We start from the raw sequence: 83922 nt of genomic DNA, 5'->3' as shown, positions 1-83922 counted from the left end.
GCGTATCCTGCACTTTATGCGGTGTCGACCCGAAGAAGTATCTGTCGGAAACGATTATGCGAATCCGCAACGGCCGCGGCTTTCAGCTTCCCTATGCATTTGCCAATGAGCACGAGACCTTCAACCTGATCTAGCGTTGGCTCGTGGTTCTAGCTTAAAGGAAGCGAGGGCGCGTTTTTGCCTGCTCGTTGGTAGGCTTACGTTCATCTGGCAAAAACTGGAAGCTGACTATCGACCCACCCCCCTCAACCTACATGACCCTGAAGCCAAAACCGTTGGCCGAGTTTCAGCGGGTATCACTTGGGATGCCACCGTCGACTTGGACTTGTTCGTCAAACACCGTGATGACGATCAAGAACTGTCCTATGGCAGGACTCGGTCACGGAACCTTGCGGGCGTGTTTGTGCGCGACATTCAAAGCCGTCCTGAAACCAATGGGTTCGAGACTATCTACTACGGCAAGGATGTTGATCTCCGACGCTTCGAGCCCATCTACGTGAACTTTTATGGTGGCCGCAGCCGGAACCCGATTGAAGGCCAATTGCGACTGCAATTTGGCGACCAGATTTACGTTCGCAAGTTCCGCATCACCGCCCAATACGGCAACAAAGGAAGAGGGAACCGCGATCATCACCCCTGCTGGGTAAAGTTCACCATCCCGGAAATCTTGGCAGGTGAACTCACTCAGCCCAGCGACCTCTGATTCGACCATCCCGCCCTTTTCTGCCCACATCCGATCCTCGCTGAGACGGGAAACCAAAGTGAAGCACCACTGAAGCCCATTTGCCCAAATTTACGGCAATGTGTTTCTCGTCCAGACAGATCAAACCCACCGGGAGCCGCTCAACTTGTGCTCTCTGCCCGAAGTGCGTCTGGAAATAGGCACTTGAGCGGTTCCCGGATTTATCTCAAAGGAGATGCCACATGCCTGATATCAACTGGGCCTTTTTTGCCAGCGCACTCATGAGCTACGGATTCGGCTGTCAAATACTCGCCAAAGGGCAACAGAACCACGGTTCTGTCAGCCCGAAAGACTTCGGATTCATTGTGGTTGGGGTCCTTGCCGCCCTCCACTTTCGTAAAGTCCTGCCACTTACCCAGCGGGGAATACCCATCATGACGCTGGATACCGCGCCCCTGCTCATTTTGTTTGGAGGGTACCTGCTGCTCATCCTCAGCCCCCTTCTAGCCAAAGCCCTATACACCCCCGGCCTCCCTGGGCGACTACTCAGGATCGCCGGAGCGATTGCGGGGTATGTGGGGTGTTTTCTTTGGATGCAAGAACGGACCAGCCTGAGCGTTGCCGCAAATCAGTTGGTCTCAGGAACGGTCGCGTTTCTGTTTCTGGGACCCGCCTACGCCATTTGGCAGCAGTGGGAAAAGTGGCGCTCTCAACGCTGTCTGAAAAAACAAGAACAGGAATGCCGGGCTCGTCAACAGCGCTTTGCAGAACAGAAAGAAGCGGAAAAACAGGCCGAAAAAGATGCGTTTGAAAAACTGGTCCGCGACCTCGGCAAATAACGTGAGCAGAACCGACACAAAAGGAGGGACCGATGATCCAATCTGCGGAGCGCCTACTATTGACCAATTGGAACACCTACTGGCGAGAAGCCCAAGGTGCAGCCGACACCGATCTCCCCATAGGCGAAACAACCCTTCAGGGACTTTCCGCCAGTGCCCTGGAAGCGTTTTGTACCTACCACAACCGACGATTAGACATCCTTCTCAAAGGGGCCTCGAAATCACATTCATCGGAATTTATTACCAACCTGCGCAACCTAAAGATCCCAAACCGTCAGGAATTCGCCGAACTGAGAAGTGATCAAACAGAAAAACACCGAATACCGGCGCACCTTCGGGGCCAAGCTCGGCTCGTTGAGAGTTGGCATGAATGGGTATTTAGCGTCCCGCCGTTATCGTCAATTTACCGTGACTACGCTCGAAAAAAGAGGATTGCCGTCTACCTTCCCGAATCGGCTCAGGCCAAGCACGGACTCCTGCTGGGTCAAACAGGGTCAGGGAAGTCTGAACTCCTCAAAGCGCTCATCATGCGCGATGTAGCCCAAGTACGACTCCCTGGACAACGGGAAGGAGGGAAACGGGCCGTTGTACTGATCGAACCGACCGGAAATCTCAGCAGGGATGTCGCCAAACAGGCGATTTTTTGGGTCGACTATTTGGAACGGCAAAACCAGGGAGAGGAATCAAACCTGATTCTGTTTGACCCTACGCTCGCCGCTGAGGAGGGACTTTTTCCAAGCTTCAATCCATTCGACCGCCAGGGCCAATCCCATTCACCACAGCAAATCGATACACAGGCCCAATTCTTGACCACCGCGTTCCTGGCCATGCTCAATTCCAACACTGAACTGAGCCTCCACCAGGCCACCCTGCTTCACCCTCTTATGGTTCTGTTACTAAGCACTGAGAACAGTCGCTTTACCGATCTCGCTGACCTCCTACGTGGCGAGAGTGACTTCCTACAAACGAACGCACACCTGCTCCCAGAGCACCATCGAAAGTTCCTGTTAACACGGCTATACCACCGGTCCTTTGACCGCACCCGTTCTTCGCTGGAAACAAAACTCACCTCGCTACTCAACTTTGACGTGTTCCGTCGTGTCGTTTGCCAAAAGCGAAGTTCCTTTGGCCTCCAAACAATACTCGACCGAGGACAAACGCTCATCGTAAGCCTACCGAAAGGTGCCATCGGCTCGGAAGTCGCTTCTTGCATAGGACGACTGTTCCTGGCCAGTATCTTGGCCGTGGCATTTGGACGGAGCCACATACCACCGGAAGAGCGCATCCCAATACATGTATACCTTGATGAGGCCCATAATTTCTTGGGAGATACACGCACGGTGCCGGAAACGCTAGCCGAGGCCAGACAATTTCTCCTCCGCCTTTTCCTGGCCCAGCAATACCTGGGTCAGAATATTGACCGCGACATGCTTCGCGCCATTGTCAGCAATACCAATGTCAAAATCGTCGGTAAAAGTACCGTCACCACAGCCAAGACGATGAGCAGCGAAATGCGCATCTCGCCCGACTCGTTTCACGATCTCAGACCGGGACAATTCGTGGTGCAATGCGGGTCGAAGCCAGCCACAACCTGTCAGGTTTTTGATACGCATTTGGGAACAAAAACCGAAATGACATCGGCGCAATGGAACGAGCTCCGGCAAGCCCAAATTTGCGACTATTACCGCGAGAACAAGGATGTTGAACATCAGGGAGACCCTCACCACGATACTCAGCTCCACGAAGAGATGGCGGGCTCTAAAGTCCCTCTGGACCAAACAGACGAGATAGAGCCCCCCTTTCCTGACGCCCCACATTTCGACCTTGATCCTGACCCAGGGCATGAACACGGTGAGGCCTCATGGAACATCCAAGTGAAGCCGAAATACAAATCCTTCATGCCCTCAACCGGTACGGATACCTGACCAACGACATTTTGCACCGCATGTTGCGCATAAGCCCTTCGCTCCGTTGGACACAGCAGCTTACCCATCAGCTTTCCCAGCGGCGAACCAACAAAGCGGAGTTCATTACCACCTTGAAGTTTCCCCCGAGCAGTCGCACCGGCAAATTGCCGTATGTGTATTGCCTCGCCCCGGCGGGAAAACGTTTCCTTGAACGTGATTCACCAGAAGAGAGCGAGCCATCGTTGGTTGCAAGGTACCCGAGTTTCGGAGTACGGGATTACGAACACCGCCTGTTGACCATCAAAGCCCACATCGCCTTGAGCCAACTCTTGGAACAGCGATATCCCTTCCTGGAGATCCGGCATTGGGATCGGTATTTTGTGAAAACCGGACGCAACCGGCACCGCAATGGTGGGAAGCCCTTATGGGCGGAAACCCGCTTGGAGTTACCTGGGGAGAACCGGTTCTGTATCCCCGATGCCATTTGCGAACTCATTGACACGCGGCAGTCACCGCCACCATCAATGCTCTTTGCCTGGGAAATAGCTTGCGGCGCCGACACAAAACGCAACTTGTACCAGCTCTCGCGGCATTTGGAATGCCTGACCACCAAAGTACTCGCCGCGAAGTATCGTCGGCATCAAGCACACACCATCCTGCTGCTGTGCCAGGAACGCCCCCTGTGCTCGGCCATTCGTCGGCGTTTTGTGGAATGTTCACCGAAAGCATCGAGGCTGTCGTCGCGGGTTCTGCTGGCGTGCGCAGAGGACTTCTTTGTGGACCCGGAAACCTGCTGGCAAGCCCCCATCATCAGAAACCAAGACGCCCACTTTAGCTTTTTGACGGGCAAGGTAACCCCGTTTCCAACACAAGTTCGTGGGGCTTCCAGCGCCGAAAAGAACCCGCCCCTGAACTCGCAGGAAGGATGAGATTCCTCCTTTCCCAAGTCAGGTACACAACGCCATCGGCTGGCCTGGGCTGACGTCTTTCCGGTGAAAGCGGGATCTGATTCCAGCCGGATTCCTAACTGCGTTTTGGAGTTCGTTTTGAACTGCGTTTTGCTCTTCGTTTCGGTCTTCGTTTTCCACTGCACTTTGCTCTTCGTTTTGGGCTTCGTTTTGACCTTCACTTTGAACTGCATTTTGGACTTCGTTTTGACCTTCGTTACTGCGAAGCGCTAAGTGCCTCTATCCATGCTGGTTGAACTCCTTTTTTTCATTCAAGCCGAAGGGACTTCCGCCCTTCGGCCTCGTCTCCACTTTCCAGAACCTCAATCACCTACACCATGACTCATCACAATCCACCACCCAACTCGTCACCACCACTTTCCATCCACAATACCAACAACCAACCATTACCCCTAATTGGAGGACCCCTATGACCGCCATATTTTCTGGCCGGCCGGCCGTGCGCGCCCTGCTGGTTGAACTTTCACTCAAAGCACAACTTCTGAAAGACGATCCCCAGGAACTCGACCGTTTCATCCAACAACAAGAACCACAAATCGTGAAAGCGATCCTCTCGGGAAGCCAACTGCTCAACGAAACCCAGGTAGCCCAGCGCTACGGAAATATTTTCTCGGTGAAGCGGCTTCGCAACATGCGATACCGTGGCACCGGCCCATATTTTCACAAGCTGGGCGATCACAAAAACAGCAGAGTGTTCTACAAGGTCAGCGACCTCGAACACTTCATTGCCACTGCACAGCAACTCACTAACTTTCTACCCGCGATGACCGTCACAGCTACCGCCAATTCGCCTCATAACAAGAACGGCTTGTAGTGTTACGGGTCACGGAGCTCGCCTCTTTGGTGAGCTCCGACTTTTTAAAAATCCCAACCGGGAAAAATGAACAAAGCCTTCGGTCAATTCGCCCTGACGAAATAGAAGGTTTTGAGCAATTCAAGGCTGTGGTGAAGCAGGTCATGACTGCGCTCGCATACCGATTGGGTTTAGAAAAACGCGCTACTTCGTGGGGTCAATTCGCCACCCTTGAGGTTCCCGAAGACGTTCTTTGACGAGGTTGAAATTCACATGCAAACGAGGGAATTTGTAGTGTTACGAAGGAAACCAGTATGGCCTATCGCGTAATTAAAACCATTCGTGGAGTCCAGTACCTCTACGAACAGAGTTCATACCGAGTAGGGAAAAAGGTATTCACCAAATGTCGCTGTTTAGGCCGGGTCGATGGTTTTTCTGGGTTATCCGATTCCCTGACCGTACGAAGCGATCTTGTTCCCGACCAATCGGCCGGAGAAGTTGATACCGCTTTGCCCGGACCTGCGAATCCACCTCGGGTACAGGCTCAAGCCGAACGATCCATTAAAAACATTGCCCCGTTAAGTATTCGGGTGGAGCTAAGCGATCATCGTATCAGCGCAAAAAGCCTACACAAAGAAGTGGACCTGGCCCTCGGCCTTTTGAAAGCTAATGGGGTCGCCCCGTCCTGTTTTCCCGATATTGCCGTAAAGTATGCAAATGAGGCGGGCTTCCGGCGCAGCTGGAGAACCGGCAAATACACCGTTTCCCTTCCCTGGCTCTCAACAGGAAAACGGCAACAATTCAAACGGATCTTTTCTCAAACGGTGAGCCACGCCGTTTTGGACGCGGTCGGGAAGCAGGACCCGCTGAAGTACTCGCAGATCGCGGAAGCTTTCGATGCAGAATACCGCGCATCAACCACGGCTATCGCATCTTACCTACTGCATGCGTCACCCAAGGGTTGGTATTCCCTCGTTTCGTTGTACGTATTCCGACTCGTCAACCGCTCACGTGAATGCCTGCCAGCGGCGAGTAAATTGGGTATGGTCGATTTCCAAAAACGCCGGGGCTGGCGAGATGAAGCGACCAAATTGATGAGTTTGATTCGAAAGCAGGGCTATGAATCGGTCTTGGCCGCCAACCAAAAGGAATTGGCTTCCAGCCGTCGAGCTATTACCCTCGCAGGAAACAAAATGCGTTCGTTGGTACCCTTTCTTCCACGTTGGTGGAAAGCACGACATAAGTTCCGAGCTGAGCTGGCACGGGAGCAGGCCATAATGAGTCAGCAAAGAAAGCTTCAGTTGCTCATTAACCTTACTTTTAAAAGATAATAAAGTGGCCAAACAAAACACGCGCTAAACTGATTTTAGGAGTCGCCACCTTTTATCTGCTCTAAAAAGGACTTCCCATTGAAGGGCTTTATGATAAAGTGCCCTTCTGATTTCACGTATTCAATAAAAACCAAATCTTTTGGTTTGATACCCATGTCTTTATAGAACTCGCTAGGGAGTGTGACTTGATGAGATCGATTAACTATCCGAACAAACATTACAAATGCATTAAAGGTTAAGATAAAACACCTGCTTCTTTTGATATCACTTTGGTCCAGTATTCATAAACAAAATCGAATATCACTATGCAGTCGCTGTCATTGTCTCCTGTCATGGAGATATTGGCCTTTTCTCTCTCGAGAATTGAATCGATTTCACTTTGATGACCTTCTATGAATTTCTGAACTTCAGAACGGTCAACACTTAAATCAATTACTCCATTTCGAAGAATGATACCAACTCGTTCTTTCAGATCATGATCATCCACACAGTCTGATAGGATGTCCGAAGCAATTAAGTTTTTCAATCCTGTTGATTGATTTTTGACTTCCTCGAGCTTGGCGATAAGTATATTGGATGTCATGACGAAGCAGATAAAAAATTAAACACCCTCAATGTACACATATTTTACATGTACTACAAAAAATATGTATTTACATGAATCTAAATATGTGTCGAAATATTTATTTCAACAACGAAGGGGGGGAATTTGTTTGAATTTCATGCCGAGTCTTTGCTTTGTTTCTCACCCCTCCAACTTTCATGAGAAAGTTGGGACGTAGATCCCTCTTTCAATTCTTTGAATTACTGCTAGAATCTCATCGATTTAACATTGAAACATGTCCTTAATTAGCCCGGATGCAATACCTACTGAAGCTATCGAAATGACCCTTGAGAAAGAATTTAACATTACAAAACAAGAAACCATCAGGCTTCATGATCTCAAAATTATTGCCGATTTCAAATACGGTAAGAAAAGCCACTTGCTCTGTCCTGCTGATCGCATAGCAATCGGTCAGGTTGAAGATTCATTTTTTGCAATCAAGTACTCTTACACAGGTTTTTTTGTGGACAAATGTGCAGCAGCCGGTGGAAGCTTTAGGTCTGAAAAATTCAAAGAAGGAGAGGTTTTCACTATAGACGTAACAACAAATTTAAATCACGAAACAGAAAAAGGTTTTAAACTAATTCACTTTGTTTACCAAGAAGACTACTCACCTCCGTTAATTCACGTGTCTCTTTTTTGCTTGGTTTTGGTGATTCTTGTTTTGATAACTTCTTTCTTTGCTTGGGTCTCTTCAAGGAAGAAAGCGACCAAACGGTCGCCTTCTCCCTGAGGTTTTCTTAATCTTCCTCGATGGTGATAAGAGCCTGAGTTGACATGCTGTTCCAGATGTAGGTTTTCACGGGTTCTGTTTTTCCTCCCATTATAACCGTTATTTCGTTCTTTCTTGAGTCACTTCTGTTTTCAGTATATTCAACTATAACACCAGCATGCACAGTGAAAATACCTGTGTAGTAAGCTAGTATTGCAGGGTTACCTTTGTCGATTTGAGCTTTTATTTTATCCCAAAGCCGGAAAGAATGTTTTCTAGAAACCCATCTTCCTTCACCTCTGCTATTAATATGCTTGACTCCGTCGACGTAATTCCCAGGACTTGTTCTAGCTCCGCCGTTCCTTTCAACGCAATACGTTTTTAACTCATATCGGAGTTCATCAATTGCCCAAATTATGTCAGGATCATCGATTTCAACATTCCAATCATCGCCAGGGCGACCTACCATTCCGGGATAACCATTTCGATCCCAATACTCCATGACCGTAACCCAAGCAATTGGAACACAACCCGAATTGCATTGATAGATTCCTTTGGTGTCGTTTCTCCATCTCAAATCCTTCTGATAAAAATGAGCAAAGTCCGTAACACCCATCTTTAATGCCTTCTCAGAGCTGAATCCAGAAAGAGTTGAAACCGTAACTTCTTCACTAACTGGTGTGAATTCCTTCTTAAGAAGCTGGAGTCTTTGGGATTTATTATCTTTCTTGAATTTTTCATATTTTTCTTCAGGGACATTCTGAAAAAAAACTTTTTCTCTTACTTCTGATGACGGGTACGCTTCAACGGAAAAAGGATTTATTGAAATCCTTGAATAATTCATCCGATCAATAGAATATTCAAGAATTATATTCGATGAACCTGTATGCAGAAAACGAAAAATGGCTTTATCAAAATCATCTTCTCCTAACTGAAGAAGTAATTCTCCCATGAGCTTCTCGGTGATTGTTGATCCTTGCTTGGTGTAACATAAAATCGGAGGCAGGTTCTCATTCTCCTCGATAATAATCCAACCTTTTGGACTGTCATCAATGGCGTCAACAATCTCTACTTCCCAGGCAAGTAATGACGAATCCAGAGACCATAATGGGTTTACATTTTTGACTTTGGTATTTTCCCATTCCTTCCAGCCATGAATTCTGTATTTATCTCGAACGAAAAAATCCGAAATTCGAACAGCGTCCAAATGCGATTTCATATAATCATTATCAAACCTCATCAGAGAACTCTGAGGAGAAGCATAGGCATCAGTATGGGAAAAACTATCTCCAATACTTGCCAAGGAATCTGAATCACTTTGAGAAAATGCACTGTAGGAACAGAGTAGAAAGGACAAAAACAGAATGTCTGTCTTTCTGATCATGAACAACACTCCTGCGATATGTTTTTATGTGCGAACGCTGGGTCTTTCAAAAAAAATTTAAGCGCAGGTTTTTTTTGAGTGCAAAATTAGAATGGTTTATTTTTGACCAGTTCAGTTTTTCGCTCTCTGCCTTTCGTTTTTTTGACAAGACCTATGAACTACAGAGGACATCTGGCATTAAGCCAAGATACACAAAAGAAAAAGGGCTAGATCTAAGGAGGGGCAGGACAGAATTTTAGCAGCACTGATCCACCTTTAATTGCGTTTTTCAAAACGAAAACAGCTCAATTTATCTGAGCTAGGATGAAAAAATGGTCCAGCCACCCAACTTCCAAAAAGAAGTTGGCGGAAGGGGTGCCGCCGGTGAAAACACCAGCGGCAGAATGGCAAGTGAATTGGCCAAATCATTCCGTGATGCAACAAGAGAAGAAGGATTCAGGTGGTCAAAGCTCAAGCCATTTCCAGGAATATGAAGGCATTTCAGCATATCCGTAGAAGGTCTTGATCCCAATCTGATTTCGAAGAAACCAGGCCAGAATCTCCGGATGCCAAAAAATGCCCCCCCCTCACTAATAAAAACGGATTCCTCTCAGGCTTTTTCCAGGCTTTTTTCGTTTTTGTCCCAAAGCAGGGCACCCCTGAATTTGCCAGCCCCGAACAAATCAGTAACCAAAAGCTGGATATTCGCTCTGATGTTTTTTCCTTTGCGGCTTTGGCCCATTTTCTTTTTACTGGGGAATCGCCTTACCGGGGAAATAATTCTGAAGAGGTTCTAGAACAAAGAAAATATGAGAGCCTGGTTATTTCAGAACCGTTCCCGGAAATGAGGTTTGAGGAAGAGGGTTTTCGACAGCTTTTTACCAAAGCGCTTTCTCTTTCTCCGCGCTCTCGGCCACAAACCATTGATGACATTCTGAGTAGCCTTATTGCATTACCTAAACGCCAGGAGGATAACTTCTTCCCCAATGATGAACACGGCATTTTAGCTTTTTCAAGAACTGGAAAAACAATGAAAATCCCTGATTTCAATAAAGAACAAAACAACTCACCAAGAATTAGCACTGATTCACCCATTGTCACCCTAGATCAATTAAAAAATAAGACGTGCGCCATAGAAATAAACACCAAAAAAAACTCCGCTTTAAACTATATCGATTAGGCGGAATCTAAAATAAACCCCTAGCTCTTTTTAATCCATTAGTAAAAACCTCTAAATCAGGCAGATAAGATGTAAAACTGCACTCGAAGCGGTCATCAGGACCTAGCTTTGGTGTAAAGTCTAAATGAACTTCTATCTGACCTAGTAGATTAATATCGAGCTTTAATTCAAACTTTCCAAGGTTATCGAAAAGAGTAGCAACACCCTCTTGGCCGGGCATGAATTCACCTGTCTCATTTAAGAATTTTTCCATTTTACAGCCAGATGTTTGCAGGTAGCTTTTTCCAATTGCCCATGGTGACTTTATAACAAAAAGAAGAATGATATCATCTAGTTCACTTGAAGATAGATCGCCAAATTCTAGAATGTAGCCATTTTCCCCTCTTAGGGCAGCCTGAATGTTCTTCATTTCAAAATTCACCATACAGCCTCGTTAATTATAATAAATCTTCTAAATCAACTTCCCAACCAAAGTTCTTCATCCTTCTTGGCCACTCTTTCAAAGGTACAATATCTCTATGGACAACCACTCCATTCCTTACAATCATATTGTAAACAACTTCTTTCCCATTTCTGATTCCTCTCAATGCATATCCCAAACCTCCTCCTCGCACTGTGGTGGGGACTGTTTTCAAGATTGACTCATCAAAGGAATGTGGAAAATTATGATTATAAGGGTCTTCTAGAGCCCTTCTTTCAACACGTGGATCATAATCAGGGCTCTCCCAATCGAGATCAACATCAGTTTCCTTATCGCAACTGGTTAACCCTAGTGGATCGAAGGAAGACTGTGGATTTTGAACATATGCCGGACTTCGAAACCCACCTTGAAGCCCAATCGGATCAGGGCTGATGTACTGTGATGAAGAAGGATCGTAGTAGCGATGGCGATTGTAATGGAGGCCGCTTTCGCTGTCAAACATCTGTCCCTGGAACCGGAACGGATTCTCCCGAACCACGACGGCGGACCTCATCCACCAGGAAATTGCGCATGATGGTGGCTACCAAGTTATAAAACTGTCCTCGGTTCTGGAATTGGCAGTTCTCCATTTTGGTGAGCTTGATATACGCCGCGTTGACCAGCTCGCCGGTATCGACCAACCGGTTCTCTCGCAAAAGGCCGCGAGCACGCAGTTTAAGTTCTTCGAATGCAAATTCAACGACGAGGTTCAGCGCCGAGCGGTCTTTGTGAAGCTGCCACCGGGCTAACTCTTGGGTGATATCCACTGCCGCTTCCTCCGCAAGAAGTCCTCATCATACTTATTGCGGAGATTCTTACAAAATCAGCTCACCTTTGAAAAGCGGCAATTGCATGAATATTCAAGCAACCGCAAATATCGCATAGGTGATCCAACGAGATCACCCTCCGAATTTTCACCAAAAAAGAAGCGGCGACAAAGAAGAGGTCTTGTCGCCGCGATTCTTTGGATATCGATGCCTGTGTTTTGGTGTGGATAGATTGGTCGTGCGTTCGTTACCTATCCGTTTCGCTGTTTTGAAGGAGGGTCCTGTTTCCAACGCGAGCCGAACCAGCCCCGTACCGGTGCCTGGCCCGGCATTTTGATCGTGCCGTCACCTTCGTCGGGAAACTGGAAACGAACACTCTTCCGGGCCAGACAATGCCGGATTTTCACCCGGAGTTTGTGTTGTTCGTGGACATCACCGGGGACCTCAATCAAGTTTCGCTCGAAAGCCAGTTGGACAATTTTGGCTGGGGTGTACACCTCGTTATCCTCTAAATACGCAAGCAGGTAGTCATATTTGCTTGGGCGACCCACGCCACGCTTCTTTTTGGCTCGTGGCGCCGGTCGGACATCGCCATTTTCTACGTTACAGTTCATCCTCAATCTCCTTTTAGTGAGCTGGTGAGCAGCTTGAATTTTCGCTAAACTGCTCTTGTAAAACAATTTATACAATCTATTGGTGATATGATCTGTTATCACAATCAAAACGTTTCACGGCAAGGGCACACCTCGATCCCCCGCCTCGGAGAGCGCTTGGCAAATGGCGAGACCGACAACGAGTCCATCCACCAACTGGTATCTCAGTTCTTGGGCTTACAGCAATCCGTTCATACCAAACGGGCGTATCGTGCCGACCTCAAACAGTTCACCACGCACCTGATCAAGCGCGACTTGTCGCACGATTGCCTACTCAAAGTTTCACCACGTGAGTTACATGCCGAATCGATTGCGTTCCTGAACCGGCAAACCAAACGTGACCCAGTCAGCGGACACATTCTCAACACCAACACCTTGAACCGCAAGCGCTATTGCTTGGCCTCGTTTTTCCAATACTTGCATTCGGTGTATGGGTACCCCCACAACCCCATTCACGGCATTAAGGCATACCCAAAACAGGAAGCCAGCAACACGCCGATCTTGTCGGCCGAGGAAATCCGCTCGTTAATCAAAACGCTTTCTGAGCGACGGTCGGAGGGGTTCTCCGCGTTCCGAAACTATTTGGTCATTGCCACCCTCTTTCATTTTGCTTTACGTCGCACCGAACTCGCCGGTTTGCGCTGGGATCAACTGCATCCCAATCCCTGGCATTTCGCCATACGACAAAAAGGGAACCGCCTGAAGTATGTCCCCGTGTTTCCCGAACTCATGGCCAGGCTTAATGAGTATCGTTTGGTCGCCCCCGAGGGCGAGTACCTGTTTTCACCGGCACAGAACAACCGCACGAAAAGCCTCAACAAACCGTTATCCACCAACAGCATTCTCAACATCGTGGCCAAAATCAGCACACTTTATCTGGGTGGAAAACACATTACGCCGCACAGTTTTCGGGCATCTTTTATCTGTCATGCGCGCGACTTAGGTCTCGACGATAAGACCATCATGAATGCCACGGGGCAGACCAGTACCCGAACCCTGAACTATTACGATATTCGAAACCGTCTTCGTTCCAACGGGGTACTCTTTTTCCGCGATTGGTTCGCTTAAACCCACACCAGGCCTCGGTTTTTCTGGTATGATTATTCGCGGATAAACAACTTATTCTATTGGTGATAACAGATCTTATCACAATCAAAACGAATTCAAAATTATCCTTTTTAGGTTTCGGCACCTCTGATCTTTTTGCTTGCCGAACCGACCCCTGGAATTCCCGCAAACAGCATACCTATAGAAACTGCACGGCATACGTCATCTCTAGCCTTTGTCCAAAATTATGATGCTGCACCAGAACCCCGCACCGAACGTTCGGCGAGTAATCGGAGCGCTTCTTCTGGGTACAAACCAAGTTGAAGCGCAAAACGTTCCAGTTCGGCCAAAGCATCTTCTTTACTGTATCCACCTTGAGATCGGCAGATTTCACCGAGATGCTCGGCCTTACAGCGAAGGATATAGTCACAAACTTTCTGGAAAATTTCGCGCCGACGCTCAGGATTAAATCCCGGATTAATGTACCCCCCTGTCACCCCTCCCTTGAAGGCATGGTTCAAAGAGCGTTTCAGTTTCAGAAAGTCAACGCCAACGTCGTCGGCGATAGAAGCAAATGTACGACGGCACGCATGGAGCCCGAAATCTAGGCCTGAGATCTCCCGGAGCAACTTTGCTCCTGTCCCGTGACTCGAAAATGGTTTGTGAACTGAATGGATACCTGGAAAAACATAGGGGCTCAGGGTTGTGCGTTCACCATGAATTTTCCGCAATAAATCCCACACAAACGATGAGAGGGGAATCAAATGATCTTGCTTGTTTTTTGTTCCCCTAAAGTACTTCGTTGCGCCTTTGACCTCACCAGGAAGGTGTATTAAGCCCTGTGCCAGATCTACATACTCCCATCGCAGGCAGCGTGCCTCAAGCCCTCGCATTCCGGTAAACAAACACAAAAAAACCAGGGTGCAATAACGCCGCGTCATGATCGTATTTGGGACTTTCGCAATCCTCCCTTCCGCCCACCGCTCAACGGTCACAAAAAAGCGCCCCAAGTGACAGAGTGGAATAAATTGGCGTTGCTGCTCATCAGGCTTTACGTGCTTAAGCATTAGCTGCGCATAGGGTACTGGGTTTTTCTGGAGCAGCCATTCTCCGTTGACGCCTTTAAAGAAAGGCGAGCAAGTGTTCCAAACATTGCTGAATAAAGAAAGGAATTTGAAGCACCCGTCACGAGCTGTTTTCCGAACTTCAAAAAACTGTTCGACGAGCATTTCCGGGGTAATCTGGGTAATGTCCAGATCCTGCCAAGACTTGGGAAAATGATATTTCACTTGGTAACGGTAGGAACGAAGCGTTCGGGGACTCAGATCAGTCTTAAGCTCGAAAAATCTTATGACCACGGTTTTTAGACGAATATCAATCTGGAAGTCGGAAGCCTTTCTGTTTTTGAGCTCTTCTCGTGGGTCAATTCCACGTTCACACTGGTTCGCATAATACCGAGCCAACTGACGAGCCTCATCAATGGATACAGCCGGAAAGGCCCCAATGGTGATCTTCACCGGCGAGCCCTTCGAGCCACTGACGCGCTTCTCAAAAACGAAACTTGACCGTTTCTTGCGCACGTTGAATTTTAAACCGACGACTTCCCGATCCTTAATGGTGACCGGTTCGCCCTCACGGACAAAGTTGGAAAGGATGGTTTTGTTAAATCGGATGGTGGCAGACATGAGAATCTCCTTCGAATCGAATGTTAAGAAGGAGAAAAGCGCTTTTCTCGTGGCGACACATGGTCGACAAACCCAATCTAAATCAGGCGTCTCCAAAAGTAAAAAGCGTCGCCTCTCTGGACCTTTACAATACCTAAGTGCAACAAAAAAATCAGGTTATTAGAAACTGATCCCATCCAGTGGGAGGCACGAGAAAATGCTTTTTGTGGACTTGGGGTCGGCGGATTGGATTTTCCTCCCTAGCCCGTCGCCGTTTCGGTGGTTTTTGGGCGCCAGAGGCGGGGGCGGCGGGGGGTCGCCTCGCGGCGGAATGGGAGCAGGCCGCGGCGGGCGCGCCAGAGCCAACCCTTTTCCTGGTCGCGGTTGAGCCGGGTTAATTCGTCAACCGCGCGCTGGTAACCGATCCGCTCGTCGGCCAAGTCGCGGTACACCCGCAACGCGCGTTTCTTGCGCTGCACCGAACGACCCGCTTCCAGCAAAGCTTCGACCCAGGCGAAAGCCGCTTGCAGCCAAGGCGCGTCGCCGCCCTCGCTTTGGGCCGTGTCGGCGCGGTTGGCGGCTTGCTGTTGCAACCGCGTCAGCAGCGTTTGCATCCGGCGCCGTTGGTTTTCGTCCCGTTCCCCCGGCACCAAGCTCTTGAGTTTCGCCGCGGTGGCCGCGCGCGTCAGGTAACCCAAACCCGGGGCCTCGGCCAGTTGCGTCAGGGCGCGGGTGCAGTCGGCGGCCGCGTCGCTTTCCAGCAGGTCGAGCATCTCGCTTTCCACTTCCCAGCGCTGCCAAGCCTCGATGAAGGCCAGCCCCGGACCTTTGATGTTCTGTACCCCGAGGATGCGGTTTTCCACGCCCGGCGGCGTCGCGGCGTGGATGCGCTGCAGCAGCACGTCCCCCTTCACCGCGGTGTCGTCGACCACCAAAAACCGGCTTTGCAGCCGTTCCCATAACCAGTCGAAGAACCGGTGCTGTAAGCCGGCGTCCGGCGACGCGGCGGCCTCGAGTTCGCCGCGCAGGTCGCACCAAGTCTGGTAGGACCCACGCAAAGCCGCCAAACGCGCGCAAATCTCGGTGACAGCGACCGGCTCAAGGATGGCTTTCAAGGCGCGTTGCAGGGCGGCCGCGTCCAGAACTTTGTCCAAAACCTTGTCCTGCAAGTCGGCGATTTGGTCTTGGCCGAGCTTGAACGGGGTCAGCCAGGTGGCCAGGCGGTTGGCCAAAAAGGCCGGTTCGAGCGGGAGCCGCAGGCGGTGGGCCAGACTCGCCGCGGCCGCGACCGCATCGCCGTCTTTCCACAGGTCCTGGCCCTCGCTGAAGTCACGCCAGGCGTTTTGCAAAAAGCCTTTGAAACCACGCAGGTTGCTGCCGACCAGCACGATACAATCGGCGGGCATATCGCGCACGATCATGTTGGCGAACACATGGGAACGGGCGACGCGGTCCTCGCGGTTGTTGACGAGCAGGGTCACGAACACGCCGGCATCGGCCACTGGATCGAGTTTGTCAAAACCCAAACGCTGCCAATTGGTCAACGCGCCCAAGCGCTCGTTGGCCGACATGCCGTTGATGAAGGTCAGCCGTGCATCGCCCAGATCGGCGAGGCGAAATTGTTTGAGCACGCCCACGTCGGGCACGACGCGGTCGGCCATTTCCTTCAGCGCCCAGTCGCGCGCGCAACCCAGGTGTTCGGCCATTGAGGCGACCAGCGCGATGTTGTTGGGATGCTCGGCGTAGGGAAAACGCGCCAACAGGTCCTCGGGCAACAGGTTGATTTGGCACTGATCCACGTGGGTCAACACGGACTTCATGCGCGCGGCCTCGGTGGCCAATAGGGGCGCCATCTGCTGCTCGCTGGTGAAGACCTGGGAAGCGCGCGGCAGGAAGCGCGCGATGGTGCGCGCCACGTCCAAACCGGACGGACCCTGTAGGTCCTCGTGGTCGGGATAGGTGTTGGTGATGGTGGCCAGGTCGTCGCGCATCCAGCTCTGTTGCAGGGTGGCCACGTACTCGGGGGTCAGCCCCATGCATTCCCACAAAAACACGTCCGATTTCATGGCGGCGGCTTGGCGCACCACGTCGCCCTGCTCCCAAATCGAGGCTTTGTTGTGGGGTCGGAACAGCGGCAGGTCCCATTGGCGGCCGTAGGGATCGGCCACGATGAAACGCGCCTCGCAGCCGGTGGTTTTGGAGAACAAGCGCAGGCCCATGCCGTGGAACAAGGCGGCCTTGAGCCGTTCGGTACCGGACTTTCCACGCGTGCCCCAGCCCCCAACCGACAGACCAATCCGTTCCCTGGCCCGGCGAATGGCCCGGAAGGAAATCAGGTGGCGCAGCATAAAAAAGGCGGCGATCAAGGTGCAAAACAGCAGCAGATCGCCCAGTTGGTTGGCGTAGATTTGCACGGCGTAGGCACGAAAACCTTCCCACAACTCGGCGAACCCGACGGTGGGCGCGGCGGCGAAGAAACGCCCCAGTTTGGCGTCGACGGGTTTTTCGGGGTGGCTTTGGATCTGTAACTGAAAACCCATGGCCCGCAGTGCTTTGCTGTAGGCGTCCGGGCCGAAGCCGTCTTGCGGTTGCCAATTGCGCAGGCGCGCCAGCTCGGCGAAACGAAGGTTGATGCGCCAAGCCGCGCGCTGCCGTTGCAAGAACCCGGACGGCGCCGACAAGGTGACCCGTCCCTCGCTGGTGTGGAACCGCACCTCGGAAGCGCCCAGGCTGACATCAAGGCAGGAAAGCACGTCGTCGAGCAACGGCAGGAAGGGGCGCCAGTCGCCGTCGCTCTGGAGCAATAGCGGTTCGCCCGGCACCTTGGTGGGTGAACACTCGGCGTTGCGACCGCCGGGAAACCGGTCGCGCGCGCTGGAGAGGCGGCCGACGGTATGGCGATGACCCTGGCGTTTGTCGGTGGCGGGGTTGTTGAACTCGTGCCACAGGCGCCACAGGCGCAAGCCGAAGCGCGGGCCTTTGCGCAGGTACACGCCGTGCCAGGTTTCTTCCAGGTCGTAGCTGTCGCCGTCTTGGGCGAGCACGGCCAAAACACGCAGGGTTTCGGCGCGACGGTTTTCGGCAAACCAGCACTTGGGCAGGCGGATGCGGCGACCGGCGGCCAAGGCTTGGGTGCGTTGGGTCAGGGACGCCAGCATGGCGCGCGTTTCGTCGCCACGCGCACACCACAGGCGTTCGATCATTTTGCCGGCCTGGCGGCGCAGCGCGACGCTGTTGCCGCTGTCGCGCGCAAACAACAGCGTTTGCTGCAGCCGTTGGGCGACGGCCTCGGCCTGACGCGGCGCGGCGGCCTGCCACATGTGCAGCATCGGCAAACAGGCGGCGACGGCGGCCTCGGCGGCGGGCCCCTCCCGCCACGCGGTGAGGCAGCGCTCGAATTGGGACAACACCCAGGAACGCGTGTCGGCACGACGCACCAAAGGTACCAGGGCGTAGACGGCGTAAGCACGCACGGAGGCGGCGGCGTCTCGTTCGGCCAAGGCGGGCAGCAAGCGCGCCACGACGTCGCCGGGCTGGGCGCACAGGGCGTCGATGCAGGCCTGGCGCACATGTTCGCTGGGATCGGCCGCGGCACGCTGGAGCACATCCTCGGGCAGCGGCGCGCTGCCGGGCCGGGTCGCCAACCGCAAGGCGCGGGCGCGCAGGAAGCGTTCGTCCCCGCTGTCGGCGACGCTGAAACAATGATTGAGGGCGGGCACCAGGGATTCCGGCTCCAGCAGGGTGACGACCGACAAACAAGCGGCCCGCGCCCAAATGGGTCGCGCGGTTTCGCTGGGATAAACACGCCACCAAGCGGGCACGCGGCCCTGGAACAAGGCCTCGCGATCCGCGGTGGAACAGGCGGGCAACCATGCGGCCAAGCCGGCAAAGGCGGCGGTCACCACGGCCGGGTTGTCGCGGTAATCCGACGCCTGTTGCACCAGTTCCGGCCAGTTCACGCGGAAGACGAGCGCATCGTGATTCGATCCCGGTTCATTTAATAATGTAGTGAGCAAACCGCCGAGCCGGGTCAGGCACCACACCCAGCGTTGTTCCAGCTCGCCGCGACGCCGTTGGCAGCGGTCGCGCAAGGCCTCGAAATCCAGGAAACGCGCCACGGCTCGGGCGTCGCCGCGCAACTGCCGCGGGCTCGCGCCCAGGTCGCGGGCGAAATCGAGCAAGTGTTGCTTGCGTTGCCAGACAGCCGCGGCCTCGTGACGCTGTTGGAATAAGGCAAAGCGTTGGTTGCGTTGCAGCAGGCGTTGCGGCATGGCCACGATGCGCGCGCGCAGGAAGGCAATCACCGCGGCGGTTTCGCCGTCGGGCGCGTCACCGGCCTGCTCGCGGATGGCCGTGAATTCGCGCGCGGTTTGGCGCGCTTGTTCGCGGTGCAAGCGCTGTTGATGGGCGGGAAGCCCGGCCAACAGCAGGGTTTCGATGCGTTTCTGACTCATGGCGTCACCTCCGCCTGCCGGTTCAATTCGTGTTTCAAGCGCCGGAACAGAATGTCGGAGCGGTCGTAGTGGCGGTAGTCGCCGCGGGCGCCCCAGGCATGGCTCAGGAGCAACCATCCCCCAAGGCGGCCGTCGTCGTTGACGGTCAAACGCAGGCCGGCCTCGAAGCGGCGCCCGCCGTGACGTTGCAGGCGGCGGCGCAGCTCAAAACCGTGGCGGTATCGTTGGTATTCCCTGGTGCGGTGGTCGTCTTTGTAAAAGTGGCGGCCGCTGCTGAACAGGCTGAATTCCCAAGGCCCCATCAACTGGTCCCAGCCAAAGCGGTAACCGGCGGAATCAAGCGAGCCGAACCAGTCCTCATTGCCGGTCACGCCGAGGTTGAGGGTGAAGCGGCTGTCGGCAAAGGGCGCGTAGGCCAGACGATGGTCCAAGCGCAAACCGTGGCGGTGGTTGTCCTTGTAACGGGTGTAAACGGCGAAGTCGACGGCGTCGGCTTGAACCCCGTCCAGGTTTTCCAAGCTGAGGTCGCGGGCAAAGGCGGAAATCCGCCAACGTTGCCGCCAGTTTTGGGTCAACTGGAACGACCGTTGCCAGCGCGCGCCCAGTTCCGCGGACCAAGCGTGTTCGTCGGCACCGCCGAGGGCGGCCAGGTCGGCCTGTTGCGAGAAAAGGCGACCCTGGGCCTCGAACAAACCACCGGCCAAGCGGTGGCCGTAGCGGGCTTCGAGGCCGAGGGTAAGCGGATCTTGGCGCCGTTCGCGCAGCACCGCGCGCAGGCGCCAGGCGTGGCCGCCGTTGCGACGGCGCCAGGTGAAATGGACCGCCTGGGAATCATCGTTGCGGCTGCCCGCTTCCTCGTCGAGGGGCTGCTCCAGGCGGCGCGCGACCAGCGCCAAATCCCAAGTACCGAATGAGGCGGCGGGTGGCGGCAGGAACTCGGTTTCCCAATCAACCGGCGCCGCGGCGACGGTTTGGCCCAGGTCGGCGAAGGCCCGGGCGGCGGTGAGTTGGGGTGGGTTTTCGGTATGGATGGGTTCGTCGACGCGGCGGAACAAACGCGCGGCCAAGCGGTAAAAACTTTGGCGTTCGCCGGATTGCGGGGTCAGGGTAAAGGTGGTGGGCGTGTCGGTCACGAAGTGGTAATCGACGCGGGTGCGGCGTCCCTGCAGCGTTTCCACGCGCAGCCAGGTCGGTTCGAACAGGCGCAGGGTCAGCGGTTGCGCTTGGGTCGCCGCCATGAACAGGCGCGCGGTTTCCTGCTCGCAAAGCAGTTTTTTGGGATCGCAATCGATTTCAAGCGCTTGGTTCAGCGAACTTTCTACCAAGTGGATCTCCAGCCGTTGCGCGCCGGCGGGGACCGGCAGCTCGGGCAAAAACCAGTGTTGGTCGCGCGGCTGCAGCACCAACTGGTGGACGGCGCCGCGGTCGAAACGCACCGCAACGGTCACCGCGGTGGGCAAGGCGGGATTGACGGCCTGGACGCGCAGCTTGGGAAAACTGAGGCGACCGCGCGCCGAGACAAAGCGTTGCGATTGGCCCGCCCACAGGCGCACGACGTTTTCGGGACGTTCGCCGAGCAGGGTTTCACGGGTCAGCAGGAAGGGGTTGGCGGGGGTTTCCGAATCGATGGGCCGCACGCCGGCGAAGTCGTCGACGGCGCGCAGGACTTGCCAAATGGTTTGTCGTTTGAAGGGTGCGAACAAGCTACGCACGCGGGGATCCTCGCGGTGTTGTTCCACGAGCACGGCGGCGTGGGACAAGGCCCATTGTTGCCGTTTGCCGCGCACGAAATCGCGATGCAGCAGTTGCATTTGCTGCACGGGATCCAGATCCGGGCTAGGGGTGAAGGGTTTGCGGCCGGCGGCTTGCAGCGCCAACTTTTGGGCGGGATCGCGGGTGAAGGCCCATTGGCGACGGGAGAATGTCGGCTGCACGGCGTCGCCGCGGAAGGCCCGGAAAAAAGCGAGACCGGTCAACGACTCGGGCAGCAGGAGCAGCAGTTCGCCAAGCCGGGTTTGCGCGGCCGGGTCAAGCTCGGGTCGGCGCAGCAGCAGGTGCGCCCGCTGAAAATCATCGAGCGGTGCCCCCATGGGTGCCGTCTCCAGGTTCGCGATGTGCTGTCGGATGCGTGCCAGGGCCGCGTCAAGCTGAGCCGCATCGTCGGTTTTGACCTGTAGCAGGTAGCTGCCGCCGCGGGGACGCCAGGCCAGTTCGTGAACGCCCGGGCCGACCGCGAATTCGTGGACGATGCGCGGGCCGACGCGACCGTCGTCGTCCAGCACTTGGTAATGGGCGACCGGCTTGCGGCCGTTGCCCGCTAGCCAGGTCAGGCCGCCGTTGTGCCAGAGTTCACAACCCAGGTGGGCCGTTTCCCCGTCGGCGGGTAAGTAAGGGCGCAGGGAAACCTGAACCCGCCGCGGTCCTTGCACCCGCAGGCGCGCGGTGTCGTCGACGGCGATTTTGACGGCCTCGCGCCCGCGATCACGGCCGGCGTGGTACAGCAGTTCGGTGGTGCCCCCGGTAACGGCGTCGACGGCGTCGGCCCAATCGGTTACGGGCCGGCTTTGCCGTAAGGCTTCGCCCCGTTGCAGTTGCTCAAGTAAGGCGGGCAGGGTCGCGGCCGGGGTGGTTAGGCCGGCGAGGGCTTCGGCGTAGGCGGCGTCGGCTTCACCGGCGGCACCGGCATCGGGCAAAAGCAGTTGGGCGGCGGGTAGAAAACCGCCTTGAAGCGCGGCACGCCCGCGGAACAGGGCCGCTTCCGCCGGGCTGAGTTCGGCGACGGCCGATGCGAGTAAGGCGGGGTCACCCTGCAGGGCAAGTTCGGCGCGCAAACGCGCGTCGGGGTTGGGCAACAACGCCAAGGCGTCCAGCGCGGCGTTACCTTCGCCGCGTTCGGCCAACACGCGCGCCAAACGCGTCAGCGCGGCGGCGTTTTGTTCCTTGGCGAAGTGGTCGACACTGAGACCCAGCACGAAGCGGCCCTGGTAGTAGCGCCGGTAAAAATGATCGAGATGATCCACCGCGGCGATGCGCGCCGCAACCTCGGTTTCGTTGTGGACCATGGCATGCGCGGTCTGTTTGGCCAACACGTGTTCGCCCAAGCGATGCAGCAGGCGCACCAAGGCCAAACGATCCGCGCCACCGAAACGATGCGCCAATTCCCGGCGCAACGGCAAGGCGGCATGCACATCGCCCTCGGCCTCCAGCCGGTCCGCCTGCACCCGCATGGGTTCGCCTGCTGCAGGGTTGGCTTCCCGCACGGGAAAAGCGGTGTATTCGGCGGGGTCGCTGCTGTTGGCGGCGACGGTGTCGGCGAAGGTTTGGAAATGGGCGCGCAGCAGCCAAGCGGCGCGATAGCCGGCGGCCTCCTCGGCGGGCAAGGGGCGACCGTCGAGGAACCACGACAGCAGCGGGCGTCCCAGTTGCGCGGCGTAGAAACGAACTTGCTCGCCGTCCAGGCGCGGTGTGCGCCCGTGGGCGTTCGCGACGCGGACGGGCAGGTCGGCCGGGGCGGTGAGGGTCAAAGCCCGGGTTTGCGCGGGAACGGGCAGGGTCAGGGAAACCCAGTTCGTGGTTTCATCCTCGGCCGGCGGCGTCACCAGCAGTTTTTGCGGGTTTTGGCCCTCGACCTCGAGGGTGATTGCCGCGGCCGCGGCCAGGTCGCGCCGGTCGACGGAAAGGCGCAGCCACCCGGCCATCGGCAAAGCCGCCAAACGGTAACGATGCGTGCGCTCGGCCTCGGTTTGTACGACGGTGGTGGGTCGCAACCCGCGAAAGTAAATGACGCGGTCACGGAAGCGCCGCGCCCAAAGCGACAGGTCACCGGTGTAACCGGCGGCCCACTGATCCAACTCGGCGGCCACCGCCAGGCCCGCCTCGCGTTTGTCATGGGCCAGGCTTTTGGCCAAAAGCTGAACCACGGGTTCTTGGGCGGCGTCCACGGTCGCGGGCCACCAAGCGGGCAGCGGGCCGGGCACGGTGCTCCGCGGTGTGCGTTTGGCAACGCGGTTCCACCGGCCCAGCAATAGGTCTTCCTGATCCTCGCCGGCGACGCGTACCAATACGGGGCCGGTCGCCTGGAAACGCAGGGTCACTTCACCGGCGGGAATGGCGAGGTAGCGGCGACGAAGGGTGGTGACCTCGGTCGGGGTTGCGGCGTTGTTGCGCCATTGCAACCCGTCGCGAACCGGCGCATGTTCCATCCAAAACCCCAGCGCCTGGCTGTGATCGTCAAGGTGGAGGTGGTAATTTTTGTCGCGTTCACCGGCACGCAAAAGGGCGCGGCTGTCAACGCGCAGGCGCATCGGTCCGGTGAGGCGCAGGCTCAAAGGTTGCGTGGGGGTGACCTCGCGGTAGCCGCGTTTGGCCTCGCCGTCGGCCCCCTGCAGGCGGGTACCGGGTTCACCATCGGTCAGCAGGCGCCAGTGGACCGCGTCGTACCAGTCTTGTTGAACACCCTGAAAAAGAACGAGTTCGCCAGAGGTTGGGCCCTGTTGACGCACCAATAAAAAACGCGCCGAGGCGGGGATGACCACACCGGCGCGGGTCGGTTTGGGTAGGGGTGCGAACAGGCCGTCGGCGTCGCCGGCCCACAGGGTGATCCCCTGCCCCGCGTCGGCCTCGGCCCAAACACCGCGTTTCAATTCGAGGCGCACCAAATCGCGCCGACCCAAACGGAGCAGGGTTTCCCCGCCGGCCTCCAGGATGAGGCGGGCGCGTTTGTCGGAAAATTCGGGTCGCGTACCGCGTTGCCAGGTCGTTTCGTCGAGGCCGCGCCAGTGGACCGGCGGGGTTGCCGTCACGGCGGGAAGCATAAAAAAGAGGAGGAGGAACGCAAGGATCGGTGGAGCAAAGGCAAGCTGTTTCACGGGTCTTTCTCCCAAATGGTAAATAAGGCGTGCCGCGCAAGGCGGCCCGGCGGTTCGGGTTTGAACCTAAGAAGCGTGATAACTCGCGCTTCTTAGGTTGAACACGACCGGGCGGGCGGGCAAACGATCAATACCGGCTACTACGCGACCCCGGTGCTTTACCCCGACCAGGGGGATGAGAGCTGGGTCACAAAATAGGCAAAACCCGAAAAAAGCCGGCCCGACCAAAGGCGGACAACGAAAAAAGAAAAGGCACGCACAAAACGAGGCCGGAACACCCGAGACGACGCGGCGCGCCAAAGCAAAAAACCGCTGGGAGACATGGGTTGAACAGGTATCAGTTATCAAACGATGGTCACGCCAAGGGCACGCATGCGCCACTAAAGACGGATTGCGGCAAGCAAACGATTGACTTAAACCTTACAAAAATTCGTAAATTTGTTTGATTTTTTACGATTTTTTTCAGTTATCTTTCTTTTTTTACAATGGTGTTCGCGGTATGCTCTGTGAGTGCAAGTGGTTGCATCCGATCCCACCATCGAGGTACCGTCCATGACCCTATCCGCCGGCTCCACCGAGCATCGCAACGAAGCAACGGCCACCCAGGCCCCAAGCCCGCTGATGCTGGTCCCGATGGAAGCAGCCTATTTGCCGGCGCTGACGGATTTGGTCCTGACCGCGGAGCAACGCGCCGCGGTGGCAACCCCCCACACGCTGGTCAACCAAGCGGAAAACGAGGGGTGCCGGGTGATGGTGATCAAACGCCACGACCGCCCGGTGGGCATGTTTGGTTATGCCGCCGAGGGTCCCCACGGCGTTCACCTGTTCGACCTACAAATCGCGCTCACGGATCAGAACCAGGGCATCGGCTGCTGGGCGCTGCGCACCTTTGTGCAACACCTCAAAGAAGAGACCGAAACCCAACAAATTCGCCTGCGCGTCCCAAAAAGCAATTTGGTGGCAGCCGCCTTTTTCGTGAGCGAAGGTTTCCGCGTCACCCTCCCCCCACAAAACAGCCAAGACACGGCCTGGCATATGGTATTAAATTTAACCTAAGAAGCGCCTATCGCGGTCATTTTGGCTAAACCTCTGGGCTACAACGGTCTGTAAAAATGCTCAGGGTAAGTGGTGCGGTCGTACGCGACCCCGGTCCGCTTTTTCCAAGCCATTTCGCTCCAAATCTTTAGCGAGAATCCCACGCTTCAGCACTTCTGAGGTAACAGGGTGATACCCGCGGCTCGAAGCGGCTTCCCATAAGCCTCATCGATCTTGCATGGAACCGCCCGAAAAGACCCAATGGGTTATCCTCACCTTCTTTCGAGAAGAATAGTCATCGCGGATGAGTTGCAAATTTTCGAAACACTATCCTTGTGTGTGACTCGTTTTAAGCGCGCAACCACCGTAAGAATCACAACACAAGCATCATGATTTATTGTGTTTACCTTGTACCGACTCGAAAAAAAGACCAAGCAATCAATAGGGCGCGGTCAACCTGACAAAACCGGATAAGGTTGGCCTACCTTCCTGTCAAAATAACGGAATACTTGATGCAGGTCACGAAATCACGCTCCAGCCTGATCATTCTTGGCCGGTTTTGCGCTTAGCCTTTTAGAAGGCCCAATATATGATTGGGTCAAATACCTTTGTAAACACAGGTTAACTTTAAAGGAGTGTCTATGAAATTTGTAGTTGTGTTATTTTCCTTAATCGCCTTTTACGGCCAGGTAACGGCACAAGTTTGTGACGAATTTATCTGTCCAGCCGGCTTAGAAGAAAAATTCACCTGGTGTAACTACCCCAGTGATTTCCGTTTTACTATTGAATGTAACCTGACTCAGGATCCAGAGTGGGTCGGGAACTGGGATTGTAATCGAACGCGTCCTTGTTAATTCTTTAACCTAAGAAGCGCGATAACTCGCGGTGATTTTCGCTAAACCTCTGGGCTGCAACGGCCTGTAAAAATGCTCTCCGCACCCACCGGGTACGCTTCCGCTTTTTCCAAGCCATTTCGCTCCAGATCTTTAAAGAAAATCCCACGCTCTAATCGCGCTTCTTAGGTTTAAACCTAGCGAGCGGCACCGTGCCGCTCGCTTTTGATGGAGTTTCTCTTGCGATTAATAATTTTGATCCTTTTGGGATTAACTGCAATGTGTACTCAGACGCCATCCGAAAAAAATCGTGTGTCGATCCACCGCGAAATTGTTGCCGTTGACAGTCTATTGGATGTATTTGAGGTAGTAAGGGCCGTGCCCCTAGCAGATTCTGTGCTTGAGTTTATACCCGATGTAAGTAAAGTTCTTGCTCATTCAGATGGTGATTTGTTTATTGGAGATTTTAAGGCGTCTCAACTGGTTCGCACGAATGGGAATGGAGAATTGCTTCATGCCTACATTGTTCAAGGGGAAGGTCCTGGAGAAATTTCGACGTTAAGGGACTTTACGATCACAGGCGATCAAGTCGTAATTTTTGGCGCCTACAAAGCGGTCGTTTTTTCAATTGCCGGTGACTTGTTGCATGAGCGTAAGTACAGTGGACAAAATGATATTACAGCGTTAATGCCAGGTGTTGCGTGTGGTGATTTATATTATGTTCAGATTGGCGATGGGCGCTTGAAAGGGCTGTTGGAGAATACAACGGTCTCATCAGAAGTTCATTTTACGGATGATCGACTGGACCTTCTTCCGTTCTCGCCGACTCAGCCTATGGGCTGCCATAACGATGATCTTTTTATCACGGACAATTTTGACCTGACCTTGTATCGCTACACCGAGGGTCAACGTACGGATTTTGTTTTGGCACCAAGCGAAGTGGATTTTTCAGGGCTTGTGCCAAACGAGCGTAACAAATCGCAGAAGATGCGCCTGTATTCTGAGCGTCTGAGAATGGTAAACCGCTGGGAATACGTTTTCTCGACAGGTCAAGAGCTATGTTTGATCCGGGTGGACTTTTCGAAAAACGCAACGTACGTGGGCTTTTTTAAAGATGATGAACTTGTGGAGTATGGGCCGCTTAATTTCCTGCGCACAGAAGGAACCTCAGATAATCCGCTTGCCTTAAATGATATCGTCGGAAGCGCGGGTGGGGACCTTATTGGCTATACGACAGACCATGAGGCGCTTTCTTTTTTAGCCGAAAAAGGCTATTCAGATGGCGCGAAACCCCAACTGGTATTTCTACAGGTAAACAGAGGCGGTGAATAAGAAGGGTGCAAACGGGGAAACGCTTGGGAAGCGCGGCGAACAGCCAACGGCACCGAACCCCCTTGTTTGGTGAGCCGACTCCCCCCCGGACCTCAATAATCGTAAGTTTCACCGCAGGGTGGCTTGGTGGGCTTTGACCGCGTAGTTGCCTTCTTCGTCGGCGAGGATGGTGACCACGCCCGCCGGGAAAACATCAACCCGACCCTCGACGCCCAACACCAAGGTGCCCGGTCCGAGGTTGCGGCCTTGCCAGTCGAGGATTTTGCCGGTGAGGGTGCCGTTCCCGAAATCCTTGCTGTAAATGAACAACTGCTCGCCGGCCAAGGGCAGGAAACTGGTGAAACGTTCGCCGTAGTCCGGGAAAAACACCCGGTGCGGCGGTTTGGCCCAGCGAACCTGTTCTCGCAAGGCATCCTTGTCTGCCTGGGTCAGCAGTGGGCGCGATAAAGCCACGTTAATTTTTCGCTTCAGGTTGCCGTCGAGATCGTACACGTCCACGGTTTCGCCGCGGTTGTCGCTGAGCAGGAAGTAGTCCAAACCATAAGCCGCGTAAACCAGCGGGCGCGGCGCGTAGGCGTGAAAATCCCAGCCGCCGTTTTCGTTGCGGCTGAAGGTTTTGTCCTCAAAATGATCGAGCTCTTTAATGATTTTAAAGTCGCCGTCCGTGAGCAACAGTTGCGAGTAGGGCACCTTGTTGCGGTAGTTCTGGTTGATCAAAAAAATGTTGCCGTTTTTGAGGTGGCGCAGGTACAGCAGCATGTGGAAACGCGTCGGCTTTTTGCGCGTTTGTTGGTATTCGAGATCGACAAAATGATGGATTTTGCCGGCGTCGCTGTCCACCACGAACAGGGTCTCGCCGTCGTAGCTCAACATGCAGCGCGACGACTTGAAGGTGAACTCGCCCGGCCCCTGCCCTTCTCGGCCCAGGTTGGTGCGATACCGGCCGTCCGCATCCCAAACAAACACGGTTTTGGCGCCCCGGTCCAACACGTACAAACGACCCTGTTTGTCCATCATCAAATCACTCGGCGATTCCAAGAAAAGGTCGTCGGTGGCCTCAGACGGCAACCCGAATTGGGTTCGTTCGGTAAAAACCAACTTTTTACCCGAGGACCCGCTCGGCTCCGCGGCCGAAAGCGCACTCACCCAACCGCCGACACCCGACAGCAGCAACACGCCCATCACCAACAACCGCAACGCGCGTCCGTTTAACCACATGCCCACCATGAGCAACCCCTCACCTGACCCGTCGTCTGAAAAAAACGACAACCCTCGTATTCATCATTCTCGCTCGGCCGGTTTTGTCCGTCTGGTGCAATCTACGTCGCCCCGACACGCTTGCCAAGCGATGGGGCGCATTTTTCAGCATCCGAGCACCTGCTCGGACGTGGCCGCGACGGGCAAAACCACCCAGGGCGCCTCGCGATAGGAAGAAAGTGACCCGATTCTAAAAGGTCGCCCGCTTACGAGCAAGCAAAATACACACTTCTGGATAAATTCACACTTTTGGGTTTATCCATTCCACTGACATTATCCTTCAATATCGCCGTCACAGCGATGCCTTCGTGCAAACACTTGGTAGAACGAGCGGTTGGTGGTATGTTCGGCGCATCCCCTCACCCACGTTGGTCGCGAACCCGGAGGATCCCGTTTTGCTTTCCGCTTTAGGCAGCCAGGTGTTGGCGTTTACCGAATCCGCCGGCAAGTTCAGCATTTTTACCGCGCGTGCCATGGCCGCCGTGGTTCGCCCGCCTTTTGAGTTGCGCGAATTGATGAAGCAGTTGGAGCGCATCGGCGTGGCCTCGTTTCCGGTGGTCGCGGTGACCTGTTTGTTCACCGGCATGGTGTTCACCCTGCAAACCTACGACGGCTTCGCCCGCTTCCAGGCCGAAAGCTACGTTCCCGGCATCCTCGGCGTCGCCCTGCTGCGGGAATTGGCGCCGGTGATCGGCGGGCTGATGATGGCGGGCCGCGTCGGCTCGGCGATGGCGGCGGAGCTGGGCACGATGCGCGTCACCCGACAGATCGACGCGATGGAAGTGATGGCCACGGACCCGCTTCAGTATTTGGTGGTGCCGCGCCTGCTGGCCACGGTGGTGATGCTGCCGCTGCTGATTGCGATGGGCGACCTGATCGGGATCTGGGGCGGCTGGTATTTAATTAACGTGGTGATGGACGCGCCCCTGCCCGGATTTTTCGACCGCGTTTTTGAATTTCTGGAACCCTTTGACTTTTGGTCGGGCATGATTAAGTCCTTGTTCTTCGGGCTGATCATCGCCACGGTTGGCTGTTACAAGGGATTGACGACGCGCGGCGGCGCCGAGGGCGTCGGCACCAACACGACCAACGCGGTGGTCTACGCCAGCCTCGGCATTCTCGTTTCCGATTTCTTTTTGACGCGGATGTTGACCTAATGGAAGAACCCACCTTCGTCCAAGTGCAGGACCTGCACAAATCCTTCGGCGCCAACCACGTCTTGCGCGGCGTGAACCTGGCTGTCGGCCGCGCGGAATCGCTGGTGATCCTGGGTGGCTCCGGCGCGGGCAAGAGTGTGTTTCTCAGCCACCTGATCGGTTTGATGCAGGCGGATCGCGGCTCGGTCACCATCGACGGCCAAAACTGGGCCGAACTGGACCGCGGCCAAACCTACGACCTGCGCACCCGCTTCGGCATGTCCTTCCAAGAAGGGGCCTTGTTCGATTCCATGACGGTGTATGACAACATCGCCTTCCCGCTGCGGCGCCAAACAAGCAAGATGGGCAAAGGCGAAATTAAGGACCGCGTGGCGGAATGCCTGGAAACGGTGGGCATGCCCGGCATCGCCCAACTGATGCCCAGCGAACTCTCGGGCGGCATGCGCCGGCGCGTTGGTTTTGCCCGCGCCATCGCCCTCAAACCGGAAATTCTGTTGTTCGACGAACCCACGACCGGCCTTGACCCGATTATGACGACGGTGCTCGGCGAGGTGATTATCCAAATGCGCGAACGACTGCAAGCCACCACGATCACCATCACCCACGATATTAGTTCGGCCAAAATGATTGCCAACCGGGTCGCCATGATGTTCAAAGGCGAACTGGTTCACCAGGCGCCGCGTGACGCCTTCTTTAACTGCGACGATCCCATCGTGCGCCAGTTCGTCGACGGTAAATCGCAAGGCCCGGCCACCGAGGCCCTCATCAAACGCTAGCCAGGAGAAAGGGGAAAGCCATGAATCGAGAAGCAAAAGTCGGTTTATTCGTGTTAATCGCCATGGCGGTGGTCGGTTATTTCGTGTTGCGCACGACCGAAATCGGCGCCCTATTCGACGGCTCGGCGCCGATGGTGCAACACAAGGTGCGCCTCGACGATGCGAGCGGCATCCGCGAGGATACACCGGTGCGGGTGGCGGGCGTGAAGATTGGGCGCGTGGCGCGGCTGCGCCTCGACGGCAACGCGGCAATCGCGGTGATTGAAATCCCCAGCGACGTGGTGCTCGCGGAAGGCGCGCGGGTCGAACTGCGCAGCCAAGGCATTTTGGGCGAAAAATTTATTGCGCTGTTCCCGGGTAAAGGGCAACCCCTAACCGACGCGTCGGCAATTGAAGCGGTGGTCCCGCCCAGCCTCGACGACCTGACCCACACGATGAACCAAATCGGGACCAACCTCAAAGCGATCACGGACAACGTGCGCGCGGCCACGGAACAACCGGACGGCAACAACCGCCTGGAAGCGGTGGCGGCCAATTTGGAAGAAATGGCCAAGGTCATGCTCCAGATGCTCAAGGAAAACCGCGGCAACGTCAAAACCACGAGCGATGAATTCGCCAAACTCAGCCAAAGCCTGGGCCGCGATATCCCGGTGATGGTCTCGGAAATGCGCAAGCTGGCGGAATCGCTGCGCCACATGAGCGACAGCCAAAAACCCAACATCGACACGACCATGGCCAACGTCACGGCAATGAGCGAGGAGTTTCGCAAAACGAGCGCGTCGCTGGCGGTGATCGCCAAAAAGGTCGAATCGGGCGAAGGCAGCATCGGTCAATTGCTCAACGACGGCACCACGGTCGACAACCTCAACAAGGTACTGGTCTCGGCGCAGGAATCGCTGGGCAAGGTGCAGCAGTTCCTGGGCCAGGCCGACCGGCTCGACTTCGACCTGCACGTGCGTTCGGAGTACCTGGGCGAACACAGCACGGCCAAAACCTATTTCGGCGTAACGGTTTCACCGGACGAGAGTAAGTACTACCTGCTGGAAGGGGTGAGCCGCGAGACGGATTACCTGCCGGTCGAAATCAACGAGGTCCGCTCGCAGACGTTCGACGCGGAGGGCAACCTGCTCACCACCACGGTGGAAACACGCGAGGAAGAAGAAGACGATTTCGTGTTTAGCGGCCAGTTGGCCTACCGGGTGATGGACAACCTGTTCCTGCGCGGCGGTTTGATTGAAGGCGAAGGCGGCGCGGGTTTCGATTTCTACGGGTTGGAGGACCGCTTCCGGTTTTCGATGGAAGGTTATGATTTTAACCGGCCCAACGACTTGAGCGCCCACGCCAAAATCGATTTCAGCTACCGTTTCGATCAACGGCTGTACCTCAACGCGGGTTGGGACGACTTTTTGGAGGAAAGCCTGGATTCGGCCTACATCGGCGGCGGCATCCGCTGGAAAGACGAGGACATCAAAACCTTAATCGGCACCCTCGGCAGCGCCATCCGCCGTTAACCCAGCCGGAAACAGGCCCCGTGATGCCTTGTCACAGGTTGGGCGCGGCCGAAGCCACGCCCTCGAGGGAACGCCGTCAGGCGCCGCGCGGCAGGTTCTCAACCGCGACGGCCGGGGCCGGTGTGACGGTCAGCAAACCGCACCCGAAACCCTTGGCCGGGCCGATGCCGTTACACAACAGGTCGGCGAAACGCGCTGCGTCGGTCACGGCCACCACGCCTTCGAACAGCACCGGCTGAATACAGCCGCGGCGGAAATCCTCGCGTGGCTTGCGGAACCGGATCGGCGGTAAAACCTGGGATCGGAGGGTGACCACCTCGGCGGCGCCGGCGACCTTGCGGGCGAACCAACGCTCGCGGGCCTCGGGCTCGGTCAGGGGACGGCGGGCGCCGTGGCGGTGTCCCGCGGCGCGGCGCGAATGGGTGCGCACCGGGTTGGCAACCAGCACGAAGCGACGGCGACCCGCTTTGCTAGCCTCGCTCAGGGCGAGGGTTTCGAGCTTGGCGACCTGGGCCAAGGGTCCGCTTTGCGGCCGGCGCAGCGATTGAACCAACAGCCGGACCCGCCCCGCCGCATCCCGTGCTTCCAGCCGGTACAAAAAGTCACGGCGCGTGTCCGCGGAACCGGGAAACAATCGCCAGACGGCCTGGTGGACCCCGTAAGGGTTGCGGAAACCGCCGGTTACCCAGATCTCACTCTGGTACATCGCGTCCCTCCTCCGCCGAGAGCAAGGCTTTGACGGCCGCCACCTTCACCTTTTGTTTTTGGCTGAGCTTGCCAAACCACTTTTTGTCGCGTGCTTGGTAGAAGGCGCGCAGGATCTGTCCCACCTCGACCTGCTCTTGCGGGCCAAGCGCCTTGGCTTTGGTGAGCCAGGCCGTCGCCTGTTGCTCGGCGTCGGGGCCGGCGAGATCGGCGTCCAGTCGGCGTTGCAAGGGTGATTTGGCGGCCTCGGCGGCGGCGCGTTCGGCCTCGGCTTTCGCATGTTCGGCGGCGGCGATGCGGGCGGCCTCGGCGTCGTCCCATTGCTTGCGGGTCCAACGATGGAAGAGGTCGCGGTCGGCGATGCCGGCGAAGGGTGCATAAGGCAGCAAGGCAGCGCACGGGTCCCCTTTTCTGGGACCACGCGCTTTGAGGAATTGAGGCAAGTCCATGTGCCTCAACGAGCCTGGCTGTCCGGGCGCGCGGGCCGGGTCGGCCATGGCGATCAACTGCACCAGTTGTTCACTTTCAGCCCAACCGGCACGGGCACGGACGGCTTCATCCGCCTTGCCGTTTTCCACGACGGCGGCGCGGTAAGCGCGCTCCATTTCCTCGGTGAAGAGGCGGATGCAGGTTTCGGCGTCGGGCACCGGACCGCCGTCGTTGCGGGTCAAAGCCCCCTCATCCGAGAAAACGGAAATCGAGACGGACCCCAAACCGAAGGGTTTGCCCATGCCCAGGCCGTGACGCAAATCGGGGTTCCCGCCCCAGGTCAAACACCACAACAAAGCGCCCAGTTCGACCGGTCGCAGGTTGTGCAAGCGCAACTGCCCCTCGAACACGGCGCCGGCGGCCAGCGGGTGCAGCCTGGTTTTGACCTTGTCGTTTTTGTCGCCGTCGTCTCTCCCCAAACCGGCGGAATTCGCCTCAAAACCACCGATGTGGGATCGGGCCGGGTATCGCTTCCAACCGCGTAATTCGGCCTCTTCGTCCATCAGGGTGCGGTAAGACGAAACCAGCCCTTCCGCGTTGTGATCTTGATCGATGTATGCCGGAAAGTAGCTCGGCTTAGGTCCATTCAAAATGGTGAGGATTGGCGAGAGATCGCGCCGTTCGCCGAGCAAACGCGCGGTGCCAAAGGACGCACGCCCGGCCAAACCGTCGTCGCCTTCGTTGGCGTCGCCAAACACCAGCGCCGCCAAGTCGCGGGTCGCCGGATCACGATGGCCGAAATGGGTGTGGTCGAGCGCGGTACCGATGCTGTGGCGGTAGGCGAGGCGAAACATCATGGTTAGGCCGATTTCCGTGGGTTGGCCGGCCTCAGCCAAATAAAACACGGGTACGCCTAAATATTCATCGAAGCGTTGCTCCCAAAAACGCCATTCCTCGGTTTCGCCGTGAATGTGCAAAAAAGCGCGCATGACGCGCTCGTCGACGATCAGCGGCTTGCCGGGTTCGTAAAAGACAAACTCCAGATGTTTGGTTTTGCGCTGATTGCGACGCGCATCATTGGGTTGGCCTGTAAATACAAGCCGCCCGGAAATGCCGCCACCGTCCAAATCATGGGCTTTTTCGTGTTCCTGGGTGGTCTGCTTGGACCGTTGCCGTGGCTCCCGCCGTTTCGAGAAGGTGGTTTCCAGCGAGGCAGGCAACCAGCGCTCATATTTGGCCACGGCGCCCTGGCGGTCACGCAGCTCGATGGGGTCGGGAACACCACGCCGTTCGGCCAAATCGAGCAAATCCTTGTGTTCGACACGCAGGAATTGACAGGGCGTCAGTTCCCAAGCGAAACCATCACCATCAACCACGGGTTTGAGGTAGCCGGCCTTGACCTTTGGGGTCAGGTTGGGGTTGGTCATGCGCCGGCGGTAGATGTCTGCCGCGGCATTGGTTAGATCGCGGATGCTCAACCAGCGGTCGTCCACCTCGTTCATTTTTCCAAAAGACGCAATGCGCATCAGATTGCGAATCATGCCCTTCAAGCTGGAGCCGGGAATAGCGGGCCGGCCGTCGTGGTCCAGGTAAGGCGTCACCATGCTGTATGCCTGTCCGGGCACGGGCTCTTGCCGACCACCGACCAACAGCGGGGTGTGGCATTCCAGCCGCAAGCGCAAGCTGCCGTTCAATCCGTCGCGGAACGGTCGGTCGCGACACACGGCCGGGGCCCAGTCGGGTTGGTAAATAAAGGCCGAGAGCGGCACGAAGTTGTAGGGGGCATGCACGGGTTTGGGTCGTTGGGTCATCACGGCGTCACCGCCAATCCTTCAAAGCCGGTGAAGCGGGTTGCGGCGGGGACAAATCCCCGCGATGAGGATGCATCGCCGCGGTCCCAGTAGACGCGGTACAAAAGGTTGCGAACCGGACCGCGATCATCCGGCGCGCGCGGCCTGCCGAGATGACGATGTGCCACCGCCAGGTAGCGATCACCCGCCTTCTCCACCAAGGTAATCCAGCGCAAGCCGCCGCAACCGTTGGGCCGCATGAACAGGCTGTGATGCGCGTCGCCCGCCAATTCTCCGTACTGAATCGGCGCGGCGTCCGGCAACCGGCCGGCATTGATCTGAACCACGTCGCTTTGCCGACACAACCAACCCTGCATCCGGGGAAAGCGCGCTTGATAGGCGATCAAAGCTTGGTGGACCTCGGCCTGGTCGGTGATCTCGCGCGCGGTTTGCGCCAAATCGCAAAGCGCGGCGCTGAAGCCCGCGGGTTTCAAAAGGTTCGGGTCGATTTGGTTCATGGTTTCAAAGAGTTCCTGAATCTTCATGGGGTACCTCCAGCTTTGGGACAAACGAGGTCAAATCCTTCGATCACACCGTGGAACACACCGTGGCCGCGCCCGCCGCCCGCGCCAAGCGCGAGCCGGCCCGAGACAAGATCGTTTAGGGCGCGACGCAAAGCGGTGGCGGTGGTGTCGGAAAGACGGTCACCGTCGGCCACGGCGATGGTCAGGGTGAGCGGTTGGGCCACCACTTCTTCGCTGTACAGCACATGCTGCCGCACACCGCCGGTAAAGGGATCAATCCCGTTGTGGATCAAGGCGTGGACGGTTTCGGGTTTAAGGTAAAGATCGTCGATGAACACGCGCCCGGCATGACCGCCGGCCTCGTCGCCGTCGCTGTCCGCGGCCGCGCCAAAGAGCTCGCGCACGGCCGGGTTATCGACGAGTTCCTCTGGCTCGGGTTCCTTTTCCTTGCTTTTTTCGGGATCGGCATCAAAGGCCGCCACGGGGGCAAAACAGCCGCGCTGGATGCGGTCGTGGTAGGCGACGCGGTGCCGTAAGGCGCCTTTGACGGCCGAACCGGGTACCACCAATTCGCGCGGACCCAAGGCGCCCCGGCCCTCGCGCCACACCACGCGCCGTTCGGTAACGGGCACCAAACGGGCATCCACGGCCGCGTCACCACGCAGGGGTGTCAAGCCGCCACCAAACCGGAACCCCTCTTGGGGATCCAATCGCAGCCGGATCAGCGGGGCCTCGGCGGCGGGCATGGTCACGGGATCAAGCCCGTCAACCACCCCGAGATGATTGGAAAGGGCGGCGTAACGGGACAGGTCGGCCTCACGGCGAAAATCGAAGGTGGTTTGATGGAGCCGAACCAGGCGTAACGCGCCGTAACCGGCGCGGGTGCCGCCACCGAGGCGGAATGCCGGACTTGCCAACAGCGCCAACAGGCTGCGCCAGGTTCCATCCGCCTCGCCGTCGTGGCGCAAGCTCAATTCCATGCTAAACCGGTAACCCGCGCCCAGGGCGACGCGGTGAAACAAACCCTGATCCTCGGCACAGCCCCGTTCATTCAGGCGCACCCGGCTTCGTTTAACGGGGGCGGTACCGCGGGCCTCGCGCAAGACGCCGTCTTCTAAACGCGCCTGATCCGCGCCGAGCAAAAGGCCCTCCACGGGCCGGTCCCGGCTGTCGTGCAGGCAACCCCAAGACACGTGGAGCCGCGAAGCCCCCTCAATGAGGTGATCACCACCCCGTCTCCCGAATAATTTGGCGGTGGTCGCCTCGTCGTGATCGCGCCGGAAGAGGGCGCGCAACACCCCGGCAAAGGAGCTGCCGGGAATGGCGGGACAGCCATTGGCGTCGCGCACAATCAGGTGGTCGACCTGACCGTCGCCGAACCCTTCGCTGATGGAAAGCGGGACCCGCGTTTCCACGACCAGCCTGGCCAAGGACAAACAAGCATGATTGCTGTAGTGATTCATCGCGTACCCTCCTTGAGCATGCGTTGTTCTTTGGCACGGTCGGCGGCAACCCGTGCGAAGCGCGCGAGCACGGCGACGCGTCGTTGTTCGGACAAAACGCGCTTTTGATCGGCTTGCACCGCCGCGTCACCTTCCAGCTTGGCGCGCAGCCAGGTTCGGAACGTCGGCGGTTGGCCGAGCCGCTTTTCCAAAGTGTCGTGGAGCACCTTGGTATCCCAATCGGGATCACCCGTTTTGCAGATGCCGGTTTGGTCGTCAAACAACGTTTGGTGGAGCCGGGCGATATCCATCACGCCGGCCAATTCGTGGGCAACGGCCTCGGTAATCCGTCCCCACTGGGCCGGTGACGGGCCGACGGCGGTGTGGGTCGCCAAGCCGCCACGCACGCGCGCCGCTTCCAGCAGGCGGACCAGCTCCTCGTGCCAAGCTTCCGCCTCCTTCTGGACCTGGTCTTCCTCGTGACGGGTCGCCTCACGCGCCGTCAACCAATGGGCCAGTGGCAGATCGGGCTGGGGCGGGGCCTCGACCTCGGTCACCGTCGGCAATTCGGAAAATTGGGGTACCGCACTGTTGAGAAAGGGCGGGTTGAGCCACATCCTGCCAAAGCCCCGTTGCCGAAAGAGGCCGACGCAGCGGATCGGCTGCGCCGGCGAAAATTCCGCCGGGTTTTCGAGTTGGTACGCCAAAACCGAGCCGCGCCGAATCAGGGTGAGGTCCCCTTCAAAAGCACGGTATTTGCCGTTGTAGGCGCGATGGCGACCGTGGCGCACAAAACAACGGGCGGGGACAAGACAGGCCGCGGGCAAACCCAAAGCCTCGCCTGGCGGCAGAGGGCAAGGAACGCCCATTGAATTTTCGACGACGAGATCCGATAACAAAAGCACATTGAGGACGCCGTCACCTTGGAGGGCGGCGGTTTCGAACGGCGGCGTTGCAACAGGAACCACGCGGCAACGGCCGTATTCGGTAGACCGCGAACGACCGAGGCGCAAGGTGCCGGTCAGCGCCTGAACGACCTGATCAAACAGCGCGGGTGGAACGTCGTCGTCGGCTTCCAAAACGGTGCGGAAGGTCTGCCCGGCGGCCAGACCGTGGTAGCCGTAAAGCTGATGGGCCATGGCCACACCGGAACGGGGATCCACGGCGGTTTTGAGACGGTAATGGGCGCACGGCCGCACCCGTTCACCGGCGGGACTCAGGTAAAAACCCTTGAGATCGTTCCAGCCCGGCCGGCGTGGTTCGTAGGCGGCATTGCGCCAAAAATCGGCCTCGGGGTCCTTGCCGGGGCGGTCTTTTTTTCGAGCGCCCTTTTCGGCAGGCGCCTCGGTTGTGGCGCCTTTGTCGGCAGGCTCCTTGTCGGTCACGCCCTGTTTCGGCGCGATCAAACAAGGCGGTACGGGAACGGTCGGCAACCCACTTGGCGACAAGGGTAAGCCGTCACCGAAGCGCACCTTGCCGGTGTGGAAGACGGTCCAGGCCGTTTCACCGAGCCTGGTGTAGAGCCGCGCGGCGGCGGCCCCCAGCAGGAGTGACCCGCCCAAATAGTCCAAACTGTCGCGGCCCCCGTGAACCGAACCCGGCGAACCAACGGCGATCTCACTTTCCAGAACAATATTAAATGATTGTTGCCTCATGGTTTCACCTCCAGGGTGATCCGACAACGGCCTAAACCGCGGGTGCGCGCCAGGCCCAAGCCGCGAATCAAGGGCAGACAACGACGCAGTGATGCCACCAAGTCCTCCCCGCTTCCCTGTGCCTCGGGCTTCAGCGTGAGCGGGGCGACCAAGTCGAGCGGCACCACCACTTCCATGCCGCGCAGACTTCTTGGCAGCGCGGTGCCGCGCTCCGGGTCGAGCGCGGTGGCGTACAGGTGACGGTAGAAATGATCGCGCAAATTGTCTGGATCATGGCGCAACCAGTCACGCAAGGCGCGGGGCAGCACGGCGTTGTCAAAAATCAATCGCCCGTCTTGCGTATGGTGGCGGTCGACCCGGAAGGCATCATCGTCGCGCGGCTCTTGGTTCGCCGCCTTGGGATAATGACGGGTGTCGGTACCAAACCAGGCGGCGGTCCAATTTTTGGGCAAATGCCCCCAATCCTCGGCGCGCTGGGCGGCGTCGCGAACCAACCCACGCAAACCGCGTCCCGGCAACTCGGGCAAACCGTCGCCGTCTTTGTGGACCACGGCGTCGACGGCCAAGCCACCGCCGCGCCCGCTGCCGATGTGCCAATAACTTTCAATGGCGACATGCAGGAAAAAACAACTCATGAAACCCTCCCCTTCACATCGCCGACGGCGGCCAAGGCCACGGCGTCGGCCACGGGTGAACGATTTTGGGCGTCAAAAAGCGGGAGACGATCATCGCACCCTTTTTGGTCCTTGGTGCGACGGGTGAGCCGTCGCAACAAGGGTTCCAACTCGGCCAAGGCATCGGGCGCGTTTTTGGCCAAATTTTCGCGCCAACGGCGTTGCGCTTTTCGGGTGTGCTGCTCACCCAGGTACAGCGCTTTTTGGAGTTCTCGAACCGGGCCGCGTCCCAGGCGCCCCAGTAGGTCGGTCAAGTCGTAGAGGTCACCCAAATGGGGTAAAGGTCCATCGGGTGCGCCGTCAAGGGCATAGGGCTGCATGGTCAACCAGTGCCCGTCGCGGGTGGTTTTCTCGAAGGCAACGACGGCCTCCCAATCGTCGATCATGGCGGTGGTGATGCGGTGGAACGCCAAAGTAGCGGGCGCGACCACCGCGTCCGCCACAAGCCCGGCGGCTTTTGCCGTTTTTTCGCCGGCCGCTTCTTCGGCCGCGGCTTTGGCGGCGGCTTTGGCCGCTTTTTTTGCGGTTTGGCACAGCGATTCCGCCAAGTGGTACGCCATATGGAAGGGCTGTTTCGGTTTAATAAATGCCACGCCCGCGGCGGCACTGAGGTGATCCGGCAGGGTTAATCCCGACAGCTTGGCGAAGGCGGCGCGGGTTTCGACCGCAAAGGCTTCTTGGAAACAGCGGGTGAATGCCAAGGCATCCGCGGCACGGGTCACCAGCGTGACGTCATCCCCACCGAGCACCAGAAAACGCACCGGTGCCACTTTTTTGTGGGGCTTGCCGGCTGAGGCGGCCAAACCGGATTTGAACAGGTCGATGCAAGCGGTGCGCGCCGCGCGGTGGGTCGCGTCCTCGACGGCTTTGGAAAAGGCCGCCGGTAAATGGGGAAAGGCGGCGGGGTTTTCGGCCAGGGCCGCGTTTAAGTTTTCGACAACCGCGCCGAGCCCGTTGCCGTCGATGTGGATGACGGCGATGTATTGATCGGTTTCATGCTCATTAATAAGGGCGTCGCCGCTGCTGTGATCGTCGGTCGGCACAAAGGACAGCGGAAAAACCAAATCATCCGCGTCACTGAGATTGAGCTTATCCTCGAGGAAAGCACCGCCGACCGCGGCGGCCTGTTTGGCGCGACAGACCGCGTCGGCGAGGCGGCCATGCTTCAAAACGACGGCGGGATCACCGGTGAGCGGCGCCCGTCTGGCGAGGGGTGAGCCCGCGGGTAGGTGTGGCATGTGGCGGTTACGGCCGTCGTGTAAGGCGGCGTCCAAGGCGCGACGGGTCGCCGCGTTGTAGTGTTCGGCCTCGTGCAGGGCATGGCAAAAACCAAGGCCCGGCACTTTGTGGGCGACATAAAGCGACCACAGGTCACGCAAGGCCTCGGCATCGGCACGCGCGCGGATTTGCACCAAAAAAGAACCACCGGCGCGACGGGCGAAGTCCTCATCTTTGATCGGCAGCCCCAAGGCCTCGATCACGCGCGTCAGGTCGCGACGGGTCAGTTGATCGACCAGGGCGCTGGCACCGACCATCTCCCGCAAGCGGTCGGTGGCAAAGATGTAAGGTTGAATGCCGTTCACCTTGAATTGGTAAAAAAACATAAATCCTCCGGGGTGGGATTGAACCCGGGTTGGGGGGTTCACCCGGTGGAAAGGATGTTTTGGTTGTTTTTTTCGTTTTTTGTTCGGCGTTTTTGAAAAAGAGCCCGGGCACGGTGCCTAGCGAGGGCGGGAAAGTAGAAAAAAAGCATCGTCCGGAAAAATCACAAACCACCTATTCATAAACACTTATGCTAACAGCGAAAAAACGAAGACAACTTTTGTTAAAAAAAATGACGGTTGACGCGAAAAAAACCTCAAAACCTTCCTTTCATGAGGGCAGAACCCAATTTATGAATTCGGAAGGGAGAACCATTCATGTTTTTTCGTGACTTTGTCGTGACCGTGACCCCGCTGTCACCCACCCGCACGCGCCTGTCGCTGGCCAGGCCGCTCGAGGAACCGCTGGTGGAGGAAATTGAACAGCCCGAGGTCCTCAAAACCATTTTGAACGAGGTTGATGTTTTATTAGCGACCCAATATGAAGAACCAAAAAAAGACGGGAAGGACCCGCGGCAAGTCCAGAATGAACGAGAGGCACGCAAGAAGGCGCTGGGCCACGCGTTGTACACCACCTTTTTTTCCGGCACCTTTGCCGAGGCGTTTAACCGTCGTCGCGCGGAAGAAGGCAATTTGCGGATAAAAATCCAGCCTGCCGAGAACTGCAACGCGGAAGCGTTTAGCCACTGGTTTTTCCAAACCCCCTGGGAACTCATGATCGCACCCGGCGAATTTAGCCCTCTGTGCACGACACACAAGATCTCAATGGTACGCCACTGGGTGCCCAAAGAACACGCGCGCCACACAAACCCGATCCCGCTACCGAAGGTACTCAAAATTCTGGTGCTTACCGCCAATACTCCCAATCCCAAATTAAGGGAAATCGACGCAACGCGTTTTAATCAACCGATTTTGGACGTTTTTAACGACAACCCCAAGTTTGAAATCACGGTGCTCGATCAGCCCAGCTTGGCGACACTGCAAAGCACCATCGCTGAAACGGCGCCCCACATTTTGCACATTACCGGACACGGCTCACCGCCAATGCAACGCGGTATACTTGAAGACCAACTTGCTTACGACGAACTGGGATTACTGCACTTGTGCAAAGGCGACGGGGGCAAGCCGACCATCATCAGCGCGCACGAATTGTTGGCGGTACTCCGGCCCAAGATGGATTGTTTGCGGTTGGTCACCTTGGCCTCTTGTTACTTAGGACGCGCGAGTCGGCGCGATGTGGCCGGCGGTTTTGCGGCCACCCTGTGCGCGGGCGGGGTCCCCGCGGTGGCGGCCTTCCAATTTACGCTCACCTACGAGGGCGCAGACGTCTGGATCAAAACCTTTTACGAACGCTTGGCAAGCGGGGATCGACTCGATACGGCCATGGTACACGCCCGCGGCGCGTTAAACGCCGACGGTACCAAGGGCCGTATTCGAGACCTGGAATATGGCTCCCCACTGCTGATTACCCGGTTGCCCGACGGGCGCCTGTTCCGACGCGCGCAAACCGTCGCCGTGGTTTCTCGTGCCGAAACGCCGCCGACCACCCAGGATGAAGATACCGATGTACTCGACTTAACCCCTTACTTCCAAGGAAAAGGTCTCAAAAATCCGCGGCTAAGGTCAGGGTTTGATTGGGACCAAACGATTTACCCCCAGCTCACCGACCTCACCCGCAACCTGACCGAAGCCTTGCCGCTCACCTTCGAAGGCCGCATGCACCAATCGATTGCCGTCGCCTTGGGTTACATCTTTAACGAAACCCGCGCCATGGATATCCGCCTCAACCAGGTCAACGGGAGCAACGAAAACCAAACCGAGACGTGGCACGCCCGGGGTGAACGCGAAACCACCGAACTCTCGGAAACCATTCACGCGGGTCACCCCGAATCCGAGGATTTTATTGCCTGCATCTCCATGGCCAACCACACCCGCCAAGGCGCGCTGGCTTACGTCAAAAACCACCCCGAACGCTTCCCCCGCGGTTACCAAACCTGCGTGGAATGGTCGCCCCTGAACGGCCCCAGCAGAGAAAGCATTCCCCATCACGGCGTGGCCCGCTATGTGGCGCGTCACATCGGCAACCGCATCAAAGGGCTGTCGCAAAGCGGCGATACCCCCATCAAACGCATCCACCTCTTTCTATCCGGTCCCTCCGCGATGGTTTTGTTCTTGGGGATGCGGTTGAACGCCTGCCGTGCGGTGCAGCTGTACGAGTTTGTGGCGGCGGAAAGTGCCTATGTACCGTCCCTGCGCCTGCGTTAATTCAATCAATCACAATCGGATTTCAATCGATGGGGTAGAATCATGACACACATTCAAATGAACGAGGTGTCCGCGCGCATGGCGTCGGAAGAATTTGGGGAAAAACTCAACCAACATCGCAACACGTTAATGGCGTTTTTCCGGCGCCGTAATTTTCGTCAAGAAGAATGCGAAGACCTGACCCAGGACACCATGACCCTCGGCCTTCAGAAGCAAGCCAACTATGAGGAAGAGGGCAACATGCAGGCTTGGGTGATCACCCTCGCCAAGAGCACGATCAGCGGTTTGCAACGCTACAACCAGGCCAAAAAACGGCAAAAGGTTACGGTTCCCTTTTCGGAAGGGACGGTCGAAACCGATCTGCAAAACATCTTGATGCAGCCCGAGCCCCAAGACCCAGCCCTCGCCAAACGGCTGTGGGCATGCGTCGAGCGGTTACCGCCCGAACTGAACCACGCGCTGGTGTTGCGGCTGCAGGGCCACACGCTCGAGGACTGCGCGCTCCTGCTCCAAACCAAAGCCGGCGTGGTCGACCGTCGGTATAAAAAAGCCCTCAAACATCTGGCCGAGGAGTGGCACGCATGAGCTTGCAATCAACGGGCACGCACCGGCCCGAGCCGGATGCGCCGGCCCAAGCCTCGTCCTTCCTGGGTTACCTCGAGGCCAAAAAACAAAGCACCGGCGGCTGTCCCGACCTCTCCGACTTACTCGGCTACGTCAACGGCAGGCTCTCCCGCGAACGGCAGCAGCAGGTACGCGAGCACTTGGTGGTCTGCGCCGCTTGCAGCGCCCAGGTGCTTAAGATCGCCAAGGCCCCACCCAAACGAAACCCGCCGTTTGCCTCGGTCGTCGCCCTGGTGCTGATTCTCGGCCTTTCTGTCACCGTGGCCGTCCTTTGGCCGGAGCGGCACCGCGCCGACAGCGATTTCGCGCGCCTCGAACCCGTCGGCCGGATTGCCCGCAACGCGGTGCCGGTTCACCGGTTGAGCCGGGATCCCAACAAACCGCTGTTCATCCAACTCAATACCGACGATCTCGAGGATCACACGACCTATCGCATCGAGTTGTTGCAAGGGGATCCACCGCGGGTCGCTTGGCAGGAAACGGGGCTCGCGCGCCAACCGGACCGCAGCTTCATGATCAACCTACCGCGCCGGTACAGCCAGGGGGTGTTGCATTTGCGGCTCCTCGGCGACGACCGCATCATTGCCGAATACCAACTTCACCTAATGGATCCCTAGGACGGAGACACCCCATGAATCGCCTTTTGCCCCTGCTCGGGCTCGCGCTGCTGTTTTTCGGCTGCGAACAGGAGAACTCCGTTCGCACCCCAAGCGCGCCGGCGGCGGTCCCAACCGCGCCGCCGGCCCAACCCCTCGCGGGCCGTCACCAAGTCACCATGGCGCCCGGTGACACCCTGCGCTTCACCCAATCCCTTACGGCCGGCCAGGCCTTGGTGCTGCACCTGCAACAGGCCGGGGTCGACCTGCGCCTCGCTTTGCATGACGGCGAGGGTCAACGCTTGGCAACCGTCAATCAGCGCATCGGCGCCTTCGGACCGGAAACGCTGTGGTTCCAGGCGGACCGCGACGGCGTTTACCAGGTCGAGATCGCCGCCGTCGGCCGCCTTGCCGGGACCGCCGTGTTAACCGCCCATCGCCCGCGTTCAGAGGAACCAGGGTTCCAACGCGCGCTGCGCGCCTTTGCCTTCACCCAAAAGCTCCAGCAGCGAGAAACAACCGCGGCGGTGGCTGAACTGGAAGAACACCTTGCGCTTTGGCGCCAAGCCGAACATCCGCGCCAAACGGCGGCGGCGCTTTACGCGCTGGCCGAAAAGGTCGCGCCCACCCAACGCCCGCGCGCCGTCGCCCTGTTGCGCGAGGCCTGGGTTTTGGTCCGCGAGCACCATGCACCCTTTTGGGCGATGGTCGTCGGCAACCGGCTCGCCTTCCACGAACATCTCAACGGGGAGCCGGAACGGTCCGAACATCAGTTGCGCGCGTGCCTCGACCTGGCCCGGCTGCACGACAACGGCTGGTGGCAGGCCTTCCTCCGCAAACAAATGGGTCGCGCCGACCATGACCGCTGCCGCCACGTCGCCGCCCTGGAAAACCTGACGGAAGCAGCGGCCCGGTTCGAAGGCCTTGGTGATCGGAAACAAGCGGCCGAGACCCTGGTTGCGAAAGCGGAGACGCTGTTCGTGGTCGGCCGGCTGATCGACGCCGCGGACGCGCTGGATCGCGCCGAGCTTCTCAACGAGCACGGCACCTACCCCGCGGTGCGCATCTCGATCCTAATGCAACGGGGCTGGTTGTGCCAACGCCGCAAGGATTACAGCGGGGCGGAAGCCATGATCCGTGCCGCTTTGGCTTTAAAAACGGCGGTCGCGGGCGAGGCCAAAACCGTGGGCATCCGCGACCGTCTGGGCACGGTGTTGCGCCTGCAGGCGCGTCTACCGGAAGCCGAGCAGGTTTTTCTGCAGGCGCTTGCAATCGCAACCAACGGCAAGCGGCCGGACCACGCGGCGGTCGTTCGCATCAACTTGGCGCGGGTCTTCCTGGCCCAAGATCGACTCGGGGAAATTGATCTGGAGAACCCGTTGGCGACGCTCAACGCGCTGGGTGACGCCGAAAGTGTCGCGGAGGGTTACGCGGTGCTGGCCGAACGCGCCAAGAAACAAGAGCAATCGCTTGAAGAACTGGCGCACCTTGAAGCGGCGCTGGCCGCCATGGACCGGGCGCGCGGCGACAGGCATCACCCCCGCACGAGCCGGCCTTACATCGCCGACCGCTTCGCCCTCATCACCCGGACGCGCGACCTCTTGCTCCGGCTGGATCGCGAGGACCCAAGCGCGGGTTACCGCCAACGGGCCCTCGCGCTGATGGAAAAGGTGCGCGCGCGAACCTTGCGCGAGCAGATCCACGCCGGGCCGAGGGACAACGACCCCGGCGCCGCGGCACGGGCTGGGATTAACCGTTTGGAACAAGCGCGGCTCGCGGCGGCGGCCGTGGGAGATGCGGCCGAGGTGGCGCGTTTGTCGGCGGCGATTCGCGAACAACTGTTGGCGCTTTCGCTGCCCGCGCCGCCCCTCGCCGCGGTGCCGACCTACGACCTAAGCACCCTTCGCACCGAATTGCTCAACCCGCAACGACGGCTGGTGGTGTTTGCGCTGGGAAAATCGCAAAGCCGGGTCTTGGTGATCGGGCCCACCTCGTTTATCGTCCATGACTTGCCGCCGCGCGCCATTCTGCAAAACGGCTTTGACGCCTTGGCCCAGGCCGTCACCGTCCACAATCCGGTGCAAACCAAACTGCTCACGCGCAAGATGGGCAAACTCTTGCTGGAACCTTGGATCGCCGAGGTCGCCGGTAAAACCCTGCTGCTTGTTCGCGACGACGGCTTGCACACGCTGCCTTTTTCCCTGCTGCGCCATCCCGTCAGCGACCGCTACCTAATTGAGGAACACCGGCTGGTCGACCTGCCCTCGGCGTCCATCGCCGTCGACCTGCTGCGTCGTGCCCGCGCGCGCGGCAAGGCCGATCTGCCGGGGGCGGTGTTTGCCGATCCGGTTTATCCCGAGCAGGTGGTTGCGGACGCCGACGACCTGCACCAAACCTATGGCGCGGGGCTGTTCCAGCCCTTGCCGATGTCGGCGCGGGAAGCCGAGGAAATCCGTCGCTTGGCCGCGGGCACCGAGCTGTTTTTGGGCCGCAACGCATCACCCGCCCGGCTGACGAACCCCGCCGGACAGCGCCGCCCCTTCCTCCATTTCGCCGTTCACGGCTTGTTGCACGAGGATGAAGCGCTGTCGGGTCTGGCCCTTTCAGCGGATGCGGGCGCGGGCGACGGCGCGGTGGACGAGAACGGGATTCTCCGCTGCCACCAACTGGAAGCGATGTCCTTACCGGTCGACCTGGTTGTCTTGAGCGCCTGCCGCACGGCCCTCGGCGCCACCTGGCGGGGCGAAACCCCCATCGGACCCGGCCGCGCCTTCCTAGCGGCGGGCGCCACCCACGTGATGATGACCGCCTGGGAGATTGACGACCACGACGCCACCGTGACCTTTATGACCCATTTCTATACCGCGCTGCTCCAGCAGGGCCAAACCCCAACCACGGCCTGGCGCCACGCCCAGCGCGCCATGATCGCCGCAAACAGCGACCCCGCCCACTGGGCCGGGTTCCTACTGAGCGGCCCACCGCCCTAGTCCGCAATTCTCAGCCCCATTTTTGCCGGCCGAGGCACACCCCACACACCCGTCAGTGATGGGCATGGCCGTGGTCTGCCCGCGTTCGCCCGCGCCTTATTGCCGGTGGAACGATGCCTCATGCCCAGCCCAAGCCCCGCGTTTCGGCCCTGTTGCCGACGTCACCCATCCCAGGAGAAACCATGTTGTTTTTGTTGACCCTCGCCCTGTTAAGCCAGACCCCAGCCAACCCCGAAACACCGACCGCGCAGGCAGCCTCGGCGAAATTAACGGCCCTCGACCAAAAACTCGCCGCTGTAACCCAGCAGCAAAAATTTCTCGAGACGCAGTTTGGGCTAGGCGACGCCAAGCTCGACACCAAAATCGAAAAAGAAATGGCAAAGCTAGAACGCACGGTCATTTCTTGGAACTCCTTTGTTGCCATTGCGCATTCCCTGCTCGTCGCCAACCTGTTTTGCATCATCGGGGCCTTTTGGAAAGCGAAAACCCTGCTCCGCAAAGAGATGGAGCGGAAGTATCGCGACGATTGGAAGGCCCTGGAAACGTTAATCGACAAACAAAACTTGCAAGAAAAGCTCGTGATCGAAACACGGATTCTGTTGTTGTCCTCGGCCGTATCCTCCGAGACCAAGCACCGTCTGCGCCGATGGGGGATGACCTTGGTCGCCACCCAAGACCCTGACAGCTTTCAAACCAACCCTACCCCCGACGCCTACGACCTCATTCTCTTTGATCAGGTAGACGCGGCAACAGTGAACAAAGTCATGGCGGCCCACCCACGTGTCTACTGCGTGGCCTTTTCGCCGGAAAGGTTACTTGGTTTGGCCTACCAGGATCGCATCAACCTGGCCAATTCACCCATCACCCTGTTTACCCGCATCTTAGAAACAGCACGCTTCCGCCTGCACCAAATCGGCGAGGTTTAACCAAAAGGGTTTGGACATTTCGGCTTGGAATCACCGAGCCGACGTGACCTGACCCCGACCAACCCCAACCGGACCCAAGGTCCACAACGTCACCCAAAGGAGACCCCATGCACGAACAACCCAACGAAGAACAAGCCCCACACATTCAGGCTGTCGGGGCCGACGCGCCCAAAGTTGACCCGCAAGAACCCGACCCCGACGATCCAAAAACCGGGTTGAGCGGCGACGACAGCGCCGTCGCCTTCGCCCTCGGCACCAACAGGCGGGCACGGGCAACGGCGATTCAGTCGGCCGACCCCGACGAATCCGACCCCGACAACCCCAAGGCGGGTACTTTGGACGGGGGTGCCGACGCGATCAGCCACGCCTTGGGTACCGCGCGACGTCGCCGACCTTAGCCGTCGCGGGGCGCGGGACATCCCCGACCGGCGTCCCCGCATGCCTGCCGCCCTTGGCTGGACGAGCCGTTGAGGCTTCCTGCTCATTCCTCATGATTCCGCGACAACAGCGTTAAACGCCCACTCAGCTTGCGTGAGGAGCACTTGGCGGCTGCCGAAACGAACGAACCCCGTATTATGAGCCGCCTCGGTCCCACCCGCACCAAGCCCAATGCGTTTCTGAACCATCATCACCGCAAGGGGGGCACAGGATGGCGTCGGTTGATTTTTTTCCATTTCTACTACGGCTTGGGTCGGTGGTCCCGGCCCATTTTCAGGGCGTCTCATCCCTGCTTACGCCACGCATTCTGACTGCTGTGTCCGCGCCTCTGTTCTCAGTGCCACCAAAGCGGCCTTCGAAGAAACAGGTCCACCATGACCCACGTTGGTGAACTTTAATAATTCAGTGGGACCCCCACTTTTGTCGGCCCGCCACGCCCAGGGTAAAAAACCGTGAAAAACCTGTTGAAGCGCGGCATCTGCTCCGATGACATAATAAATGACCTTGGACCTAAGAAGCGCGATAACTCGCGGCGATTTTGGCGTAACCTCTGGGCTGCAACGGCTTGTAAAAAAGCTCCGGGCCAACGGGTGCGGTCGGGCACGACCCCGGTTCGCTTTTTCCAAACCCTTTCGCTCCCCATCTCCAGCCAGAATCCCTCAGATCAGCGCTTCTTCAGTTGGATCATTCGCGCCTGTTCGACCCATTTCACGAGGATTCGCACCCATGACCTCGCTCCTCCTGCTCCCCTGCCTCTGGCTCCAACTCGTTGCCGCCGACGACGCCTTCTTCCAACTCAACCTGTGGGACGTCTCCACCCGCAACGCGGCACTTTCGCTGACCCAGGATGCATCCGGGTTGATGTGGATCGGCGCCAACGACGGCCTGCTCTACCACGACGGCGCACGTCTTCATCGCTACGCCTCGCCCCGCGCGGTGGAAACAGGGTTGGACGGGGCACGTGTCCTTGCCTTGGCCCGTGATCCGAACGCGGGCATTTGGATTGGCACCGACATCGGCCTGTTCCACCTCCTTCCCGAGCAAGGCACCCTCAAACACTACCGCGCCGACCACCCGCCGGACTCAGATCCACCACCCAATCGAAGGTCCTCGGAACGCTTACCGCAAACCAAGGTTTGGTGCCTTTATTTCGACAGCCACGCCCGTTTGTGGGTGGGGACCGAGTCCGGCTTGGCACGTTTCCATCCCGAAACGGAAACCTTCACCCTTTACCAAAAACAACCCGATAACGCCTCCGGCCTGCTGCACGCGATTGTTTACGCGGTCGTTGAAGATTTGGACGGCGCGTTGTGGATCGGCACCGGCGGCAGCCTGCAAAAGTTTGATCCCGAGCGGGAAACCTTCGACAACCACATCCACGCGTCCGGCCTCGATATGGGCCGTTTTGCCGGCGGTGTCTACGCGCTCCGGGTCGACGCGACCAACCGCATCTGGGCCGGGGTTGCCATTGAACACGCGCCCGCCAAACAAAGCCGATTGATCCGGTTGAGCGCGGACCGCCAACGGCTCGATACCATCCCCGTTCCCACCCCCACCGGCCCCTCGGACAAAGCCGTGCGTGCGCTGGAAGCCGACGGGCGCGGCGGTTTTTGGTTGGCCCTGAACGATCCGCGCGGCGGCGGCTTGTACCGCCTCGACCCCGAAAACAACAAGGTCCAACACGTACACCCCCACCAACAAAGCGCGCCCAGCCTGATGCATCAATCCATTCAGACCATGACCCTCAGCGCGCGCGGCCGGCTCTGGATCGGCACCATGGACCAAGGCATTTTTGTGCTTGACCGTCACCGCGCCCTATTCCACCCCGTGCGCCCGGATGCCAATCGAGCCGATTCCCTCGTGGGCCGCCAAGTATGGGGCATGGCCGAGGACGAAAATGGTCGCCTGTGGATCAGCTCCGTTTTTAACGGCTTGGAACGCTGGGATCCCGCCACCAACCAAAGCCTGAGTTTTGCCAACCTGCCCGACAACGCCGCCCCAACCCCGATCCGCATGAGCACCGATCTCTACCGTTCGCAAAACGGGCAAATCTACCTCGCCGCGTTCGGCAAAGGATTGCTGCGCCTCAACCAAGACGAAACAGCCTTTGAACAGGTTTTCCCCAACAACGACAACCCCGCGCGCGTCGACCTGTTCGTCCGCGCGATTCGTCGCGGCCCCAACGGCGCCTTATGGCTGGCGACCACGGCCGATATGGTGCTGTTCGACCCCGAAAGCGGACTTTCCCGCCGTTTTGATTACCCCTGGCCGGCGGAAGAACAACCCTTCATCATCCGCGCGGTGTCCGAACCCCGTCACCATTCAATCTATATCGCGGCAAGGGATCAGCCCCTGCTCCGCTTCGATACCACCACCCATCGCTTCGACCCACCCCTCGCCGAAACGCCTCGCGACCTGCAAATCAACGGCTTACACCTTGACGCGGAAGCGCTGGTTTGGATCGCGACCAGCAAAGGCTTGGTCCGCTATGATCCCGCATCGGCCGTGTTCCGCAACCTATCGGGGGATCTCGGCTTGCCCGACGCGTCCCTCTGGAGCCTCGGCGAGAGCCGCGACGGTTCCTTTTGGTTGCACGGTCCCGGGGGCTTGTGGCAAATACAAAAAGATTGGGGCACCCCGCGCTCGTTTCGCTTGCCCGCCGGATTCCAAGCCCGGCTCAGCAGCAATACCACCTTCTACCAAGCCCCGAGTGGCCGCATTTACCTCGGCGGCAATCCCGGTTTTGTGTACTTCGATCCCGAGGCCGCCGAGGTGCCGGCCCGCCCCTCCCCGGTCCTACTGACCGGACTGCACACCGCCTTCGATGAACGGCGGCTCGAAAGCCCCCTCGCCATCGCCGCGGCGGGGATCACCGACACCGGCGTGACCCTTCCGTTTGACCAAACCGATATCACCCTCCATTTCGCCGCCCCCGACAGCAACGAGGGCAATCCCCCGAGTTTTTCGACCTTCCTCAAAAACCACGACAGCGATTGGCGCCCACCCAGTCTCGGCAATGTCGCGACCTACTCACGGCTCAAACCCGGCCGTTATGAATTCCAGGTCAAGGCACGTAACGCCGACGGTGTGTGGCGCAACGAACCCTTCCGCATCCCGATCACCGTGCTGCCCCCCTGGTGGCAAACCACGGCGGCGAGACTCGGCTTTGTACTCGCGGCCATCCTGCTTTTGGTTGCAGGAGACCGTTTTCGCGCCAACCGCGTTTTGGCACGCGCCCGCGCCGACCACCAGCAGCGCGAAGCGGAAACCGCGCTAAAAGCGGCCCAATATGAAGCCAAAGCGGTGGCGGCCGAGGCGGAAGCCCTGCGCCAAGAAAACGAACGCAAAAACCTGGCGCTGGCCAAGGCCCGCGAGCTGGAGGAAGCCAACAGCCATCTGGCCCAACAAGCCGAAGCCCTGCGACGCGAACGCGAAACCACCGAACGTCAGGCCCAAGAACTCGTGGAACAGGACCAACTGAAATCCCGTTTTTTCGCCAACATTTCCCACGAATTACGCACCCCGCTGGCCCTGATCCTCCCCTCGTTGGTCGACCTAAAAACCCATCGCCACGGACCCTTACCCGAGGGTTACGCCCGTTTGGTCGAAGCCGCCCATCACCAAGGCAACCGCCTCTTGCGGTTGATCAACCAACTGCTTGACCTCGCCAAACTGGAAGCGCACCACATGCCGTTACGCGCCCGACACGCCGATCTAACCCGCTTCCTACAAAACATGGTCACGGTTTTCGAACCCGCCGCCGCTCAACGCGGCATCGCGCTGCGTTTCACCGCCGCCGAGGACGTCCGCCACGGCATTTTCGAAGCGGAGAAACTGGAAAAGGTGATCGCCAATTTGCTGTCCAACGCCCTCAAATTCACCGGTGAAGGCGGGAAAATCAAGGTCGCCCTCGCTCGGGAACCACGCAACGGGGCCGACTGGGCCGTGATCCAAGTGAAAGACACCGGGATCGGTATGGACCCTGACGAACAAAATCGCGTATTTGATCGCTTCTACCAAGTTGGTCGCGAGAAAAACGGCCAACAGGGCACCGGCCTCGGTCTCTCCCTGGTTCGCGAACTCACCGAACGCCACCATGGCACGGTCACCCTGCAATCGGAACCCGGCTTCGGCACCACCTTTACCCTTTACCTCCCCCTGGAGGCAAGCGCTTTTGCGGCCGGGGAAATCGTCGAAGACACGGACCCTTGTGACCCCTCCCCCAACCCTCTGGAAACCGCCGAACTGGTCAGCCTCCGCGAGGTAGCAATCCCAACACCGGCGGCACCGCAAGCCGCGGACGACGCGCGACCGCTGATCCTGCTCGCCGACGACCACGCCGATTTCCGCGCCTACCTCGCCGAAAACTTGGCGCGACGCTTTCGCGTCGCGGCTTATGCCACCGGCGCCGAGGCCCTAGCGGCCGTCAAAAAACACGCGCCCGATTTGGTGCTAAGCGATGTGACCATGCCCGATATGGACGGTTTTGAATTATGCCACGCGCTTAAGAGCGAGGCGGATACCGCCCACCTGCCCGTCATTTTGCTCACCGCCAAAGCGTCCGACCAAAGCAAACGCGAGGGTTTGGCCCTCGGGGCCGACGCCTATTTGGCCAAACCGGTGGAAATGGCCGAGCTGGTCCTGCGAATGGAAGGCCTCATCGAAACCCGGCGCTCTCTGCGCGACCGCTACAGTAAAGAACTGGTGCTCGGTCCCAAACGCATTGTCGCTGATTCCGCCGACGAACAGTGGCTGCGTCATTTGCGCGAGGTGGGCGAAACCCACCTGGCCGACGCCGATTTCTCCGTGGCCCGTCTTGCCGAGGAGATCGGGCTCAGCCGTCGCCAGTTACAACGCAAACTCAACGAGGTAACCGGCCTGTCACCCTCCGCCTTTTTGCGCTCCATGCGCTTGCAGCGCGCCGCCGATTTATTGCAACAACAGGCAGGCACCGTGGCGGAAGTCGCCTATGCGGCCGGCTTCAAAAACCCCGACCATTTCTCGCGTGTCTTTTCGCAAGAATTCGGCACGGCCCCCTCCAAATTTGCCGGCACCTCACAAGACCGGTAACGTCGGGACAGGCCCTGTTGCCAAGAAAGACCACCGCTAAACCCAATAAAACCTGCAAAACGTCCGACCGAATCGGACAGACAACGTACCAAATCGGACATCTCGGCCGGTCACAAGGATATGTCCGAGCCTTTTTTCCCATGAGGGCGTACATCCTAAACACCAGCGCGATCCCACCCTCATTTCGGGGTAACGATCCATTCACCACGCCGCTGGAATTCCGATTAGGGTTTGTCACCATGTCTCAGTTTTGTCTGCCGCTCCTATGTGTGTTGTTATTCCATTCCCAAACCGACCTGGATGGGTTCGTTCGCTTCCAAGATGCCGATGCGCCGACCGCGATTCAGCAGCCCGCGCAAAAAAACGACTACCTTGCCGCCCTCGCCGAGCCGACCCCGCCGCCCACGCTACCGCGTTTTGTCATTGGGTTGTGGGTGCTGAGCGCGGTGACCACCCTCATTTTTGTTTTTTCCCTGCCCCGCCGCTGGATACGTGGTCCCCAATCCGGCATATCCCGAACCCGACGCAAACCGCCCACGCAAAAGTTTGCCGCCGCATCACGCCCCACCGTCCGCTCCCGCGGCGCGTCCTATGCCGACGAGCTTCCCTTTTCAGCCAGAGACCGGTTCCTCCAAGACGTGGACGCCGTTCTTGAAAAGAACCTGTCGGATCCGCGCTTTGGTACCGTGGCACTCGCGGTCGCGCTGGGTTTCAGCGAGCGAGACTTTAACCACACCTTCAAAACCATGGCGAACAAAACACCCACCCTCTACCTGCGCGAAAAACGCCTAACCACCGCGATGGTCTTGCTTAAAAGCCAAGTGGGCACCGTTTCCGAGATCGCTTACCGGGTGGGTTTTAACGATGCACGTGCCTTCACCACCCTCTTTCAAAACCGCTTCGGCATCGCCCCAAGGGCCATCCTGCACGTCTAACCCGCATTGCTCACCAGCCTTGTGCGTCGCAAGCCAAAAAACCAGCTATCACCGCGTTTGCTCGGTCAAGCGGCCATCGTCGTAGGGCTGCTACGCCTGTGCCCAATTTCGGTTGCAAGCTTTGTGCTACAAGGGTTTTTGACAGGCTCGCGACCAACCCTCGTGAGTCATGTGGGCTAGATCCAATTCGCACCACCGGGGGCAATGCAAAACGTTTAATTATTCCCGACACAAAGGAAATATCACCAACCCCGTCAAAGGCGCTCTCCCTATAAACTACTTTTTTTCAAACAACTTAACTGCAACACGCACCTCCCTGACCATAATAATTGCCGTAAACTCGAAAACAACGACACCCCCCGAAAAAATCTCGGTGTTATACTTACTCAGCAATCTTCTAACAAAGGTCTCAGGGTTTTTCGCACCGTCCTTCCAAATTCGTCCTGTCCTTTTTCACGCAAATCCCTATTCGGGCTTTGTTTCACGGTGATCGGCTTTATTGCATACGCGTGCCGCCAACGGCTCGCACGCTCACCGTGCCCCAACACTTGGAAGGTGGAAGCGTGAGCGGGATTCAAAACCTTTTGCAGACCGAGCATTTTGCAACACGGATCGCACCGGCGACTGACCAGGCACCTCGGGAAACACCCTTCGTTTCGTTGCCGTCGGTTGACGGTGACCGTTTTTCGTTTAGCGGCGAAGGGGTGGCGTTGTTTGAAAAAAGCACGGTCTCGAAAGGCGGCGTTCCTGAAAACGCGGCGGCTCGGGAACAGCAAACAGAAGCCGCAAGTTCGCTTTAGAACGGTCGTGCACCGGTCGTGAGGGGCCGCAACCGACCAAACTGAAATCACATCATCACTTGATGGAAAGGTAACGCAGATGAAATTAAGACGGGTTATTTTAGTCCTCTGCCCTTTCTTTATACTTGGGTTCGCCCAAGAACCGTTTCATGAAAACGAGAAAAGGCCTTTTAAAAAAGGCATGGACATCGCAAACGCTTATGGCGCGGAACAAGCCCACGCCTACTTTAACGATTGCCATTTCCAAACCCAAGATCCCATGTGCTTTTACGGTTTAGCGTATACATGGTACATGATGGGTGAAAATGATAAATCGATTGAAATGGTCGAATATTTACTTGCCGCACAACCCGCGGGCGACAAATTCAACGGCCATTGCTGGGCACTCATGGGCGCAAACCGAATTTGGATGCGCGAGTTTGAAGCAGCGCAAGAGCCCTTGGAAAAAGCCTTGGCTTACTACAAAAAAGCGGGACACAAACGCAACATGTTTAAGGTTTTGGTCCAACTCGGAAACGGTAAGTTACGTGCCGGTCATCTTGAAGAAGCGGATCGGTATTTCGAACGCGCAACCTTTTTGGCGATCTCAGAGAAGGTCAACAAAGGCCATCTCTACAGCTTGCGCGGTATCTCGGCTTACACCCAAGAGAAAAAAGCGGTTGCGCTCAATTTCGCCCAGTTGGCCTTCCTGGAACATGAGGAAATCGGGGATCGCCGTGCCATGGTGGACTCCCGTGCCTACATCGCCTTCTTTCAGTATGAAACGGGAAAGCAAAAAGAAGCTGAATTTTCGATCCAACAAGCCAAGGAAATGAGCGAAATACTCGAGATTGAACCCACAACCTGGGCAACATTGGTCGAAGCCTACATTAAAAAATGTGAACAACCGGAACACTATAAAAACACGGTTGTGTCGAATCTAAGTGAGGAGAAAGGGTATTTTCTTCGCCGTTTTATGGAACTAACGCGCAAAAAGCCCTGTCCTTAGCATGCAACAACTCAAGGAGATAAACCATGACATCCATCCAAGGTGCGGGTAATTTATTCAATGCCACCGCTTTGCAATACCAAACAAACTCGGCCGCCCCGGCAACGCAACCAAACCAAGCAACGGCGGATTCGCAGGACAGCGTGGAATTAAGTGCTGAAGCGCTTTCTTTGGCCGCGGAACCAACTTCCGACGAACCCAACAAACCGGTACCCGGGGACAATCCACAGCCTCCAGATGACATTTAATCCACCTTCAGTGCTACCACGCCGGCCCAACAGGCTTCGTTAGCCGAAGGCCGTTTTTTCAGACAAACTCGCGCGATTCCTTTCTAATGGTGCGCGAGTTTTTCTTTTCTACGGCTCTGGAATAAAATAACGTTCTAACTGATCGGGTGAAGCAATATCGGGAATTTTTTCTTGTTCAATCCCACTGGTTTTTCGCGGTGCTTCCCCCTCTATATTAAGCCGTGTATAGAGCGGCATAATACGCAAAGCCTGTTCGTCAGGAGCAGAAATAACCTCATTCTCTTGCTCGACGGTTCGCATGGGGATCAAGAGCAGCAACAGGGCAACCGCGGCCAAAAGCCACCAAGCTGACCAAGAACCTTCTCTGGTTTCCGAAGAGATCTCCTCGAACGGGCGGAAAGGAACGGGCTTGAAACCCGTTGTCGGAACAACCGCCTTGGGCGCGGGCACCAACACCGTCGGCGCCTGGGCCGAGAGAGGACGCACCATCAGCGCGCGCCGTGAAAGCCAGGCGGCACGCTGAACCGCGAGCCGCAACCGCTCCGGCCTCATGACCCGAGCTATAAAAGCCGCTCGAATTGTCGCATCCGGTGCAGCACCAGGCAAATACGGCCGTCTGCCAATCACCCAATCCAGGGCAACAGCAAAAGCACCGTGGGGGATGCGGGCAAACCAATCCTGTTTGCAGCAGGGATCCGGCGCGCCGATCTGTTTGCAGTGATCGCGTAGCAATCTGAATACCGCATTTCGCCTTTGCGGCGCGGCGAGGAAAGGTGCCGAACCGGAGTTGACATCTTCCGGCGCAAGCATCAGATAAACCAGCGAAAGATAGGCGGTGTGAAGCGCCGCATCGCCGACGGCGATTTTAAAAATCACACCGGAATAAGCGGTGTAGGGTCGTTTATTGCGGCCGACCCGCTCTTCCACCCGAATCGCGTCGCCAATCGTGCCATATTCCGCGCGCATGCGGCGGCGATAGTGATCCTCGCTCTCACGACCACGCATCCGATAACCGGCAAAAGAATGGTTGAGGGCCAAACTGCGCAAACTACGCCGTTGACGCTCGACCCGATCCGGGTCACCCAAACGCGCCGCACGCACAAAGGTGTAACAGTGTGCGCTTTTCATTTGCATAATTATGGCGAGGGTTTGGAGTTGGTATCTCATAAGCTTTGATTCACATGACAATTTAATTTGTTAAGGAAACATTACCATAAAAACGCATTCTACTGTTCAGGGAAAATAAAAACAAACCCTCGGGCCGCAAAGAACGCGCGGGATGACGATGGTCTTGAACCTGCCACCCCCTATTTCGCGCGCCAACCCTGCTCCTCAACCGCCGTCGCACCCAATGTTTGGTATGACGAGCTAAGACGAACCAAACAATCGCCTTAAACGCGCCAAGAACAGTCGTCGCGAACCGTCGAAACCCAAGACCAGTCACCTATCCTTGCCCTTCACGGCAAAGTATGGGATCGCACAGGCCGGCTTTCTCCGGCCCGGCACGTTGGAAAACACGAACACCGGCAAAGCAATTGAAAGCAACCGTCCGCGCGAAATTTTGCACAAAGGAACGGGAACACGGCGCTGCTTTCCCTTCACCAAAAAAACCAAGACCTCTATCTCACACTTTTTTTATGAATCATCTTTCGCTAAGAATGGGTGCATTCGTAAAGCAGCAATCGGTTCCACCATCCTATTACAACCATGGTCCTTTAACCCACGGCGAACCATAGCATGCTTGTAGGTACCATAAACGGGTGCTAACTTTTTACACTTAGGTCGTTTTATGATTCATGATGAAATGCTTCAATCCTTATTTAAAAAATGTCCTTCCGAATACCTATTCCATCTCGACGGGATGATTGATTTTGCGCGCGTCCGCGATCTCGAACCCTTTCGCGGTCGGAACGCGGCCAACGGCGAACGCACCTTGCGTGTACGGCTCGAGGCCTGGATGGCCGCGGCCGATTTTCCCAGTGAAGGTGACGCCCGGCTCCGCCTCCCCGACGGTTCGGTCGAACCGGCGTGGTTCGGCTCTCGCTTCAAAGGCGAACCGGTGCCCACCCGTGTGGTCAGCCGAGAACCGATTCCCTTGGTTTTCGCACCGGATGAACGCGGCGTCACCAACCACAACGGCAACCTGGACACCCTGTTCGATCAGGAAGGGGTGGTTTATTTCCACACGATCTCGGACCAGCTCAACCTGCCCTCGCGCACGCTCAAAGAATTGGCGAACCGCTACCCCAACGAACAGGAATGCTGGCGCGAAATGGGTGTGCGCAAGCTGGCCAACGCCTGGCTGGTCCGGCTGGTGGTGTTTTCCCGCTGGTACCGCACGCATTATGCGCCGCGCCTGATCGACAGCGTCGACCCAAATTGGGACGGCAACGCCTTGTTACGGCAAAAAGGGCGCCGCTTCCTGCTCTCCGAGGTCACCAAAAAAATCCCGTTTAGCGCACACCAGTTGCGCTACAAGGCGCGCCGCATGGACAACGCCAAATCGGTGATGGGCGTGTGCAAAGAGGGCGACGTGTGGGTGGTCCACATCGATCCCTTTGCGAAGTGGGTCAAGCAGGTGTGGCAGAGTTCGATTTAACGGGTCGTCTCACACCCCAACGGTCTGACAAACGCAGGGGTTGGGTGCAACCACGGGTGCGGGTGCGCCGAAGCGCGCGGCGCCGGCGCAGGCCGCCGCGCGCAAATCTTCTTCTAAATGGCTGATGTCGAAGGCACGCGAACCGATGACCTGTTGAATTCGGTCGGCCATGTGGCAGGCCTGCATCACCAAAGCCTCGGCTTGACGCGGGCCCGTTTCCAAACGCAACCGGGCGATGGTCATCCCGTTGGTATCCATGGCGGGATGTTGCAAAACGAATCGGTCGGTTTCCGCTTGGTACAGCCAGGTTAGTTGCGCGACTTGATCCGTGCGCCGCTGGGCGTGGAGGAACAGGCGGCAACGGTTGACCTTGCGGCCGCCGGGAACCGGGGTCAGGTCCCAGAGCGCGGTGTTGAGCACCCACATCTCATTTTGATAGTGGAACGGCGGTGCGTGACCGACCAAAAAAGGTCCGCCGACGCGGAACCCCTCGGGACATTGTTGGAGGACGAAACGCGAGTCATTCATGGACACCTCTGAAGCAATTAGGAAATGAATGGAACCATCAAAAAACAACAACCTTGTCGAAACGGAACTCGGTCTGGATTCGCAAGATAAAAGGTTCAAGACGTGATTATCAAACCAAGCAATGAATTGTATAAAAATGAATCACGCTTTTTCCTAACAAACGCGAACCGTCACGCGGGCAATGATTCACCGCACCGGCCCGAGGCCTACCGCGAGCCGGCGTGGTGGAACCGATGCTTAGTGTTGAATTTGCTGGAGGGGTGACATTGAGTCGGGCATGATGGCGCGCAAGGTATCAATGGGGTTCAAGAGATCCTTGAAGGTATCCAGCGTCATGGTTTTTTTGCCGCCGTTGTCGGGATCGTTGTAGTGGACGGTGCCGCCGTCGACGCCGGTAACCACGATGACATGGGCGTCGTAGCCGGTGAAACGGCCCGAAGCCATCATCGGCCCGTTTTCCAGGAATTGCGCCATGCGTTCGGGCGTCAAATCATCGGAACTGTTGTAGTTCACATCTTGAATGCCCAAACCGTTGAGTTTCTGTTTGACGCCCTGGTCGGTGGGGTCCATGCCCAGATCGTTGGGATCCAAAGTTTGGTAGGAAGGCGCTTGTTGGCCGTCGTGTTTCAACAGCATGCGCGCGCTACAGGCCCAACAGGTGTTGTTGGTTTTTTGTTTCTCGGTGCCGACATCGTGTTTTTTGGTGGTCGGCGGTTTAGGCGGCTCTTGCTTCGCTTCGGATTTGACCTTGGGCGAGGAGCTGGTTTCGCTTTTGGTGGGCGTTTCGCTTTTGGTGACGGTCACGCTTTTGGGGCTTTTGTCGCCCAAACCGCTCTGGACCACGGGTGAGCCCAGGGAATCACCACCGCTTTTGATGGTGGGCTCGGATTTGACGGATTGTTTGTCGGATGTTTTTTGGGTGGTGGTGGTTTGAACTTGCTGAACTTTGCCAAGGGTGGTGGGGCTGGAAATACCGGACATAGGAAACTCCTTAAAATTGGGGGTGAAATCGGTGGCCGCGCCGGCTCGGGTGGTGACATCGGCGGGTCGTCCGTTTTGCCGTTCGGATGCACGGCTGAGCCGTTCGGAGGTACAGCAGAGCCGTTCAGCGGTGCGGCAAAAAGGACGGCCCGGCGCGGAGATACCCGAACCTGATTAGGCCAAATAAAGCGGCAAACACCCGAGAGACCTCGGGGTTTTCCACACCAATTACCCGTTCCCACAACGGGGACGCCCGTCGGATCGGAAGCACTTCGTTTTGGTGCCGGGTGAAAGGTGCGAAAGCAAAAGTTGGATCACCACATGGGAAAAAAAGCGACGGGAGAGAAGTGGTGAAACGGGCTCGCTGCCTTGTATGGAGACGGCTGTTTGGTAAAACAACCGAGAGGGTCTCTCGTCTTGACAGGGTAATTATCGGTTCCAAATGTGGAGAAAAAATGGAGCCAAAACCACCCTCATTCGATTGTGATCAAAATCACACAATCGACACCAAAAGTGGCACTTCCCACGGCAACGCCAACCAAGTATCGCCTGCTAACCCGCTCGATTGAAGACACTTGCCTGTCCTCGCCGCACGAACCCTGCAAACGCAAAAAACCCCGCTCACCCATGGGCGAGACGAGGTTTTTTAAGCTGAACCCTGCGGCTAGAAAATCAGGCGAATTGCATCAAATGGGGCGCGTTCGGGAAAAAGCTTGAGCCGGCGTCGACCGGCGAAATGCCGCTTTGCGATTCGGGTTCAACCCATTCGCCAAAGCGGCGGCGTTGTTGGTCAAGGACGGCCACGAAGTTGTTCACGGTATTGCCGAACGCCACGGCGTCGCACTTGCTCACGACCTCGCGATAACAAAGCACCAAACGCGTTCCATCCAAAGCAAAGGCGGCCCCGCGCGTGGCTTCGCCGTCGAGGTTGGCGGCCAGCGCCCGCGCGAGTAGGGTTTCGCGACCTTGGGCGTCACATTCGGCGACTTCCCCGGTCAGAAAAAAAGAATCACCGTGGGCGGGTCCCTCAATGGTAAAAACCCGCCGTTCCCCACCGTCCAAATAAGAAATGCCGCACACACCGGCCTCATCCAATTGCAGTTGTTCGATTCCCTCGGCTTGCGCGTAGTCGTGCAGCCACAGGTTTACAGTCTCTTGGGTACTCATCTTGGTCCTCCAATGTTGACGCTGAAACGGCCGCGTGCCGTCGCAAAAACCGAAACCGCGCCGGAAACGAGCGACCCAGGCAAGCCGTCTGTTGTTCCCGAAAAAGCAGGATCGGCCGATTCGGCCGGGCACCAAGCGCGCAAAATGCGTGGTATCAAAACGCCGCGGCATCCATAAAAGGACGGGACATGGGGGCGTCAAAAAGGAAGGGCCGCCGGGTTTTGAGGTCTGTGATGGGTTGATCGGTGATCAACCGTGGATCCCCATGTCGTGTGCAAAGTTTCGGTTTCAAATGTGAAGAAAATATGGAGCACCGCGCCACCCCCGAAAGACGTGACGCGGATCACATTCACAACCCCGACGACCCCGCGACTCGGAAAAATCCTGTTTGGCGTTATCCGAGTCGCTTGGTGTTACAAGAAACGGAGGGTCAATGGGTAACGCACTGGGCGACCCTTTTTGGCGTCAACCGCCGCGAAAATAATCGGGATGGTGGTGAATAAAAAGTAGACGATAGCCAAAGGCACAACCACGATCAAACCAAGCCCGAAAGTAAAAATCGCCACCAGCATCGCCACCGCGGACAACACCAGCGTGTACAAAAAAGTCGAAATTTGAAAGTTGAGGATTTCGCGGCCGTGTTCATCGATAAAACGCGACTGGTCCCGAAACACCAACCAAACGACCAAAGGCCCGATAAAGTTGCCAAAGGGCAGGCCCAAATACAGGCTAAAAGAAACCAGATGGCAGACCATCGCCCAAACTGTTTCACGTTCTCGATCCATAGTCCCGCCTCCTCGCGAAATGGTGAATGGGCCGGCATCACGCCCACCTTAGGTAAGGGACGTATTCCCCGGGGAAAAAGGGCCGCGCCATGATCAGCCGAACCGAAGGCACGGCCAAAAGTACGCAGAATAGCACCGGTTTGGTCACTTTTGGGGAATTAGCCTTGGTGGGCGGCGACGGCGCCCCGGAACGCAACCGCGTCGCCCATCAAGGCAACCCGCAATCGAACCCCACACCACGGGCGACCGGGTTCGCCCGCAAGACCCAATCGGCGTAACCCGCGGGGCACCTTCCGCGACTAAAAAACTTTTCAGTTAATCCAAATTCAGGACGATAAAGCCGTTATACAGCTTCAAATCCATCCTGCACCACAACGGTGAAAACCTCATTTTCGGCCAGGCGTCAGTCAAGGAGTTGGTTCATGACGGCAAGTTTAACCTGTTGGTTTTTGGTACTTTGGCTATACGGTGACTGTAGCACCACCATCCTCGCCCATCCCACCACCGTCCATGGTTGCGCGCGGGGCGAGGCGGTTTTGCGCCTGGACGTGCGGGGTCAAGATCTCAGCTACCAATGGTTTAAGGACGACAGCATGCTGGTGGGGGAAACCTCGGCCGAACTGCGCATCGACAATGCGGTCGAGGCCGACGAGGGCCGTTATCAATGCGAGGTCCGCGATACCTGTAACCAGATCACGCGAAGCCGAAGCGGTTGGTTGTTCATCTCGCCGCCGTTTTACAAAACGAGCCAACTCCCGAACTGGCGGCAAAACGTGACCGACGGGGATTGCCGCGATACCAACGCGGACAGTCGCTTTGATATCCGCGACCTGATCACCTTGCGCGACAACGACGACAGCGCCGAAACCTGCCAGGTCGAGGTCACCACCAACCTACCCGCTTTGCGGTTACACAGTATTTATCGGGCTTCCAGCGCGGATGCCGGCGAGACGTTTTTGCCGGAAAACGCCCTGTTGCTCGACGCCGCCTCGGTGCCTGACGCCATTTTTGGGCCGGACAACGCGCTTTGGGTTTATTACGTTTCCGGTACGCAGAATTACCATTCGATTTGGGTGGCACGCCTCAATGAACAAGATGTGTTGGAACCCTACCGCTGCGTGACGCTGGACGGCGATTTGGTGTTCGGTGCGGTGGATCCCGACATCATTCGGTTGCGCGACGGCCGCTACCGATTGTTTTATTATTCGAATTTCGGCCCGCCGTTGCCGGGCGGCAACCCGCACTTTATCGAAACCGCGGTATCCAACGACGGCATTCACTTTACCCGCGAGGGCATTATTTTGGAAACCGACGGCGGCACCGATCCCTCGGCCCTGCAGCACAGCAGCGGCACCAACATTTTGGCGGTTCCGGTGAATGATCTGAAAATGCAAATCGCGATTAACACCGGCGAAGACGATACCTGGGTCGAGACCCTCCAACTCGATACCTCGGGCATCCCGGAACTGGTGGAGCGGGAAAACGGCGATGTGTTGCTGATCATCGGTCAACCGAACGGGAACGACACCTTCAAACGTTACCTCTCGAGTAACCAGGGTCAGTCGTGGACGCAACTGGCCGATGTGGTTTTGTCGGGGATGACCCACGATCCGGCCACGGCCAACCATCCCGGCATCGTGCGGCGCTCACCGACCGACTGGGAACTGTATTATGTGGTGGAGGCGCCGGAGAACAATTAGTTTTAGTCGACACACCCAAAGAATTGCGCACCGGGCCCGGCTTTTTCGTTGTTTCTAGACGAAAAGATGATCCTTTTATGGGCCGCCTTTCGACTTGTGTTTCAGGGTTCCAATCCATCCATCAAGGTCCAGGTTCCGAAACAAGGTGAAGCACATGATCCGTTCTTGCCTCCTTATTCTTTGATTCTTCCTGCCCGCCCTTGCAACACCACCGCGGCCGGCCACCTCGAGATGGCGCCAGACGTTGCCGATGCTTGAACGGGACGCGCTCCCCGTGCAGGTTTCGTTTCTGTTGTTGCGAAACCGCCCTAACACAACTCAGGTCCACCGATTCATTGCCTGGAGTAAGCATGCATCTGTTCACTTTTTGCGTCATTGTTTCTTATTGTCCTACCATCGAATTCGTACCGCCCTACCCGGAGAGTACGGCAACGACCTGGGAAGACGCCCTCGTCGAATTGCAGGAAACGATCATCTATGAATTGCTTCATCCGTTTAAAACACCCGACAAAAGCAAGTTTCCAGCGCTGAGTCTCTTTGTCGCACAAACCCCCGCCGCCGATTTACGCCGGTTCATCGATCACCCCGAGGGGAAGGTCCGGCACTATGCCTTGTACGCGGCCATGATCCGCGGCTTAAAAGATGTCGATCAATTGCTGCTGGATGCATTAAACGATGACGCGCCCCTTAAAATAGCCCTACTGCCGGCACGTCAAATGCCCTTGAATCAAGTGGTCACACGTTGGATTCTGATGCGGTTGATCGGCACCCAATTAAACACAATCAGCGTGGACCACCCAGGCCGCCTATCCGCGCCACGCGTGAACCTGATCTACCAAACGGCTTTGTCGGATGAGAACCATCCGCTTTTCGAACCGCTCCTCACCGAGGTCCCGGCACCGCGCCGATTTGCCCCGATGATCCGAAACCTGGCGGAAGAAGGCAGCCAAGCGGCATTAATCGCTTTGGCGCGGTTCCGCGAGGCGGATGACGCCGACCTGATCGCCGCCTATGTGTGTGGTGTGCAAGAGAACACAGGGGCCTTGGAGGCGGCCGCCTTGTTTCCCCACAAACGCTTGCGCCCCAGTTTGGAAGATGTGCTGCTGCGAAGCGCGGCACAAACCGAGGAACCGGGGGAGCAAACCGCGCTGTTTCAAGCCCTTTTGGGACAGGAGGCCGATTGGTGTGAAGCCACCCTTGTCCCCTTTTTTGGTTCACTTGACCCGAACAACGCGAGCCACACCAAAATCCTGTGGAACTTTTGGCATGTGGTCTCGCAACGCGAAGATTGGGTCAACCGCCACCAATACCTTGTACGCCAAATCGCAATGCGTCACCACATCATGGATTTCGGAACCTTCTCCCTTTTGGCGAAAAAGGACCCCGCCTTCGGCTTGCAGCTTTGCCAAACCCTTCTCCTCGAAAGCGAGCGGCCGATCTATCCCCAAAAATGGACCCCCCTTCTTTTGGGAAGATGGCTGAAGGCAATGGGTGAAGCCGGCCACGACGTCCCCAGCTTAGAGATCATTCCAACCGAGGCGCCTGTATTCGTTCATCCCCACATCAAGGAAAGTTGGTATCGCAGGTAAAGCCGGCTTCTTTCCATAAAGATTCATGTTCGCGTTGGCGCTCGGCCGCCGTTTGCGGCGGAGCGCCGTCATTCGGCATGGATCAAACGGCGTCGGCTCGTTTCGGCGGTCAGCGGCGCTAATAGAAGCGGCAAAAACCACTTTATGATAAATACGCCCGACGCCCCACCCACGACCGAAGCGGGCTCGAAACTCAGTTTGTAACGCTGCACCGCCGTGGCTCACCCCAATAGGTCTGCACCAAAGATTGGAAAAACGCACCAAGTGCCGTCCACACCGTCACATCCGCGGACACGGGCCGGCCGTCCCGCAACCGGCATGACGCGCGGCGGTTTAAAGTTTGCTAAAGTACAGCCAAAAAGCGTGAACGGTCACGGCGGACGGAGCGGAAAACGCATGGTGCGAAGAACAGGGTTGTGGCGATGGCTGATGGTTTACCTGGTTTGGATGCCCTTCCTTTCCGCTTCCGAGGCGCTGTTTTTTGATGCGCTGCGCCGTCGCGATCAAGCGCAGATCCGGCAACTCCTGGCCCGCGATCCGGCGCTGATCCGCGCCCGCGCCAACGACGGGCGCGGCCCGCTACACCACGCCGTCACCTACCGCGGCGCGCCCCTCGTCCACCAACTCCTGGAACTGGGGGCCGACGCCGACGCGGTCGACCGGCGCGGCGACAGCGTGCTGCACGCGCTGGTTCGCTTTTGGCCGGACGCCGACACCGCGGCGCGCTTAATGAAGGCGGGCGCCGATCCCAACCGCCGCGACCGCACCGGCAACTCGCCGCTGTTCCTGCAAATGCGGCTCAACCAGCGCGCGCCCGAACTGACCGAGGCGCTGTTGGTCCGCGGCGCCGATCCCAACCTCGGCACCCACGACGGCTGGTCGCCGCTGCATTTCGCGATGCAACACGCCATGGCCGAAGCAACCGCCCTGCTGCTCCAACACGGCGCCGATCCCAACCACACCAACCGCGCCGGCTTGCGGCCGATCCACATGTTCGGACCGCGCGGCCCCACGGGCGGCGTCGACCTGCGCGAGGATTACCTGGCCGCGCTCGCCGCCCTACTCAAACACGGCGCCGACGCCAAGGTCGCCGGCGTGTTTCGCGGCAGCTACGCGGGCCACGCTTACGACCGCCGCCGTTTACACTTGTTGTTGGACCACGGCGCCGTCGTCAAAAACGCCGCCGGTCAAGGCACCATCGGCCTGCACGATCTCGATACCGTGGACCTCCTCGACGATTTACTCAATCGCGGCGCGGTTCGCGAGGAACGCAACGAGGCGGGTCAAAACCGCCTCGGCGCGGCACTGGCCCGCGCCGAGGCGCCCGCGCTGGTGCGCTTCCTGATCAACCGCGGTTTTGACGGCGCGGCCCGCGACGCCGCCGGCAACAACAGCCCGCACCACCTCGCCGCCGCGCCCTACGATTCCGATGCGGCCGTCACCCTCGCCAAAGAATTGCTCGCCGCGGGCACCCCCGCGCACCAAACAAACAAGGCCGGCGAAAACGCGCTCCAAGCCGCGGTCAGGGGCGGCCGGGATCACCTGGTTCAACCGATCCTCGCCGCCTCAGGCAACGCCTTCACCCCGAATGACCTGACCGACCTCTTGGCGGAGGCCCGCGGTTTGGTCGCCGCCACCGTGCTGATCGACGCGGGCGCCTCACCCCACGGGCGTCCCGGTGTCCATCCCTCCCCGCTCCAGGCGGCGCTGACCAATGCCCGCGTCGCCGTCGCCCAACACCTCATGGCCGAGGGCGCCGCCTTGGATCCGCCCGAACTGGCCGCGTTGCAACGCCAACCCCTGCCCATCCTGTTCCGCGCCGCCGCCACCATGGCCCGCGCCGGCGATCCCTACCTGCTGGAACGCCGTTCCGCGGTGGTCACCGCCGCCAAACAACCTTTTGATGTGAACTTAAGCGAAGTCATCGCCGACGAGGTCGGCCTCGCACCACTGATCCTCATCCCGTTTTGGCTGGAAAAGCTACGGGTGGCCGACCCGGACTGGCGTTACCACGCGGTACAGCAACTCGAAGCCTACAGCGGCGACACCTTCGGCAGCGTCCCGCAGATTCCCTTGGCCGAGGGTGCTTTACGGCGCTGGCACGAATGGTACGAATCGGTGCTCCCCCAACTCGAACACCTCGAACCCAACCTGTTCGGCGATCTGGGCCTCACCGTGGACCTGTCCTTCACCATCGAGACCGTCCAAGCGAAGGGGCCGGCCGAACGGGCGGGTCTCAAAACAGGTTGGCAGGTCCTCACCGTCAACGGCCGCGACACCCGACGCATGAGCCCGGGCGAGTTCGACAACTACCACCGCCGCGGCGCGGTGGGCAGCCAAGTGACCCTAACCATCGTCGACCAGAACAAAAAACAACGCGACATCAGCCTCGAACGCGCCTTGTTAAGCGACGAAACATCCCAAAACCCTTAACCGGCGCCGATCCGCGCCGGCATCAACCGCCGCACGGGCGATCAACACCTTCGCCGGCACCTCGCTCACCCCATGTTTTTTGTCGCGCCCCCAAGCCGGCCTAACCTTCGATTCGTTTTCAATTTGCCCGCTTGAGACGTGATCCATATCGCGATTTTGTTCTTTTGCAGAACTTTTCACAGGGAAACAACCACCTCACTCCCGAGTTGTGCTATTTCCTCACAACCCAATCTATCGCGACCTTGTGCCCTTGGTGACCGAACCACCCGCCGCAACGCGCCTGGAGTTCCCCCCCATGAAATTCACACCAACCCTCGTTCTGTTTTTGTTGACCGCCACCCTCTTCGCCGCACCCACCGCCCGCATTTTGGCGCCCATCGATTACCGCGACCTCGCCGTCGGCGACAGCCTGCTCCTGCGCGGCGAAGTCACGGACAGCAACAACGAAGGTTCCTGGCTGATCCAAAAATTGGGCGACGAGGATGCCCCGCCGGTTACCCTCCCCGGCAATCTCCCCGGCCGCTACCGCTTCCAAGAACAAGGTCTTTACCAAGTCACCTTTCAGGTGAACGACAACGGCGCCCTGTCGCCGCGCGACGTAGCCAACAGCCGCCTGATCGGTGTCGCCGCCGAGGATCTCAACTTCGAACCCACCCTCGAATACACCGGCCAACGCCGCCTGACCGTCGCCAACGGCAGCGAACGAGAATTCACCGTCGTCAGCGACGATTTCGAAAACAGTTTTCCCGAGGATTACCCCGGGAACCAGGTCTTTGTTTACTGGTTCGTCGACGGCACGCTCGCCGCCACCGGCGAATCCTTCAGCCTGCCCCTCGAATTTAGCGCCGATCAGTTCCGCCGCGGCGTGCGCAAGGTCAACCTCGACGTGTACGCCGCCGACAGCGAAGGCAAAGCCTCGCTCGACCGCCACCGCATCGAAGTGTTTGTGTACCAAGACGCCGCCCCGCCCGTCCCCGGCTTCAACGGCACGGAACCCAACGAAACCGTCTACCTGCCCGTCGGCACCCGCACCACGCTGGTCCCCTCCCTCGGCAACGCGGGCAACACGGCTTGGACCCATGCCTGGCGCGCGGTCCACCTCCAATCGGGCGAGGTCCTGATGGAGAGCAGCGAGGCCCAACCGCCCGCGCTTAACTTCACCGAAACCGGCGTGGTCAAAGTCAGCTACGACGTCGCCGCCGTGGACCGCGGCGCCGTCGAACCCCACACCGTTTGGTACTACATCTACGATCCCGACGCACGGCCCACCGTCAAAATCACCGAACCCAGCACCGACGCCCTGCGCTTCGAGGCCGGCGGGGCCATCAACATCACCAACGAAACCGGCATCCGCCTCAAGGGATTTGTCTACGATCCCAACCGCTTTTTCCCCACCGAACCGGGCCAAAACTTTCGCCCCGTTGCCGCCGGCATCCGCTGGCAGTTCATTTTGCCAGGCGGTTCGACCTTTACCCTCGACGGCGTGACCCAAAACGCGAGCTGGGTGCTGGACGAGATCGGTACCTGGCAGCTGTCGATGTCCGCCGTTAACAGCCTCGGCCAAGAGAGCTTGAACGTGGATCGCATGGAAATTGAGGTTGCCGCCGCCGGGACCCTGAACGAAGCCGAACCCAACAACACCCGCGAGCAGGCCACCGACACCCGTTTCGGCAGCTTCGCCGGGCTGAGCCTCAGCGCCGAGGACCCCGTCGATTGGTTCGCCTTCGACCTGGAAGAAGCCGGCGAGAACCTGCTGATCAACCTCGACCTGCGCCGCGCCGAGGGCCGCGTCCAGGTGGAGGTGTTCCAAGGCGAACGCTCGGTCCACACGGAAACCCTGGCGGGCGGCCTGTTCCACCCCTTTTCTTTTGTCAGCGCCGACCCCGGCCGTTATTTCCTCAAAGCGTCCCTGGTGGACGCGGACTCGGCAGGCAAAAACGGACTCTCCTTCGGCTTGGCCGTTTCCGTGGCCGTGCCGCGGCTCAGCTTCCCCAAAATCCGCGAGGACGCGACCCACACCAGCGAACTCTCGCTCGTGAATCCCACCAATGGACCCGCCCGACTCAGCCTCGAGGCACGCAACCCCAACGGCGAAATCCTGCAAATCATTGCGCTTGATCTCGACGCCAAGGGCCGCCTGCGCCGCGGCGTCACCGAACTCTTCCCCGCCGCCGAACCCTACGACATCGCCTGGGTGCGGGTTTTGGCCGACCGCGCCGTCACCGGTTCCTTCAGCATCCTTAGCCGCGACGGGCGCAGCGCCGCCGCCGAACCCGCCCAATCCGGTTTGCTCCATGAGTTGGTCATGCCCCATGTCGCGGCCGACACCGCCACCTGGTTTACCGAGGTCGCGCTCGTCAACAACAGCACCGACACCATCGAACCCCACCTCAACACACCGAGCAACGCCTTCACCCTCGACGTCGACCGTCCCTACCGGGGCGATACGCTGAACTTTAACGACCTTTACGCCGGCAACATCCCCGCCTCCGACGGCTGGGGTCTGTTCAGCGAACAAAACAACCTGCCCGCGCTCGCCGGGGTCGAACTCTTCGGCTTCCACGACGCGACCCAAACGGCGGCGCTCAACCTGGCCTCGACCCGCGCCAAAAACCCCAACTTCATCTACACCCGCAACGACCTGGTCTTTCCCCACGTGGCCGCGGACACCGTCCAGTTTTGGACCGGCCTTGCCTACGTCAACACCGACGACAGCCCGACCGACATCCGGCTCAAGGCCTACGACACGGCGGGCAACCTGCTGACGGAAGAAAGCGCAACCCTGGCCGCGGGCGAAAAACGACTGGGCCTGGCCCACCAATTGTTCGACAGCCTCGACGTTTCGGCCCCCATCGGCTGGATTAAGCTGGAAACCACCGGCCAGGTCCAGGGCTACGAGCTTTTCGGCAGCAACCGCCCGGACCGCCGTCGATTGGCCGGGCTGGCCGCGGTCGCGGGCGGCGCCAAGGCGGTGACCTTCCCCGACATCCTCAGCAACGCGGAAGCCTGGACCGGCCTGGCGGTGGTCAACCTGGCCGAATCGGCGACAGCCACCCTCACCTACACGGCCCACGCGGCGGACGGCACGGTCCTCGCCACCCGCGAACAAATCCTGGCCCCGCGCGCCAAACAAACCACCTTGGTCGCCACCTTATTCGGCAGCGAAACGGCCCAATCCATCGCCTGGATCAGCCTGAACTCGGACCAACCGCTGGCGAGTTTCCAACTGCGCGGCGACCTGGCGGGCCACACCATGACCGGCATGACGGCACGCTAGATTTCGAGAAGCGCCCCGCACCACGAAGCAAGGCCGGCCGGAACAAACAGTTTTGGTTTTGGCGAGCCGGCGCATAAAGCGTCCCCCGCGGGATAAAGTACGACTTAAAATGGCCATGGAGGTATGGCGTGACCAACCTTTTGTTTATCTGTAGTCGCAACCAATGGCGCAGTCCGACCGCCGAGCAAATCTGGCGCAAGGACCCGAATGTCTCGGTGCGAAGCGCGGGGACCAGTCCCAAGGCACGCAGAACCGTCAGCGCGGCCGATATCCGCTGGGCCGACCTAATTTTGGTCATGGAAGGAAAACACCGGAACCGCATCAAGGCGTCGTTTTCGGCGCTGTTGGACCACACCCCGATCCACGTGCTACACATCCCCGACGAATACCGCTACATGGACCCGGAACTCATCGAGATCCTAGAAAGCGCGGTCAGCCGCATTCTCGAAAAAGAAAGCTGATCCGCCGAAGCGCGAAAAGCGGCCCCACCCACCCCAAGCAGCAAAAACCACCGCGACCAAAATGGAACACCGGCTTTGGTTCCACCACCCTAAGCAACATCTACCGCTACGACCCACATGGGACTTCATCCGGGTTCCCACCTGAACCAAACGCCGGCTACCGCCTTGACCCAAATGGGGCGTCGACTTTGGTCCCCCCTTCCCCAACAAACATCTACCGCGGCAACACAAACGAGACACCGACTTTGCTCCCACCTTCCCCAAAAAACATCTACCGCCACGTCACAAATGGGACGTCGACTTTGCCCCCACCTACCCCAACCAACATCTACCGCCACGACCAAAATGGGACGCCGGCACGCAAACCGTTGGCACGGCAACGCCGTGCTGGATTTCAGCCCAGGGAAGGGACCCGGCGCGAAGCAGACGGGCCCCTTCCCTGGGTCAGGTCAAGAGAAATCGAGGTACATTGAAGATGTACCACAACCCTTCCCTATACCGCCCGAACCCTGGAACAAACCCGCATCAACCACGCACGAGCCCGTTCCCCCACCATCGTTAACCAACATCTAACGCCACGACCAAAATGGGACGCCGGCGCGCAAACCGTTGGCACGGCAACGCCGTGCTGGATTTCAGCCCAGGGAAGGGACCCGACGCGAAGCAGACGGGTCCCTTCCCTGGGTCAGGTCAAGAGAAAACGAGGTACATTGAAGATGTACCGCAACCCCTCCCTAAACCGCCCCAACCCTGGAACAAACCCGCATCAACCACGCACAAACCCGTTCTAACCAACATCTACCGCCACGTCACAAATGGGACGTCGACTTTGCCCCACCTTCCCCAACCAACATCTACCGCCACGACCCGCATGGGACGCCGGCACGCAAACCGTTGGCACGGCAACGCCGTGCTGGATTTCAGCCCAGGGAAGGGACCCGGCGCGAAGCAGACGGGTCCCTTCCCTGGGTCAGGTCAAGAGAAAACGAGGTACATTGAAGATGTACCGCAACCCCTCCCTAAACCGCCCCAACCCTGGAACAAACCCGCATCAACCACGCACAAACCCGTTCTAACCAACATCTACCGCCACGTCACAAATGGGACGTCGACTTTGCCCCACCTTCCCCAACCAACATCTAACGCCACGACCCGCATGGGACGCCGGCACGCAAACCGTTGGCACGGCAACGCCGTGCTGGATTTCAGCCCAGGGAAGGGACCCGGCGCGAAGCAGGCGGGGCCCTTCCCTGGGTCAGGGCCCGAAAAATCGAGGTACATTGAAGATGTACCACAACCCCTCCCTAAACCGCCCGAACCCTGGAACAAACCCGCATCAACCACACCCTTCCGATCAGCACCCTCCAACCGGGAAAACCCCAAATCCACATTGACCCACCCGAGGAAACAGGGTACCGTGGGGCCGACCACCCAAAGGTGGTCCCACACAACCGCAATACCCGAAGTGAGGACGACCTTACCGCTCAATTCAATTGGGGACGGCCCCAAGCATTGAAGGAGCGATCTATGGCGTGGTTTTTTCTGTTTCTCGCCGGTGTGTTCGAAACGAGTTGGCTGGTGTGCATCGACCGTTCGGCCTCCCTGACCAAGGGCGGCTACGTGGTGCTTGCCGTGCTTTCGATGGTGTTAACCCGCATTTCTCACAAGGCGTTCTGCTGCGAAGCTGAAACCCGTGCGATTACTTCGCTTACTCGGTCGAGCCGCCTTCGCCGTAGCGCTGCTACGCCTATGCCGTCTCTCGGTCGTAAGCTTCGTACTCACACGGGTTTCAGCTTCTCGCGACGAATCCTTGTGAGAAATGCGGGTTGAGTTTGTTTTTATTCGCACTTTCGGCCCGAACCATTCCCACCCAAATCGCTTACATGGTTTGGCTGGCCGTCGGGGTCGGCGGCGTCACCACCATCCAAATGCTGTTTGAACGCCAACCGGTCACCCCGTTCCAAATCGTCTGTTTGCTGTTCATTTTTATCGGTGTCGCCGGCCTGAAGAGCCAGGCTTGATGGAGGAGAAACCATGTCGGGAGAAACCAACCTCGAAACCTTGATCCGCACCATGAAACCGGCGCTGGATCCCAACGAATATGTGTTCGCTTGCCTGCCCGCGCGGGATTGGGCCGCCGCGACGGACTTGAAACCGCTGAGCCTGTTCCAAGAGGAAGAGGGTTTGACCCTGATCATCGCCAAGCAGGAAGCCGACCGGCACGGGATCGATTACGCCGGCGTATTTGGGCGCATTACCTTAACCGTTCACTCCAGCCTGGAAGCGGTCGGGCTGACCGCCGCGGTCGCCGCGCAACTGACGCGCGCCGGCATCAGCGCCAATGTGGTCGCGGCCTATTACCACGACCACATCTTTGTCCCGCGCGATGCCGCCGAACGCGCGCTGCGGGCGTTGGTCGAGCTAACCCAAACTTAACGCGCCGCGTCGGGCCGCATCGTTTGGGTGGGGCCCAACGCGGGTCCTTGCAGGTGGCGCACAAACCATTCCATGCGTTTGCGGATGAAGTAGGGGTGGTCTTCCAAGTAATGGTCGCGGTTGGGAAGCAACAACAGTTCGAAATCTTTGTCGTGTTCGATCAGGGCCGCCGCCAACCGCAAACTCGCCGAGGGGTTAACGTTGTTGTCCATGTCACCGTGGACCAGCAACAGGCGGCCCTGGAGTTTGTCGGCGTGGGTCATGTTGGATTGTTCGCGGTAGTGGTCGCCGTCGCGCCCCATCCACAGCTCGGGCCACCAAATCTTGGCCATGCGGTGGTCGTGGTTGCCCGCCGAGGAAACGCCGACCTTGTAGAATTCGGGATGCATCAACATCGCCCGCACCGTGTCGTAACCGCCCGCCGAGTGACCGTAGATGCCGACCCGGTCCAGATCCATCCACGGCCGTGTTTTCGCCAACTGCCGCAGCGCGCCGATGTGGTCGGGCGCGCCCACGTCGCCTAGGTTGCGGTAGGAGACATTTTGGAAGGCCTTGCCGCGGCGGGCGGTACCCAGGCCGTCGATGTTGACCACCACAAAACCCAGCGAGGCGATTCCGGTTTCGCTTCGGCGCAGCAAACGGCGAAACCCCTTGGGGGTGTTCACCGCGTGCGGGCCGGAATAGCTGGCGTCAATCACCGGGTAACGGCGCGCGGGGTCGAAATCGGCGGGCAGGTAGATCACGCCGTACAGGTCGGTTTTGCCGTCGCGCGCTTTGACCACAAAAGGTTCGGGATGGCGCCAGCCCGCCTCGAGCAGCGGTTGGATATCTGAAGCGGCCAATTCTTGGATCACCGAGCCGTCGGCGGTGCGGCGCAGCACATAACGCGGCGCACGGTTAACCAGCGATTGTTCATCGATGAAAAAGCCGCCCTTGGGTGAGAATTGAAACTGGTGGTGGCTTTTTTCCGGGGTGAGCAGACGAATGGCGCCGTCGGCCAGATTGAGACGGTAGAGACGGCGCAGGTAGGGATCCTCGCCGGGTTCGCGGCCGTTGGCGGAGAACACCAACCAACCGGCTTCTTCGTCGACGTGCGCAACGGATTCAACCATCCAAGCGCCTTGGGTCAGGCGGCGTTTGACCTTGCCGGTTGCCGCATCGAGCAGGAAAAGATGATGCCACCCGTCGGCCTCGCTTGACCAAATGATTTCGTTGCGCTCGGCGAGGACGCGGAACTGGTGGTGCATCGGATCGACAAAAGTTTCCGACGTTTCGGTGCGTAGGACGCGGCTTTCACCGGTGGCGGCGTCGATTTGGATCAGTTCCACCGCGCGGAAGGCGCGATGCCACCGCGGCCACCACAGGGTTTTGCCGTCGGCCGACCATTGCGGCAGCGACCATTGCGGGTAGGCGTCGGTGGGCGGCAGGCTGACCGGCAGGTGTTTTTGGGTGTTGAGGTCAAACAGGTGCAGGCTGTAGGCCGCGACTTTTTCGTCGACGGGTAAGGCGCGTTCGTAGGTCCAGACCTTGGGCCGGAACCCCTGGTCAGCGGCGGCTTGGAACAGGGTCAGGCTGCCCGCGTTGCGGCGGTCGATGCGAAAGGTGGCGAATTGGTTTTGGTCCGGCGACCAGACCAAGGAGACGCCGTCGGGTTTGGCGCCTGTTTTGGGTTCCCCGGTGATCTCGTGTTGGGCGTACCAGGAGGGTTCCCAGCCGTAGGCGTGGCGCGGTTCGCCGTCGTGGGTGAGTGGGAAGGCTTGCTGGTTTTTGAGGTCAAAGGCGCGCAGGTTGCCGTTGTCGGGCAGGATCGACCAGCGGCCGTTGTCACTGGTGCTCGCTTTCCTGGCCGCGGGGAGGTCGCTGAGGGTCGCGGTTGCCGGATGCCAACGGCGGCGACCGTCACAGGCGTTGAATTCGAGGGTTTGGTGTTCGGCAACCCAGCGAACGGAACGGAGCGGTAAATCCTCGGGCGCGGGGGCTTCGCCACAGACATCGGCGAGGGCGGCGGCGAGAGCGGCGTGATCGAACAGGGGTTTGGCTTGGCCGGAGGGCAGCGCGACCCAGCGGTAAGTCGATTGGCCAAAGTGTTGATCGAGGTACCAAAACCCGCGTTCGGCGGGGTCCCAGTGGGCCCGCATGGCGACGCCGGCCACTTTGTCGCGGACGGCGGGCAGGCTGAGGGCCCGGGCGCGATCGAAGTCGGGCGCCTCTATTTGCCAGGCCGCTGCAAAACTCAACCAAACCCAAAGCACCGAGGAAACCACCATGGTCCCGCCTCCTAAAAGAAAACGATTTCGTCGCCAACTAATATATCAACAAAATACACAGGCCGTCATCAGCTTTCCAAATCGGGAAGAAACAAAATGGAGTTAGAACGGGAAATAAGCGCCAAAGGTGGTCCGCGGACCTAAAGCGAACATAAAAACCCGGGACATCGGCGGATTTTGTAACCCAAATATTTAAAGCCAGTTACAGAAGATCAGCGAAAATTCGCAAGAAAATAAAGGCGACAAAAACAGACATCTGCGAAATCGCCCCCTGAACACACTGGGAATAAGTATGTTAAAACGGCTGCAGTCGCAACGGCCCTCGGGTCGTTGCGCGGATGGAAAGGCGGGTTAAGATATCATCTTTAGATACCGCCACGTCGCAACGGCCCTCGGGTCGTTGCGCGGATGGAAAGTTTCTCTACCCCACCGTGGATAACCCATAAGCAGTCGCAACGGCCCTCGGGTCGTTGCGCGGATGGAAAGACACCATCCCAAGCTTTTGCGCTACGAGAACAAGTCGCAATGGCCCTCGGGTCGTTGCGCGGATGGAAAGCTCAAGGGAGCAACCTCCCTGGCCAAATATGCCGTCGCAATGGCCCTCGGGTCGTTGCGCGGATGGAAAGCTCAAGGGAGCAACCTCCCTGGCCAAATATGACGTCGCAATGGCCCTCGGGTCGTTGCGCGGATGGAAAGCCCCAACAACCACCTCACCCTTAGCCTGGCGGGTCGCAATGGCCCTCGGGTCGTTGCGCGGATGGAAAGTTAAACATGTAGACTCCCGCGTGGTCTGATGCCGTCGCAATGGCCCTCGGGTCGTTGCGCGGATTGAAAGAACGCCGCCATGACCGGAACGGCGACCGCATCGTCGCAACGGCCCTCGGGTCGTTGCGCGGATTGAAAGGCAGCTTGGGCTTGACCTCACCGCGTCCGTGGAGTCGCAACGGCCCTCGGGTCGTTGCGCGGATTGAAAGTTGGCGCGGATAAGTTGGCGTTGCTCTCTCATGTCGCAACGGCCCTCGGGTCGTTGCGCGGATTGAAAGTCAAGGGCGAGAGCCTCCTGAGCCGCGCCAATTGTCGCAACGGCCCTCGGGTCGTTGCGCGGATTGAAAGTCCAAGCTCGAAAGTTTGTGGTCATGTTAACCCGTCGCAACGGCCCTCGGGTCGTTGCGCGGATTGAAAGCGCAATCGTAGCTCGCGGGCAATGTGAAGCAAGTGCCGCAACGGCCCTCGGGTTGTTGTGCGAATGGAGAGACTTAACCCGAATCCGTGCCCGTCTTCGCGCGGTCACAACAGCCATCGGGTTGTGACCCGTATCGAACAACAGCCGAAAATCATTCTTTATCAAAGTACTCGGCCCAAACAGCGGACCCACCCACGAAACCCACATTTCGCTTCAATGCGCCGATGTTCCCCTTCAGGCCACACGGGGCGCTCTACCCTATGCACCTGATTTTATTTAGATTGCAAAATCTCACACACGAAAAAGAATAAAAAAACCACACCAGGTGAGCCGAAACCCGCGGCGTTTACGAAATACAAAGTAGGCGAACACCACTTTTATCTTATTTCCTTAAACGGGAGGTTTCCCTCAATGAGCCATTTTCTGGAAGAAGTCGACCTGGTACGCAATCCTGAGCCACGCATCCCCTGTGTGTTGCTGCTGGATACATCCGGTTCCATGATTGAAGACGACAACATTCACGCGCTAAATGAAGGCGTACAACACATGATCGACGACATCAAGGCCGATTCCTTGACGCGCAAACGCGTTGAATTGGCGATTGTCACTTTTGGCGGCCGCGCCATCGTGCGCCACGATTTCCAAGATGTGGTCGATTTGACCTTCACCCCTTTTCAAGCAACCGGCGGCACGCCGATGGGTGAAGCCATCACCACCGGCTTGCGCCTTCTCGAAAACCGCAAACAAGAGTACAAAAAGCACAACGTGAACTATTTCCGCCCGATTATGTGGCTTATGACCGATGGTTTGGCCACGGACGACATTCAGGGTCCCGCGAGAAAGGTGGCGCGCACCGTGCAAGAAGCAGGCTTGAATATGTTCTGCGTCGGTGTTGAAGGCGCTGATTTTGATCAGCTTAAAACAATCAGCCCCAGCCCCATGCGCCTCAAAGACAGTAAGTTCACGGACATGTTTATGTGGCTTTCAAACAGCATGAAAGCCATTTCTGAATCTCAACCCGGCCAAAAAGTAGCCATGCCGCCGGGCCACGATGTCTGGGGTGAGATACAGGCCTAACAAGGGAGCCGTTATGACCCGTAAACCCCAACCAGATGAGGTTTCCCCAACCAACCACAACCAAAAGCCACCGTCCCGCGCCGTGATCGCGGGCCGGGTTCGCGGTGCCGGTCATGAACGCACCGGTCAGCCTTGTCAGGACTTTTACTTCTACCAATGGGACAGGGACTGGGCCGTCGCGTGCTTGGCCGACGGCGCCGGCTCCGCGCGTTTCGCCCATATCGGCGCCCGTCGCGCCGTGTTCGCGGCCGGAACCCTTGCGGTCAACGCCCTGCGTCGCGGCACCACGGATCTTACCCAATGCACCAAAGACGCCTTGGCCGCCGCCCGCCTTGCCCTGGAGCAACAACCGGCGCCGATTAGCGATTATGCCTGTACCCTTCTTTTGGTCGTGCAACAGGGAGACCGCCTTGCAACCGCTCAAATCGGTGACGGTTGGATTGTCTTATTGCGCGGCCAAAGTAGCAAAGCGGCGCACCTACCGAGCCGCGGGCAGTACGTCAACCAAACCAACTTTTTAACGCAAACAACATGGTGTTCCCATGTTCAATATCAAAACCACGAACAGCTTCCGGCGCTTAACGGGTTTGCCCTGCTTTCGGACGGTTTAGAACGCGCAACCATTTCACTCCAGGATGCAACACCCAGCCACACCTTTTTTAACGGCCTTTACGGCTGGCTCACCAAAGCCGAAACAACCCCAAAACAAGCCAAAAAGGCGTTGTTGACCTTTTTGAACAGCGACCGTGTGCGGGAAACCAGTGACGATGACAAATCCATGGTTCTGATCACGCGTTGCCATTCTGGAGAAGCAACCGAACCTATTCCCTCCAAGCTGGTGCAGCCTTGCTAACCCATGCCAACCCCGCCATGAGAGCCGCCGATGAACGCTAATTTTGTAACCCCACGCGGCAAAAAATTTCGCCTAGGCCAAAAGCTGGGAAGCGGAAAAGAAGCCATCATTTATGAGGTCGTCGGCACGCCCCACAAAGTCGCCAAAATTTACCAGCAAGGAACGACACCGAACCGAGACAAAATCGAAGCCATGGTGCGCATGGGTACCCCTCATCCCGCCATTGCCTGGCCGGAAGACTTGCTGCTTGATGCGTCAGGCGATTTGGCCGGTTTCACCATGAGACGGATTGAGAAAGCCGACGAACTCCACGATTTTTTTAATCCATTACGGGGAAGCAATCCAAATTTGCACCGCGCCTGGCACGTCGCCTACCAAATTGCCGAGATTATGAGCGCCTGCCATCAGCACAATCTGGTCATCGGCGACGTCAATGCACGCAACATCTTGGTAACCCCGTCCGATACCGTCGCATGGGTCGACGCCGACAGTTTTCAAGTGCCGTCGGGGCGAAAAATACACTACTGCGAGGTCTGTGTTCCCTGCTACCTCGCTCCCGAACTGATCGGGGCCGACTTCAAAACAACTGAGCGACCCATTCATGTGGACACCTTCGCGCTCGCCGTGCTCGTTGCCCAAATCCTGCTGTTGGGGTGCCATCCCTTCGCGGGCGGCGATGCAGGCCCCCCGAAGGAAAAAATTGAGGACGGCACCCCGTGGCTGTGGGGCGCCATCGGCGGACCGACCAAAGCACCAAAACCCCAACCCGTGGTTGGGGACGACGTTTTGGCTGCTTTTGATCGCGCTTTTGGCACCGGCTTACGTCAGCCGGACCAACGCCCCGCCGCCATGGCTTGGTGCCAATTACTACGCACCGGACTCAATAACCTCGTCCCCTGTCCACGCCACAACCAACACTACCACCTGGGCAAGGGTCCCTGTTATTGGTGTCAGACGTCGCCCAATGCTTTTGGTCCGCCGACGAACCGGCGCGCAAAAACCGCCCGACCTCCCATGCCGCCACCCGCTACCGCCGTGCCACAACAACCCCTCACCTGGCGAAAACCGGTTTCCCTAGCGCCTTATCTGGGATTCGCGATGCTGGTTCTCGCGGGATTCGCACTGTTTGGAACAGGTGTAATGTCGCCGCCGGAAACGCGCGGACCGAAAACCCAACAAGCCCTGACCTTCGGCCGCCAAATCATGAAAGCGGACGGCCTGCTGACAGGGAAAGGCGGCGCCACCACTTTTGCCATGCTGACCATTACACCGCTCAACGGTGCTGCAGCCGGTCGTTTTCAAGTGAAGTTAGAAACGGCCGACGAAACCCTGTCCGCCACGGCAGAGATCGACGAGACAGACCAGAAGCTAACAATTGATCAATGCTGCCAATTCCGGCTCCTATCGGCAAACGGCAAAACCCTATTTGAGGTTCAGGGAATCTATCGGGGAACACTGGAGCAATACTAAAAGGAGGTTTGGTTGAAATTTGTTATTTTTATTGTATTTCTAATTCTTGCATTTATCACCTACGGTGCATGTAATGGGGGACAAAATGCCCGGAACGAAGCCGACCTCCTGAAGGAAGAAGTCGTCCAATTACGGAAGCAGCTCTCACATCAACGCACCTTTATTCATAAAAAAGATCAACAGCTTTCAGAAATCATTGAGGGGTTACACCAAATAAGTATCGACCATCAAAAGGCCTTGGTTTTTCATAATAACGAATCTTATTCTCGAACCACAAAGCAAGAGCAGGTTCGCCAAATGCTTGATCAACTCGCCACACGGGTTAAACATATAAAAGAAAGGGAAGCCAAACTTGCGGAAGGAACCAACGCTTTTGAACAAACCCGCCTGCAGTTCCGTCAACTCTTAGAAACCAAAGAAAAAGAAATAAACAGTCTTCGTCAAAAAATCAAATCGCAAAATGAGAAGATCAACAAACTCGAAAGCCATCTAGAGGTAGCAAAAGACGAAAATGACCGTCTCACGGTCACCTTAGAAAATCAATATGCCGACATGGAAGAAAAACAAAAAGAAATTGATCTGCTCGAAAACACCATGGGCTGCTACCTGGCGGTGATTTCGCGGGACACATTCAAGCGCCTCAAAAAGTCCGGCGACCTTGAGCGCCGGCGCGTGGGCTTTAGCAGCGGCTATTGGCAACCTGCGCCCGGCTATTTAGCACAGGACCGCTTTTTGGAAGTTTTCCAGAAAGACGTCTGCGATGAAACGACCCTTGTGGTCAAATCCAATAAAAAACCGAAAATCCAGTCGGTTCACAAATCCATACCGTCCTTAGTTTGGCGCAAAGAATCCCACCATCGGTGGCGCCTGCAAGGCATCAAACGCGTGGCTTTTTGGCGGAACCAGCCGCACTTGATCATTGAAGTGACGCTTCCATGAGGGCGGCCTGGTTGCACCAAAGCGTTCCGGCGCGATTCAGCGAAGAGGTATGATGATGCGAGGCTCCTACAGACCTTCATTCACCACGGAACCCCCTTTTTCTACCGAGCGAATCAAAGGTTCTATACTGTTCTGCGTTCTCCTGTTTTGCGCAAACCTACTGGGAACAAGTTTGCTGGGCGTCTTCTTTTTTTCCATAAAGTTCCAAAACATTGTCGATATATTTGGGATCACGCTATGTTGTTCAACCGGAGCCTACCTCGGCTTTTTGTTGGGTGAATCGTCCAGGCATTTTTTCAAGGACTTCGTTCTTCGCGACAAGCTCGTTCCGCTTGTGTACTTTAAACTCCGTTTGAAGTTCGGCTTTCACCTCTTCTCATCATTCGTTATTGCCTGCTCACTCTTTTTCTTGATCAATTTGATGACACGCGGTCTGAAGCTCCCTTTTGATGTGAATCCAACCCATCATGCAGGCGTAACCTTGGTTGCCAACAATCAATCCGCACCCATCGCCTTTGCCAAACAAGAAAACCGCCCCATGGAAACCACTGTTTCAAGCGCAAAATCGCCCGATGATGCGGGGCCCTCGGTAGTAGCACCCCAGGAGGAGTTAATCGCCTATCTGGAAGGTTTGAACATCGATGAGGTACGTCGAAACGCCAAGGCGGGCGACCCCGAAGCCCAATACGCTTTAGGGATGATGAACCAATTGGGTGTCCATAAAAGGCGCTCAGCTTTTTATGCCCGCAAATGGCTCAGAAAAGCGGCGCGACAGGGCCACCAGCAGGCCGGTGAAGCGCTAAACCGGCGAAAATAACAGGCACGCGCCACCACTGGAAATCGGCCTGGCGCTTCACAATGAATGCCGATCAGGCCAACCGCTCGCCGCGCCTTTTAGGCGCCGACGCTTGCGTCTCGCTGAATGCCCAACTTTGGCAGCGTCCGCGCGCGGCGGGCGCGCAGGTGCTGGAGCGTGCCGACCAGGCCCGCCACCAGGATCAGGCCGGCCAGGTAGCCGAGGGTTCCCGTGGTTGGGGCGTCGTCGGGCTGGAAGGCGAAGGCCGGAATGCGGTTGATGTCATCCGGGGCGAAGGGTTTATCGTTGAACAGGTAGGGAAACCAAAAGGCCTGTTTTTCACGGTGCCACGCGACCAGTTCTCGCAAATAGGCGACCTGATCGCGCGCGCTGGTGTCGGCGAGGTCCTCCAAGGCGCCCTGCAAGACCAAGGTCGGTGAGAGCAGACGCCACGGCGAACCGGTATGTTCGCGGGCGGCGGTATAGGCTTC

At 57.9% G+C, this 83922-nt stretch carries 64 protein-coding genes, 1 pseudogene and 1 CRISPR repeat array (1 of these 66 cut by a window edge); of the genes and pseudogenes, 40 read left to right on the top strand and 25 right to left on the bottom strand.

Features of this window, described 5'->3' with window-relative positions; all coding sequences use genetic code 11:
• Positions 1-136: 136 nt before the first annotated feature.
• The 6 genes from J3U88_RS26190 to J3U88_RS26165 all read left to right on the top strand — a co-directional run bounded on the left by J3U88_RS26190 (position 137) and on the right by J3U88_RS26165 (position 6520).
• Positions 137-703 carry a hypothetical protein gene (locus J3U88_RS26190; protein WP_207861968.1) on the top strand — a complete coding sequence of 189 codons (567 nt, stop codon included), beginning with the start codon at positions 137-139 and terminating at the stop codon, positions 701-703.
• A 221-nt stretch (positions 704-924) separates the two neighbouring features.
• Complete coding sequence (locus tag J3U88_RS26185) at positions 925-1521, top strand: hypothetical protein (RefSeq protein WP_207861967.1); 597 nt, start codon at positions 925-927, stop codon at positions 1519-1521.
• A gap of 32 nt (positions 1522-1553) precedes the next feature.
• Positions 1554-3446, top strand: a complete 1893-nt coding sequence (locus J3U88_RS26180) for a type IV secretory system conjugative DNA transfer family protein (RefSeq protein ID WP_207861966.1) — start codon at positions 1554-1556, stop codon at positions 3444-3446.
• Complete coding sequence (locus J3U88_RS26175; protein WP_207861965.1) at positions 3383-4357, top strand: hypothetical protein; 975 nt, start codon at positions 3383-3385, stop codon at positions 4355-4357. The genes J3U88_RS26180 and J3U88_RS26175 overlap by 64 nt, the downstream gene beginning before the upstream one ends.
• Positions 4358-4805: 448 nt before the next feature.
• Entirely contained in the window at positions 4806-5210 is a 405-nt protein-coding gene (locus J3U88_RS26170) for a helix-turn-helix transcriptional regulator (protein WP_207861964.1), read from the top strand.
• A 293-nt stretch (positions 5211-5503) separates the two neighbouring features.
• The gene (locus J3U88_RS26165) at positions 5504-6520 is read left to right on the top strand and encodes a hypothetical protein (RefSeq protein WP_207861963.1); all 1017 of its coding nucleotides are present in this window, start codon (positions 5504-5506) and stop codon (positions 6518-6520) included.
• A 35-nt stretch (positions 6521-6555) separates the two neighbouring features.
• On the opposite strand, the gene J3U88_RS35430 is transcribed toward J3U88_RS26165, so the two are convergent.
• Together J3U88_RS35430 and J3U88_RS26155 are read right to left on the bottom strand one after the other, a co-directional pair.
• On the bottom strand, positions 6556-6738 hold the full coding sequence (locus J3U88_RS35430) for an AbrB/MazE/SpoVT family DNA-binding domain-containing protein (protein ID WP_207861962.1): 183 nt from the start codon (positions 6736-6738) through the stop codon (positions 6556-6558).
• A gap of 17 nt (positions 6739-6755) precedes the next feature.
• Positions 6756-7103, bottom strand: coding sequence for a hypothetical protein (locus tag J3U88_RS26155; RefSeq protein WP_207861961.1), 348 nt, complete (start codon positions 7101-7103; stop codon positions 6756-6758).
• Between the two features lie 301 nt (positions 7104-7404).
• On the opposite strand from J3U88_RS26155, the gene J3U88_RS26150 reads away from it, so the two are divergent.
• Positions 7405-7857, top strand: coding sequence for a hypothetical protein (locus tag J3U88_RS26150; RefSeq protein WP_207861960.1), 453 nt, complete (start codon positions 7405-7407; stop codon positions 7855-7857).
• A 7-nt stretch (positions 7858-7864) separates the two neighbouring features.
• On the opposite strand, the gene J3U88_RS26145 is transcribed toward J3U88_RS26150, so the two are convergent.
• Positions 7865-9220 carry a hypothetical protein gene (locus J3U88_RS26145; protein WP_207861959.1) on the bottom strand — a complete coding sequence of 452 codons (1356 nt, stop codon included), beginning with the start codon at positions 9218-9220 and terminating at the stop codon, positions 7865-7867.
• Between the two features lie 303 nt (positions 9221-9523).
• Here J3U88_RS26145 and J3U88_RS26140 point away from each other — a divergent pair, with 303 nt between their 5' ends.
• Together J3U88_RS26140 and J3U88_RS26135 are read left to right on the top strand one after the other, a co-directional pair.
• Entirely contained in the window at positions 9524-9715 is a 192-nt protein-coding gene (locus tag J3U88_RS26140; protein WP_207861958.1) for a hypothetical protein, read from the top strand.
• 145 nt (positions 9716-9860) lie between these two features.
• Positions 9861-10379 (top strand): annotated as a pseudogene (locus J3U88_RS26135) (protein kinase); the annotation flags it as partial.
• Between the two features lie 7 nt (positions 10380-10386).
• Here the strand turns inward: J3U88_RS26135 and J3U88_RS26130 are convergent.
• The 4 genes from J3U88_RS26130 to J3U88_RS26115 all read right to left on the bottom strand — a co-directional run bounded on the left by J3U88_RS26130 (position 10387) and on the right by J3U88_RS26115 (position 12220).
• Positions 10387-10803: a hypothetical protein gene (locus J3U88_RS26130; RefSeq protein ID WP_207861957.1), complete on the bottom strand. Its 417-nt coding sequence runs from the start codon at positions 10801-10803 to the stop codon at positions 10387-10389.
• A gap of 13 nt (positions 10804-10816) precedes the next feature.
• Entirely contained in the window at positions 10817-11302 is a 486-nt protein-coding gene (locus J3U88_RS26125) for an RHS repeat-associated core domain-containing protein (RefSeq protein ID WP_207861956.1), read from the bottom strand.
• Positions 11295-11606: an ECF-type sigma factor gene (locus J3U88_RS26120; protein WP_207861955.1), complete on the bottom strand. Its 312-nt coding sequence runs from the start codon at positions 11604-11606 to the stop codon at positions 11295-11297. The genes J3U88_RS26125 and J3U88_RS26120 overlap by 8 nt, the downstream gene beginning before the upstream one ends.
• A gap of 251 nt (positions 11607-11857) precedes the next feature.
• Positions 11858-12220 carry a hypothetical protein gene (locus tag J3U88_RS26115; protein ID WP_207861954.1) on the bottom strand — a complete coding sequence of 121 codons (363 nt, stop codon included), beginning with the start codon at positions 12218-12220 and terminating at the stop codon, positions 11858-11860.
• 156 nt (positions 12221-12376) lie between these two features.
• On the opposite strand from J3U88_RS26115, the gene J3U88_RS26110 reads away from it, so the two are divergent.
• Positions 12377-13327 (top strand): tyrosine-type recombinase/integrase, encoded by a 951-nt coding sequence (locus tag J3U88_RS26110; protein ID WP_207861953.1) that lies wholly within the window; start codon positions 12377-12379, stop codon positions 13325-13327.
• Positions 13328-13551: 224 nt separating this feature from the next.
• Here J3U88_RS26110 and J3U88_RS26105 read toward each other — a convergent pair whose 3' ends face one another.
• The 3 genes from J3U88_RS26105 to J3U88_RS26095 form a co-directional block, all read right to left on the bottom strand.
• Complete coding sequence (locus tag J3U88_RS26105) at positions 13552-14991, bottom strand: integrase arm-type DNA-binding domain-containing protein (RefSeq protein WP_207861952.1); 1440 nt, start codon at positions 14989-14991, stop codon at positions 13552-13554.
• 239 nt (positions 14992-15230) lie between these two features.
• Positions 15231-19424, bottom strand: coding sequence for a hypothetical protein (locus tag J3U88_RS26100; protein WP_207861951.1), 4194 nt, complete (start codon positions 19422-19424; stop codon positions 15231-15233).
• The gene (locus J3U88_RS26095; protein WP_207861950.1) at positions 19421-24292 is read right to left on the bottom strand and encodes a hypothetical protein; all 4872 of its coding nucleotides are present in this window, start codon (positions 24290-24292) and stop codon (positions 19421-19423) included. The genes J3U88_RS26100 and J3U88_RS26095 overlap by 4 nt, the downstream gene beginning before the upstream one ends.
• A gap of 552 nt (positions 24293-24844) precedes the next feature.
• Here J3U88_RS26095 and J3U88_RS26090 point away from each other — a divergent pair.
• Positions 24845-25348, top strand: a complete 504-nt coding sequence (locus tag J3U88_RS26090; protein ID WP_207861949.1) for a GNAT family N-acetyltransferase — start codon at positions 24845-24847, stop codon at positions 25346-25348.
• Between the two features lie 1052 nt (positions 25349-26400).
• A complete protein-coding gene (locus tag J3U88_RS26085) occupies positions 26401-27492 on the top strand; it encodes a hypothetical protein (protein ID WP_207861948.1) in 1092 nt (363 codons plus the stop codon).
• 108 nt (positions 27493-27600) lie between these two features.
• Here the strand turns inward: J3U88_RS26085 and J3U88_RS26080 are convergent, their stop codons facing one another.
• Positions 27601-28719 carry a 6-bladed beta-propeller gene (locus tag J3U88_RS26080; RefSeq protein WP_207861947.1) on the bottom strand — a complete coding sequence of 373 codons (1119 nt, stop codon included), beginning with the start codon at positions 28717-28719 and terminating at the stop codon, positions 27601-27603.
• Positions 28720-29144: 425 nt separating this feature from the next.
• Between J3U88_RS26080 and J3U88_RS26075 the strand changes: the two genes are divergently transcribed.
• From J3U88_RS26075 to J3U88_RS26065, 3 genes are read left to right on the top strand one after another with little or no spacing between them, the layout of a single operon-like run.
• On the top strand, positions 29145-29906 hold the full coding sequence (locus J3U88_RS26075) for an MlaE family ABC transporter permease (RefSeq protein WP_207861946.1): 762 nt from the start codon (positions 29145-29147) through the stop codon (positions 29904-29906).
• A complete protein-coding gene (locus J3U88_RS26070; RefSeq protein WP_207861945.1) occupies positions 29906-30682 on the top strand; it encodes an ABC transporter ATP-binding protein in 777 nt (258 codons plus the stop codon). The genes J3U88_RS26075 and J3U88_RS26070 overlap by 1 nt, the downstream gene beginning before the upstream one ends.
• A 20-nt stretch (positions 30683-30702) precedes the next feature.
• Entirely contained in the window at positions 30703-32193 is a 1491-nt protein-coding gene (locus J3U88_RS26065; protein ID WP_207861944.1) for an MlaD family protein, read from the top strand.
• A gap of 76 nt (positions 32194-32269) precedes the next feature.
• On the opposite strand, the gene cas6e is transcribed toward J3U88_RS26065, so the two are convergent.
• From cas6e to J3U88_RS26030, 7 genes are read right to left on the bottom strand one after another with little or no spacing between them, the layout of a single operon-like run.
• A complete protein-coding gene (gene cas6e, locus J3U88_RS26060; RefSeq protein WP_207861943.1) occupies positions 32270-32899 on the bottom strand; it encodes a type I-E CRISPR-associated protein Cas6/Cse3/CasE in 630 nt (209 codons plus the stop codon).
• On the bottom strand, positions 32886-35138 hold the full coding sequence (locus tag J3U88_RS26055) for a TIGR03986 family type III CRISPR-associated RAMP protein (protein ID WP_207861942.1): 2253 nt from the start codon (positions 35136-35138) through the stop codon (positions 32886-32888). The genes cas6e and J3U88_RS26055 overlap by 14 nt, the downstream gene beginning before the upstream one ends.
• Complete coding sequence (locus J3U88_RS26050; protein WP_207861941.1) at positions 35138-35662, bottom strand: hypothetical protein; 525 nt, start codon at positions 35660-35662, stop codon at positions 35138-35140. The genes J3U88_RS26055 and J3U88_RS26050 overlap by 1 nt, the downstream gene beginning before the upstream one ends.
• Positions 35659-37104, bottom strand: coding sequence for an RAMP superfamily CRISPR-associated protein (locus J3U88_RS26045; protein WP_207861940.1), 1446 nt, complete (start codon positions 37102-37104; stop codon positions 35659-35661). Before J3U88_RS26045 ends, J3U88_RS26050 begins: the two co-directional genes overlap by 4 nt.
• The gene (locus tag J3U88_RS26040) at positions 37101-38738 is read right to left on the bottom strand and encodes a hypothetical protein (RefSeq protein ID WP_207861939.1); all 1638 of its coding nucleotides are present in this window, start codon (positions 38736-38738) and stop codon (positions 37101-37103) included. The genes J3U88_RS26045 and J3U88_RS26040 overlap by 4 nt, the downstream gene beginning before the upstream one ends.
• Positions 38735-39373 (bottom strand): RAMP superfamily CRISPR-associated protein, encoded by a 639-nt coding sequence (locus tag J3U88_RS26035; protein WP_207861938.1) that lies wholly within the window; start codon positions 39371-39373, stop codon positions 38735-38737. Before J3U88_RS26035 ends, J3U88_RS26040 begins: the two co-directional genes overlap by 4 nt.
• Positions 39370-41016, bottom strand: coding sequence for a Cas10/Cmr2 second palm domain-containing protein (locus J3U88_RS26030; protein WP_207861937.1), 1647 nt, complete (start codon positions 41014-41016; stop codon positions 39370-39372). Before J3U88_RS26030 ends, J3U88_RS26035 begins: the two co-directional genes overlap by 4 nt.
• 315 nt (positions 41017-41331) lie before the next feature.
• On the opposite strand from J3U88_RS26030, the gene J3U88_RS26025 reads away from it, so the two are divergent.
• From J3U88_RS26025 to J3U88_RS25980, 10 genes are all read left to right on the top strand, one after another.
• Positions 41332-43278: an SAVED domain-containing protein gene (locus J3U88_RS26025; RefSeq protein WP_207861936.1), complete on the top strand. Its 1947-nt coding sequence runs from the start codon at positions 41332-41334 to the stop codon at positions 43276-43278.
• Positions 43279-43320: 42 nt separating this feature from the next.
• A complete protein-coding gene (locus tag J3U88_RS26020) occupies positions 43321-43863 on the top strand; it encodes an RNA polymerase sigma factor (RefSeq protein WP_207861935.1) in 543 nt (180 codons plus the stop codon).
• The gene (locus J3U88_RS26015; RefSeq protein ID WP_207861934.1) at positions 43860-44519 is read left to right on the top strand and encodes an anti-sigma factor family protein; all 660 of its coding nucleotides are present in this window, start codon (positions 43860-43862) and stop codon (positions 44517-44519) included. Before J3U88_RS26020 ends, J3U88_RS26015 begins: the two co-directional genes overlap by 4 nt.
• 14 nt (positions 44520-44533) lie before the next feature.
• On the top strand, positions 44534-47485 hold the full coding sequence (locus tag J3U88_RS26010) for a CHAT domain-containing protein (protein ID WP_207861933.1): 2952 nt from the start codon (positions 44534-44536) through the stop codon (positions 47483-47485).
• A 182-nt stretch (positions 47486-47667) separates the two neighbouring features.
• Positions 47668-48411 (top strand): hypothetical protein, encoded by a 744-nt coding sequence (locus J3U88_RS26005; RefSeq protein ID WP_207861932.1) that lies wholly within the window; start codon positions 47668-47670, stop codon positions 48409-48411.
• 107 nt (positions 48412-48518) lie between these two features.
• Entirely contained in the window at positions 48519-48809 is a 291-nt protein-coding gene (locus J3U88_RS26000) for a hypothetical protein (RefSeq protein ID WP_207861931.1), read from the top strand.
• A gap of 766 nt (positions 48810-49575) precedes the next feature.
• Positions 49576-53919: an ATP-binding protein gene (locus J3U88_RS25995; protein WP_207861930.1), complete on the top strand. Its 4344-nt coding sequence runs from the start codon at positions 49576-49578 to the stop codon at positions 53917-53919.
• Between the two features lie 239 nt (positions 53920-54158).
• Positions 54159-54854, top strand: coding sequence for a helix-turn-helix transcriptional regulator (locus tag J3U88_RS25990; protein ID WP_207861929.1), 696 nt, complete (start codon positions 54159-54161; stop codon positions 54852-54854).
• Between the two features lie 981 nt (positions 54855-55835).
• Positions 55836-56642: a hypothetical protein gene (locus J3U88_RS25985; RefSeq protein WP_207861928.1), complete on the top strand. Its 807-nt coding sequence runs from the start codon at positions 55836-55838 to the stop codon at positions 56640-56642.
• Positions 56643-56668: 26 nt separating this feature from the next.
• Positions 56669-56890, top strand: coding sequence for a hypothetical protein (locus tag J3U88_RS25980; protein WP_207861927.1), 222 nt, complete (start codon positions 56669-56671; stop codon positions 56888-56890).
• A gap of 108 nt (positions 56891-56998) precedes the next feature.
• Here the strand turns inward: J3U88_RS25980 and J3U88_RS25975 are convergent, their stop codons facing one another.
• Positions 56999-57817, bottom strand: a complete 819-nt coding sequence (locus J3U88_RS25975) for a hypothetical protein (protein ID WP_207861926.1) — start codon at positions 57815-57817, stop codon at positions 56999-57001.
• Between the two features lie 862 nt (positions 57818-58679).
• Here J3U88_RS25975 and J3U88_RS25970 point away from each other — a divergent pair.
• Entirely contained in the window at positions 58680-59489 is an 810-nt protein-coding gene (locus tag J3U88_RS25970; RefSeq protein WP_207861925.1) for a hypothetical protein, read from the top strand.
• A 9-nt stretch (positions 59490-59498) separates the two neighbouring features.
• On the opposite strand, the gene J3U88_RS25965 is transcribed toward J3U88_RS25970, so the two are convergent.
• From J3U88_RS25965 to J3U88_RS25950, 4 genes are all read right to left on the bottom strand, one after another.
• Positions 59499-60017 carry a hypothetical protein gene (locus J3U88_RS25965; RefSeq protein WP_207861924.1) on the bottom strand — a complete coding sequence of 173 codons (519 nt, stop codon included), beginning with the start codon at positions 60015-60017 and terminating at the stop codon, positions 59499-59501.
• A gap of 237 nt (positions 60018-60254) precedes the next feature.
• Complete coding sequence (locus tag J3U88_RS25960; protein WP_207861923.1) at positions 60255-60998, bottom strand: papain-like cysteine protease family protein; 744 nt, start codon at positions 60996-60998, stop codon at positions 60255-60257.
• A 672-nt stretch (positions 60999-61670) separates the two neighbouring features.
• Entirely contained in the window at positions 61671-62165 is a 495-nt protein-coding gene (locus tag J3U88_RS25955; protein ID WP_207861922.1) for a CesT family type III secretion system chaperone, read from the bottom strand.
• Positions 62166-62578: 413 nt separating this feature from the next.
• Complete coding sequence (locus J3U88_RS25950; protein ID WP_207861921.1) at positions 62579-62950, bottom strand: DUF4870 domain-containing protein; 372 nt, start codon at positions 62948-62950, stop codon at positions 62579-62581.
• 89 nt (positions 62951-63039) lie between these two features.
• On the opposite strand from J3U88_RS25950, the gene J3U88_RS25945 reads away from it, so the two are divergent.
• The 9 genes from J3U88_RS25945 to J3U88_RS25905 all read left to right on the top strand — a co-directional run bounded on the left by J3U88_RS25945 (position 63040) and on the right by J3U88_RS25905 (position 74846).
• Entirely contained in the window at positions 63040-63228 is a 189-nt protein-coding gene (locus J3U88_RS25945; protein ID WP_207861920.1) for a hypothetical protein, read from the top strand.
• Positions 63229-63372: 144 nt separating this feature from the next.
• A complete protein-coding gene (locus J3U88_RS25940) occupies positions 63373-64650 on the top strand; it encodes a hypothetical protein (protein WP_207861919.1) in 1278 nt (425 codons plus the stop codon).
• A 350-nt stretch (positions 64651-65000) separates the two neighbouring features.
• Entirely contained in the window at positions 65001-66239 is a 1239-nt protein-coding gene (locus tag J3U88_RS25935) for a hypothetical protein (protein WP_207861918.1), read from the top strand.
• Positions 66240-66635: 396 nt separating this feature from the next.
• Positions 66636-68672, top strand: coding sequence for a PDZ domain-containing protein (locus tag J3U88_RS25930; RefSeq protein ID WP_207861917.1), 2037 nt, complete (start codon positions 66636-66638; stop codon positions 68670-68672).
• 295 nt (positions 68673-68967) lie between these two features.
• Positions 68968-71949, top strand: a complete 2982-nt coding sequence (locus J3U88_RS25925) for a hypothetical protein (protein WP_207861916.1) — start codon at positions 68968-68970, stop codon at positions 71947-71949.
• 128 nt (positions 71950-72077) lie between these two features.
• Positions 72078-72410, top strand: coding sequence for a low molecular weight protein tyrosine phosphatase family protein (locus J3U88_RS25920; RefSeq protein WP_207861915.1), 333 nt, complete (start codon positions 72078-72080; stop codon positions 72408-72410).
• A gap of 1527 nt (positions 72411-73937) precedes the next feature.
• A complete protein-coding gene (locus tag J3U88_RS25915) occupies positions 73938-74240 on the top strand; it encodes a DMT family transporter (RefSeq protein WP_207861914.1) in 303 nt (100 codons plus the stop codon).
• Positions 74237-74431 carry a DMT family transporter gene (locus J3U88_RS25910; RefSeq protein WP_207861913.1) on the top strand — a complete coding sequence of 65 codons (195 nt, stop codon included), beginning with the start codon at positions 74237-74239 and terminating at the stop codon, positions 74429-74431. The genes J3U88_RS25915 and J3U88_RS25910 overlap by 4 nt, the downstream gene beginning before the upstream one ends.
• Positions 74432-74444: 13 nt before the next feature.
• The gene (locus tag J3U88_RS25905) at positions 74445-74846 is read left to right on the top strand and encodes an ACT domain-containing protein (protein WP_207861912.1); all 402 of its coding nucleotides are present in this window, start codon (positions 74445-74447) and stop codon (positions 74844-74846) included.
• Here J3U88_RS25905 and J3U88_RS25900 read toward each other — a convergent pair.
• On the bottom strand, positions 74843-77113 hold the full coding sequence (locus J3U88_RS25900) for a S9 family peptidase (RefSeq protein WP_207861911.1): 2271 nt from the start codon (positions 77111-77113) through the stop codon (positions 74843-74845). The two genes, J3U88_RS25905 and J3U88_RS25900, sit on opposite strands and share 4 nt — an antisense overlap.
• A 309-nt stretch (positions 77114-77422) precedes the next feature.
• Positions 77423-78367: direct repeats of the CRISPR family, unit length 37 nt; unit sequence GTCGCAACGGCCCTCGGGTCGTTGCGCGGATTGAAAG.
• 340 nt (positions 78368-78707) lie between these two features.
• Between J3U88_RS25900 and J3U88_RS25895 the strand changes: the two genes are divergently transcribed.
• From J3U88_RS25895 to J3U88_RS25875, 5 genes are all read left to right on the top strand, one after another.
• On the top strand, positions 78708-79373 hold the full coding sequence (locus tag J3U88_RS25895) for a vWA domain-containing protein (protein ID WP_207861910.1): 666 nt from the start codon (positions 78708-78710) through the stop codon (positions 79371-79373).
• 13 nt (positions 79374-79386) lie between these two features.
• Complete coding sequence (locus J3U88_RS25890) at positions 79387-80226, top strand: PP2C family serine/threonine-protein phosphatase (RefSeq protein WP_207861909.1); 840 nt, start codon at positions 79387-79389, stop codon at positions 80224-80226.
• Between the two features lie 30 nt (positions 80227-80256).
• Entirely contained in the window at positions 80257-81696 is a 1440-nt protein-coding gene (locus J3U88_RS25885; RefSeq protein ID WP_207861908.1) for a protein kinase domain-containing protein, read from the top strand.
• Positions 81697-81708: 12 nt separating this feature from the next.
• A complete protein-coding gene (locus J3U88_RS25880) occupies positions 81709-82635 on the top strand; it encodes a hypothetical protein (RefSeq protein ID WP_207861907.1) in 927 nt (308 codons plus the stop codon).
• 172 nt (positions 82636-82807) lie between these two features.
• Positions 82808-83452, top strand: a complete 645-nt coding sequence (locus J3U88_RS25875; protein ID WP_207861906.1) for a tetratricopeptide repeat protein — start codon at positions 82808-82810, stop codon at positions 83450-83452.
• 77 nt (positions 83453-83529) lie between these two features.
• On the opposite strand, the gene J3U88_RS25870 is transcribed toward J3U88_RS25875, so the two are convergent.
• A protein-coding gene (locus tag J3U88_RS25870) for a DUF3526 domain-containing protein (protein WP_207861905.1) crosses the window boundary here: on the bottom strand, positions 83530-83922 show its 3' end. It continues 999 nt past the right edge of the window; 393 of the gene's 1392 nt are visible here — the last part of the coding sequence; its start codon lies beyond the right edge, outside the window — the gene reads right to left on this strand; it ends in the stop codon at positions 83530-83532.

The sequence above is a fragment of the Acanthopleuribacter pedis genome, assembly GCF_017377855.1.
In the GTDB taxonomy this organism is placed as follows: Bacteria; Acidobacteriota; Holophagae; order Acanthopleuribacterales; family Acanthopleuribacteraceae; genus Acanthopleuribacter; species Acanthopleuribacter pedis.
Note: the sequence above shows the minus strand (reverse complement) of the source record. Positions and strands in the feature narration are given on the sequence as shown.

Bases quoted from the DNA above. Each gene is read 5' to 3' on its own strand.
- J3U88_RS26185 (WP_207861967.1), top strand. From the start codon at position 925: ATGCCTGATATCAACTGGGCCTTTTTTGCCAGCGCACTCATGAGCTAC.
- J3U88_RS26180 (WP_207861966.1), top strand. From the start codon at position 1,554: ATGATCCAATCTGCGGAGCGCCTACTATTGACCAATTGGAACACCTAC.
- J3U88_RS26175 (WP_207861965.1), top strand. From the start codon at position 3,383: ATGGAACATCCAAGTGAAGCCGAAATACAAATCCTTCATGCCCTCAAC.
- J3U88_RS26170 (WP_207861964.1), top strand. From the start codon at position 4,806: ATGACCGCCATATTTTCTGGCCGGCCGGCCGTGCGCGCCCTGCTGGTT.
- J3U88_RS26165 (WP_207861963.1), top strand. From the start codon at position 5,504: ATGGCCTATCGCGTAATTAAAACCATTCGTGGAGTCCAGTACCTCTAC.
- J3U88_RS35430 (WP_207861962.1), bottom strand. From the start codon at position 6,738: ATGTTTGTTCGGATAGTTAATCGATCTCATCAAGTCACACTCCCTAGC.
- J3U88_RS26155 (WP_207861961.1), bottom strand. From the start codon at position 7,103: ATGACATCCAATATACTTATCGCCAAGCTCGAGGAAGTCAAAAATCAA.
- J3U88_RS26150 (WP_207861960.1), top strand. From the start codon at position 7,405: ATGACCCTTGAGAAAGAATTTAACATTACAAAACAAGAAACCATCAGG.
- J3U88_RS26145 (WP_207861959.1), bottom strand. From the start codon at position 9,220: ATGATCAGAAAGACAGACATTCTGTTTTTGTCCTTTCTACTCTGTTCC.
- J3U88_RS26140 (WP_207861958.1), top strand. From the start codon at position 9,524: ATGAAAAAATGGTCCAGCCACCCAACTTCCAAAAAGAAGTTGGCGGAA.
- J3U88_RS26130 (WP_207861957.1), bottom strand. From the start codon at position 10,803: ATGGTGAATTTTGAAATGAAGAACATTCAGGCTGCCCTAAGAGGGGAA.
- J3U88_RS26125 (WP_207861956.1), bottom strand. From the start codon at position 11,302: ATGTTTGACAGCGAAAGCGGCCTCCATTACAATCGCCATCGCTACTAC.
- J3U88_RS26115 (WP_207861954.1), bottom strand. From the start codon at position 12,220: ATGAACTGTAACGTAGAAAATGGCGATGTCCGACCGGCGCCACGAGCC.
- J3U88_RS26105 (WP_207861952.1), bottom strand. From the start codon at position 14,991: ATGTCTGCCACCATCCGATTTAACAAAACCATCCTTTCCAACTTTGTC.
- J3U88_RS26100 (WP_207861951.1), bottom strand. From the start codon at position 19,424: ATGAGTCAGAAACGCATCGAAACCCTGCTGTTGGCCGGGCTTCCCGCC.
- J3U88_RS26090 (WP_207861949.1), top strand. From the start codon at position 24,845: ATGACCCTATCCGCCGGCTCCACCGAGCATCGCAACGAAGCAACGGCC.
- J3U88_RS26080 (WP_207861947.1), bottom strand. From the start codon at position 28,719: ATGGTGGGCATGTGGTTAAACGGACGCGCGTTGCGGTTGTTGGTGATG.
- J3U88_RS26070 (WP_207861945.1), top strand. From the start codon at position 29,906: ATGGAAGAACCCACCTTCGTCCAAGTGCAGGACCTGCACAAATCCTTC.
- J3U88_RS26065 (WP_207861944.1), top strand. From the start codon at position 30,703: ATGAATCGAGAAGCAAAAGTCGGTTTATTCGTGTTAATCGCCATGGCG.
- cas6e (WP_207861943.1), bottom strand. From the start codon at position 32,899: ATGTACCAGAGTGAGATCTGGGTAACCGGCGGTTTCCGCAACCCTTAC.
- J3U88_RS26055 (WP_207861942.1), bottom strand. From the start codon at position 35,138: ATGACCCAACGACCCAAACCCGTGCATGCCCCCTACAACTTCGTGCCG.
- J3U88_RS26050 (WP_207861941.1), bottom strand. From the start codon at position 35,662: ATGAAGATTCAGGAACTCTTTGAAACCATGAACCAAATCGACCCGAAC.
- J3U88_RS26045 (WP_207861940.1), bottom strand. From the start codon at position 37,104: ATGAATCACTACAGCAATCATGCTTGTTTGTCCTTGGCCAGGCTGGTC.
- J3U88_RS26040 (WP_207861939.1), bottom strand. From the start codon at position 38,738: ATGAGGCAACAATCATTTAATATTGTTCTGGAAAGTGAGATCGCCGTT.
- J3U88_RS26035 (WP_207861938.1), bottom strand. From the start codon at position 39,373: ATGAGTTGTTTTTTCCTGCATGTCGCCATTGAAAGTTATTGGCACATC.
- J3U88_RS26030 (WP_207861937.1), bottom strand. From the start codon at position 41,016: ATGTTTTTTTACCAATTCAAGGTGAACGGCATTCAACCTTACATCTTT.
- J3U88_RS26025 (WP_207861936.1), top strand. From the start codon at position 41,332: ATGTTTTTTCGTGACTTTGTCGTGACCGTGACCCCGCTGTCACCCACC.
- J3U88_RS26020 (WP_207861935.1), top strand. From the start codon at position 43,321: ATGACACACATTCAAATGAACGAGGTGTCCGCGCGCATGGCGTCGGAA.
- J3U88_RS26015 (WP_207861934.1), top strand. From the start codon at position 43,860: ATGAGCTTGCAATCAACGGGCACGCACCGGCCCGAGCCGGATGCGCCG.
- J3U88_RS26010 (WP_207861933.1), top strand. From the start codon at position 44,534: ATGAATCGCCTTTTGCCCCTGCTCGGGCTCGCGCTGCTGTTTTTCGGC.
- J3U88_RS26005 (WP_207861932.1), top strand. From the start codon at position 47,668: ATGTTGTTTTTGTTGACCCTCGCCCTGTTAAGCCAGACCCCAGCCAAC.
- J3U88_RS26000 (WP_207861931.1), top strand. From the start codon at position 48,519: ATGCACGAACAACCCAACGAAGAACAAGCCCCACACATTCAGGCTGTC.
- J3U88_RS25995 (WP_207861930.1), top strand. From the start codon at position 49,576: ATGACCTCGCTCCTCCTGCTCCCCTGCCTCTGGCTCCAACTCGTTGCC.
- J3U88_RS25990 (WP_207861929.1), top strand. From the start codon at position 54,159: ATGTCTCAGTTTTGTCTGCCGCTCCTATGTGTGTTGTTATTCCATTCC.
- J3U88_RS25985 (WP_207861928.1), top strand. From the start codon at position 55,836: ATGGACATCGCAAACGCTTATGGCGCGGAACAAGCCCACGCCTACTTT.
- J3U88_RS25980 (WP_207861927.1), top strand. From the start codon at position 56,669: ATGACATCCATCCAAGGTGCGGGTAATTTATTCAATGCCACCGCTTTG.
- J3U88_RS25970 (WP_207861925.1), top strand. From the start codon at position 58,680: ATGATTCATGATGAAATGCTTCAATCCTTATTTAAAAAATGTCCTTCC.
- J3U88_RS25965 (WP_207861924.1), bottom strand. From the start codon at position 60,017: ATGAATGACTCGCGTTTCGTCCTCCAACAATGTCCCGAGGGGTTCCGC.
- J3U88_RS25960 (WP_207861923.1), bottom strand. From the start codon at position 60,998: ATGTCCGGTATTTCCAGCCCCACCACCCTTGGCAAAGTTCAGCAAGTT.
- J3U88_RS25955 (WP_207861922.1), bottom strand. From the start codon at position 62,165: ATGAGTACCCAAGAGACTGTAAACCTGTGGCTGCACGACTACGCGCAA.
- J3U88_RS25950 (WP_207861921.1), bottom strand. From the start codon at position 62,950: ATGGATCGAGAACGTGAAACAGTTTGGGCGATGGTCTGCCATCTGGTT.
- J3U88_RS25945 (WP_207861920.1), top strand. From the start codon at position 63,040: ATGATCAGCCGAACCGAAGGCACGGCCAAAAGTACGCAGAATAGCACC.
- J3U88_RS25940 (WP_207861919.1), top strand. From the start codon at position 63,373: ATGACGGCAAGTTTAACCTGTTGGTTTTTGGTACTTTGGCTATACGGT.
- J3U88_RS25935 (WP_207861918.1), top strand. From the start codon at position 65,001: ATGCATCTGTTCACTTTTTGCGTCATTGTTTCTTATTGTCCTACCATC.
- J3U88_RS25930 (WP_207861917.1), top strand. From the start codon at position 66,636: ATGGTGCGAAGAACAGGGTTGTGGCGATGGCTGATGGTTTACCTGGTT.
- J3U88_RS25925 (WP_207861916.1), top strand. From the start codon at position 68,968: ATGAAATTCACACCAACCCTCGTTCTGTTTTTGTTGACCGCCACCCTC.
- J3U88_RS25915 (WP_207861914.1), top strand. From the start codon at position 73,938: ATGGCGTGGTTTTTTCTGTTTCTCGCCGGTGTGTTCGAAACGAGTTGG.
- J3U88_RS25905 (WP_207861912.1), top strand. From the start codon at position 74,445: ATGTCGGGAGAAACCAACCTCGAAACCTTGATCCGCACCATGAAACCG.
- J3U88_RS25900 (WP_207861911.1), bottom strand. From the start codon at position 77,113: ATGGTGGTTTCCTCGGTGCTTTGGGTTTGGTTGAGTTTTGCAGCGGCC.
- J3U88_RS25895 (WP_207861910.1), top strand. From the start codon at position 78,708: ATGAGCCATTTTCTGGAAGAAGTCGACCTGGTACGCAATCCTGAGCCA.
- J3U88_RS25890 (WP_207861909.1), top strand. From the start codon at position 79,387: ATGACCCGTAAACCCCAACCAGATGAGGTTTCCCCAACCAACCACAAC.
- J3U88_RS25885 (WP_207861908.1), top strand. From the start codon at position 80,257: ATGAACGCTAATTTTGTAACCCCACGCGGCAAAAAATTTCGCCTAGGC.